Raw genomic sequence first — 90,278 nt, 5'->3', positions numbered from 1 at the left:
TAGAAGAATTCTGGAAACAGAAAAATAATTTTAAAAATGTTGCTTAACTAATACTGCGGGTTTTATTTGCATATCCAATCTGTCCCTATTCGTGCAATATTGATAGAGTCTGTCATTTCATATGGTTAGACATACATTGGTTTTAAAAAAATATACATAAAAAATTAAATATAATAAGTTAATGAAAAATTTCATTTATCTACATTTGTAAAATGTTTTATAGAAGAAAAATAATATTAGCATTAATACAAATGCTTGGTGGTGAACTTGAAAAAATTCGCATACAAAAACTCTTGTTTTTATTTAGTCAAAAGAAAATAAAATCTGAATATGATTTTATTCCTTATAAATACGGTTGTTATTCATATTCTGCAAAAGCAGATTTAGTGACAATGGTCAAAAAAGATATTTTATTAGAAAATGAAAACACTTATACCAAAAACACATCTGTTGATTTTATAAAAACATTAAAATTAGAGGATGAAAAAATTTTAGTTGAAATAGTGAAATTGTATGGAAATATGAATAATAGTGCACTTATAAAACATACGTACATTAATTATCCTTATTATGCTACAAAGAGTACAATAGCTGATAAAATATTAAATGAAGAACAATTAACTAAAGTAACTAATCAAAAAGCTTGTAGTGATGAAACTATTCTTTTTACAATAGGTTACGAAGGGGTTTCCTTGGAAAATTATCTTAATAAACTTTTAAAGAATAATGTGAAACTACTTGTTGATGTTAGAAAAAATTCTTTAAGTATGAAATTTGGATTTAGTAAGTCACTATTAAAAAAGTATTGTGAAAGTATAGGAATTGACTATATTCATATTCCAGAAGTAGGAATTAATTCAGATCAACGTCAAGAATTGAATTCTCAAAAAGATTATGATGAACTTTTTGAAAAATATAAAAAAACTACGTTACTTGAAACTAATTCTTATCAAGAAACAATAATTAATTTATTGACAAAATACAATCGGATTGCATTAACTTGTTTTGAAGCAGATGTTTGTCAATGCCATAGAAAACCTCTAGCTGAAGCTATTGCAAAATTCCCTATATTTGATTACAAAGTAAAACATTTGTAATATGGCTAAAACAAGAGTTCTGATTGCTGCAAAAACGTATCCAACTATTTCTGGTAAATATGATGAATTAGTTTGTACCGCAGGTTTTCTTGAAGACGGCTCTTGGATTAGAATTTATCCTATTCCTTTTAGAAAAAAATCATATAACGAACAATACAGTAAATATGACTGGGTTGAGATTGATTTAGTTAAAAATAAAAGTGATTTTAGACCGGAAAGTTATAGACCCTATTCTTATGATAGTGAAATAAAAATAGTAGGCAAACTTGATACTAAAAACTATTGGGCTGACAGAAAAAAATTCGCACTCAATAATGTACATACAAATTTAGCTTCTTTAATAAAGGATGCCCATAATAAGAAAATATGTACTTCTCTTGCTGTTTTCAAACCATCGAAAATAATTGACTTTATTGCTGTTGAAGTTGAACGAGAATGGGACAAGAAAAAGATAGACCAGTTAAAAGCAAATCGAGATCAAACCAATTTATTTGAACATCCAGAAGACCCTTTCGACGTCGTTCAAAAATTGCCGTACAAATTTTCATTTATTTTTGAAGATGATGAAGGTAAACAAAGTAAACTAATGATTGAAGACTGGGAAACTGGTCAATTGTATTGGAATTGTCTAGCAAAACACGAAGGAAATGAAAAAAAAGCAATTGATGATGTAAAGTATAAGTACTTTGAAGATTTTGCTAAAACTAAAGACTTACATTTTTTTTTAGGAACTTCAGCACTTCATCATTATGTATCCAATAATCCTTTTATGATTATTGGAACTTTTCACCCAAAGATTGAGAGTCAATATAGCTTGGCCTTAGATTTTTGACCAAATATTGTACTTTACACAATACATCATCGAATTATAGCCTGTTTAAACGAGGTTGTTTTTTCTATTTAGATTTTGAAATGGGTTGTATAATGACTATTGCTACAAACACTTTTTATTTATTAATAAATACATTTAAATCTGCATTAATGGTAATTTCATTATAATTTTCTTTTAGGTTGTTTATTTCTCCTTCAGAATAGATTGGATAAAATGGCTGAATCATTATAAAAACAGAACAACCCAAAACCTCAATCCAAAACTAAATCTAAAAAACCAATAACTGCTTACACTGTTATTCGTGCCATAATGATAATTCTCGTTTGCTTGATCTTGTTGTTGGGAATAGCCGCAAGGATTTGGCATTACTATAATAATCATTTCAAATAATTAATAAATTAAAAATAAAAACCTTATTTTTACAGTCTTGAAACTTACAAACACCATATTATCAATTATCTTTCTGATGCTATCCTGTATGCCTTGCGCAGACAAGGAGCAAATTGGTTCATTTGAAAAAGTTACTGTCAACAATAGTTCAAAACAACACAACGATAAAGATGCTTGTTCGCCTTTTTGTGTTTGTAACTGTTGTAGATGCCAAGGTTTCGCTTACAATACTATTTATGCTTATAATCTCTTTTCTGTTAAAACGATAATTGACAAAAAAGTACCTCAATACAAATCTATTTTAACTTCCAATTTCTACGGAAGTATTTGGCAACCGCCTCAAATTACTGCTTAATTTTTTTTGATTAATGTTTAAATGAATAACGATTAATGACTTGTGCATTAATCAGGCTATTGTTTTTCATTAATCACTTTACAGTATTTGAAATATTCAAGTGCTGTGATTTATAAATCAATATTAAACAGTAATAATTCTCAATAGTGTTAGAAAAAATCATTCATTTTAGTATCAATAATAAATTTATCATTGGTTTGATGACTTTATTTCTCATCATTTGGGGAGTTTGGAGTGCTTCCAAGTTACCCATTGATGCAGTGCCGGATATTACAAACAATCAGGTGCAAATTATTACGCTTTGCCCAACTTTGGCAGGCCAAGAAGTAGAACAATTAGTGACTTTTCCAATAGAGCAAAGTATTGCAAATCTTCCCGATTTAGAAGAAACCCGCAGCATTTCTCGCTTTGGTTTATCGGTAATCACTGTTGTTTTTGATGATGATGTAAATATTTATTTTGCGCGTCAATTAATCAGTGAACGACTAAAAGAGGCTATTAGCCAAATACCGCAAGGCATTGGAACACCCGAATTGGGTCCCGTAAGTACAGGACTTGGCGAAGTGTATCAATATATTTTGCATCCGAAAAAAGGAAGCGAAAAAAAATATTCCGCAATGGATTTGCGTTCGATGCAAGATTGGATAGTAGCAAGACAACTTAACGGAACTCCAGGAATAGCCGAAATAAATAGCTTTGGAGGGAAACTAAAACAATATGAAGTTGGCGTAAACCCAAATCGCTTAAAAGCAATGGGTGTAACTATTCCGGATATTTTCAACGCTTTAGAAAAAAACAATCAAAACACAGGTGGTGCATATATCGACAAAAAACCAAGTGCCTATTTTATTCGTGGTGTTGGGTTAGTGACTTCCTTGGAAGATGTAAAAAACATTGTAGTAAAAAGCAATCCAAATAGTGTACCTATTTTTATAAAAGATGTTGCCGAAGTACAATTTGGCAGTGCCGTTCGCTACGGCGCGATGACCTATAACGGAAAGGTAGATGCAGTTGGCGGTATTGTAATGATGCTTAAAGGGGCAAACAGTAATGAAGTGGTAAAGAGGGTTAAAGAAAAAATGATTATTATACAAAAATCATTACCCGATGATGTAATCGTTGAACCATTTATTGATAGAAGTACATTTGTGAACCGTGCTATTTCTACTGTCCAAAAAAACCTAATCGAAGGAGCGCTAATAGTAATTTTTGTATTGGTGTTATTTCTCGGAAATCTTCGTGCTGGACTTATTGTTGCTTCTGCAATACCACTTTCAATGCTTTTTGCGTTGGGATTGATGAAAATTTTTGGAGTAAGTGCAAACCTAATGAGTTTGGGTGCAATAGATTTCGGTTTAATTGTAGATGGTGCCGTAATTATTGTGGAAGCTTCCCTATATTTCTTGGAGCATAACAAAAGTAAAGTAAGACTTACCCAGCCTCAAATGGATCACGCTGTGGAATATAGTGCTAAGAAAATGATGAGTAGTGCCGCCTTTGGGCAAATCATTATTATGATAGTGTATTTTCCAATTTTATCTTTAGTGGGAATTGAAGGAAAAATGTTTGGTCCAATGGCAAAAACAGTTTCGTTCGCAATCATAGGTGCAATGATACTTTCATTAACCTATATTCCGATGATGAGTGCTTTGTTTTTGCCTAAGCTTATCAGTCATAAAAAAACATTCTCTGATAAAATGATGGATTTCTTATACAAAAAATACGAACCCCTTTTAGTAAAAGTGATTGAAATAAAATACAAAGTCGTTGGTATTACGATCGCATTATTATTAGTTACGTTTTTTATATTTAGCAAAATGGGTGGTGAGTTTATTCCAAATCTAGCAGAGGGAGACTATGCGTTTGAATTTAAAATGCCGCTCGAAACTTCATTAACTCAAAGTATCGAAACTTCAATGCAAGCCTCAAGAATTGCCAAGCAATTTGAAGAAGTAAAAATTGTAGTGGGAAAAACGGGTTCTGGAGAAGTGCCTACTGACCCGATGCCTCCAGGAGCAACTGATTTAATGATTATTCTAAAACCGCAAGACGAATGGAAATCTGGTAGATCCTATGATGAATTGGGTGATGTTATAGAAGAAAAATTAAACGTAATTCCTGGTGTTTTTATCGAAAAAAGCCAGCCCATTCAAATGCGTTTCAATGAACTAATGACAGGCATTAAACAAGATGTTGCCATAAAAATATTTGGCGAAAACTTAGATAGCCTTTCTGTATACGCCAAAAAAGTGGAAAATGTGATTGTAAATGTAAAAGGAGTTTCATCACCACAGGTGGAACAAGTCGATGGTTTGCCGCAAATTAATATCGAATACGACCGTTTACGTATTGCAAATTATGGATTAAATGTTGAGGATATTAACAATATTGTAAGTACTGCTTTTGCAGGAAAAGCAGCAGGTGTAGTTTACGAAAACGAACGAAAATTTGATTTGGTGGTGCGTTTAGACAGTACATCAAGACGAAGTATCGACGATGTAAATAATCTATTGATCCCAACACCTACAGGTAATCAAATACCATTGTCACAAGTGGCAAAAATAGATTTCAAACTCGGTCCAGCGCAAATAAGTCGTGAATCAGGAAAACGTAGAATTGTCATTGGTTTTAATATCCAAGATAGAGATGTACAAAGTGTGGTTAAAGAAATTCAAGAAAAGTTGGCTGCGAAAATAAAGTTACCGTCGGGTTATTATTTTACGTATGGTGGAACTTTTGAAAATTTACAAAAAGCCTCCAATAGATTGATGATTGCTGTACCAATATCGTTGCTTCTTATTTTTATGCTTTTGTATTTTACATTCAATTCTATGAAACAAGCCAGTTTAATATTTTCCGCTATTCCAATGAGTGCTATCGGTGGCGTATTTGCGCTGCTAATTCGTGGAATGCCTTTTAGTATTTCGGCCGGAATTGGTTTTATTGCATTATTTGGTGTAGCAGTTTTAAACGGAATTGTATTAGTGGGCACATTCAACCAACTCGAAAAGGAAGGTTGGGATGATGTCATAAAACGAGTAATTGAAGGGACAAAAATTAGACTACGCCCAGTATTAATGACGGCTACCGTTGCCTCTTTAGGCTTTTTACCAATGGCATTGTCACACAGTGCGGGTGCCGAAGTTCAAAAACCATTGGCAACTGTTGTTATTGGCGGATTGCTTACAGCTACATTCTTAACCCTATTTGTATTGCCTTTGCTTTACATCATATTCAACACAAAAATTAAATTGAAAAGAAAATCAATTACTACGGTTCTTATTATTGGACTATTATTTTTATCCAATATTGGTCAGGCGCAATCCCGAAAAACCATTGATGAAGTATTGAATTTGGGTTTAAAAGACAACTTGCAATACAACATCAATCAATCTCAAATCTCAAAAAATCAGCTTCTGATAAAAGGAAACAAAGAATTTCCCAAAACGGGCATTTTTGTGGAAAATGAAGATTTGCGACCTTCGGATAAAACGGGTATTTGGAAAATAGGTTTACAACAAAGTTTCTATATGCCACAGGTAAATCAAGCCAAGAAAAATTACTATCGGGAGCAAACTAAATACTACGAATTCAACGAAGAAGTAATCAATACGGAACTGAAAAAAAATATTCGTTCGGTATATTATAAATTATGGTATTTACAAGATAAAATGGCTTTGTATCAGCGATTAGACAGTATTTATATTGGATTGCTAAAAACTACAATTGTAAAAGTAAAAACGGGTGAAAGTGCAGGTATCGAAAAAATTTCGGCAAACGTAAAGTTGAAAGAAATTGAAACTAACATTATTCAGCTTCAAAAAGAAATGCTAATGCAACAACAGGCATTAATGCAATTAATGAATAGTTCAGAAGCTATTTTGCCCCTTTCTAAATCGTTGGAAAAGTTAGAATATGGTTTACAAAATACAACAGTAAACCATCCGAATCTTATTTTATTAGAGCAAAATGTAGCTATAGCCAATAGTGAAATTGCAATACAAAAAAGTAATCGCTTACCCGAATTTTCTGGTAGGGTGTTTTCACAAAAATTGTACGGTGTTGAGGATCCTTTTAGTGGTTTTTCATTTTCAACTTCATTTCCAATATTTGGAAGCGGTGCCAATAGAAACAAAATAAAAGCAGCCAAAACTGAAAAAGAAGTACAAGAACAACAATTGCAATACCAAACACAAATACTGAAATCTTCTTTGACGCAACGTCAAACAGAGGTCGAAAAAAGTGTTTCGGGTTTACAATTTTACGAAACTTCAGGCTTGCAACAAGCCGAAGAAATTATAAAAGCCGCTAATCAATCCTATCGAGCAGGAGAAATAAGTTATGCCGATTTTTCATTGTATTTAAGCCAAGCCATCGAAATACGAAAAAATTATTTAGAAAACCTAAATGCGTACAACCAAGCGATTATTGAATACAATTATTTCACAAACAAATAAATTAAAAAAATGAAATCTTTAAAAATAAAATATAAAAATTGCCTTTTGCTTTTTGCCTCTTGCTTACTTCTACTTTCTTGTGGTGATAAAGAAATTACACCCCAGAAAGAGGAACAAAAAGCAACAACAGAAGAAGCTGCTCCTACAATCGCTTCACTCACAACCGACCAAATAAAAACAGTAGACATACAATTCGGAACCATTGAACAAAAGCAATTAACGGCAACACTCAGAGCCAACGGTGCGTTGCGAGTGCCTAATAATAACAAAGCAAATGCAACATCTCTTTATGGTGGCGTAGTCAAAAGCATTAATGTACAATTGGGAGATTTTGTAAAAAAAGGACAAGTAATTGCTATTATTGCCAATCCGCAGTTCATACAGTTACAAGAAGAATATTTGAGTACTGCCAGTAAAATTACCTTTGCGGAACAAGAAGTGACTAGACAAAAAGAACTTAATGAGGGTAACGCAGGCGCATTAAAAAATTATCAAAATGCCAATGCGGAACTAAAATCAATGCGAACTCGCAGAGCCTCTTTACAGCAACAAATTCAGATGATGGGCATTAATCCAAATAGTTTAAACAACGGCAATTTACGTTCAGCATTGTCGATTACAAGCCCTATAAGTGGCACTATAAGCAATGTATTTGCGAAAATTGGAAGTTATGTTGATGTCTCTTCACCGGTAGCCGAAATTGTAGATAACTCACAATTGCATTTAGATCTGAATATATTTGAAAAAGATTTACCAATGCTCAAAGTCGGACAAATTATTCATTTTAGAATAACTAATAATTCAGGCGAAGATTATAATGCAAAAGTATATTCAATAGGTGCAGCCTTTGAGAATGACAGTAAAAGTATTCCAGTTCACGCCACAGTTCAAGGCAATAAATCTGGGTTGATTGACGGAATGAATATAACAGCAATTGTAAGTTTAAATGACATTACTACAAATGCAGTCCCGAACGATGCTATTGTGAGTGCAGATAGCAAAGACTATATTTTTGTTGTCACCGATAAACAAGCCAAAGAAGAAAAACCCGAAGAAGTCGAAGCGGAGAAAGAGCCTGAAGCAAAAGGTAAAGAACAAGAATCAAAAAACACCAATTTCGAAAAAATTGAAGTGCTAAAAGGCGTTTCTAATATGGGCTATACAGCAATCACGTTAGTAAAAGAAATTCCAATCAATGCAAAAATTGTAACCAAAGGAGCCTTCTTTGTAAATGCAAAACTGACCAATAAAGGGGAAGAGTAATAAAAGTAATATGACTGCAATTTCAGATGTTTATTTGTATGCCTTAATACCTGTAATTTCTATCCTTTTGGGTGGAGTTACAGGATTATTTACAACACCAAGCGGTGCTTTCAAAAGTTCCGTTCTGCATTTTGCAGGAGGTGTAGTTTTTTCGGTAGTAGCAGTAGAGCTATTACCAGACATAATTAAAAATCACAGACCTATTGAGGTTGGTATTGGGTTTAGTTCAGGTATCATTATAATGCTCTTGGTAAAATTCTTGGCCGAAAAGGTTGAAGAAAAATCAGAAGCTAATAAAATTAAAAATGCTTTACCGATGGGTTTATTAATTGCGTTGGGTATAGACTTAGTGATTGATGGTTTACTTCTGGGTGTAGGTTTTGCAGCAGGAAATACTGAAGGTATTTTGCTTTCGGTCGCCTTGGCATTAGAAACATTTTCGTTGGGACTAGCAGTAGTATTAGCTTGTGTAGGTTTGAATTTATCCAAACAAAAAAATATGCTGATACTACTTGTTTTGGGGATATTGTTTTTTATAGGAGCGATCTTAGGTATCACATTATTAAAAGGGCTTTCGCAAGAATGGTTAGAATTGGTTTTATCTTTTGGATTAGCTGCGTTATTATTTTTAGTAACCGAAGAATTATTAATTGAAGCCCATGAAGAAAAACAAACCTTATTACAAACAAGTATGTTTTTTGTTGGTTTTTTGATATTCCTTTTGATAGGAATGGTAGCATAATATATTAGTGGTGGATCAATTTTTTGCATCCATAACATTTTAACTATATTAACTCAAAATAAATTTCATGAGTTCTGATGTTAACGTAGGCAAAATAAATTTTTTTAAATGACTTTTAAAAAACTTCAGTATGAAAACCGTTTATTACATCACCATGTTATTGCTCTTTTTATGTATTATAAGCAATATATATTTTCTGTTTCATTTAGAATTATACAAATCAACATACGGAATAGTACTGAAAATTTTCACTTTCATTTTTCTAATTACATACTTAATAATTGCAATTATTAAAAAACGAACTTTAACAAAAAAATTACATGACTACTACCAATTTTTTTTTAGTAAAAATTAAAAAGGCACTTCGTGTTTTAGGGCCGGGATTAGTTACAGGTGCAAGTGATGATGACCCTTCGGGCATTGCCACGTACAGTCAGGCAGGTGCAGGTTTCGGTTATGCAACGCTGTGGACTTCATTACTAACATTTCCTCTGATGGCAGCCATTCAGGGGATGTGCGCGCGGATTGGAATTGTGACACAAGCAGGCTTAACGGTAACCTTAAAAAATCATTACCCAAAAGCTGTTTTATACACTATGCTTTTATTTAGTTTTCCTGCGATTACATTTAATATCGGGGCAGATATACAAGGCATGGGAGCAGTTGCACACATGCTTGTTCCATCTATTCCTGTTTCGGTATTTAGTATTACTATCACTGGCATTTTAATTTTTATCATCATTAAATATCCCTATCAAAAATTAGCATTAATATTAAGGTGGCTTTGTCTTTCGCTATTGCTTTATTTTATCGTTCCCTTTATGGTAAATCAAAATTGGGCGGCTGTTTTAAAAAACACTTTCCTTCCTTCAATTCAATTTAATAAAGAATTTATTTCCATTTTAGTTGCCATTCTAGGTACCACTATTTCGCCTTATCTTTTCTTTTGGCAAGCTACTATGGAAGCCGAAGACATGGCGCATAAAAAAAGAAAAGTTGTTGTCAACAAACGAATACTCGACAATATGAAAACAGATGTAAATTTCGGAATGTTATTTTCAAATCTCGTTATGTTCTTTATCATTCTCACAACAGGAACGGTGCTTTTTAATGGTGGAATAAAACAAATTGATACTGTTGAACAAGCCGCAAAAGCTCTAGAACCTTTGGCTGGAAAACTTACCTATTTAATTTTTGCAATAGGAGTTTTAGGCACAGGTATGATTGCAATACCAGTTTTGGCAGGTTCACAATCATACATGTTAGCGGAAACATTTGGGTGGAAAGAAGGACTTGATAAAAAATTCAATGAAGCAAAAGGATTTTATATCACCATTATTATTTCACTACTCATCGGATTATCGTTAGACGGGATAGGTATTAGCCCTATACAAGCCCTTATTTACACCGCTATTTTATATGGTTTAACCTCTCCCATTTTAATTGTTATCATTTTACATATTGGCAATAACAAAAAGATAATGGGAGAATTTACCAACAGCAAACTCTCAAATATTTTAGGCATTATCACTTTTCTGTTAATGGCATTTGCAGCGATAGCACTAATATATTTTCAATTCAAAAAATAATAAAAACAATTACTAACTGCCCGAAAATTTTTCTTCATTTTTTTGCAATAGACTAATATTATGGAAAATAAACTAAAACATCATTGGATCGAAAAAATCTCTGGAATCAATAGGTTAATAATTTCTTTATTATTTTCTTTAATAACATATAGTATTTTATTTGCTTTTAATATTGACAACAATAGTAAAATTATATTAAGTTGGGATGCTTTTTGTGTAACTGGTTTATTTTTTAGTTGGGTACTTTTTTTTTCAACGAAAGAAAATGAATTATGTCATATCGTTGCTAAACAAGATGAAAATCTCAAAACTATTTTTAGTATTGTGATTATTGCTATTGTATTAAGCCTTTTTGGTACATTAGCACTTGTCAATGAAAAAAAAGACATAATTGAAAATAGATTGTTTCATTCCATTGTTTCCTTATCACCAGTAGTCTTTTCTTGGTTACTTTTACATACCACTTTTACAATCCGTTATGCACATTTATATCACGATCATAACGAACTAAATACAGGTTCAAACATTGGCGGAATAAAATTTCCAGGCAAAACTAAACCCGATTATTTAGACTTCGCCTATTTTTCATTTGTAATAGGAATGACATTCCAAGTATCTGATGTTGTTATAACTTCAAAAACTATAAGAAGATTTGCTTTAATGCATAGTTTAATATCGTTTGCATATAACACAATTATAGTGGCACTTACAATAAGTACAATTTCTAATTTAAAACAATAACATATTTAAATCAAATTTATATGATAAATACAGACACAAAACACCAACACAAATACGATGCAAACGGCAAACAGCTTTGTTGCACACTGGAAGAAAAAATAAACAACAAAACCGACAAACAAACAGGATGTTGTACCGTTGACTATAAATCCGAACATTCTGATGATGACGGACACGACCACTCGGGCGGAGACCAAACTACATTTCAAATGTTCTTACCCTCAATTATTTCATTCATTTTACTCCTTGTGGCCATTAGTTTTGACAACTACTTTACGCAAACTTGGTTCACAGGTTGGGTACGAATAGTGTGGTACATTATCGCTTACATTCCAGTAGGTTTTCCTGTACTCAAAGAAGCATTTGAAAGCATACGTAAAGGCGAAATATTTTCAGAATTTCTATTAATGTGCATAGCTACAATTGGAGCATTTGTTATTGGCGTATATCCTGAAGGTGTTGCCGTAATGTTGTTTTATTCCATCGGTGAAATATTCCAAACATTGGCTGTCCAAAGAGCAAAAACAAACATCAAACTATTATTAGACCAAAGACCTGATGAAGCAACAGTAATGAATGGAGAAAATGCGACTGTAAAAAAAGCATCTGAAATAACCATTGGAGAAATTATTCAATTAAAACCAGGAGAAAAACTAGCATTAGATGGAAAGTTACTTTCTGATACGGCCTCCTTCAACACCGCAGCCCTAACAGGAGAAAGTAAACCAGATACCAAACAAAAAGGCGAAACCGTTCTTGCCGGAATGATAAATCTGAATACAGTTGTTTTAGTGGAAGTAACAACTGCCTATACGGATAGTAAACTATCAAAAATTCTCGAAATGGTACAGGAAGCAACCTCTAAAAAAGCACCAACCGAATTATTTATCAGAAAATTTGCCAAAATATACACACCAATTGTAGTGTTACTTGCGGTTGCCATTTCTGCACTTCCAATGTTTTTCGTTGATAATTATATATTCAGAGATTGGTTATACAGAGCATTAGTATTCTTAGTTATTTCTTGTCCTTGTGCATTGGTGATTTCAATTCCTTTGGGATATTTCGGTGGCATTGGTGCAGCAAGTAAAAATGGGATTTTGTTTAAAGGGTCCAATTTTCTGGATCTAATGGCATCCATCGTAGTAGTGGTTATGGACAAAACTGGAACGCTGACCAAAGGGGTTTTCAAAGTACAAAAAGTAGTTGCTGTGGATATTCCCGAAGCCGATTTAATAAAATATACAGCCGCCCTCGAAACCAAATCTACCCATCCTGTTGGAACGGCTATTATTGAATATGCAAAAGGGTCAGAAAAAAATGTGAGCGTCACTGATGTCGAAGAAATTGCAGGTCACGGACTAAAAGGGAAAGTGGACGAAAATGAAATCTTGGCAGGAAATGTAAAGCTGATGAAAAAATTCAACATCAGTTATGATGCCGACATCGACAATACGCCATTTACAATTATCGTTATTGCCATTAATCAAAAGTATGCAGGATATTTTCTCATAGCTGATGAAATCAAAGAAGATGCAAATGAAGCCATTAAAAGTTTACACAGTATAAACGTCAAAACCGTAATGCTTTCAGGCGATAAACAAGCCGTGGTAGATGCAATAGCAAAAGAATTGAATATTGATCTGGCTTATGGGGATTTATTGCCAGAAAACAAAGTGGAAAAAGTAGAAGAATTGAAAAAGCAAAACCTAAAAATTGCCTTTGTTGGTGATGGTGTAAATGATGCACCTGTTGTTGCCCTTGCGGATGCAGGAATAGCAATGGGCGGTTTAGGAAGTGATGCCACCATAGAAACTGCCGACATCGTCATTCAAAACGACCAGCCCCTAAAAATCTTCACCGCCATAAACATCGGTAAAAAGACCAAGCAAATTGTTTATCAGAACATAGCCTTGGCATTTGCAGTAAAAGCCATTGTTTTAGTTCTTGGCGCAGGAGGTTTAGCTACTATGTGGGAAGCCGTTTTCGCTGATGTTGGAGTGGCCTTACTGGCGATTTTAAACGCTGTCAGAATTCAGAGAATGAAGTTTTAAAGTTAGTTATAGGTTCGGTGAAATAGCTGTATTCTTAGTTTTTCGTAGTAAGTTCGATCAAATAATGAACCAAGCGAATAGTATCAAAATATGGAAATAATTTAAGATATGGATACAACAACAATATTATTTTTTCTGCTTGTCTTTGTAAGCGAAATAATCGGGACGATTAGTGGTTTCGGTTCTTCCGTATTTTTTGTTCCGTTAGCAGGAATGGTATTTGATTTTAAAAGTACCCTAGCACTTACAGGCACACTGCATATTTTCAGCACATCAGCACAGGTGTGTATGTTCCGAAAAAAAAATCAATTGGGCGTTGATACCAAACATACAAAATAGTTTTAATTAAGTATTATGGTTTACCATATTATAACAAAAAATATTAAGCAAAAAAAATACCACACAGCATCTTTTCCTATACAACCCTATCTTAAGCACAAATCCAAAAAGCTGGCGTTTGATTCGCGGCAATACTAAACTCCGCTTTCAAATTATAAGAAACTAGCATAAAATTTAGGAAACAACTACAGGATTTATTTTTCTGTTTAAAACCTCGCTTAAAATGACTTAAACGAGGTTGTTTTTTAAGATTGTACTTGTTAGCATTTTGTTCTTATTTCATTTGATAGTAAATATCACCTGTTTGAGAGGCGTGTCTTCGCTTTATCAATATCATATCATTCAATCGAACTCTACCTTCCAAAACCTGCATTAAGTCCATTCCGTCCATTAAAATCATTGATTTTAGAACAGAACTACCAGTTTCAGTACATTCTGAAGAGTAAGGACCAAGTGAAACAAATAAACCTAAAGTGTTTTTTAATTTCCCTTGAATTTTTCCACCAAAAGTATACAAGTCGGCTGCAATTATTGATTTTTCTTGCCATTTCGCCTCTAAAAGATAATCGGTATTGTCAAAGGTAAAAGCTCCATCAATTTGTTCTCCAATAACTTTAAAAGCTGATTTGGGATCTAAATCAAAAAAGTTGAACAGTTTATTCAGAAACTTTTCAAACTGAAAACCTTTCTGTTGGGAATTAGTATTCGAAGCAATTTCATAAAACTCCATTTTTAGTTCATCTAGTTTCTGTTGATACGCAATACTGTCTTTCAACTTTTCTTTAGTGGTTTCTCTTCTTTCTTCAGCTTTTTTTAATTCTTCAATTGTATCAAAATGTCCTTTGGCTTGCTGTCTCAACTTACCTACTGCAACTTCTGCTTTTTTGATTAAACCCCTGTTCTCTTTTTCCCAATACTCTAAATGAGAAAAGTCATTAATATTACCAACTTCTTGGACTAACTTTAAGAGGTCGGTTTGATAGAAATCTTGACGTTTTACCATTCGGTCAATTAACTGAGATACGCTTTCATACTTTACATTATCAGCCCAGTCAATCGTTGAAACAATGGCTGCATTCTCAATAGTTAATTCAATAAATTGCCTCAAATCTTTTTTTCGATAATATATTGCAACTAAAGCATCCTTTAAGGCTAAAATTGAATTTGCAGACATCTTTTTATTAATGCTCATGTTTTGTTGTTTAGAATAAACTAATGTTCTCGCACTTTGCGATGTTTGGGATTTTGCAGCAGAGTATTTTTGTTAAACTAAAATACGATTAAAAACAGTAATTCCACTAAATTTGCAAATGGCCTGAGATGTGTTGGCAGAAGTTGTAATTGAAGTTATTTTAGCCAGCTTACCATTCCGGATATGTAATTGGACATCCAGAGGAAAAAGCCTACTTCTAAACGAGCCTCAGTAAAATTGAGTTCGAAAACATGTCTATCAGCTTTCCTTTGCATCTGATTGATATAATTTAGAAAGTATTTATACTTTTCTTCAGATTCAAAATCGGCATGTGTAAGTGCTTCCATCTGTTTGTATCAAATCAAAATAGGTATTTCTATTAACTGTATGATTTCTGTTATGCTGTTCCATTGACTTCTGTGCGAACGACTCAAGACCAGCGATCAAATTTAGTCTAATATTCATCTTGTTTTTTTTTAGGATTAACCTTTCAATATCAACAAAAGTATAATGTTTTAAACAAGAATATGCAATTAGTTATAAACATTTTAAAGATCAAACCTCCAAGCAATTACCACCAACTTCAGTTCGTCTAGAAACCTCCAAACGACCTTTATTTTATTAATTAGGAAGCAAATATACAGGATTTAAACTGCCTCTAGTTTCCGTTCAACACAGGCTTCATTGTTGGCTTTTCAAGCCCAACGAAACCCTTGCTGTTGTAGGCAGTGCTTTATTTTGATACTTTAGACTTCTTAATATTCAAAGCTTTCTGTTTTATCCATTGAATTGAAATATCAACAGTTTCTGTAATATCGCCGGAAGAAGTATTGTGACCTAATGTTGAAAACAAAGTATATTCGAAAGGTTTACCTTGAGCTTTCAATGTATTTAATTGCTCCATGCACAACTTTACTGGAATCTGTATATCTTTCTCACCAAAAAGCCAAAGTCCCGGAATTGAAAGAGTATTCAGAGAAATTTTTGGGTCAGTCGCAACGAATTGATACCTGTCTGGGTCATTTTTAGTATGTTCACGAGCATCTGATTCTGTATGATTTTCCCAAAAATTATTGTTGCCGTTAGTATAAAACTGAAATCGAAGTTGTTCTAGAGTTGTAATTGTAGGGCAACTAAATAAAACCATAAATTCTATTTGTGGATTTTTGCTTGCAGCAATTGGGATTATCCATCCTGCTTGACTGAAGCCAACTAATCCAATTGGTGTTTTTTTATCCTTCAAATAGGTTCGAAATGTATTTACTGCTGCACTTGCATCATGAGATAATAAATTAAGATTAGTAGTGTCAATATTATTAGTACCAACAGATGGCCCTACATATACACCGCCTGATTCTCCAACTCCACGTTTATCATATGTCAATACGGCAATACCTTCTTTCGCAAGACGTTTAGCGAAGTCCATATCTCTTTTTACAGGATCGGACCCGTGAACAATTACAACTGCTGCAATTGTTTTTTTAGGCGTTAAAATTGAGCCTGCAAGAGTGACACCCTGACTTTCAAATTTTACATCTTGAATGATAAAGTCGGCCGATTGACAAAATACAATTTCTGGTAAAGTTATTAATAATAACCAAAGAAATAAGTTAGAAAAAAAGCTAATGTTCATTTTGGTTTAATTTAAAAAAATGTTTTGAATGGTCTGCGTTAGCATTGCCTACAAAGTTAATTCGTCTAAAAACCTCTAAACGAATTTTATTTTATTAATTTGAAAGTAAATATATGGGATTTAAAATACAATTAAAAAACTTTTTAAAACTACCTCCGGTTCCGTTCAACACACCTTTTAAATTAATCGACTTATTTACTTAAAAAACAATTATAGGTTTTGTGTTAAAGGAGTCGTATTCCCCACTTGAGAGGGGTTAGGGGTGTGTTTTTTGTTTTAAAGAAAAATATTCCATTTTGTTGATGCTAGTGTAAAGTTGTCACAGCCGTTAAAAAAAATCGCCAAGTTAGAGTTCATTAGATTCAGCGTTGGTATTTATATAAGTAACTCGATAAATTAAAATTCAAAACCAAACAAAGTACCTGTTTCATCACGATCATTTAGTTCCAAAACGACATTATCTTTCTTAAAATAGACAAACTCATCACTTACATCTGTTGGTAAATCAGATTTAATTACAGATAATATATATTGAATATCATTATTCTTTGTTACATTGTCTACTAAATCTAATAATCTTAATTTGATTCCATTATCTTGCTGTGATAGTACATCATCATGGTACACAAAACGAAAATAAGATTCTTTGCTATAAGCAACTAAAACAGCAAGATCAAATACTACACATAATATCTTTCTATATGTCCTTCCTTCGTCCTTAGCGGTATCTTTTGATAAATGATCTTTTGTTTTTATTATAGGTGGCTTGAAATCCACATTGTTATTAGCATTGATAGACCATGATATATATGTATCCTCATTCATTATTGCTAAGAAAAATTTCGAAAACAAATCACGGATTTGTTTATATTTTTCGTTTCTTTCAGTATTATTGCTAAAATTTCTAATCAACTTTATAGTACCTTCAATTTCATTTTTAAGCACTTCTTTTGAATCATCTTTATGGATAATCATATCAATAATTTTCAAACGCTCTTGTAATTGAATAAGGTCAGATTCTAACCTAGCTAGATCTTTTTGATATTCCTTTAACTTTCTAAATGTATTTGTATCTTTTAAAAAACTTAATAGATTTTCTTTTTTGTTATTAAGCTCCTGTAACTCCAAATTAATCTTTTCTAATTCTTCATTTTTACTTTTTAATGTTTTTTTAAGTAATCTATTTCTATCTTTTGTAAGTTCTTCGTTAAAACTAATAAGTTCTTCGTAGTCTTTTTTTAAACTATCTGCAAAATAAATTTTCGATTCTAAAAATACTTTTTCAACTTTAGCTAGATCAAAAGCAAAATTATTTTTAATTGATGTCTGAAGCTTATTAATATCAAAACTCAAATTATAAGACAATGTATTAAGTTTTGATATTTTATTTTCTATTTCATCTATTCCAACTTCAATTAAACTCTGATCTTCTTCATAAAAATTTAATTGATCAATCCTCTGTTCAGCTTCCTCAGTTTTATTTTTTTGAAGACTAATTTGGGCTACTATTTCATCTCGATCTGTTTCATTAACTGAAAAATCTTTTTTTAATTGCTTTATTTCAGTTTCTATTTTTTCTTGTTGGGTGTCATTCTGATATTTCTTTCGCAATACTTCTCCATCAAATCCTAATAAGTCAAACATAAAAGGTTTCCAATCAACATCTTTACCGCCTTTAAATTTAGACAATCGATATACATCTTCGTAATCTGGTTGCATACGAATGCAATAATTTATTGCTTTTCTATAATCATAGGTTTTATTCTTAAAAAAATCAAATCTTATAATTTCTGACAATTGCTTTTTAGCAGCATCATTTCCTAAATCTTCAAACTGCCATACAGATGGCGGTATATATGCTTCGACTTTTTGATTATTAATGCTAAATGATGCTTTCGAATGATTTTCTATTGATCTTTTTATTGTTAGAAATCGACCATCATTTAAATATAATTCCAAGTAAAATATATGATTAATAAAAATAGAATTTCCCTTTTCGTCTTTAATCTTTAGCAAAAAATGATTTTTGTCTATTTGCTTTATTAATAAATAATCTATCAACTCAGCTAATTTGGTTTTTCCCAAATCATGTGAATTTTTTTTCTCTTTTAAGTCTGTTAATACATCTGCATAGATAACATTTAACCCTTTTAGATTAAACGTTATATTCTTAAATCGACTATCATTACTATAAAGTTTACTTAATTTCATTTGCTTTAAAAGAATCGGTTTCTTGTTCGTAGTTTAATTTACCTAATAAATATAAAAAATTTAAGGCATATGGAAAATTAACTTTAGCTTGATCCCCCAATATAATTATAATTTTATTTAACAGATTATCGTATTTGATAGCATAGAAAGCATTTAGCTCAGTTAATATAATTGTACTAATATTCAAAATAGAATATTTGGGGTTTGTGTGTCTGTCAGGTTTAATCATTTAACTCCTATTAAACATTCATAATACATATAATGCAATAAAGTAAAAATATGTCTCTTTCCTTTTATCTTATTTCCATCAGAAATTTGCTTGAATATAAAAATAAATATTTCTTCAAACGTTGCAAAGTTAGCTCTTTTTACTTGAATTAGGTTTCTTAATTCAGATGCAGTATCAAAATACTGCTCCTTATATTCCTCATTTCTTGGATCACCAAGAAATGATTCTATTTTTTCAAAATCTTGCAATGAGTGATTTAAGATTTCATTTTCATAATAGTCTTTACCTAATTCATTTTTCTTGTTTTTTTCTTCTATTTTTATTCTATCAAAATCAAATTGTATTCTATTTACTTCCGTTTCCAAACTTGATTTTATTTTTGGAAATTCACTATGAAACTCTAAAATAATATCTTTGATTTCTTCTTCAGAAAAATCGAAAGGAATATGATGCAAATCTAATTGAAACTCTCTTATAATTTGTTTATTAGGATTTATATATAAATCATTCAGTGTTTCTTTACCTACAATTACTACATTTTCAAGACCTGTTTCATCATTAATTTTTCTTACTAAACGTTCTCCTAGGATCCCTGAATACTTTCTATTAGTAAAAATCATATAGCAATCAATATCACCTTCTATTTTTAAGGTTTTTACTTTCTCTATTTCCATTTCAATAGTTTTTTTAAAATCCGAATCAGAGCAAGAAGCTATTGGATTGGCAGTATGTTTAGCTTGTATTATAAATTTTCCTTTCCAAGAATCTATTTCAGAAGGATATTTACTAGCTGTTCCGGTAAATTTTCCATCTCTACCTCCATCTTTTCCCGCAGAAAATGATATCATACCTATTCCCAAAATATCTTGACAAACTCTGTTAACTAAATTCTCAAATTGAGATTCATTTAATAACTCCAACCTATAATCCATGTTCAAATAAATAAGTGATAATAAAAATCAAATATAACACTCAAGTATTATATTTGGTTAAAAAACAATTCAACCTAGTAAAATTTAATTTCCTATCCTTTGGAAATCCAACTTTAAAAGTAAGGATAATATATTACTTTTTTAAAACATCTATAAATATATTATTACAAATAATCAAAAGGACTTTTTTCAGTTACATACTTTTAGTAGTTATATGAATATAAATCACAGTTGTTTGCTCCCATAATGTACCGCCCTGACTCATATCGAGTACAAACTGATATTAAAAAAAAGCGTTTTTCAATGAGAAAATTTTAACAAATTATCAATTCCTCCGTTTTTGACAACTATTAATCCCGAATTGACAAGTGTTCAGTATCGCTATAAAACAGAAAAAGATGCCTAGGCATCTTTCTAATAAATTATTTAAAGTGGTTTTTCTGGCCAAAAGTCTTTAGGAGAACAGTCTAAGGCTTTCGCAATTAAATTCAAATGAACTACATTGTATTTTGCTTTTTTTGATGGAGCTTCAACTTGAGAAATAAATGTAATGTTTTTACCGATTGATAATGACAGTTCCTCTTGTGTAACTTTTTTAGTTTCTCTAATTTCTCTTACTTTAGAGATAACATAACGTTCTATTTTATCTAATGATTCGTGCATAAGTAAAATGAACCAAAAATCAATTAATATGTTATGTACTATAGTACATATTTAAAATATATTTATATATTTGTAATTGGATTACATTGAAAAATGTAATTTTGCGATTCTTCATATAAAATATTTGAAGCATTCGCTTAGAATCTCGCGTTAGAAAACTGGTACTTTGATAGAAACGAGATGATAAGTAAGATGCTCACGTCCCATGGCGTGGGCTCACTTATTGTTTCCGGGTATACCAGTACCTCTAACGCAATAAGCTGAGTTCTGCGCCATTTTTTATTCTCTTGGTACATAACTCTCTTATATTCTTAGCACCGCTTCTTTATTTTCATAGTCTCGCAGCAGTTTAACACGCTAAAACCCGCATGCCTATGAGTAAAATAAAAACACACATTTAAAACAGCTTAAGCTAAACCTTAGCAGTGGTTTCAATCACTAAACCGCATAAAATCCCAGTTAAGAAAACGCCCTTTCCGTAACTGGCACAAGATTCCTATGCTCAACTAAAAACTAAGACTGAAAACTTAAAAAAAAAATGCCTATGACTAAATAAAGACACAACCCCAGACTTTATGACTTTCGACTTTAAGACTAAATAAAAGACACCTGCACCGAAAGGTCCTTTGAATAAAACACCTAGTTAATTTAATTTGAATTTGTTAATAAAAGGTGCAGGCTATTTAGCCGCAACAGCAACCCTTAACCCTTAACCCTTAACCCTTAACCCTTAACCCTTAACCCTTAACCAATAACTAAAAAAATACCTATGAAATACTACAAACAAATACAAATAGGAATAATTATACTTTTTATAGCAACGATGTGCCTGTGGATTTATGGTTGAGATAAAGGTTCTTTAGCCGTAACGTCAACTCACAACTCTTAACTAAAAAACACCTATGATATAGTAAAAAACACCATCCCTAAAGACTTTTAGACATTCGATTGGATGACTTTAAGACTAAACAAAAAAAGTCCCCTAACTCGCCGGCAAGCTAAACTAGAGGACCATAGCAAAACAAAACTCACATTTCATTTAACTAAACCAATATTATGAAAATTATTTCATTAAATAAAGGCTTGAGAGCACTTTGGTACCCGATTATTTTCGGGCTATACCTCTGCTGCCCCCCAGCTCAAGCAAACAACAGACTGAGGCAAAATCAGTCCCAATGGCAACAAAACCAAATAAGCGGTACCATCACTGATGGCACTAATCCTTTACCCGGAGTTACAATTGCCGTAAAAGGACAGCAAAAAATGGTCGTTTCTGATTTCGACGGGAAATTTACAATAACAGTGTCGTCCACAGACATTCTCATTTTTACTTATCTGGGGTTTAAAACAATTGCAGTTCCTGTTGAGGGTCGTACAGTAATCAATATCAAGATGCTGGAAGACGCAACAGCGCTGCAGGAAGTCCGTGTCAATGCAGGCTACTATTCCGTAAAGGAGAGCGAACGCACCGGAAGTATCGCAAAGATCACCTCAAAAGATATAGAGAAACAACCAGTTTCAAATGTACTTGCTGTCATGCAGGGGAGAATGGCCGGAGTTGCAATTGTGCAGGATAGTGGATCTCCCGGCGGCAATTTTCAGATAAAAATCAGGGGTATAAATAGCTTGAGAGCCGATGGGAATGATCCATTGTATATTATTGACGGTGTGCCGTTCTCATCAGAAACCATTGGCTTTAGCCAAACTTCGGGTACTACACCATCATTAACAAACCCGTTAAACAGTATTAACCCATCAGAGATAGAAAGTCTGGAAGTACTTAAGGATGCCGATGCTACAGCAATCTATGGCTCGCGTGGTGCTAACGGCGTCGTATTAATTACCACCAAAAAAGGAAAAGCGGGCAAGACTACTTTTTCGGCCAATGCATCAACAGCAGTTGGAAAAGTAACACGAATGCTTGACCTGATGAACACGGAACAATATCTTGCTATGCGCAGAAAGGCATTTACCAATGACGGATATACGGAATATCCTTCTTATGCCTATGATGTCAATGGTACATGGGATTCAAACCGGTACACAGACTGGCAAAAAGTCTTAATAGGCGGCACAGCGGAAATTAGTAATTTCCAAGCTTCGGTGTCTGGTGGAAATAGTTCAACACAATACCTTTTGAGTGGCAATTACAGAAAAGAAGGCACCGTCATCCCTGGTAACTTTGAATATGGCAAAGGATCTGTCCATTTTAGTATGAACCACGCAAGTGACGACCAGAAGTTTAAATTGTTGTTTTCTGCGGGTTATGATGCGCAAAAAAATAATCAACCGGGTGTCGATCTTACTGCCACGTCACGTTTATTAGCACCAAATGCTCCCGCACTATATACCCAAAACGGGGAACTTAACTGGGAAAACAGCACTTGGACCAATCCTCTTGCGGACTTAAAATCAGAATTTCTCTCGCGAATCAATAGTTTAAATGCTAATGCCGTACTATCTTACAATTTCCTGCCGGAATTGCAATTTAAAACCAACTTTGGGTTTACAGACCTTACCAATAATGAAAGTCGTACAAGGCCATCCACGATGTATGATCCCTCTTATGGAGTTGGAAGCCAATATTCGTCGCTGAACACTAATGCCACATCTCGCCAATCTTGGATTGCAGAACCGCAACTGAACTGGTATAAAACTATGGGAAAAAGTAAACTGGAAGCACTTGTGGGAAGCACTTTTCAAAGTCAGCGCACCGACCGCCTTTTTCAGTTTGGAGCCAACTTTTCCAGTAACAACCTCATCCATAACCTTGCCTCCGCATCTATAAGAACGGTATCGCGCAGCGATGAAACTATTTACAAATATCAAGCGTTTTTTGCGCGAGTAAATTATAACTGGGACAGCAGGTACATAATCAATATTACAGGCAGAAGGGATGGATCGAGTCGTTTTGGACCAGGAAGACAATTTGCCAACTTTGGCGCTGTGGGCGCTGCATGGTTATTTACTAATGAACCTCTCTTAAATGATAATACCGTACTAAGTTTTGGAAAACTACGGGCTAGTTATGGTATTACTGGCAACGACCAAATAGGAGATTACCAATTTTTAGACACCTATATTTCTTCGGGGAATATGTATCAGGGCACTATTGGATTACAACCTTCGCGGCTTTACAACCCTGCATTCGGATGGGAAACTAACAAAAAATTAGAGATTGCACTTGAGACAGGATTTTTAAAAGATCGTATATTTTTGACTGCCGCTTGGTACCGAAACCGTTCTTCCGACCAATTAGTGGGAATACCATTGCCAGCGACTACCGGTTTCAACTCACTTACAGCCAATCTGGGTGCGACGGTTCAGAACACTGGACTTGAGTTTACATTACGGACGGTAAATTTTCAAGACGCTGATTTTTCATGGACGACCAATCTCAATGTTTCTGCTAACAGGAATAAGCTTGTTGCATTTCCGGGGCTTGAAAGTTCAACATATGCAAATCGTTATGTAATTGGTGAGTCGATAAATATTTTTAGATTGTACCATTTTACAGGTATGAATCCCCAAACCGGTGTATATGAATTTGCGGACGCTAACGGTGACGGCCAGATTACATATGCAGATGACCGTAATGTGGTGGTAGATCTTACTCCAAAATACTTTGGCGGGTTCCAAAACCAATTGACCTATAAAAAACTTCAGCTTGATTTTCTATTTCAATTCGTAAAACAGAAAAATTTTAGTTACCGACCAGGGGTCCCGGGTGATTTTATCAACCAGCTTTCCAGCGTTTCCGACAGTTGGCAACAACCGGGTGACCAATCACCCAATCAAAGGTATACAACGGGAACAAATGGAGAGGTGGTTAATGCCTATTACCAATATAGTGATAGTGATGCTGCCATTGTTGATGCTTCCTATATTAGGCTGAAGAACATTTCTCTGACGTACGACCTGCCTTTGCAACTAGCTAAAGAGGTACGCTGCAAGTTATCTTTTCAAGCACAGAACCTTTTGACTTTCACTTCCTTTAATAATGGTGATCCAGAACTGGCATACTCCTCCTATTTGCCCCCACTTAAAGTGTATTCTGCTGGTATCCAAATAACCTTTTAACTTAAAAGTACAGACATGAAATCGATAACGACTTTTTTAATTATTTTTCTATCCTGCCTGACCGGATGCGATAGTTTTGTTGATGTAGATACTCCCGATTCACAGTTAACGGGAAATAGTGTTTTTGAAGACCGCAACACCGCAAACGCGGCAATGGCAGGTATTTATTCAAAACTCAGGGATAGTGGCGTGTTAAGCGGACAAACACTTGGCACGTCCTATACTTTGGGTTTATACGCTGATGAACTAACCTATTATAGTTCTGCCACTAATCCTGAATTTACCAATACTATGCTTGGATCGAGTCCAGTATCGGCCTCTGTGTGGAATGAAAGCTACAAGCAGATTTACGGTGCGAATGCCATTATAGAAGGAGTGCATAATGCCGTGTCTTTAGCTATAAATGATCGCAATCAGTTCAAGGGCGAGGCGCTATTTGTGCGTGCCTTGGTTCACTTTTATCTTACTAATATGTATGGCGATATTCCCTATGTAACTACTACCGATTATAATGTGAATAGGCTTGTTTCACGCACGCCCGTGGAAGAAGTTTACCAGCATATTATTAGTGACCTCAATGAAGCCATTGCTTTACTACCCGAAGAATATGTTAGTGCTGAACGTGTGCGGGCAAACAAAGCCACTGCACATGCTTTACTAGCCAGGGCTTATTTATATCACGGTGACTGGGCTGAAGCTTCAAATGAGGCCTCAGCAGTAATCAACAATCCCCTATATATTTGGGAAACGGATCTGGACAATATATTTTTGAAATCAAGCACTACTACTATCTGGCAATTTATGCCGAAACTGGAAGGCAATAATGCAGATGAAGGCTCCCTTTTTATTTTTCTAACTGGACCTCCACCTCTGATAGCGCTCACCGCTAATTTTGTAACTTCATTTGAGGCTGGTGACCAAAGGAAAGAACATTGGATAGTCAGCGTTACTAATGGTACCGAAAAATGGTTTCATTCCTATAAATATAAGCAAAATTCAAATACAGGATCTTCGTTGGAATATTCCGTAGTATTCAGGCTAGCGGAACAATATCTAATAAGGGCTGAAGCTCGTGCAATGCAGGGTGAGCTTATTACCGCAAAGGAGGATTTAAATAAAATTCGGCATTTGGCAGGATTGGGAGATACTGATGCTGCTACTGGTATAGAAATTGCAGCTGCAGTACTAACTGAGCGTCGCCATGAACTTTTCACAGAATATGGGCATCGCTTTTTTGATTTAAAAAGAACAAACAATCTTGACAGCGTGCTTTCCCTTTCTAAAATAGGCTGGGATCACAATGATATGTTTTGGCCTATTCCTAATAATGAATTGTTGGCCAATCCAAACCTCCATCCACAAAATCCAGGTTACTAATGTTATTTTTTAAAACCCATTTAAGATTCGTCTACGGTTCTATAGCCGTATTCGTTTTTGGGTTAGTTCCCTGTCCCCTAGCGGGACAGGTGCTACCCAAGATAGTGACTGCAGGCGATTACCACTTATGGAGCACGCTGCAATTAGAATCCATTTCAAACCAAGGCAACTGGATAAGTTATACTAGGATTTATAAGACCAAAAAAGATACACTGTTTATAAAGAATAGCACTAACAACTTGGAATATGTATTTCCGGGTAGTAACAACGGTCAATTTAGTAAGGAGGATACCTTTGGGTGTTTATCAAAAGACGGTCTGAACTTGATCAATCTTACCGATGGAAGCGGACGCATTATTCCGAATGTAATGCAATACGAATTCACATCCTCTGGTGTATTTCTGGTGACTTCTGAATCATCACCAAATAATCTTTTAAAAGTCAGTATATACAACAAAAATGGAATACTTAAGGAAAACATCAGTGATGTTGTTGATTATCGGTGGAATAGCCAAAAAACCAAAGTCCTTTACTGCACTTTGGTAAATGGTAAATATTCTGTTCGGCTTTTGAGTTTTAAACAGGATATTGAACAGGAGTTAATTTTAACCAATGTTGATTATCCCCTAAATAATCTTACCTGGAATAGAACCGGAACGGCAGTGGCTTTTTATGGTGTTCCAACCAATTCTAAAGATATAGGAGATATTCTATATACATACCAAATTCCGACACATCAGTTACATACCCTCAATACTGCTTCGCAAACTACTGCTATTAAAATTGATTCCAATCCACATCTACAATTGTCAATATCCGACGATGGAAGAAACGTTTTTTTTGGCATCTATAGCCCAACAGCAATAGATAAATCAGTATTTGATACAAATGTAGAAATCTGGCATGGAGACGATAAAAGATTATATACGCACCGAAAACAGCTTGCCTCACTTGACCACGTTCAGTTACTGGCGGTATGGTGGCCATATGTAAATAAAATTTTCCCTATTACTTCTAATGAGTTATCATGGGTCATGCTTTCTGGCAATCAGGATTACGCGATTACTGCCAATCCGCTGACTTATGAACCACAATATAAAAGGTTTGCCGACATGGACTATTACCTTAATGACTTAAAAACAGGAAAAAAGGGACTATTTCTTCAAAAACACAATGGTCAAAGTGGCTCTATAGCTACCTCACCTGATGGGAAATATATCACGTACTATCATGATACTAATTGGTGGGTTTACAATATAGCACAAGCAACCCATGTTAATGTTACTAAAGATCTACAGGGAGATTGGGACAATAGAAAGAAAGATCCTGGCGATGAGTTGCGTTTTTGGGGTAATGCTGGATGGACAACTGATCATAAATGGGTATTGTATTATGACTACAACGACATTTGGGCGATTACTCCCGATGGGAAATCCAAGCATAGGTTGACGAAAGGTAAGGAAAAAGGAATACAATTCAGATTTGCCGAATCGTCCGACAATGCAGAAATTAGAGTGAATTATTCCAGTTTGACATCAGCCAGTTATAATACTTTGGAAAAATTATTAATTCGGGCTGTTAACCTTAATGATGCCAGTTCAACATATTATTTACTGGACTTTAAAAAAGGGGAAAGACTTTTAACACCTACAAATGGAGCAATAAATAATTTACTAAAAGCACGGGAAAGCAATGTCTTTATTTACCAACAGCAAACGTATGATCAATCTCCCAGCATAAGGCATATGACATCCGAAACTGCAAAAGTGACCACCTTGGTTACAAGTAACATGCATCAGAAAAATTTCAAATGGGGTCACTCAGAAATGATTCATTTTAAAAATAAATATGGAAGTCCCTTGAATGGTGCATTGTTTTATCCTGCGGGATATAGTAAGGAGAAAAAATATCCCATGGTCGTTTATATTTACTCAACAGTATCGGGTGAACTCAATCACTACGTGAACCCATCTAATGAAAATGGCATAGGTTTCAACATCTCTAATTTTACCACGCAAGGGTATTTCGTGCTGCTGCCAGATATTGCATATGCCAGTGGTAATCCGGGAATTTCGGCAACTGATTGTATCAGTTCCGCGGTGAAGAAGGTAATTGGTATGAATGTAATTGATCCCTTAAAAATTGGATTGATAGGGCATTCTTTTGGAGGTTATGAAGCAAACTTTATCATATCGCAAACCAATATTTTTAAGGCCGCTGTCAGCGGTTCTGCAGTATCTGATATTGTAAGCCATTATTTGACAATTAATAGCAGCAATAAATTACCGGAGGCTTGGCGCTATGAAAATCAGCAATATAGAATGGCTAAATCATTCTATGAAGATCAAGAAGCGTATTACAGAAATTCTCCCATAGCTCAAGCTTTAAACATTCAAACTCCAATATTAACATGGGTTGGACTTAATGATACAAATGTACAAAGTAAACAAGGGATGGAATTTTACATTGCTTTGCGAAGGTTGCAAAAGAAAAATGTAATGCTTGCATATCCAGATGAGGGTCATATTCTTTCGAGTCAAAAGAACCAGATAGATTTAACCGTCCGTATCCAGGATTGGTTTGGATACTACCTAAAAGAGAAGCCAATGAAACCTTGGATGGCTGATACTAACACGGCTACACAAAAGTAAAAATTATGCAGTTTCCGAAATAGGGAAACTGCATAATTAATAATGAACTATTGGATTCTCCAAAGTTCAACCACGCAGGCATTTGATGCATCTTTTAGAAAGGCACGTTTTGCTGGGAATTCAATAGACATACAATTCAAATGTGTGTTGGTCTCTGAACAATTTGCAGTCACTGGCGCACAAGAAGTAGAAGATGGATTCTGTACAAATGCAGTGATAGGTGGTTTTTTACCATCAGCTTTTTTAGGCGCATTGGTGCTTACAGCCCCTGCGCTTGCGAGTGCAAATGCCACCACGGGCAACATTACTTTAATGAATGATTTCATGATAATAAAATTTAAAATTAAAAAAAAATACGATCTACTCTTTTACAGGTTTTCGATCTCACCCCTGCTACCGGCCGGTAATTTTATTTCCATTGATAAGATTTCTGTTTAATATATAGTGGTGTAAATAATTGCCAACCAACACATAGAGGTTGGAACCAATTATAGTAAAGTCATTCGCTCTTAATTTTTCAACGTTGTAGAGATAGATACTAGAAAGATAGATGCCCTTATTAACATCGTAAATATCTACTACAGTCGCTTTTTTCCACATGGCTCGACTTTCATATCGACCAATTAAGTTGGAGTTTATAAATAATAGGTTTCCAGAAATTGCACTTAAATTATTTACTACTTTAGGAGTGGAAGCAAACTTTCTTTCACCTGTACTTTTCATGAACGCTATTTTAATATTCGCGTGCGTAGTGGTGTCTATTGTCTTTCCACGATATAATAATTTTAGGGTATTGTCGGCAACTATGAATTGGTTGCGATAAAAATAGGTGTATACAAATTTTTTTGCCTCTTTATCATAATGCATGGTGCCGTCAGTGTCAAAAAAGCCATCAATCTGTTTTTCTAACAATGAGGTTGTTGGTTTAACAGTTAAACTATCCCTGAAGTTAAATGTCCCTAGAATATTGTCAAGCGTTATTTGGTGGCGAGCTCGAAATGCAATAGTAGACGAATCGATTATTACGGCTTTGGAAAAATAGAAAGAGTTGTTGTCCATTATAATTGACGCTTTCCAGTCTGAAATATTTCCCTTAAAAATTACTGGTACAGTTCCATCGGTTACATAAAAATAGGGTGGTGCAATCCTGACCTGTACGGAGCGAAAGGGGAAGTCTTCACGTTCTAATTGAATTTTATAATGTTGTGTCTGACGTAAGAGGGAATCATATTCTAAAATGTGTAATGGGGCGAGATTATCCCCTATAAAAATTTTGCTATTCTCTGACCCTGCAAAATATAACGAAGAACTTTTTACATCCTTCTCTTCCATTTTGATAGAAGCACCCTGAATGAATCTGCGAATAAACGGATTTTCATTATGCATCAGATTATCAGAAGAAATGTAAAGACCCGTAATAAATGTAAAACAGAGGAAAGTCATTACTCCCAAAAGTATTGTACCTCTCTTAGTATCTAATGCGTATTTAGATTTTATTTTATTTCCGCTACTTCCATTTTCATTTTTAATATTAATAATGCTTAAAATTGCAATAACTGCGATAACAACAAAACAAATGTTAAAAATTAAATGTTCGTTCCAATCCATATTTTCCAAAATACCCCCGCAGGAACAAGGAACATAGGAACTATAATTGGTTATAATAATTATATAAGCTGTAAATAGAACCATTAAGCAAAACGATGAAAACAATCCGATTAAACGAACTCGGGGTATTGACAATAATACTGAAATGATAATTTCTATTAGTATCACTGAGTATGAGATAAATCCTGTATAAGCGCTAAGTAAAGGCGATTGACCAAGTTGCGCCTGAAAGTTGTCGAAACCCATTAATTTGCTAACGGCAGCATATACAAACAATAGTATATAAAGCAGGCAAACCGTTTCAATAATAATAGTTTTTATATGTTGACTTGATTTCATTTCGTAAGGTCTTTGATATTAGTTATGTAAAATTCCAAAAACAGCATAACATAAGTGTTATCAAATCAGGATAAAAGCTTATCAAATCAGGATTATTTTAAATTCCTACGAGTTTGAAGTATCCCACATAAAAATTTCTAAATACCATTAACGGCAATATAAAATGTAGTTTTCAAAATTCCCCTCCTTTGGAAGGGTGCGCGAAGGGCGGGGTGGTTTTTAATCCAAAGCTATCGCCTAGCCATCTTAGTAGGAGAATAACCAAATTTAATTTTGAAAGCCCTTGAAAAATTAGGATAGGTGGAAAACCCTGCCATGATAGCAATGGTTTTTAATGGTATTTTGGTCTCCTTTATCAGTAATTGAGACCGCTTAAGCCTTTCATTATTATAAAATTGCTGAATGGTTATTTTAAACAATTGCCTAAAACCATTTTTTAATTTGTATTCATTAGTGCCAAAAACCTGGGAGAGTTCTTTTAAAGTTGGCATCGTGGAATCTATATTTGCCAATATATAATCATAAACAGCTTGTGTGGATTTTACATCCAAATAATTATGAATTTTCTGTTCGTCGGCAGTAATTACCTCCCTCAGTAAGGATTCCTTTCCCATTAAGTCATCTATAACAACGGAAAATGAACTAATAATAATATCTGTCCTTTGCCAAAGGCTTGAAATGCTGCAATAGACTGGAATAAGTAATTTATCAAGAGTAAAGAACTCCAGCGGTACAGTAATTTGATAGGTTTCATTCTGCGCAATTTCGTCCTTTACAGTTTTCCATATAAGTGCTGATTTTTTTGTAAGGATTTCTGCAAAGTCTTTTCCTAAAAGATCGTCGGACTCAAATCCCAAAAGTTTAGGAACATCAGCACTAAAATCTTTTATCGCAAAATTAGAATCTAAGATGTAGTTGCTTTGAACGACATATCGGTAACTATAATGTGGATTGACATAACCTCCATGAAAAATAGATTCCTGCATTTCTTCAGCTACCCAATTCACGAGAACGGTCAATCCTTCCAGTTCATCATCATTTCCGGTTCTGGGAATACGGTAAGCAAAATTTCCTGCCGCCATCTCCAGAAGCATTTGCGCAATATTTTTTATTCGTTGTTGATTGATTTCCTGATCCATAGCGTCATAATTAAAAAATTTATTTCTAAACTAAAACTTCCAATACTTTTATAAAAGAAAATGCAATAATAAAAAATCAAGCAGGGTTAAACTTATCAATTCAGGATTAAAACTTATCAATTCGGGATTTTTTTTACATGCTTCTAAAAAGTGATACAGAAAAAATAGCATAATGGAAGAACTAGTAGATAACAGAAAACTCACACCTCAGGCACAATCCTCATAATATCCTTTGGTGCATAACCAAAATGTTTTTTAAAACTCTTTGAAAAATTGGGATAGGTAGAAAATCCACCCATATGTGCTATACTTTTTAAAGGAATTCTTGTTTGCTTAATTAAAAGATGGGCTCTTTTCATCCGTTCACTAGTATAAAATTGGTAGATACTAGTCTTAAATAAATGTTTAAATCCAGATTTCAATTTGTAATCATTGGATCCAAAAATTCGGGAGAGTTCTTTTGAAGAAGGTAATGGAGAATTCAAATTATTCAAAATATAATCATATACCTGTTGTATCAATTGCACATCAGAATAGCTACCAGGCCCAACAAATAAATTAGCACTTTCCGGGGAAACTACAGTTTTTATAGGTTCAGAAAAGACGGTAGTGACAGAACTAATTAGTACACTCGTACTGTGCATCAATCGAGAAATGGTACATAAACAAGGCACAAGTAATTGCTCTTGGGTAATATAAACAAGTGGCGTAGTACCATTGTAGGTGGTATCATGAAGTAATGCTGCTGCAATAGAATTCCATACCACTAAGGATTCCTTCGAAAGCAAATTAGGAAAAGGGGTAGCATAGAGCTTGTCAGGTATAAACCCAAATATTGCGGGAACAGTTGAATTATAACTTCGGATAATAAAATCTTCATCCAAGATAAAAGTGGTTTGGACAAGATTGCTATAGGTATAATGCGGATTGATAAAACCGGAATGAAAAACAGATTCCTTCATTTCTTCAGCAACCATGTTAATCAGTACAACTAAGGCTTCTAGTTCATCATCCTTTTCGGATCGTTGAATCCGATTTGTAAAATTACCTCCCGCCATTTCAAGAAGCATTTGATACATCTTTTGAATGCGTTGTTGATTGATTTCTTGTTGCATAATTGAGACACTAACTAAAATAATTTTAAAAAGTAAACTGTATTGTTTATCCACTTATTAATTAAATAAACAACTAAAGATCAAGTATTAACGGAGGCGAATTCCCTTCTTAAGAGAGGTTAGGGGTGTGTTTTTCTTTAAAATGTAAATATTCCATTTTATTATGCTACTCTAAAGAATTCACAGTTGCTGATAAGTAATTAATTCAAATTATTTATAGGTTTCCAAAAAAGCTAAGGCGGATGAATCATCCGTAAAAATCTTTGTGGGAACACTTGGTTTACATATTTTAAGATAAAAAGAGGTCATAATTAGGGAAACACTCTGATTGGTAACAATGCTAACAGCTTTTGCCAAAACGGAACCGGATTGGGCTAAATAATCTCTGGCAGCTTTGTCCGAATCTACAACACCCCTAATGTCGCATAATACAGGATAAGATTTCTCCTTTTGCATTTGTATTCGATCGGCTACAATTCGATGGGCTATGGTCAAATCAATAACAACATTAGGTCTGTATTCAAAAAAAAGAATACCATCCATAATCCAGAATTGGGCATACTCATTCTCATAGTAATTAGTTGTGAGTTTCATAGTATTTTTTATAAAATAGTACTTTTTACATAAAAAAAAACGATAAAAGTATTACATAAATCATCAAAATAAAACAATTATCAAAAAATAAAATGAAAATTGTCAAATCGGGAGTATCAGTTATCATATTGGGATTTTTGCATAATTGGATACAAGACTATTTGTTTTTTATACAGAATTTTACCCAACAAACGCTGCCAATAAAATTAATTATAACCAAAAAACTTTTGCTCCTCTCTCCTTTTGGAGAGACGTTGGGGTGAGGTTTAAACCAGAAATCTATGTTTAAAAACACTATTGAAGATTTTAATTATAAAATAAATTCGATAATTTATTCCGAAGAAAACCATCTCAAAAAAGCTACTGGAGGAATTGATTTATGCAACAAAACGGTATCCAAATTAAAAGAGATAGTGGAGCAAAATGATTTCGAAACAGTACCTGCTGAGATTGATTTTTTCAAAAATATCAAACCACTTCCTATGAGTTACCTAATCTATTATACCGAAGTACGCTCTTGTGAGCTGCGAAAGCCAAAAACAGGCACTTCATACCAAATAGAATTTTTTGAAAAGGAAATGCGCAAAATCAATAAATTCTTTTCTCGAAACAGGGATTTTGTGAATTATATGGAACAAGGAAATAGCTATATAGATCATCAGTTTTTTACAAGAAACCCCGGTAATAATTTCCCTTTTACCCCGATGACTGATTATTACCAACATCCCGAATTCTCGTCATCACATGACATGCTCTGGTCAAAAATAAAAGCAATGTACCGCTTTATTCATTACATCCGCGAAGCAATGCAAAAGCTCAATGCCGGAAATGAAATGCTATTTGAAGAGAAAAAACACAAGGTACTGGCATGGACAGCTCCAAAAACGGCGCTTACAGAATTAATCTATGCCCTACACACCAATGGAGCTTTAAACCATGGAGCGGCCGACATAAATACGATAGTTGCATCATTCGAAGACTTTTTTAACATCAAAATAGACAATATCTACAAAACCTACGCAGAAATTAAAGAACGCAAGAGCAGTAAAACAAAATTTCTGGAAGAACTGATGGTGAATCTACAGCAAAAAATCAGCAAAGAAGACGAATAATTAAAAATCGGTAGTCAATCGTAACCTACGAAGAAAAGTATTACAAAAATAAATTCATAATTGGATATTAAACCCCAAGGGCTGGGACTTATAGTATTTTTGAATTACGGCGCAAAATTAGATTTTTTTAGACTTTTCTCTTAGAAAACCCATCCAAGGAGTCATTTTTCATTGGAAAATGATATTTTTCAAATACAAAAAAATAACAACACAAAAAAACACAGATAAAAAATACCAATACCCCCCAAAACAGGCTTTAAATAATGTTGAAATGTTAAATTTCTTCGGTAGTCCGGTTCGTATGGGGTTAAAAAACAAATAAAAGCAGTCAATTTTGTCTCAGTAAAAAATTACAATAGATACAAACTTAAACCACTTTCAAATGGCTGCAACAATTATGACAGTAGAAGATTTTAAGGAATTCAAAATAGAACTCCTGGAACAAATCAAAAAAATAGTAGAATCCCAAAATACGGCTAGCATCAAAAAGTGGCTAAAATCCACAGAAGTACGTAAGCTACTAAACATTTCTCCCGGAACACTCCAAAACCTCCGCATCAACGGAACTCTTGCCTATACTAAAATCGGTGGCACTATCTATTATGCCAATCAAGACATTGATAAATTACTGGAAAACAACAAAGTCAACTCTATTCCCAATTTATTTAAATAATCTGTCACCTCGAGCGCAGTCGAGAGGCATCATCATTGTCATCCCGACGAAGGAGGGATCTCATCAACTTCGCACTTCTTGCGGTTAATCAAACTGAACACTATCTCATGAATTACATAAAACACCTAACTGGCTTTTTCGACAAAGTAGCCAAAGACAAAGTGCTCAATCCAACACATGTGAGTATGTATGTGGCTTTGTTTCAATTCTGGAATTGCAATCGATTCAAAAATCCAATCAGTATTTCGCGTGATGAGGTGATGCGAATCAGCAAAATTAGTTCTAAAGCGACTTATCATAAATGCTTAAAAAACTTGCATTCTTTAGGATACATCAATTATGAGCCGTCATATAATCCATTCAAAGGAAGTCAAGTATATCTATTTAATCTATCTGACGAACTAAAACCAATGCCCAAAAGCGAAAAAAATAACAGTTCAAATACTGAACCTGTTTTTGGTCTAGTTACTGAACAAGTAGTGAACAAGTCTTGTACTAGTAATGGGACTGGTAGTGAACAAGCGCTGGTATCTTATATAAACAATACAAACATACCAAACATTTCAAACAATTTAAAGATTGCAAACTTGGATGAGCAAGCACAAAATTTTCAAATTGAAGATGATATTTTAAAAAATGTTGATGAAGAAAAAAAAGAAAAAAGTTCCGCCAAAAAAGAAAAAGTAAATTTTGTCACTTCGACTTCGAGCGTGTCATCCCGAGCGCAGTCGAGGGGCGAGAAGCCAACAATCGATGATGTCAAAGCCTATTTCCTCGAACAAAAGTTTCCGGAACTCGAAGCACAAAAATTCTTCAATTATTTCTCCAGTAACGGTTGGTTAGTTGGTGGCAAAACACCAATGATCGATTGGCAAGCAGCAGCACAAAATTGGATATTAAACGCACCTAAATTCATTTCAAATGAGCAACAGCCCAACAGAGCAAAACATCTCAACACAGGAATTGACAAAGACTATTCAGAGCCATTATAGCTATACTGAAATAATTATTTGGTTAGAGAAAAAAGGTGTAGAATTATACGGAAATCATTTCAAAATCCTTGAAAGCGATCATCCAATAATTTACAAACTCATTGCTTATTTTCTAAAAGATGAAGCAACTTGTTTTCAATATGGCATAAACCTCAACAAAGGAATTTTACTTTCTGGTCCAGTCGGCTGTGGTAAAACCTCACTAATGAATTTAATGAAACACTTAGCACCAACAGAGCATAAATTTTTCGTAAAACCGTGCCGGGACATTAGTTTTGAATTTATCCAGGACGGGTACGAAATCATCCACAAATACAGCAAAGGCAAACTCTATCAATCCGAACCCAAAACAATATGCTTTGATGATTTAGGAACAGAAAACAATCTAAAATATTTTGGTAACGAATGCAACGTAATGGCAGAAATACTATTGAGTCGTTACGAACTATTCACAGCAAAAAAAATCCAAACCCACATAACCACAAACCTTTCAGCAAGTGAAATAGAAAATATTTATGGGAATAGAGTTAGAAGTAGAATGCGAGAAATGTTCAATCTAATTGCTTACGATAAAACCATAAAAGACAAACGATGAACCTAATAACCAACTTCTGGAATCATTTCAAACAGAACAACTTCGTTTTTCTATTATTAAACGAAATCCCAAAAGACGAACTCAAATTACATTTTGATAAGTTAATTTATCTACTCCATCAATACAATAAAGATCTTGACCTAATCATAAAAAACAAAAGGAATGGAGCGGAATTAATCATTACAGCAAATGGCAATCCTTATCTTTTCAAAGAAGTTGAATTACTAGTTTATCTCGCTCCAGTTGTAGAACGCTGGAAAACAACTGCCTTTCTCCAACCCGAAACCGACCTTTCAAAATATAAGCAAGGCACAGACAAACCGCTAGAATATTATGGAATAAATTTAAAAATCAGCGAAATGTATTTCCAACCAATCAAAATACAAAATAAACCTTTAGAACTAGGAATTAGAGTATACGTCAAAAATTATATAATACATTGCAATAACGAAAACCTGCTAAATACACTCTACATTCATTTGGAACACTTGCTAGGTGAAAAATCTTTTGCCAATGATATTAGTTTGATTGATATTGCTCAAATACCTTTTAATTATAATGAATTAGAACTTATCGAACTTTGCAATTTAGGAACTTATATTGAAAAATTAAAAGGCAATAAAAATTAATTTTTGGCAAAATATATGGTTTGTTGCCTAAAGTTAATAGCATTTAAACGAGGCTAAATTTTGCCCTTATCAACAGAACGAGAGTGAAATTTTAATAAATTCACTCTCGTTTTAAATATATTTTATTTGCGATTTACTACACAATGTGTAGTAAATCGCAAATAAAATATACCAACCTACATTAAAAAACACATTAATAAATTCGTTAATAAATCAAAACTATTCAAAACAAATTATTAACTAAAATTAACTATTTTGGTAAATTAATAAAATCCTTATTTATTGAATCCTTTGACTAAATTTAGGATTAGTTTAAAAAAAAAGATAGTTTAAAATTATGAGTAAAAATAAAATTAAAAAGGAGAAATTATTTAAAATTTACGCTGATAATTTAAATTGGGTAAGTGAAATATCTTCCATAAAAAAATCATAAAGAATATTGATTATGGCTGTTTATGCCCAATTTGTTTAAACTATTTTGATCAAAGGGATAATTCTCTTTTAACGTTTGACCATAATCCTCCTAAATCTTTAGGTGGAAAAGATGATGTTTTGACTTGTGAAACTTGTAATAACGTAGCTGGGCATAAAATTGACAAAGAATTACTAACAGCTTTGAAAGAAATTGAAATTAATGGATTTAAAGCAAATACTAAATTTAGAAAAAGAATAAAAAATGACAGTACAAAAAATGAAACTGTTACAGCTGATTTCACTATTGGGAAAAACAATGAAATAGTAATGAATTTAATTAAACAGGATAGTAATCCCGTTGCTTATGACAATTTTATTAAAAGTAAGAGTATGTCATACTCTAATCCAATGTTTTTTACTGATGAACCATTTTATAGTGGATGGACAACAGGGTATAAATTTACTATTGAAAAAGAACAAAAATCTGATGAAAGATTATCATCAATTTGTCTCTTAAAAATTGCGTACTTAATTGCGTATCAAAAATTAGGTCATATTTTTCTTTTTAATCAAAACCTGGATAAAGTAAGAGAACAAATAAAATTTCCAGAGCGAGAAATAATAAAAAACCCTTTTTGGATACATTTTGATTTTCCAGATGAATGTTTGGGATTAAATCTTATAACCATTCCAAAAGAATTAAAATGCTTTCTAATAATTTTTGATTTAGAAACTAAAGCAGGTAAATATTAGGTTTGCAATTGCATTACCCGGTTATTATGAAGGGGACGAAAAAATTTATGAAAACATAAAGCACGTACTTTGTAAAAGCGAAGGTTTCTGTAACTTGGAGTTAAATAATAATATTAATCACGTTTGTGATATTAAAGACAAGAATAAAGTTTTAATTCCAGCAAAACTATGGGATGAATCAATAAAATTAGGATAATAAATTATGAGAAAATTAAATTTAATAGAGTTAGAACAGAAAATAAATTCCTACGCTTCAGATATAAATTATTCAGAAAGGATTTATGTTCAAGATAAAGTCTCTCAATTTTTTTCTTTTCTTCACGAACAATCAATTTCTAGTAGAATATTGGAGAGAATTAGTGAAGATTTTAGTTCAATAAAAAATGATTTTCCTTCATCCGGTTATAATAATTCGGGATATAGGATGGTTCCTGATCATAGAATAATAAAAACAATAAAAGACAATATTAAGAATAGAGAAGATCAAGGTGCATTTGGATTTTTTATAATTCAACAATTATTTGAAGTAGAACAAAAATTTGAAAATCATTATTTTGAGGCTTCCGGAGTTTGGTATCGTGAAACAAATGGCGACCATAATAAAAGACTCGACTGCTTTAAGGAAAAGTTTTTTAAACCGTTTATTGAATTATTAGAGTGGCATATGTATGAAAGTGAAGCCAAAGTTGAAAATGATTATTACTCTAAAAATGAAATAATAAACATTAATTCAAAACTTGATGAGATATTGCTAAAACAAGAGTTAGGAAATGAAATCATATTCAATGAAATTGATGAATTAAAGGAATTAATACTATTCTTAAACAAAAAGAATTGGGGACAAATCGTAAAAGGCAAACTTGGAGACCTTGTATTGGGAGGGCTTTTAAGTAGTGAAAATGCTACTTCATTATTTAATTATGTTTCTGAAAATAGTCCTCTATTAATAAAATAATCGATTTTTTGTTAATTTGTAAAATCAAAATATTTAATAAATGAATTCTAAAAAATATAATAAAAAGGGCGGATTTAAATCGAAAAATAAAGAATTAGATATTCAATTCATATCTGTTACAATTGATAGTGAAAATTGTGGTTGGGAGCCATACGAAAATATTTTAAATGCTTTTCAAGCTGTCAAGTTCAAATCCTTATTTCCGATATTTAATTTCAGTTTAAAAAATAATTCTGATCAAACGGTTTTACTAACCAATATTCTTATAACAAACAAGCATTTGCCAGTTGGTCTTTCTGGTCCAGATATTCAATTACCATGTATTTTAAGATCAATCATAACATACAAGATTAAATTACCAGCTAACAAGAAAACAATAAATACCGCACTAACAGATGAAATTATAATTCCGAAAGGAGAATTTTTTAAGTTTCAAGTAGAATTATATTCTGAAAGTATGAATGATTTTAAACCCCCTAATAAGTATGCATTAGATTTTAAATTTGGTTTCAATAATGATTTCTATATTGATATTCCAAAAATTTTATTGAATTCTGAAAAGGATTATGATAAGTTGCAACATTTTGGATTAAGTTAAAATTTAATTACAAAACTTCGAAAACTATAATTAAAAATGAAAATCCAATATTGCTCCGACTTACATCTTGAATTCCCAGACAACAAAGACTACATTCTTGATAATCCAATAGAACCAATGGCTGATATACTTATTTTGGCTGGAGACATTGTACCTCTTAAAATAATGGATAAACACCAAGATTTCTTCAATTACATTTCAATACATTTCAAAATGACTTTCTGGATACCCGGGAATCACGAGTATTACTATTACAGAGTTGATAATAGTGCAATTTTAGACACAAAAATTAGAGAGAATATCTTTTTAGTAAACAATTGTGTAAAAGAAGTTTCCGGAGTTAATCTAATTTTTTCTACACTATGGTCAAATATTTCACAAGACAAGCATTGGACAATTCAACAAGCAATTTCAGATTTTAAAGTAATCAAGTACAAGGATCGGTTATTCAATGTTGATGATTATAACTTGCTACATCAAGAGAGCAAAGAATTTCTACAAAAAGCATTAGCAATAAAATCAGACAATAAAACAATTGTTGTAACACACCACGCGCCAACTTTTGTAAATTATCCCGAAAAATATGTTAATAGTAAAATCAACGAAGCTTTTGCAACCAACTTAACTGATTTAATCGAAGAAAGCGATATCGATTATTGGATTTATGGACACCATCATTCTAATGTTGAAGATTTCCAAATCGGAAATACTAAATTAGTTACCAATCAATTGGGATATGTTAAGTACAATGAAAACATTGGATATAACAATAAAGCCATTATTTCAATATAGCTAAACCCAAATTTGTACATTAATTAATGTATATTTAGTGTAGTAAATCGATTTTTATACATTAATAAATTGATATTTAGTATAATAAACCTATATTTGCACAATAAACCTACAAGGTTTATTATAATAATTATTAGTTTATTATGGAAAAATTAAAAGAATACATCCATCAAATACTAGGAAAAGACCTTGAAATAAAAGAGTTATCAAAAGATTACACCAATAAATTACCGTTCCTTTTCAAAAACAATTTTAATTTTTATGTAACTCATTTACACAATCACGAATTAATTTTAGTACAGGTTAATAAAGAAGATGCGTTCAATGCTGCACAATTAAGACAACAAGTAGTAGCAATCCAAAAGATATTAGACAAAAAAATTATTATTGTTACTGAAGACATCACGGCTATAAATCGAAAAAGACTTATTGACCAAAAAATTAGTTTCATCGTTCCTGGTAAGCAAATGTTTCTCGCAGAATTACTCATCGATATTCAAGATTTTAATAGGGACAAAGCATTTCAAAAAGAATTCCTGCTGCTACCTTCTGCACAATTAATTTTGCTATATCAAATACTGCACAAAGAAGACAATTTAAGCCAATATACTTTCAAAGAACTAGCAGAAAAATTCCAATACACTCAAATGGGAATAACAAAAGCGATAGAAAATTTAAAACGATTAGCTATTGTTGAGGTTGTTGGAACTAAAGAAAAAAATATTGTATTTGAAGCTGATATACAAAAACTTTGGAAAAACATTGAAAAACATCTAATAAATCCAGTACTAAAAACAGTTTATGTAGATGAAAAACCACCAATTAAACTGCATTGCTCTAACGCTACTGCATTGGAAGAATACAGCGATATGAACCCAAGTAAATTGGAATATTTTGCCATAGAAAAAAACAAATTCTATGAGCTGGAAAAAACAGACCAATTGGTAAATCTAAATAATGAAAACGGAAACTATGCTTTAGAAGTTTGGAAATACAATCCGGAATTAATTACAAAAGGAATAACAAAGAAAAATAATGTAGACCCATTGTCTTTATACATTAGCTTGAAAGATGGGGTTATTGACGAAAGAACTGATATGGCATTAGATCAAATAATAGAAAAATACATATGGTAAGAGGTTTAGAAACTTTCAGAGAACATTTTAAAGATTTCACGGATAACTATATCATCATAGGCGGAACGGCCTGTGACATTATCATTGAAAACGTAGGTTTAACACCTAGAGCAACAAAGGACATTGATATAATTTTAGTTATAGAAGCATTAAGCCCGGAATTTGTAGCTCATTTTTGGGAATTCATAAAACAAGGAAATTATGGGGTCAAAGAAAAAAGTGAAGACGATAGAAAATACTATCGTTTTCAAAAACCACAACTGGAAGACTTCCCTTTTCAAATTGAATTATTCTCAAGAATACCCGATTTATTAGATTTAAACGAGGGAACCCATTTAACGCCAATTCCTGTAGATACGGAGATTTCTAGTCTATCGGCAATACTGATGGATGACGATTACTATAACTTTACAATTCAACACAGCCAATTAGACAACGGAATACATTTGGCTAATACGGAAGCTTTGATCGGTTTGAAAGCTAAAGCATTCCTAGATTATAAAACCCTAAAGGAAAACGGCGAAAAAATAGATGAAAAGCAATTGCGAAAACACAAAATGGATATTTTCAGATTGCTACTATTACTAACACCTGAAGATAATTTTACAATTGCCAAAAGCATTAAATCCGACATAGCATATTTTGCAGAAGTTGTAAAAGATGATTTGCCAGACAAAGCAATTTTCAAAGAAATGGGTGCTGGAAATGTAGATGTAAAAGAATTGTTTGAGCAGTTAATTAGAGCTTTTAATCTGTGATATAATATGAAAAAGTATCCAAATACGAGTATCCTAAACCTAATTACACAAAAAGAGGCAAATATTGAAAAGGTTTTATTTATTCATATCAAGCCAGTTTCTGATTTTTATACAAGTGCCAATATTCATTGGTATTCACAAAAAGGAAATAGAGGAGAAGCTAGTTTTGTTTGGGAAAAACTAGCTATAAAACAATGGGTTGCTTGTGGAAAAGATGATGCTATTTTAGATTTATTTGAGAATATGATTAAATCCAGTAGAGTAATTATCGGAGATAAAGAAATTTCATTAAAAATACCATCTTTTAAAAAAATAATACACGAAAATTCAGAGTTAAAAAGTAGAAGTGATACAATATTTGACAACTTAAATATTGAAGATTCAAGTCAGATTCCTCAAGAGTTTTATCAAAAAGAAAACCTTAGAATTTTATCCGGATACACAATAGGCAATGAAGATATTAAACCACTTTTCCCATTAGGTTTTTTTGAAGATAATTTTATATTTAATAATCTTCAAAAAAATAATTTTGGTATTAAAGAATACAGAACACCATATCTAACATTTAGAGGAATTAGAAAAACAGCGATAAAAGATCTTGGAAGTACAGAAATGGTTGGTTTTTATCAACAAAATTTTACTGAAACTAATACATATTCCGCAAAAATAGAAAGTGAAGATGATAAATTATTAGGAAAAAGTTTTATAGACAAAACAAATGGATTTTTTAAGATAATTTTAAATGAGCCAACAGATGAGGGAAAATTAGAAGTTTTAGCAAACAACATCATAGAAAGATCCGTTAAATATACACTACTTCGAAACATTAGTTTTGATATGAATATTGCTAATACAACATTCAAAGATGCTTATGGAAGAAGTTTTATGATATCTTCCACGGAAAAAAATAAAGTCAGTAAGTTATCGAATTTTACTTGGCAAAGAGATGTTTATGCCGATACCAATGAAGCCGACAAGAAATTGTCAGATAAATTCAAAGAATTATTTGAATATTTAGGTCCAAAAGTTTTAATTGTGGATCCTTACTACATTAATGAAATAAAGCAAGATAATGTAACGAATGAGTTTGCACTTAAACATTGTCAGATTGCTTTTATCAATGGTATGATACATTCATCAATTCAGGGAAAAGTAAAATCGATTAATATTTTAGGAAATAATTCTAGAGCTAATAATCATTTAACATTAGACTCTTCTTTAGATTCAACTAAAACAGAACAGAGATTTAACAATTATGAAAATCTATTAAAAGGTTTAATAGCATCAAATAAAATTCAATCTTATTTTCCCCAAGGAAAAATAATATTTAGGAGTTCAAAAACAGATTTTCATAATCGATATTGGTTTTCTGTTACTGAAAAAAATGGAGTTGAGATTCTTGAAAAATGTATCATAATAACGAATAGCATTGGTAATATGAATGAAGTAGATATTATGATTGTTGAAGATGAAGCACAATTAAATCAGATTACTAGAAAATATTATGACCTATTAAAAAATTCAGATATAAAACTGACCATTTAGTATGAAAAAGTTAAAGAGTAGCATTCAAAAGGTAGTTACGGAATGTACGTATATAGACTGGTTAATTCTTCATAAAATTGAAAATTTAACAAAGTCTACAACTAACGTTTCTTTTTCATCAATAGATGAAAAAGAAGCGCCTTCAAAACCATTTAATAAGAATGAAGGTTACATCTCATTAAAAAACAGTAAAATGATTAAAATTTTTAATGAAATCATTTTAGAACTCGTTAATGATTTTGCAAATAATACAATTGCGATTTCAAATCTGTTTATAATTCTCACTAGAACAAGTTATAACGGAGAAAATGAAGAAATACTTATTGAAAATTTTAAAAATAAAATTGGAAAGAAGCAAAGTAAAAACATCTTTCAATTTTTGCTAGCATCATTAAATGAAGAATATTTTAAACGTAGATATTCTAAAAAAGAATTTCCAGACAATCCAAATGAATGGTTACAACTATTTCAAGCAAGTCAATATTCAAGTCAGATGTCAGATCCAATTATAGCTGCTTTACAGTTAGTAAAATCTGGAACTGATAGAAAATTAGATTTTGTATATATTGAAAATATGACTCCTATTATAAGAGCCGTATTAATAGGTTGGTATGCGTTCGATATAAAAATATCAAAAGCAAAAATGTTAGAAGTTTTAAAAAACAAAAATGAATTAGTATTTCTTTCAGCATATATAATTGATGACATTGGAAGTGATAAAATTATTCCAAATTGGCTAAATCAAAACTTGATTAATAAATTTATTGAGGACCATTGGGATAACATAGGTAAACACCTATTTATTCATATTTTTGGCTTGAGTTATAGAAATCAATCACAAGGCAAATGGAATAAAAAAATAGAAAATTTTATACATAAAACATTATACAAAAAAATAGTTTCAGATGATTTTGACTTTCCAATCTGGATGAATAAAATCATATTTCCAGATTCTTTCATTGCTTTATTTAGCTGGTTTACAACCAAAAAAATAAGCTTCAATAAAATCACAGAAAAAAATAAAAAAGAGATATTAAATCAATTTATATCAGAATTACAAAGAATATCAAAAGAGCTTCCCAACTCGTTAGCTTCAGAAAATAGTTTTGATCCATTTGATTCTTATAGATTGAATGAATTGAAATATCGTAATGCTTTAGCTTTTTTACTGTTATTTTTTCTCTTTGATACAACTGAAAATTTAAAAGAAATTAAAAATATTTGTTATGACTTTAAACCATTATTTTATGGTGGATATAGTTCTCGAAGTTTAGCAACCCATTTTACAGAAATTATATTCCTGATAGCTTTATCAGGTAACAAAATTAAAGGAGTTGAGGATGATAAATTTGAAAAGATTAAACAATTATTAGATATTTTAGAAGAAACTGTATTAGTTCCATACATTCATATTTCAGAAAGACAGGAAGAAATATGGAATCCTGAATGTGAAAAAGAAATAATGACATTCAATACTGGAAAATTTTTAATTAACAATGATTTAAAAGAACTTAAAAAAAGCAAAGTTAAAAATCACTATTCTCAATTATATGGAACTTTGGAATTAATAAAAATAGCCCAATGGCCTTATGAAAGGTAAAAAACATTATCTCATTCAGCTGCACAAAAACCGTCTCTAGTCCAAGTATTCCTATAGCCACTTCTTTGGTTTGCTTCATTTCACTAATTCTATTTGTAATAACGAGAACATTCTTTTTCGTTCGGTGGTAAAAGGAAGTTTTACATTTCATAAGCCACTCCTTTGCCACCGCTCCAAAAGTTTTTGTACGCCCTAAAACGTTTACGGCTCAAAAGAAAATTTAATGGTAGGGCAACAAAAACTTTCCCCCAAGCTGTGTTACATAATTGAGTATTATAATTCATCACAAAGCTTTGTTATTGTTTTTTTTAGGTTTTTGCAGTGAAGTTATAATATCATTTATGTAAAACAGCCGCTCCAGCCAACGCGCTTGTGGTTTGCTCCAGGACAACTTTTTGAGCAGCTCCCATCGCATCACCCAGCCGCTCAAAAAACCGTCCTTCGCAAACCACTATCAAGGTTCCGAACAACATTTATTTTAAAATTAGAGTATTTCTTCCGCAAGAACTTTACAATTGTTTTAGCAACATAGTATTGAAATTAGTAGTGTTTGCATTGCTTTTGTAAGTACCGTAAATAGCAAGGAATATTTTCTATAATCTACAACTTTTGATTATGCTATTTTTGGCACCCACAAAACCAAAAATACCAGCAAGAGTGTGATTTTTTATTTGCCAGAAAATAAGAAGTAATTGCTTTCACGATGGCCAAGATGCCATAACAATTCCATAGAACATTCTTTAATAATTGGAAATCTAATAATTCAAAGACCGTTTGTGGCATCAAGCCATCATAAAAACAATCAAAAATATCCCAGTAAGCAAATAAAAAAACACACACTCGCTTTGAGCTTCTGCCGACGCACTAGGTAAGTTTTTTCATTGTTTTTGTAAGTGTAATCAATTGCTTTACAACTTGACTTCTAAAATTTACGGTTTCGATAAAGCAATTGATTACACCCACAAAATCAAGTCCACGAAAGAGTATGATTTTTCAAACCAGAAAAATAATTGGAATGGATTTTATATCTCTTTTTTCTGTTTTAAAAATTCATACCCTTTCCGAAGAACATTATCTATTTCATCAACATTTTTCGAATCCGTCTTCGGTTGAAACTTCTCGGTTGAAAGGAAAATAAAAAATAAATAAAAGAAAGTAAAGGTAAGTTCCGGTTTCAAGAAAAGAAAGTTCAAGCCCTACGGGTTTTAGTAAAAATCTCCACCCATCCGGGTAGTATTTTTTCTAAAAAACTTGCTTTTCTTGAAACCTCCACTTGAACGACGACTTTCTTTTTTTTCTTTTTTTCTTTTTTTCTTTTTTTATTTTAAAAATTTTATGTGTGGCTTGTGGTAGCAAGGCACATCATCTTAAAAACCGAAAGTATGCCAAACTTTATCATCAAAACGCACCGAAAACACACGTTATACACCAAACCCCATTTATTCATTCTTAACAAAGGGATGAACAGCGGAAAGCCACAAAAAGAGCCATTCACGAACAGTTTTGTTGTCATTTTTCAAAATGAAGAAGATTGTGAAAGCATTTATTTTGTAGCGTATAGTTTATGGCAAACTAAATTCTGGTATCAACATTTAGTAGGTTCAGTCATTCCTTTTTTACGCCTTCCAGACTTCTCAAAAGAATTCAATCCAAAAGCCAATACAATGATGCAGGAACACGAAGAGCATCAAAAAAATATGGCTACGCTCAAGTTTTTAGAGCAAAAAGAAAAACAATTTCACGAAAACATCAATTTAATAAACGATTTGAGAAGAGTGATTTTGTATCGCTATTGCAAAAAATAGACCCATTTATAAACCTAAAATTGACAAATATGAAACTATTTATTTTGTACCAAACCGACAATTGGAAAAGCAAAGCATCAAGAGTATGTTTTGGCGTTTTCGACACCAGAACCAAAGCAATTGATATTGCATAATGGCAAGAATTGTACAACCACAATTCCGAAGTAGTGGTTTTAGAAGTTACGCTAAATCTATTTGAAGAAGTGCAGTTTTAAAACTTAAAAAAAAGCACATTCTTAAGGTTTGGTCTTCAATACTGTCTAATCCAAACGTGGCAATAATTATAGTTTTTAAAACAATTTTTTGGTTTATATTGATATATCAAATATATTTGCATCAAACAAATTAATGTGAATAACAAAAACCCAACAGGAACAGTACTTTATTTAATTGAACAAGCAATTAAAGAGTATAGAAAAGTATCACAGAGAAATATTTCAAAAATTGTAAAAGATATTACAATAGATCAATGTTTGGTCTTGATAATTCTTAACAATGATGCTGAAATTTCTCAAAATGAATTGGCAAATCTTATATTTAAAGACAATGCATCAATCACGAGAATGATAGAATTAATGGTTAGAAAAGATTATTTAAACAGGACTATCCATAAAGAGGATAGAAGAAAATTTAATCTAGAAATAACCGAAAAAGGGATGAAAACGCTAGAATTAATTAACTCAATTGTACAACTAAATAGGGAGACGGCACTAAATGGTTTGTCATTGGAAGAAATTAATATACTCTATAAAACTTTAAATAAAATAATTACTAATTGTAAACAATAAAATGAAAAAAATCTATCAAATATTTATATCGGCACAAGTTTTAATAATTATACTTTTTCCAACATTAATTTTTGGACAAAAAAATGTATCAACTAATCTTGCAAAATATATGCAAGCACAGGTTGAAGTAAATAACTTTAGTGGAACAGTGCTTGTTACAAAAAACGGTTCCGTTTTATTAAAAAAAGCATATGGTTTAGCAGATTACGAATGGAATATTAAAAACACTGTAGATACTAAATTTCAGTTGGCTTCGGTAACAAAACAATTTACAGCTACAGCTATTCTTCAATTAGTAGAAAAAGGAAAATTGTCACTTAATGATCATTTAAGTAAATTTTTTCCAGATTACCCAAAAGCCGATAGTGTTACTATTCATATGTTATTATCTCATACTTCAGGACTTGCTTTAGGTTTTAAAGAAATTGCAATAAGCACTATTAACGTAGATTCTGCTTATTCTGAAATAAAAAAAATGCCTTATGAATTTTTACCAGGAACTAAAACCGCATATAGCAATATAGGCTATTACTTATTGGCTAAGATTATAGAAAAAGTTTCAGGTGAGAAGTACGCAGTTTTTTTAAGAAAAAATATATTTGAAAAAGTAGGAATGAAGAATACGGGTGTTAGTAATAATGATTCGATAATCTCAAAAAAAGCAAAGACTTATTGTCGAACGGAAAAAGGATTTATCCACAATCCCTATATCAATTGGGAAGTCAACATAGGTCACGATGGTGTTTATTCTACCGTTGAAGATTTAGCTTTATGGGACAATGCGCTATACGGAAAGACCATCTTGTCAACAGAAATGAAGAAACTAATGTTTACTCCCTATAGTTCCGAAAATTGGGGATATGGATTTATAATTAATCCATTTTATAATCACGGGCATCAACTAATTGCTCACGACGGGGGCTTTTTTGGTACAATGACTTCTTTTAACCGATTTACAGATGACAAAATTTTTGTGACTGTACTTTCTAATAACGAATCATTTTCACATATTATAGGCTATGGACTTTCAGCAATTGCATTGCAAAAAGAAGTAGAACTTCCCTACAAACATTATCAAACTAAAATAGATTCTACAATATATGATAAATATGTAGGCAAGTATGGTAAAATTGAAATATTAAAAATTGACGGTAAACTTTATTATAATAATGTAGAAATGGAACTTATACCTGAATCCAAAACAAAATTTTTTAGAGCGGACAACAACGACAGGACAATTGAATTTATTCAGGACAAATCAGGTATTTGCAATTCTGTAATTTTGACAAAAGGAGGAGTGAAAGAAGTTGTAAAAAAAAATATTAATTAAAAAGAAAGCCAGGTCTCACGACTTGGCTTTAAATTTGTCTAATCCAAAGGTCACCACAACTAGAATTAGACTATTTTTTGTGCTTCTTTATAAAAAATTTGAGAATCAAAGATATTAAAAAACTAACAATTGCGCCAACTGAGGCTAATATTACAGTTTTCAAAACATCTTCCGAATGCAGATTCGGCAAAATACTTAAAAATGTACCGCCTGCGGTACCAATTACAGTTGAATTACTGTGTTGCATCGACTTTTCTTGTTGTGGTTGTCAATTGGCTAACTGCCGAAATAACACCGCCGGCCACCGCCAAATAACCTCCGATAGAAGTTACCACAACTGGCAAAGCGATTGGCGCAGCTAAAATTGTTCCGCCAACGGCAGCCAATACCAAACCAATATTTCGAAGCACTTTGAAAAATTTTGGTGTTGGAGCTTTCGCTCTTTTTATTACATTCATAATTGATGAATTAAAGATTTGACAATCAATTCAACACTTTCTTCTTTATCCAAAGCTTTATAAACCAATTCTTTTAATTTGGCAAAAGCTTTTCGAGACATAAGACCTAAACCTGGTCCAGAAAGTTTTGTTACTGGAGCAATACAACCATTCAATTCTTGTAAAGCATTATTAGCAGGATGAAATAAAATTAAACTTCTATTTTTTACATCCAAAACCTCCAAATGCCATTGAAATTTCATGCTGTATCGCTTTTTTATAAAATATTTCCCTTCCGGAATGCAGGAAACTTTCGTTTCGTTTTTCTTCCAAGGCAATTCAATGGTTTTACAAATCAATTTACCCTCGCATTCGAGTTTACCGTTAGTTCCATCAGGGAAATAAGTTCTGGATAGTACCAAAATCATCTTACAATCCGCTTACTTGCACCAATGCCAATGGATTATAAGAACCATTTTTCAAAGGATACATTCTACCATTGACCTCTTGATAAAACTCAACTCCAAGAGCTAAAAACAAAGGTTTTGTACTGTTAGGAGTTACCGCATTCAAATGATTGATAGCAACAGTTGGAGTCATATCCCATGGAAGAATGGCAGTTTCAGAATTTGTAGTAACGAAAACTTCTGCTTCAAAATCAATTTCAGCCCCAGCTGAAATTATTTTGAAATGAGTAGTTCCACTTGGAGCTGCAATCATATTGGCAGGAATAAACGATGCCAAATCAACCGTGATTTCGCCAGCGACTCTATCAATCGCTCCAATAAAAGGAGCAAATAGGGTAGTTCCCAATTTTCCACCGATGTTGAACTCAAAGCCCACAAGCAATTCCGCTTCACCATCAATCACATTACGTAATCCACGCTCATTAACTAAATCCGCTTGGATCACTTTGACCATAGATTGGGTAAGTCTGCCCACCATTCTGCTGTCTGCAGAATTCAAAAGCAAAGTTCTCAATGCCGTTCTCAAAGTTTTTCCAGCCTTCCCGGCTCTTCCAAATTCGGAACCATTCTCACGCGTTCTCTGGAACGCTGGATCGTTCGCAATTCTGTTCGCATCGACTCCACCTTTCTCACGAGCTAAATGGCCATCTTTGGTTTTATAAAAAGTAATATCCCCGATAGTACCTTTCAATTTAATTATGCCTTTCTGTCTTGCCATAATTTCTAAAATTTAAATTAAAATTTATTTTCAAAATCCTTAAATCATCTTTTCCGTTGCAACATCTTCCGATTGATTTCAAAACAAATTTTAGCCAATTAAAGCGAATAAAAAAGCACTCACTATTCCATATGTCACAAAGTTACATAAATGACTTAAATCGACATAAATGCCTGTATACAATCATTAGAAAACATAGTAAATTGCGATAGTAGATTATATTTAAGAAAAACTTATATTTATATAATCTTAAAATTTAGTGCATGGTAAGTTCAAGCTAATCAAAGCCTAGTCAAAACTACAGATAGAGTATGAATATTGAAAAACAGAGAGTTTGCATCTATCCAAAGGACATACAACGCATAACAGGAAAGAGTTATCGTCAAAGTACACGATTGATGCAAAAGGTTAAAAACGACCTAAAAAAACTCGAGAATGAGTTTTTAACGATAGATGAGTTTTGTTTGTATGCTGGAATAAAATATGAACAAGTGGCTCACTTGATTTTTGGCTGAAAACTAAAAATTCAAAAAAGGGAAATATAATTTCCTAGCATTCTCAACCTGTTTAATAACTAGTTCATTATTTAGTATGAATTTATTGCATATAGATTTGGTCAATCCCCTATTAATCAGTAAATTTACATTATAAGATTTAGTGATATTTGTAACCGTTTAAAGGAGCAAAATCGAGACCCTTCTGTTTTAGACTAATATAATTTATTATATATCAGCGCATTAGAGATTAAGTTCTAATCCCTCATCGCCCACAAAAACTCCATTATTTCTAATGGAGTTTTTTTATGTTTAATCCTTAATTGAACACTTCGTTTAGGATCAATATTAAAATTGTTGCGGATCAAATATCTTTTTTCTTTAGACTCCGTCCTCTGGGCGAATCTCCCTCTTGAAGCACGATATCAGAATGTAAGAACTCTGCAGCTGCAGCTGAATCGTGCACTTTGATCCCACTGCGTTCTAACATTTCCGCTTCAAACTTCGTTAACACACTTTCCCTTATTCCAACTTTTCTCCATTGAGATAAAGGGCCACATCCCTTTGAGATTCCGCGAGCCAGCGAAAGTGCATCTAGCAAGGCTTGATTTGCCCCCTGTCCTTTGAAGGGACTCATCGGGTGAGCCGCATCACCAATCAAAGTCTCTGCCCCCCATTTCTCCATCATTTCTGACTGGAGTAATTCGCGGTCATACACAGGATAGCCAGAAATCTGCGCATCCAGGGTCGCCGCTAAAATCTGAGGAATGGGATCGTGCCACTGCGTTCTACGACACGCTTCTTCCTTGAGTGCTTGAGGTCCTTGAGCGCTTAATGTCTTAGCCTCTTGTTCTGGCATTGGGAAGCTAAGTTGCCACATCACTGAGTCTGACGTATAAGGCATGATGTAGATCCGCTCATTGCCATTGGCGGTTTGAAATACAGTTGCAGAGTCTAGTAAATGGCTTGTACGATCTTCGAGAGCACTTAAAGGACAAATTCCCAAAATAACAATGCAATCCAGATAACGTAATGGAGTAATATCCTCCCCAATCAGTAGCGTCCGTACCGAACTACGAATGCCATCGGCTCCAACCACAAGATCTGCTTTGTAGTTCTTTATTTTCCCGTCTATTTGAAAGCTTAAATCAACACCATCCTTACATGCCACAAACGCTACCAACTGATGCCCCCATTGTACTGCATCCTGTCCGCCGAGTTGCTCTAGTAAGGCTAAACGCATCGATTGTCGTGCAATATGTACATTGGAACGCTTGGGAGATGTTTTCGTATCTGACTGTATCCATTTTCTGACTCCCCATTCCCCAATCACTTTTCCTTCTGCAGTATGAACCAGATGTCTTGTTGAAATCACTCCTTCTTTTAAAGAAAAAATACCTAATCCCTCGATCGCTTTACTCCCTTGTTGCAAAGTAAGTCCGTAGCCCTGAGAGCGAGCATCGAAGTTACTGTCGCGCTCAAATAGCGTAAAAGGAATCCCGCGGTGCAAACAAGCCACCGCTAGAGCTACTCCTCCAATACCACCACCGATAATAGCAACGTGTGGGAAGTTTTTTTTATCCGCAACCGGGTGACTATCCGAATGAACCAAACCGGATCCGTAACAGTTCAAACAGGAGTATAAGTGACCCTTGGGATACACTGGAGCCGCTCCTTCGCCTTTTGTTTTTTCAAATAGATCAAATGCTAGTTGATAGCGGAGTCGCGCTTTCTTGCTGATCCCACGACTTTTTTTGCCACGTCCCTGACATTCCGGACAAATAGCCCAGCATGCTCCTTCATCTTCCTCTTTTTTCACTTCCTTTTTATTTCACTTGATGTTGACTCTTCGCTACACGAACACGAAGCTAATACTATTGCTGTTGGGCTTTTAAATACAGTCCAGATCCTGACTTTCATATAATTTAACATGAGAAATTTATATTTTTAGTTCTTACCGCTTGTGGCAGTTTTGCAACTTTAATACAAAAAGATAGCAATACAAAACTACTTTTTCCAAATTAAACCAGAAAGGATTCCTCAGAGTCATTTTATTCAAATCCTAGATGAAATGATTCGCAAACAGTTCCGCAAGAACCCCAAAAATCAAAAACCTTCAAGATCAAATGATTTTGAAGGTTTTTGATTTTTGGTATGAAGCGGGTGTGATTTTTTCATCCCCTAATCTTCTGTTCCCATTTCCAGGCACTTGCCATAGCTTGTTCCAGCGTGGATTGTGCTTTCCATCCCAAAATAGTATTGGCTTTATCTGTATTGGCGTAAGCTGAGGTAATGTCTCCTTCTCTGCGACCTACAATTTTATAAGGCAATTTTTTACCACTTACTTTTTCAAAAGTATGAATAACCTCTAAAACTGAGCTGCCGGTTCCGGTTCCCAGATTAAAGGTTTCTACTTTAGCCGTATTTTTTTTGTTCAATAAGCGCTGTAGAGCAATTACGTGGGCTTTCGCCAAATCAACTACGTGAATGTAATCGCGTACTGCCGTTCCATCTGGAGTAGGGTAATCATCACCATAAACCGAAAGTTCTTTTCGCAATCCAAAACCGGTTTGCGTAATAAACGGCACTAAATTCTGAGGAACTCCAATAGGCAATTCTCCAATTTCAGTAGAAGGATGCGCCCCAATTGGATTAAAATAGCGTAATAATATAGCATTGATATTAGTAACTTTGGCAGTATCAGTAATGATTTCTTCTCCTATTTGTTTCGTGTTCCCATAAGGAGACATGGCGGTTTGAATAGATGCATTTTCCGTAATTGGCATGGTTTCGGCCTGACCATAAACCGTACAAGAAGAACTGAAAATGAAATTTGCTTCCGGTTTTAGCTGTAATTCCTGCAAAACATATACCAGTGTATTGATGTTATTTTCATAATACAACAACGGATTCTCAACACTTTCGCCCACTGCTTTTGAAGCTGCAAAATGAATGACCCCTGAAATATCAGGATGCCTTTTGAAAAAATTCTGCACTTTTTCTTTTTCGCGCAAATCTAATTTTTCAAAAGCCGGAACTTTCCCCGTAATATTCTGAATTCCGTCCAAAACACTCAAGGAAGTATTCGATAAATTATCAACAACGACAACTTCAAACCCTTCGTTTTGCAATTCCACTACGGTGTGAGACCCTATGAACCCTAACCCACCTGTGACTACTATTTTCATGATTTCTAATTTTGTACAGACGCAATAAACTGCATCTAATCGTTTATAAAAAAGACGCGATGAATCGCGTCTCTACAACAATATTATTTTAAATATTGTAAAACCGAATCCGTGATGAATTTAATTTGCTCGTCATCTAATTCAGTATGCATTGGCAACGAAAGCACTTCCCTGACTAGCTGATTGGTTACCGGAAAATCTTCTTCATTGTAACGGGAATCAGCGTAGGCTTTTTGTAAATGCAACGGAATTGGGTAATAAATAGCACAAGGAATTCCTTTTTCCAATAAGTGCTGCATCAAGCCATTTCTGTCAGCATCAATGATTCGTAACGTGTACTGATGAAAAACGTGACAGTCACAAATTGAACAAATAGTTGGTGCAACGATATTTTTATGCCCTTCAAAAGCCGCAGAATATTTCCTGGCTGCATCTTGTCTGGCTCTTCCATACTCATCTAACAAAGGCAACTTTGCGTTCAAAACGGCCGCCTGAATACTGTCTAATCGGGAATTTACGCCTACTACATCATGGTGGTATCGCTCATACATTCCGTGATTTACAATTCCGCGAAGTTTGTGCGCCAAAGCATCATCATTGGTAAAAACAGCTCCGCCGTCTCCGTAACACCCAAGATTTTTTGAAGGAAAAAACGAAGTTGCTCCTACGTGTCCAATCGTTCCCGCTTTCTTTTTAGTGCCATCCGAAAATTTACAATTGGCACCAATCGCTTGCGCATTATCTTCGATAACGTATAAGTTATATTCTTTTGCAATCGCCATAATCGCTTCCATATTGGCGGCACGACCAAACAAATGTACCGGTACAATCGCTTTTGTTTTTGGCGTAATCGCTTTTTTGATTCCTTCGATAGAAATATTCATATTATATAGATCCACATCGACTAAAACCGGTATCAATTGCAACAAAGCAATTACTTCCACTGTGGCTGCAAAGGTAAAATCGGCAGTGATTACCTCATCGCCTGGTTTTAAATCCAGTCCCATCATGGCAATTTGCAACGCATCAGTTCCATTTGCACACGGAATTACGTGTTTTACATCCAGATATTCTTCTAATGATTTTTGAAATTGATGAACTTGAGGTCCATTAATATAAGTATTAGTATCTAAAACTTCCTGAATAGAAATGTTAACGGTATCTTTTATTTTTTCATATTGACTTTTTAAGTCAACCATTTGGATTTTTTTCATTACAATTTTTGTTTAATGTTCGAAAGAATACCATTTCTTAATACAGTAAATACTTTCTTAAAACGAAGAACAAAAATAGCTATTTATGAGTTGAAACCAATACAACCTACATTAAAAAAAGATATTATTCAAATGAACTAAAAATGACATTCCTAACAACCAAAATTTAAATATTGCTGTGGAAGAAATTAAAATAAAGAAACCGTATTTTAGCCCAAAAATTTTAATCATGCTTTTTCTCTATACTTTAGTGGTTCAATTTGCTGGTTTTTTATTAAAAATCACAGCACTTTTCAGTCCAAAAATGAAACTTTTTATGGATGGCAGGAAAGTAGTTTTCCCTATTTTGGAACAAAAAATAAAACGTACTGACAAAACAATTTGGTTTCATGCCGCTTCTTTGGGTGAATACGAGCAAGGTTTACCCGTGCTCGAAAAGATAAAAGAGCAGTTTCCTTCGCACAAAATCGTGCTTACTTTTTTCTCTCCTTCGGGTTATGAAGTCCGTAAAAACAATACAGTTGCTGATGTTACAGTTTATTTGCCTTTGGATACCAAGAAAAATGCACAACAATTTTTGAATCTCGTTCATCCGGATTTAGTGTTTTTCATCAAATACGAATATTGGCCCAATTATTTATTTGAACTCAAAAAATCAAATACTAAAACCTACCTGATTTCTGGAATTCTTAGAAAAAATCAACTGTTTTTCAAGTGGTACGGCGGCTTTTACAGAGAAGCGCTGGATGCCTTTACCTACTTTTTTGTTCAAAATGAAACTTCCAAAAAATTACTGCAGCAGTTAGGCAAAACAGACGTTGCTGTTTCTGGCGACACCCGATTTGATCGAGTGGCTACAATTTTAGAAAAAGACAATTCGTTGGATTTTATCTCTGATTTTAAAAACAACACACTCACTATTGTCGTGGGAAGTTCGTGGCCAAAAGATGAAGATTTAATAGTGAATTTTATAAATTCGAATACTTTCAATGTCAAATTTATTATTGCGCCACATAATATAAAGGAGGAACAAATTCAGAATTTAAAAAACAGCATTACCAAAAAAACTGTTTTATTCTCTGAAATGGAGACTGTAGGGACAAGTCGCGACTTGTCCCTACAGGATTTCGATGTTTTTATCATTGACACCATTGGTCTTTTGACAAAAATATACAGTTATGCGGATATTGCCTATGTGGGTGGCGGTTTTGGGAATCCCGGCGTTCATAATGTCTTAGAACCGGCAACTTTTGGTGTTCCAATCCTTATTGGCCCCAACTATTCGCATTTTGCAGAAGCAATTGCTTTGGTCAATATGGAAGCCTGTGTTGCCGTCAACAATCAAAAAGAATTGGACGAAGCCCTTGAAAACCTGATTCACAATGATGATATCCGACAGGAAAAAGGCCATATATCCAGCACTTTTGTACAAATGAATAAAGGCGCCACCACCATTATTTTAAACCATATTTTGAATGATTGAATTTAAACCTCTGGTTGCTACTGATATTGAAACCATTGTCTCGCTGATGCAGGAATTTTATGCTATAGATAATTATCCCATTTCTGTTGATGTGTCCAAAACTTTATTTCAAGAATTTATTTCCAATGAAAATTTAGGAAAAGCATGGCTCATTATATCCGTCAACGAAATTGTGGGCTATCTTATTCTAACCTTTGTTTTTAGTTTTGAACACCAAGGAAGAATTGCTTTTTTAGACGAATTGTATGTCACCGAAAAAGCACGTGGAAAAGGGATTGGTAACGAAGCCATTGCATTTATTACAACTGAAAGTCGTAAACTATCGTTACAGTTGCTTTATCTAGAAGTGGAACCGCACAATGAAAAAGCACAAAAATTGTATCTCGCCAGCGGTTTTGAATCGCACAACAGACAATTAATGAAGTACAAAATCATATAAAATTACACTCTAAATTTAATACTATGAAATTTTTAAAATTATTCTTAGTCCTATTTGTCATTCAGATGCAAGCCCAGCAAGGCGGCATGTGGATTCCTTCGTTGCTAAAAGGAATGAATGAAACTGAAATGAAAAATCTGGGCATGAAAATGTCCGTCAAAGACATTTATGATGTGAATCAATCCAGCATCGAGGATGCTGTACCTCATTTTAACGGTGGCTGTACCGCTGAAGTTATTTCTCCAAAAGGACTAATCCTGACCAATCATCATTGTGGATTTTCTCAAATTCAATCGCATTCTACCGTTGACCATGATTATCTGACAGATGGTTTTTGGGCATACAAAATGGAAGATGAATTACCAAATGAAGGTTTGACAGTTACTTTTATGGTAAAAATTGAGGATGTAACCACATCGATTCTGGAAGGCACTGCTTCCCTTAGTAGTGAAGCCGAAAAACAAAAGAAAATTCAAGAGAACATTACGGCATTGTCTAATTTGTTGCCAAAGGAAAATTGGCAGGAAAATAAAATCCGTACGTTTTACGAAGGCAATCAATACATGCTTTTTGTCACGGAAACCTTTACGGATGTGCGCTTGGTTGGCGCTCCACCTACTGCCATCGGAAAATTTGGTTCTGACACTGACAACTGGGTTTGGCCACGTCACACTGGTGATTTTTCTTTGTTTAGAATTTATGCCGATAAAAACAATCGTCCGGCTGCATATTCAAAAGACAACGTGCCTTACACCCCCAAACACTTCTTGCCTATTTCACTGGATGGCGTAGCCGAGGATGATTTTACATTGGTTTTTGGATACCCGGGCAAAACAAACGAATATTTACCCGCTGTTGCAATTGAGCAAATTATAACCGAACTGAATCCTGCAAAAATCGAAGTCAGAGACAAAGCCCTGAAAATAGCTGATAATTTTATGCGAAAAGACAACGCCATCAAAATTCAGTACGCCTCAAAATATGCAAGTACTGCTAATTATTGGAAAAAATGGATTGGCGAGACACAAGGATTAAAAAAATCAAATGCAGTTACTGTAAAAAGAGAATCTGAGAAAACGTTTCAACAAAAAATAACAAAAGCAGGCAAAGAAAAAGAATATGGAACAGTATTGGCTGATTTTGACAAAAACTACACAGAAATAGCTCCTTATGCGCTAGCAAGAGACTATTTTACGGAAGTAGTTCTGCGCAATACGGAATTGCTCAGTACTGGATACAAGTTATACCAATTAGAACAAGTGTATAAAGCCAAAGGAGAACAATCTTTTACAGACCGAAAAAATAATTTAATACCCGGATTGGCTAATTTTTATAAAAACTTCAATTCAACTGTAGATGAAAAAGTTTTTGAACAATTGATCGAATTGTATGCGACAAAATCTCCAAAACAATTTTTACCGCAAAGTTTGGTCAACGTTAATGCAGGGAATTTGGCCTCGGAAATATATACTAAATCCAAACTTCAAAATTATGCCGGCCTAATAGAATTGCTGTCAGGTGACGCCGGAACTGTTTTAACAAATTTAAATAACGACCCCGGATTCCTGTTAGTTAAAGAAATAGCCGATAAATACGCTAAAGAAGTAGCTCCAAAATATGACGAAATCAACGTGAAGATTACAGCACTGCAACGTACTTACATGAAAGCGCTGTTAGAATTAAACACGGATAGCAGGATTTTTCCAGATGCCAACAGTACTTTGAGAATAACCTATTTAGAGGGTGTTATGGAAAAATACATCCCAGGAGATTATGAATTTGATGTTCCTGAAAAACTAGTGAACCTCTACAACACAAAAGATTATGGCCCGTACAGCGAAAATGGTAAAATGCCAGTTTGCTTTATTGGCACCAATCATACTACCGGGGGCAATTCAGGAAGCCCTGCGATTGATGATTCCGGAAACTTAGTAGGACTTAATTTTGACCGGGTCTGGGAAGGAACAATGAGCGACCTCTATTACGACCCCAGTATCTGCAGAAATATCATGGTAGACATCCGCTATGTTTTGTTCATTATCGATAAATACGCAGGTGCAAAAAATTTAATCACCGAATTAAAATTAGTTCACCCCAAGAAAACCAACTCCTTGAAAAAGAAAAACTTAAAATAAAAATAGCAAAAAAAACGAGAGTATAGCACCAATATTAAACGTTTCTTAAATATTTACTTTGACTGGCACACTATTTGCTTTTTATCCTAGCGTGCATAAAAAATAATATTTTTTAAAAAAAAAATAAAAAAATATTTTACATATTAAAAAATTTATATCTTTGCCAAGAATTAATAATTAACCTTTTATATTAAATTAAGATGAAAAAAGTATTTTTAAGTTTAGCTGCTGTTGCTGTTTTGACTGTTGTATCATGTAAAAAAGCTGACGCTCCTGCTGAAGACGCTGCTGCTGTTGTTGATTCTGCTGCTATGGTAGTTGATTCTGCTGCTGTTGTTGTTGACTCTGCTGCTGTTGTTGTTGATTCTGCTGCAACTGCTACTGAAGCTGCTGCTACTGAAGCTGCAAAAAAATAATTAGAACTCAAATTCTAAAAATTTTAAAGCCATCCGCTATGCGAGATGGCTTTTTTAATTTGCACCATCTCTCTTTTGAACAAACAGATTTACAAATATAAAAAAGAGGGTCTTGGCTATTAAACCAAGACCCTCTTTTTTGTAGATTCCTTTATTGAGAAATTAGGCTATAAAAATAAAATCATTCCCCGAAAAATCTAGTATTTCCGAAATTGAGCCATACCGAATAATTTCGTCAATCCCTTTTTGCAAACGCAGCGAAGTGGTATATTTTCTACTTGTTGCGAAATGATTACCACTTACTATCAATTTGAAATAGAACTTCCCACCGGAAGACTTAAATTTTAAAAAGTCAGCAGTTTCAATTGCTGCTTTAAATTTTTCAATATCTTCTTCACACTCAAATTTCAGTTCATAACTCAAACTTGTAAAAACTATTTTCCCCTTTCTGGAAGTAAAAACAAATTTATATTCGTCATTATATCGTTTACTTATTACGAAAGCTCCCATAGTTTATTAAAATAACAAAAATTCAAATTATGAATCACGAAAAAGCAAGGAGTTGATATTGGTTCCAACAGATTTAGTTTTATTAAAAACCATAAAACAAAAAAAAACCGCTTCAGTTGAAGCGGTTTAGTACTCAGAGCGGGACTTGAACCCGCACGAACATTGCTGTTCACTGGATTTTAAGTCCAGCGTGTCTACCAATTTCACCATCCGAGCATTATGTGGTGTCGAGCGAAAAACGGGGCTCGAACCCGCGACCTCGACCTTGGCAAGGTCGCGCTCTACCAACTGAGCTATTTTCGCATTTTCAATTCTTAGAAAGAACCGCGATACTTGTTCTGTATTGCGGATGCAAATTTAAGACATTTATTGAATTACACAAGCCTTTTTTATGAAAAATTCACAGATTAAAGTTAACGTTCTGATAACCTAAACTTTAAAACAAATAAAATCATTTTCTAGTCAGCATTCTTTTAATTTCATTGAGTTTCATCAGCGCTTCCATAGGCGTAATGGTATTGATATCGAGATTTAGGATCTCTTCTTTAATTTCTTCCAATAAAGGATCATCCAGATTAAAGAAACTCATTTGCATTTGCTCCGCCTGTTCGCCTTTCAGGCTCGAGCCATCTTTTGCTGCCTTAATCCCGTTCAGCGCATCGCTGGAATGATTCTTTTCTAATTTTTTTAAAAGCTTCTGTGCTTTCAAAATAACGATTTGAGGCATTCCGGCCATTTTTGCCACATGTATTCCAAAACTATGGGCACTTCCTCCTTTTACCAATTTTCGAATAAAAAGCACGGTATCTTTCAATTCTTTGACAGCAACATTATAATTCTGAATTCTTGGCAGTGATTCACTCATTTCATTCAACTCGTGATAATGCGTTGCAAATAATGTTTTGGGTTTTGAAGGATGTTCGTGTAAGAACTCCGCAATTGCCCATGCGATTGAAATACCGTCATACGTACTCGTTCCTCTCCCAATTTCGTCCAAAAGGACTAAACTCCTATCCGAAATGTTATTCAAAATGGAAGCTGTTTCATTCATTTCGACCATAAAAGTAGATTCTCCCATCGAAATATTATCACTTGCTCCTACTCTAGTGAATATCTTATCTACAACTCCCATTCTCACGCTGTCTGCAGGGACAAAACTCCCCATTTGACACAAGAGTACAATCAAAGCGGTTTGACGTAAAATGGCTGACTTTCCAGACATATTTGGACCCGTAATCATAATCAGTTGCTGCGTTTCTCTATCCAAGAAAACATCATTAGCAATATAAGGCATGCCAAGTGGTAATTGTTTTTCGATAACAGGATGTCTTCCGTTTTTAATTTCCAGTTCGAATGTTTCGTCCAGTTCCGGACAAACATATTTATTTTCGATGGCCAATTGGGTAAAAGAGCACAAACAATCCAGTTGCGCTACTAAATTAGCATTCATTTGAACGGGTTTTATATACGTGGCAATCCAACTCACCAATTGTTCAAATAACTCTACTTCTATCTTATGAATTTTCTCTTCGGCACCGAGTATTTTAGTTTCGTATTCTTTTAATTCTTCCGTAATATAACGCTCTGCATTAACCAAAGTTTGTTTCCGAATCCACTCCGCAGGAACTTTATCTTTGTGCATGTTCCTGACTTCGATGTAATAACCAAAAACGTTGTTGAAAGATATTTTCAACGAGGAAATTCCTGTCAACTGTGATTCGCGTTTTTCGATTCCGTCCAAAAATTCCTTTCCGGAAGTTGATATTGCCCGCAAATCATCTAACTCTGCATTGACCCCTTTGGCAATCGCATTCCCTTTGGCAATAGCCACAGGAGCATCTTGATTGAGAATCGTTTTTATCTTTTCACGCAACAATTCACAGTTGTGCAAACTATCACCAATTACTTTTACAGCTTCCTGCGGGCTTTCCAGCGCCAAGGTTTTTATTGGAATAATCGCATCTAATGATTCTTTTAGATACACAACCTCGCGAGGCGAGACTTTTCCGGCGGCAATTTTCGAAATCAAACGTTCCAAATCAGAAATTTGCTTGATTTGATTTTGGATGTTTTTCAGGACGTCCTGATTATCTTTTAAATACGAAACTACTTCATGTCTACTTTTTATTTTAGCACTGTCTTTCAGTGGCAATGCCAACCAACGTTTCAACAAACGTCCCCCCATTGGTGAAAGCGTTTTATCAATAACATCTAGCAATGTCACCGCATTGGGATTGTAACTATGGTATAATTCCAGATTGCGAATCGTAAAACGATCCATCCAGACATAAGCATCTTCGGCAATGCGTTGAATCGAGGTGATATGCTGCACCCGATTGTGCTGCGTCTCGGATAAATAATATAAAATCGCTCCTGAAGCAATAATTCCTTCTTTCAGGTCTTCGATTCCAAATCCTTTCAAAGACACCGTTTGAAAATGCTTGGTTAAGGTCTCGAATGCATAGTCTTCTTTGTAAATCCAATCCTCCAGATAAAAACTATGATAGTCGTCTCCGAAAATCTCTCGAAAATCATTTTTATTATTTTTTGGAATCAGAACCTCGCTGGGATTAAAATTCTGTAAGAGTTTGTCAATATATTCCGCATTGCCTTGTGCCGTCAAAAATTCACCGGTAGACACATCCAGAAATGAAATCCCTATGGATTTATTGGCAAAAAAAACAGCTGCTAAAAAATTATTCGTTTTAGACTGTAAAACCTCATCATTCATGGAAACACCGGGAGTTACAAGTTCAGTCACGCCGCGTTTCACAATGGTTTTAGTCAGTTTTGGATCTTCGAGCTGATCACAAATTGCTACACGAAGTCCTGCTTTTACTAATTTTGGCAAATAGGTATTCAAGGAATGGTGCGGAAAACCGGCAAGAGCCGTCTCGGTTTCAGAGCCCGCTCCACGCTTGGTCAATACAATTCCTAATATTTTAGAGGCACGAACAGCATCCTCCCCAAATGTCTCATAAAAATCCCCAACACGAAACAACAAGCACGCATCCGGATACTTCCTTTTAATCTCGTTGTACTGTTTCATTAACGGAGTTTCTTTAACTTCTTTATCTTTAGATGCCAATTGTATTTGTGTTTAAAAATGAAAAAATATCAGCGAATTTATAGATTTAAAAGCAAATAAATAACCTCCTTAAAAAATTAACCTTTTTTTTAAGAAATATTTAAGGCCTAATTTATTTATTTTTTTTAGATTTGTGACTCTATTAAATTGAAACAAACATGAAAAAAATAATTGCCTTAGCTTTACTAGTGGTTTTAGGAGTAACGACTTCTAATGCACAAGAAACATCAAAAAAGATAAAAGCGACTAGCTCCACACCTGCCAAAGTAAATGGAGCAGGAATGGTTTTTGTAACTGAAACCATTGATTATGGTACTATAGCACACAACGCTGAGGGCCGTCGTGAATTTGTATTCACTAACAACGGCAACAAACCCTTAATCATTACTAACGCTCAAGGTTCATGTGGTTGCACCGTGCCAACGTATCCAAAAGAGCCAATCGCCCCGGGTGCAAAAGGAGTTATTGGAGTAAAATATGACACTTCAAGAGCAGGTCAGGCATTTACAAAAACCGTTACGTTGACAACAAATGCAACTGTTCCTAATAAAACATTGACTATAAAAGGAAACGTTTTAGCAGCACAACCTGCAAAAAGCTAAAATTTTAACGAATACATTAAAAAGCTTCCATTCATTTCGGAAGCTTTTTTTTTGAATACTTTACACACATGAGAAAACTCGAAAATAGTGAACTGGATCGAAAATCCGTAGAGGGTTTTAAGCAATCTGAAAAAACACCCCTTGTTTTGGTATTAGATGACATTCGAAGCCTGCATAATATTGGCTCTGTTTTTAGAACTGCCGATGCCTTTTTAGTCGAGAAAATATTTTTATGTGGTATCACCGCCACACCACCACACAAGGAAATCCATAAAACAGCCCTTGGTGCTACTGAAACAGTAACTTGGCAACATCAGGATAATGTTCTTGAAGTTATCGAAAAATTAAAAACAGAAGGCGTTATCACGCTAGCTATAGAACAGGTACAAAGTGCCGTTTTTCTTCAAAATTTTAAAGTTAAAAAAGGAGTGAAATATGCTTTGGTTTTTGGGAACGAAGTCTACGGAGTTTCACAGGAAGCGGTTGCATTATGCGATGGCTCCATCGAAATCCCACAACTAGGCACCAAACATTCTTTGAATATTTCCGTAAGTGCCGGCATTGTGGTTTGGGATTTATTTCAAAAAATGAATTGGCCAAAATAGAAAATTAGTACTTTTATAGAATGAAAATAACTGTTTTTTTTAAAATAATTCTAGCACTTTCACTTTTCATAACAAAGACAGCTTATGCAATTGATCCCCCTGTAATTAAAGCAACAGGAAATCAAATTTATTGTCCAGGGAATCCCTTAAAAATAGTAACTGATGTAACTATAACTGGGTCTGATGCCAGCGACATTGGAACTGAGGCGGTTTATATCCAAATTTCTACGGGATATGTAAATGGACAGGATGTAATCCAATTGTCCAATCCCGCGCTACACCCGAATATCCGCTCAGAGTGGAGTCCTACCGAAGGAAAACTTAAATTATCGAGTCCTATTGCTGAAACAAAAGTACTGTACGCAGACTTTGTAAATGCTATCAAAGATGTAGTTTTTAGCAATTCCTCAACAACTCCATCAGGCAGAAGGGATTTTTCTATTACCCTTGGAGCAGCCAATTATTTACCTAGAAATGGCCATTATTACCAATATTTCCCTAACATAGGTATTAGTTGGACAGCCGCAAAAGCAGCAGCTGAAGCCAGTACCTATTTTGGACTTCAAGGCTATTTAGCGACAATCACCGCAGCTGACGAAGCGCAACTAGCAGGAGAACAAGCTAAAGGAGCAGGATGGATTGGCGGTAGTGACGCCGAAACAGAAGGGGTATGGAAATGGGTTACCGGACCGGCTGTTGACAGAGTAACCTTTTGGAATGGAGGAGTTAATGGTACAAGTCCTAATTTTGCGGCTTGGAATAATAACGAACCAAACAATAGCAACGGCATTGAACACTATGCACATATAACTGCGCCAGGTATTGGAATATCAGGTTCCTGGAATGATTTGCAATTGAATGGTGATGCAAGCGGGGATTACCAACCTAAAGGATATATTGTAGAATACGGCGGAATGCCTGACGACCCAATTCTTCAAATTTCAGCCAGTACCACAATAACCACCTCTCAAATCTCAGGCATCACTCCTGCCTCGAGATGTGGCTCAGGAACCGTTACATTACAAGCAATAGCAACTGCAGGAACCGTTAATTGGTATGATACGGCAAGCAATGGGAACTTATTACACACGGGTAATGCTTACACAACCTCTTTTTTAGACGCAACAACAACCTATTACGTTGCTGCTGAATGCCCCACAAACAGAACGGCAGTTACTGCTACCATAAACACAATTCCTACTATAACATCGACCAATACCCCCGTGGCTAGATGCGGTGCAGGCCCAACCACATTAGAAGCAACTACAAACACGCCCGGAAGCACTATAAATTGGTATTCAGCCCAAACCGGAGGAAGCCTTGTGTCTACCGGAATGCAGTTTACAACTACCGTTTCAGAAAACACAACCTATTACGCAGAAGCCATAAATAACGGATGTTCGAACGGTAGACGGATTGCTGTTGAAATCATGATTTACGATCCTCCAATAGTTATGGACGAAGAATTAATACTTTGTGAATCCGGCAGTTTAACCCTTGACGCACAAATTCCTGACCTCAAGTATTTATGGTCAACCGGCGAAACTACGAAGACAATTGTGGTCACTACTCCAGGCGTCTATAGTGTAGACATAACAAATAATGCCAACTGTAGCAGTACCAAAAAAATTACTGTTATAGCGCATGATGCTCCAGACATCGATAGAATTGACGTCAATGAAACCACGGTTGTAATTTATTTGAAAAATCCAAAAAATTATTTTGAATATTCCGTTGATGGAATTGATTATCAAAGTTCAAATGTGTTTTTTAATGTAGCGAGCGGTTTGCAAACTGCTTATGTTAGAGAAGTAAATTCATGCGGAATTGACCGTAAAGCTTTTATAGTATTAATTACTCCAAAATTTTTCACACCAAACAATGATTCCCACAATGATGTATGGGAAATAAAAGGATTGGTCAATTATCCTGAAGCAGAAGTAACCATCTTTGATCGGTATGGAAAGTTAATCACCAAATTAAATTCAACGAAACCCTCTTGGGACGGGACTTTTAATAAAAATCTTTTACCCGCTGACGATTATTGGTATGTATTAAAAATTGACGCAAACAGTCCTGAAAAAAGAGGTCATTTTTCTTTAAAGAGATAATCCGTCTAGTCCTGCTTATTTCGCGAAATAGTGGGCACTACTGCTTGATTTTTTGTTGAATTTGATCTAAAATATACAAATAATCTGCTTGATTTTTTACAAAATCCCGGTCCGAAACATCTATGATCAACACATTCAAATCAGTTTGAGATTTAATATAATCCAGATAACCACTGTTGATTTTATCCAAATATTCAGCCGGGATTTTTTGTTCGTAGCTTCTGCCACGTTTCTTAATATTTTGTAACAGCCTTTCGGAATTTTGATACAAATAAATATACAAGTCCGGTTTTGGCATTTCTCTGTAAATGATATCAAAAAGATTGCGATACAGGCGGTATTCGTCCTCGGCCAATGTTATTTTGGCAAAAATCAACGATTTAAAGATATGATAATCGGCAACCAGAAAGTCTTTAAACAAATCAAATTGTGCTAAATCATCTGATAATTGCTGGTATCTATCTGCAAGAAATGACATTTCAAGTGGAAACGCATACCGGTTTTGATCTTTGTAAAATTTAGGTAAGAAAGGATTATCTGCAAAACGTTCCAATACTGTTTTTGCATTAAAATCCTCAGAAATTTTAGTAGCCAAAGTTGTTTTTCCTGCTCCGATATTCCCTTCAAAAGCAACATAATTAAATTGCTCCAACGGAACATTCTGCAAAGGATTCACTAAATTCTGAACGACTGTACAAACACTTTCATCTGGAGACAAAGCCAATAATTCCGAAATATTTTTTTGAAGAATGGGATGCTTCCAATCTAAATTTAAGTCCTGCACGGGTAACAAAACAAAATTCCTGTTCTGCATTAAGGGATGTGGAATTTGGAGTTTTTCAGTAGTAATAACTTCCGAGTCGAAAGCAATCATATCTACATCAATTGTTCGTGATTGATACCCCTGCGCCTTTGTTCGCAAACGTCCCAATCGTTTTTCCACTTTTAAAATCTGTGTTAGCACTTTATGAGCCGAATTAAAAGTATGCAAAACCAATGCACAATTATAAAAAGCATCACTTTCAAAACCCCAAGCAGGAGTTTCATATAATTTAGAAACTTTGATTACCGTCCCTATTTCCTTATGTATTACTTGTAAACAATGTTCGATATTTTCCAATCGATTCCCCTGATTACTTCCTATCGATAAAATGACCTGATGCTGTGATTTCATAATTAGATGCAAATTAACTAAAGAATTTTAGAATTAGCAATATATTTGTATCCGGTGTTGCTAATCAAACTTGGGATTTTCCCCACGGCTTGTAACATTTCAATGTTTTGTACGACTTATAAAAAAAATATAATTATGAAATTTTTAGGAAATGTATTAGCGACTATTATAGGTATTTTTGTTTTCTTCATGTTATTCTTTTTTGGAATAATCCTTGTTGGAGCCATTTTTGGCGGTGAATCTGAAGGCGTTACGATAAAAGATAATACTGTTATTGAACTGAATTTAGAAGACATACAGAATGATTATGCCGGAAAATACAAAGATCCGTGGATGACTATTTTTTCAGAAAACAAAAAAGTAGGTTTATCTGATATTATCAATGCCGTTGAAGCGGCTGAAACGGATGATGATATCAAAGGAATTTCTATATTGAACAATGTTTCATCGCTAGGAATGGCTCAGAGTAAGGCCTTGAGAGATGCTTTGGAACACTTTAAAAAATCAGGAAAATTCGTCATGGCTTACGCCAACTCCTATTCGCAAAAAGAATATTACTTAAATTCTGTGGCCAGTCCCATTTATATAAATCCTGTGGGAGATATGGATTTCAAAGGACTTTCTGCTGAACTTATGTTTTTTAAAGACTTTCAGGAAAAATCAGGGCTAAAAATGGAAGTAATCCGCCATGGAAAATACAAAAGTGCTGTGGAGCCGTTTTTAGAAAATAAAATGAGTGATGCCAATAGAGAACAAACGACAGCTTTACTGAATTCTGTTTGGAACTCCATCACCACTGACATTGCTAAAAGCAGAAACATCTCTGTGGCTAAATTAAATGAAATTGCCAACGGACTTCTTGCAAGAACTCCGGAAATGGCAAAAAACCAAAAATTAGTAGATATCATTGCTTATGAAGATGTGTACCATAATGCCATACGAAAAGTGCTGAATGTAACTACAGATAAGGAATACAACAAAGTATCTGTAATTGATTATGCACAGAAAATCGCTACCACTTCCCAAAGTTCTGACAGCACGGATGAAATTGCCATTATTTATGCCCAAGGAGAAATTATGGGCGGAGAAGGAGATGTCAATGTGATTGGTGAAGGTTCAATGCGTCGCTCGTTACAAGAAGCTCGAAAAAACAAAAATGTAAAGGCAATTGTACTTCGCATTGACAGTCCGGGCGGAAGTGCTTTGACCTCAGATTTGATCTGGAGAGAGATTGAACTGACTAAAAAAGTAAAACCCGTAGTCGTTTCTATGGGTAATTATGCGGCTTCAGGCGGGTATTATATTGCGTGTAATGCAAACACTATATTTGCTGAAGCGAACACAATCACTGGTTCCATTGGTGTTTTTGGAATATTGCCAAACTTTACGCCATTAGCCACTAAAATAGGAATATATACGGAACAGGTTAAAACACATGAAAATTCCGCCAATTACAGTCCTTTTGTTCCCATTGATGAAAACTTCAAAGCAGTTACGCTGGAAGGTGTGGAACACATTTACAAAACTTTTGTAACCCATGTGGCTGAAGGACGCAAGATGACATTTGCACAAGTAGATGCTATTGCGCAAGGTAGAGTTTGGACAGGTTCAGAAGCCTTGAAAATTGGACTCGTAGATAAAATTGGAGGATTAGACGATGCTATTGCGAAAGCGGCTTCCTTGGGGAAAACAAAAAATTACAGCACTCAAAATTATCCGGAATACGAGAAAAACTTTGATGATCTTTTAGCAAATCTTCCTTTTGCAAAATCGAAAGCAGATTTTATAAAAGAAGAAATAGGGGAAGAAAATTATCGTATTATGCAGGAAATTAAAAAAATACAAATGCAAAAAGGCGTTCAAGCCTTAATGCCGTTTGAAATTAACATGCATTAAAGAAAAAGATAAAGCTGCTATTAAATCCGTTTTTGCATTTGCTTAAACGGATTTTTTCATACAATATAGTTAAAGTATTGTTTATAAAAACACCATAAAAGTTACACTGTCCTAAAAATACTATTTTTGTAAAGGAATACAAGGCACCATTTTTGCCAAAGATATAAATCTAAAGACATTCAAATCATGCTAAAGAAAGTTTTAAAAATCATCGGAATACTCGTTATCCTGCTCGTCTTGACTTTATTTGCAGCTCCTTTTCTGTTTAAAGACCAAATAGAAGCCAAAATTTCTCAAGTCATCAATGAAAAAGTAGATGCCAAAGTCACCTTTGCGGAAGCGGATTTAAGCTTATTCAAAAATTTTCCTAATGCAAATGTAACACTGGAAAAACTAGTCATCATAAACAAAGCTCCTTTTGAAGGCGACACATTGCTATCACTGGGCGAATTGAATTTAAAAATGTCTATTAAGGAACTTTTTAAAGGCAAAAATGAAGCGATAGTTATTGACGGAATCACTTCGAAAAACGGATTAATAAATATCATTTTCAATAAAGACGGACTAGGGAATTATGACATTGCATTGAAAGAGAAAAAAACGGCAGCCGATGGAACAAGCAGTCCGTTATCCTTAAAAATCCAAGAGTATAAAATCGAAAATTTCAAGTTTCGTTATTTTGACGAAAGTTCAAAAATAAAAATGGTTGTCGACAGTTTGAACCACGAAGGAACTGGAGATTTTGCAGCCCAAAAATTAGATTTGGTAACCAAATCTACTGCAAAAATATCGCTGGATATGGAACAAGTCAATTACATGAAAAATGTTGCTTTGACTCTGGACGCAGTTTTGGGAATCGATTTAGAAAAAAGTAAATACACCTTCAAAGAAAATAAAGCGTTAATCAACCAATTGCCGCTGGAATTTGATGGATTTATTCAAATGGTGGAAGCCGGTCAGCAGTATGATTTGAAATTTAAAACACCTACTTCCTCCTTCAAAAATTTCTTGGGAATAATTCCTGCAGCCTATGCCTCACGCTTAGACAACGTAAAAACAACCGGTGATTTTACGGTGGCAGGTTTTGCAAAAGGTTTGTATTCTGACACAACAGTGCCAAAATTTAATATAGAAATCGCTTCCCATAATGCTTCCTTTAAATACCCTGACTTACCAAAAACGGTTCAAAACATCATTATTGACACAAAAATCACCAATGAAACCGGAATTTTAAATGACACGTATGTCAATATTGACCAACTTTCTTTCAAGATAGATCAAGATGTTTTTAATGCCAAAGCCAACATCAAAAACATTACTCAAAACGCACTAGTTGATGCCATGTTAAAAGGAACTATCAATTTGTCCAATCTTTCTAAAGCGTATCCTATAAAACTCGATAAGCCATTATCCGGGATTTTAAAGGCTGATGTGACTACAAAATTTGATATGCAATCAGTAGAGAAAAGTCAATATGAAAACATTAAAAATGCGGGAACCATGAGTGTATCGGGTTTTAATTATGCGGATGAAAACGGCAAAACCATGAACATCAGCAATGCCTTGATCCAATTTAATCCTAGTCAAGTCAATTTGAAAGAACTGAATGCGACTACCGGAAAAAGCGACATTAGTGTAACGGGGGTATTAGAAAATTTTTACGGATTTATATTTAGAAATCAAGAATTGAAAGGAAACTTTTATATGAATTCTAAACAATTGGCCATTGACGATTTTATGACAACTGGTGAAACGACTAAAACGGCAACTAAAAAAGCAGATGCCATGAAGATTCCTGCTTTCTTAAATTGTACGCTTACCGCAAAAGCGACTACGGTGCTATATGATAATCTGACTCTGAAAGATGTTTCGGGAAAACTGATTGTGAAAGATGAAAAAGTGACTTTAGAAAATGTAAAAACATCTATTTTTGGGGGAACTATTGCGGTGAATGGAGCTGTTTCCACAAAAGGAAAAACACCGGTTTTTAATATGGATTTAAAATTAAATCAAGTCGATATTGCGCAATCCTTCAACCAACTGGATCTGTTGAAAAAAATTGCTCCAATTTCCGGAATCATCAACGGGAAATTAAATTCAAGCATCAAATTGAACGGGAATCTTGATGCAACAGCACTGACTCCTGACTTGAAAACCCTTACTGGAGATTTACTAGGACAACTGCTTTCCACGACTGTAAACTCAACTAATTCGACTTTGCTGACCGCTTTAGGTGCTAACTTGAAATTTATTGACGTCAGTAAAATCAATTTAAATGATTTGAAAGCGGCAGTTACGTTCAAAGATGGAAAAGTAAATGTAAAACCTTTTGATATCAAGTACAAAGACATCAAGGCAACCATTGGAGGAACGCACGGTTTTGACCAAAGCATGAATTATAATTTAAAATTTGATGTTCCCGCTAAATATTTAGGTTCAGAGGCCAATGCTTTAATAGCAAAATTATCTGCTGCAGATGCGGCAAAATTAGAAAGCTTTCCGATAAATGCTCTATTGGTGGGTAATTTTACAAATCCAAAAATCACAACGGACATCAACAGTGCGGTAGCTAAATTGACCACTCAACTCGTAAACCAACAAAAAGACAGACTGGTAAAACAAGGAACGTCTGCTTTGACGGATTACATCAATAAAAACAAAAAGCCAGGAGACACGACAAAAACGGCCACTCCTAAAATTCCGGTAACTAAGGAAGAAGTAAAATCTAAGGCCGCAGCATTATTAAACGGATTTTTTAATAAGAAAAGTAAAGCAGTAGATACGACAAAAGTAAACTAAAGTAACTTTACAAAATATAATAAAGAGGATTTTAGGTGATGAAATTCCTCTTTTCTTGGCTAGCAATATTGGGTTTGTGATTTGTCTCCATGATGTTTTCGTGTAGCTGTACGTGCGTAAAGGATGGTAGCGGCATCCTTTTATGAAGCGCAGCGGAGTAAAAGATACAGCGGACAGCCTGACCTTTTTTTAAAATTTTTATTTTAAAAAAGGATACGCCCAAAATTATATTACTTAAACCGCAATTGTAACCATATACCCTTCGGAACCACGGACATTAAAAACGGTTCCGTCTTCAAAAAGTAAATATTGCCCTTTTATTCCGGTAAGCTTCCCCTGAAACTGTGGTGTTTTATCTAAGCTCAAACTGTTTACCTTATTTGGATACTGCAAAACGGGGAAGTGCATCTCATACAAATCGTTTTTTTGCGAATAAAAATATTCCTGAACTTCGGTTGGAATAAGATTCTCAACCTTCAATCGTTCTGCGATTAAGTCAATTTGCTCCACATTGTTAGTCAGCATTTTTCTCCAATTGGTTTTATCGGCATAATGTTTTTTCAATGCTACCTCCGTAATTCCTGCTAAGTATCTATTAGGGACTTCTACAATAGAAATGGCTTGGGTTGCGCCCTGATCAATCCATCGGGTTGGCACTTGCGACTTGCGGGTAACACCTACTTTGACTTCGCTGGACAAAGCCAGATACACAATATGCGGTTGCAATTGTACTTTTTCTTCATACGCTAAATCCCGATCCTGAATTCCAAGATGGGCGGTGCTTAATTCCGGTTTCATAATCCAATCGCCAACAGCTGCACTGGAATAGAAACAATCATAACAAAATCCCTGACGGAATATTTTTTTCTTCTTGCCACAATTCAAACATTGATATCCCACAAAATTGATTTCCAGTTCTTTATTCAACAACTGATTCACGTTTAAAAAACTATTCTCAAAAACCAAGTAATATTGAATTGGATTTCCAAATTCAGTTTGCATTTTTGTAAGTACACCTTCGTATGTCATTGTGATTAAAGTTTCCCGTTTAACACATCTAGTTAAACAAATTTTGTTATTTTTGGTAAAGTTATAACTCATAATTCATAATTCATAATTTAAAAATGCCACTAACCATAATCAATTCGTTTGCCTCTTGGGTTCTCAAACAAAGAATCCATCAGATCGAACTTTTCTTGAAATATCCAAACGAGGTTCAGGAAGAATTGCTCATGAATTTAATTCAGTCATCTAAAAATACTGTTTTAGGCAAACAATATGATTATGCTTCGATTCATTCCTATGCCACTTTTGCCGATAGAATTCCGATCTCTACTTACGAAGAATTACAACCATTGATTGAAAGAACCCGTAAATGTGAGCAGAATGTTTTTTGGGAAACTCCCATAAAATGGTTTGCCAAATCCAGTGGAACCACAAATGCCAAAAGCAAATTCATACCCGTAAGCAACGAAGCCCTGGAAGGATGTCATTATAAAGGCACTAAGGATTTGTTGTGCTTGTATTTGAATAATAATGAAGATTCAGAACTGTTTCTTGGAAAAAGCCTGCGTCTTGGCGGAAGCTCTCAAATCTATGAAGACAACAATACGTTCTTTGGAGATTTATCTGCGATATTAATCGAAAACATGCCTATTTGGGCTGAATATAGCAGTACCCCGAGCAACAAAATTTCCTTGATGAGCGAATGGGAAACTAAAATTGCTGCTATTATAAACGAAACAAAAAACGAAAATGTAACCAGTTTTGCCGGAGTTCCTTCCTGGATGCTGGTTTTAATGAATAAAATGCTCGAAGAAACCGGAAAAGGAAATCTATTTGAAATTTGGCCAAATTTGGAAGTTTACTTTCACGGTGGTGTAAATTTTGAGCCGTACCGGGAACAATACCAAAAAATACTGCCGAAAAAAGAGTTTAAATATTACGAAATATACAATGCTTCCGAAGGTTTTTTTGCCATTCAGGATTTAAATAATTCCAGTGATTTATTATTGATGTTGGATTACGGAATTTTCTATGAATTCATCCCAATGGATACTTTTGGCACACCAGATCAAAAAGTTATTCGATTAGCAGATGTGGAATTGTTCAAAAATTATGCTTTGGTCATTACCACCAATTCTGGTTTGTGGCGCTATTTGATTGGTGATACTGTTCGTTTCACCTCATTGAATCCATACCGAATTCGGGTAACGGGAAGAACCAAGCATCACATTAATGTTTTTGGTGAAGAATTGATGGTTGAAAACACAGATCAGGCTATTGCCAAAGCGTGCAAACTAACCCAGACGGAAGTGGTTGATTACACCGTTGCGCCTATATTTATGGAAGGCAAAGAAAAAGGTGCTCACGAATGGATGATTGAATTTAAAAACCCTCCTGCTGATGTATCACAATTCCAGAAAGCACTAGATGAATCTATACAATCCTTAAATTCAGATTACGAAGCCAAACGCTATAACAATATGACTTTGAATCCGCTTGTGATCAATGTAGCACGAAAAAATTTATTTTACGACTGGCTAAAAGATCGTGACAAACTAGGTGGACAACACAAAATTCCAAGACTTTCTAACCAAAGAGATTATTTAGAACAACTGAAAAGCATGCAGTTTCAAAGCGTATAAAAATGATGAGATGAAAAAAATTCTTTATATCCTGTTGACAGGAATTTTCTTGAGTTCCTGCGGACCACATAGAATGCGTTGTGGCGCCAGAGGAATTTGTAAATCTCCCGAAAAACAAACAACAGAAAAACCTGAAAAAGTGTTTGCCGTTAAAGCATAAAAAAAGCTATCCAAAAATCACTTTATAGATAGCCTTTTTTTATAATTACTGCAGTATTTTACTCCTCCATCATATCAATATGCCTGTCGTGATAGCCTAACAGGTACAAAACACCGTCGAGACCCAAGCTGGAAATAGAACTTTCTGCTTTTTCTTTTACCGTAGGTTTAGCATGAAAAGCAATTCCTAAACCTGCCAAATTCAACATAGGCAAATCATTGGCACCATCACCAACTGCAATAGTTTGGTTGATATGAATGCCTTCCTTATCAGCAATCGCCTGAAGGTATTCCGCTTTCTTTTTACCATCCACAATTTCACCTAAATAGTTACCTGTCAATTTTCCGTCTTTAATTTCCAATTCATTCGCATGAACATAATCAATACCTAATTCTTTTTGCAGGTACTTCCCAAAAAACGTAAAACCTCCGGACAATATAGCGGTTTTATAACCGTAATATTTCAAGGCCTTCATCAAGCGATGTGCTCCTTTAGTAATAGGCAGATTCTCAGCAACTGTTTGCAGTACCTCTTCACTCAAGCCTTCAAGCAAGGCCATGCGTTGCTTGAAGCTTTCGCTAAAATCGATTTCACCATTCATGGCTGCTTCTGTGATTGCTCTAACTTGCTCTCCCACACCCGCTAACTCTGCCAGTTCATCAATTACTTCGGTTTGAATTAGCGTCGAATCCATATCAAAACACACCAAACGGCGGTTTCTTCGGTACATATTATCTTCTTGAAAAGAAATATCCACATCTAACGTTCTGGAAATTTCCATAAAACTGGCGGTCATAAACGTTTTGTCGACAATCGTTCCTGTAACCGACAATTGTATGCACGAACGAGGGAATTCTTCTTTATCAATAATAGATACCCTGCCGGTTAATCTTTTAATTGCATCAATATTCAAATTTTGGTTGGATAGTATTTTGGTTACTGCCGCCAATTGTACAGCCGTTAAGGTTTCTCCTAAAACATTGATGGTGTAGCGTTGTTTGCGCTGCGCTTTGACCCAAATTTCGTAATCTGCAATGGATATAGGAATAAACTTGACTTTGACACCCAATTCGTATGCTTTAAATAACAAGTCTTTTAAAACTGGACCAGAAGAAGAACCCGCTTTTATTTCAAATAAAATACCTAAAGAAAGCGTATCATGAATATCCGCTTGTCCAATATCTAAAATAATAGCATCATAAGTAGCCAAGATGGATGTTAAACCAGCAGTGACTCCCGGTTTATCTTGTCCAGAAACTTTTAATAAAATTACCTCTATCTCGTCTTTTTGCATCTTATATATAATTGATTTAGAATGTACAAAAATCGACAATCTGACGTTGATAAAAAATAATAATGTTCCTTTTTTTGAACAATAACAAATAGTGTAATTTCCCCATAAAAAAACCTGTTCAAATGAATGAACAGGTTTATATTTTTAAGAAAAATGCATTTTTTACGATGCAATCTCCAAACGCTTCAATAAATTTTTATTCAACGTTTCTTTAGCATAAGTTACGTCAATTTCTAATACTTTATCATCAGAACTAGGCAATTCATACATCGCATCGGTCAAGATAGCTTCACATAACGAACGCAATCCACGAGCGCCTAATTTATATTCTAATGCTTTATCAACAATAAAATCCAGTGCTTCATTGGTAATCGTGAATTCAACATCATCCATCAAAAACAACTTCTCGTATTGTTTGATTAACGCATTTTTAGGTTGTGTCAAAATTGCACGCAAGGTTTCTCTATCTAAAGGGTCCATGTGTGTCAAAACTGGCAAACGACCAATAATCTCTGGAATCAAACCAAAATCTTTGATATCCTTTGGAATAATGTATTGCAACAAATTGTCTTTGTCAATATTGTCCACATTTTTTGAAGTAGAATAACCCACCGCTTGACGGTTCAATCGTTTCGAAATTATTCTTTCGATTCCATCAAAAGCACCACCGGCAATAAACAAAATGTTTTGTGTATTTACCTCCACAAATTTTTGGTCCGGGTGCTTACGTCCTCCTTTTGGTGGTACATTCACAACCGTTCCTTCCAACAATTTCAATAATGCTTGTTGCACCCCTTCACCGGAAACATCTCGCGTAATAGAAGGATTGTCACTTTTACGTGCAATTTTATCTATTTCGTCAATGAATACAATGCCGCGTTCTGCTTTGGCCACATCATAATCAGCAGCTTGCAAAAGACGTGTCAAGATACTTTCAACATCTTCCCCAACATAACCTGCTTCAGTAAGAACTGTCGCATCAACAATCGCTAAAGGCACATCCAACATTTTTGCAATGGTTTTAGCCACCAATGTTTTTCCTGTTCCTGTTTGTCCCACCATGATGATGTTACTTTTTTCAATCTCAACCTCATCGTCTAATTGCTGTTGCATCAAACGTTTGTAGTGATTGTAAACCGCAACCGACATCACCTTTTTAGTTTGATCTTGTCCAATCACATATTGATCCAAGAACGCTCTGATTTCTTTTGGTTTCTTTAAAATCAAATCTCCAACCAGCTTTGAACTTCCACTAGATTTTATTTCTTCAAGAACAATCCCGTGCGCTTGTTCAATACATTTATCACAGATATGTGCATTGATCCCAGCAATCAATAATTGGGTTTCTGGCTTCTTTCTTCCACAAAACGAACACTCTAATACTACTTTTGCCATTCTTTTAAGTCTAAAGTCAAAAGTCGTAAAGTCGAAAGTTCCTAGCATTGCTTTAGACTTTCGACCTTAGACTTTCGACTATATTTTTATCCTCTTATTAAAACTTCATCAATCATTCCGTATGCTTTTGCTTCTTCGGCGATCATCCAATAATCACGTTCGCTATCCGTATGAACCTTATCGAAAGTTTGTCCGGAGTGGTGAGAGATAATTTTATACAACTCATCTTTAAGTTTCAACATTTCACGTAAGTTGATTTCCATATCCGTTGCTACTCCTTGCGCTCCACCTGATGGTTGGTGAATCATTACTCTTGAATGTGGCAATGCCGAACGTTTTCCTGCTGCACCGGCGCATAAAAGCACTGCTCCCATGGAAGCTGCCATTCCGGTACATATGGTTGCTACATCTGGTTTAATGTATTGCATCGTGTCATAAATTCCTAATCCTGCGTAAACGCTTCCTCCTGGAGAGTTCAAATAAATTTGAATATCTTTAGAAGCATCGGCACTTTCAAGGAATAACAATTGTGCTTGAACGATGTTTGCAATTTGGTCGTCTATTCCTGTTCCAAGGAATATAATTCTGTCCATCATCAATCTGGAGAAAACGTCTAATTGTGAAATATTCAACTGACGTTCTTCAATGATATAGGGAGTCATGTTTTTAGGAGTCATTGCGCCTACAATTTTATCGTAATACATAGAGTTTACGCCGTGGTCCTTTGTAGCAAATTTTTTAAATTCTTTACCGTAGTTCATATTTTTTTGTTCTAAGTTTTACGTTATATCTTGTCTATTTCTTTTAATGCAAAGGTCATACCTATTTACAAATGATGTCAATATGTCTTATTTGTAGCCCAGATGGGAGTAAAAAGCTTTTTGAATTCCGTTTTTAAGTTTTTTTATTCTTGCAAAGCGACTGAAAGAAGCTCTTGCAGGAATTTAAAAAACTAAAACGGAAGAAAAAACTTGTAACGTACAGCTGGATTGGCTCCCGCAACTAATTGAAACAAAAGAGCGTCAAAAAATATTTTTTCTGACGCTCAAATATAACTATTTTTTATTGTTTTATATTTGTAATAGAATCTTAAAATTTGAAACAACTAACGAAATTGTTTCCGTCTTTTCAACTTTTGACTTTATGACATTTGACTTTACGACTAAAATTTATTCTCCGTAAGACGCTGCAATAAATTCGTCATACGTTACTTCTTTAGTGGTAGGATTTGCTTTTTCTTTGAATAATTCCAATAATTTATCAGCAACAACTTGGTCCGAAAGTCTTTTCACTTCGTCTTGGTTTGACAAAACTCTTGCTACAATTCCTTGAACTTCTTCGTCAGTAGGATTTGTTTGTCCGAATTGTGCCATTTGCTGACGGATGTTTTTTGTAGTGAATGTTTTCAAGTCTTCAAAAGTGATTTTGATGTCAGATTGAGCCATAGCTCTACCTTCGATCAATTGAAAACGCAATCCTTTTTCAGAACGTGCATATTCAACTTCAGCCTCCTCAGGAGATAATTTTTTCTCCCCTACAGTTTGCAACCATTTTTTAAGGAATTCAGAAGGTAAATCAAATTTGGTGCTTTCGATCAAAAACTCCGTAACATCCCCTAATAATTTTTGATCCGCTTGTTGTGCAAATTGAGTTTCGGCATCTTCTTTGATTTTCGCTTTCAATTCTTCAAGTGAAGAAACAGTTCCAGCACCAAACAATTTGTCGAACAATTCTTGGTTCAATTCTGCTAATTCAGCCGTGTTGATCGCTTCGATTGTGAAGTTCACTTCAACCTCTAATCCGTGAACGTCATCATGACTTACTTTCATCACGTCCATCAATTGGTGGTCGTCTTCAAATAAACCTTTAGTATTTACAGTCACAACATCTCCTGCTTTTTTACCGATGAATAAATCAAAAGTCGCTTTGTCTTTAAAAAGATCAGCAGCAATAGTGGTCGCGTTATTAATTCCTTTTTCTTCGTTAGTGAATGTTCCAGTTACATCTGAATCTGCAGCAACAACTTCTTGAGGAATTGCAGTTCCAAATTGTTTTTGGATTCTTTCCAACTGGCCTTCAATCATTTTATCATCCGCTGAAACCACATATTTAACGATGTCATTTTTAGCTTCAAGATCCAATTCGAAATTAGGAACCAATCCTATTTCATATTCAAAAACCAATTCTTCAGCACTCCAGTCAAAGTCTTCGTTTACTTTAGCAAGTGGCGTTCCAAGAAGGTTTAATCTTTCTGATTGTACGAAACGCTCCAAAGCTAAATCTACCACTTTCTGAACTTCTTCCTGTTTGATTGCTTTACCGTATTGTTTTTCAACAAGATCTTTAGGCACAGCTCCTTTTCTAAATCCTTTAACCGTTGCCAAAGGCATTTTTTCGTTTATTCTTTTTGCAACTTGTCCTTTGTAATCCATGTGAACAACAGTCATTACAATTGTTTCCGTCACAGCGTCTATTGCTACTCTTTTGATATCCATCTTCTTCTTTAATTTACATAATAAAATTGGACTGCAAAATTATAAAATTTTTGCAACCCAAACAAGTATTTTACCATTTTGAATTTTAGGCAGTTATTTGAAAAAATCAGAGGTTAAAAAAGGAAAATAATTTGGGCGTGTCCCTCCGTAAAAACTACGGGTCAGGCTGTGCGTTATAATCTTTTATTGCGCTTCGCTTCATAAAAGGATTTTCACTGCCATCCTTCACGCGGGCCGAGGTTTTTATGAATATAAAATTGCTTTGAAATTTTGAAGAATTGGTGATAATTATATCGAAATTTTTTCGTTTAAACAACAAAAATATTGTATGTTTACAGTAAATAAGTTGCATTATGGGGAAAGTCACACGTAGAACAAAGCCGTTCGACACTAAAAGAAGTGTCCAAAAAGCATCTGGTAATGCTGTAAATATTAAAAAATCTTTATTGACTTCCGATGGCAAGGAATATAAATGGAGCAATAAACTTGAGCGCGTTAGTATCATCAGAGCTGGCATTCCATATGATTCAATTGAATTAATTAGCAAAAGGCTTAATAATCCCATAAAGTCAGTTCTGGCAATAGTTGGAATTCCACAAACTACATATAATAAGAAAAAAAGCGAACATTTACTTTTGGACAGTAGAAATAGTGAATTAGTGATTCTAATTAACGAGTTAATTGACTATGGCTTGGAAGTTTTCAATAACGAGGAAGAAAAATTTCAACGCTGGTTAAAGAAACCTAACTTGTCCATTGGGGGAAGTTCACCTGAAAATATGCTTGACACAATAACAGGGATTAACGAGGTTAAGTTTAGTTTGAATCGCTTAGAATTCGGAAATTTAGCGTAATGATAGTATTTAGAATTGAACGTGAAAAATATTTAAGTACTACGTTAAATGGAATAGGCGCGCCGATTTCTGAAGGTTATCGGTGGAATAGTCTTAATACTCGAATTGTTTATACTGCTGAAACTAGAGCTCTGGCAACATTGGAAGTTTCTGTTCATTTAGATTTAAGCGAGGATTTACCCGATGATCGTTTTTATGTCGAAATTGAAGTACCTGATGGAATTACTATACAGGAAGTAAAGCTGGAAGATTTACCAAATGATTGGAATTCAAAACCACCATCTTTAATAACTCAGACCATCGGTGATGATTTCGTAAATTACAATGAAGCTGCCATTTTAAAAGTCCCTAGTAGTATCGTACCAAAAGAATTTAATTATTTAATAAACCCTGTTCATCCAGATTCATCAAAAATTAAGGTCTTTAGCACTTCAAAAATGATGTTTGATCAGCGATTAAAAAGTGTAAAAGAATAAATTACCGTTAACAGCTGGCAAAGCTCGGCAAAGCATTCATTAAAACAATAAATTTGTCGTACAAGCCATAAAATCCTAACAAAACCAGTTGTACAACTTACCAATAATTAAAATTAAATAGATTGACAAAGAATTTAAAATATCTTATTTTCCTTTTTCTGGCTTTTGGTCTGATGGTAAATGATGGTGCTTTAGATTCTCAATCAAATTCAGCAGATTATTATCAATTCTCGAACGTAATTCTAAGACGAGAATTAAACTGTAAGCGTTCAAAATTATACGTGTTCCATCAGATAAAACCAGATGGCTCGGAAATACACTCAGTTTTCCCCTTAACAGATAGCGCGGTTTTGCAAACCGTGCCCATTCCAATTGGTAATTATAACACTTAGTCGGTAGGTAGCCGAAGAAGTAACGCTAACAAAGCCATAAAAAAAACTGACATTAAAACGTAAAAAAGCTATCCCGCTTTAAGGATATAGCTTTTCTGACTTGTTTTATCTGCATTCGTTGGTGGGCACGGTTTACAAAACCGTGCTATCCTTAGTGACGACATATCTGATAGGTCGGGTCTTGGGATTCAACAATATAAGTTGCTTTGATAATTTATAATAATTTATTTATATATTTGAAAACAGGTAAAACGAAACAAACCTTCGCCAATCTACCCATATTTGGGTGTATAAGCGCTAGTTTGTAGCGGGTATAGACAAGTTAGCCGTCATTGTACAGCGTGCCTCGAAAACATTGAATAAATAGAAAATGATTGACAATTTACCGACATATATCTCGCTGATTTTTGGACTGACAACAGTTGCAAGTTTGCTACTATTTATTTGGACAATTAGGAGCTCAAATTCTGAATTGACACGAAAAAAAGCAACGCTAATTTTTATTGGTCTAACAATTTGGTTGATTATTCAAGCTATTTTGACTTTAGAAAATATTTACAATACTGACACCAAATCCTTTCCGCCAAAAATAATGTTGATCGGGATTTTACCAATTATTTTGACAATTATTCTATTGTTTGCAACTCCAAAAGGCAGACAATTTATTGACAGTTTGCCTCTCAAAAATTTGACATATCTAAACATTGTGAGAATACCAGTTGAAATAGTTTTGTTTTGGCTTTTTCTGAACAAAGCAATTCCAGAACTTATGACTTTTGAAGGTCAGAACTTTGACATTATTGCAGGAATAACAGCTCCAATCATTGCGTATTTTGGTTTGACTAAACTGAAAATTAATCGAAATGGAATACTGATTTGGAACTTTATTTGTCTTGGGCTTTTAATAAATATTGTTGTGAATGCTTTGTTTTCAGCACCTTCTCCAATACAACAATTTGCTTTTGAACAACCGAACATAGCGATTTTGAATTTTCCATTTAGTTGGTTGCCAACTTTTATAGTTCCTATCGTATTGTTTGGACATTTAACGTCAATTAGACAATTATTAAAACAAAGAACTGACGGAAAAGCGGAAGAAAATAAAACAACGTACGGCTAACACACGCTACAAGCAAGCTGGGCATTTGGCTTAATTTGAAGCTGATTTTGTATTTGAAAAATTAGTTTTTAACCGAAAGATTACGCATTTTTAATCCCAGCCTGCGTGTAGCGCGAGAACGTTAGCGGTAATGCTAAGAAAATTGTGCAAACATATAAATTATGGCAAAGAAGAAAAGTAGGATTAGACAAACCAGAACAAGTTTTCAAAAAGTTTTTGATAACTATCCGGGCATGATACAATCGTTTTCATGGTCAGATAGATTACCTGAATTTTTACATATTTCTATTGCTTTAATTGACAATGATTATGAGGTTGTAAAGAAAGATTTTCATAAAATTGCAAACTTCGTAAATGAAAAAATTAATCTAAATCCCAAATTTCATTTTAATCTTACTCACACATTAAAAATAATCACAGAAGATAATAGCATCCTAGATGAAATTTTAAAAACATCTTTCAAAGATGCATTTCAACAAATAATTTTATTTTACGATGATTTATTTAATGACTTATTGAATTTAAACGTGAATATTGAATGTGAGCCAGATCGTAGGAAAATTTTTTTAGGTTATAAATCAATCCTACATGGCAGATTAGACACATCGATATTATGTAAATACATAATGATGCAATATACGCAAGCTGGTAATCCAGACCCATTTCATTTATTTGGTTGGGAAACAATTGAGACCATTCTTGATAAGTTGAATGTTTCGAAAGTTATGTCAGCATTTCCTCCATCAATAGGTCTTTCAGAAAATTTAGACTTGGAATTTTGTGAAAATATTTGGTTACATAATTATTACTTCTCGCCAAAAATGCCAAAACCTGATGATACTATGATTGAAGAACAAGATTATGCGGATTTAAAAATAGAAGAATTGAATGAGGAATTCATTTCTCTGTTTTCGGAAATAAAACAAATCAATCTTTTAGAATATTACAATCCTTATATAGCAGAAGTTAATATGGGATTTATAGCTAGAATTGGTAACTTAACAATTGATACTATAGACCTAGTAAAAATTCATAAGGGAGAAATTGCAGAGATGGTTTACAGGGTCACTCTGGAAACTTTTATTGTTGGTTCATGGTTATTAACAAAACAAGATATAGAATTACATAAGAGGTTTAGGGATTTTAGTACTGGAAGGCAACGTTTTTTTGGCGAGCAAATTCTTCAAAAAGCGCCTAACGATGTATTAAAAAAAGAAGCAAAAAGTATTATTGATGACGCTATTGCGGAATCTGGCAAAAGAGAAATTGATGTAGCCACTGAAAAAGGAGATGTTTTTGATAAAAATATCATGCAAATGTCAAATGAGGTCTGGGGAGAAGAAAATATTTATTACTTTTTATACAAAAGATCTTCAGAGGTCACGCATGGTCGATGGGAAATAATAGCTAAATATCATCTTGCTAAAAGTCACAATCCAGTCCATAACGGATTATATTTCTACAATGAAAATCCGAACCGATTTGCAGGACTAATTCCAGCATTTGGAAGTCTAATCTTGGCTACCGATTTTCTAATTAGAATAATTGATGAAATCAATGACAAACAACATGAACAATTGCGCGAAAAATTAAATGATTATCACAACAGAGTATATCAGCAATATATGGTTTACTATAATGATTATTGCATTAAAAAATAAATCTGAATAAAAGCACTACCGCTAACACACGCTACAAGCAATTTGGGCATTTGGCTTAAAGGAAAAATTGGTTTGTATTTGGAAGATTTGGCAAATCCGAAAGATAACGCTTTCTTAATCCCAAACTGCTTGTAGCGCGAGAACGTTGGCGGTAATGTTGCTCGAAAAAACGAAAAAAATAATAAACAACAATAGAATTGAAAAACATAAATTTTGACTTTTTAAAACCAACAATTATATTCTCTATTATTGGAATTTTTATTCCTGGCTTTACTGCAATGGGATTAGTCGGAACGCAAATGTTATTAAGTTCAGTTGGAATAGAATGCACAGTAGCGTGGAAAATAATTTGGACTTCAACAATAATACTTGGAATTGTTTCGCCTGTTATTTTTATAAAATATATTAGAAATATTACGGACGAAAAATTAAAGACTTTGAAAACGAAATTGACAATATTTAATTTAGTCGAATATGTTTGTATTCAATCAAGTATTGGAAGTTTATTTTCGAATAGTAACACATTATGTTATGGAAGTGGAGGACAAAACGGCCTAGAATTAGTATTTACTGCTTGGTTAGCATTGCCAATATTAATTGTAATGAGTATTGTTTTTAACCGAATAATTAGCCGAAATGAAAACACAGCGGATTAATAAACACTACCGCCAACCGCCATTTTGAGCTAGCTGGAGTTTAGTGGAATTATCGTTTCGCATCAAGTTTTCGTTAAGCCAAAAACTGAAAGGTTGCGAATTTCCAGCCATCTCAAAGTGGCATAACGTTAGCAGCAATTATAAACCACATTTTCGTAAGTATGAACAAAGCATATTATTTCGCAATTGCATTCTTAATTTTAAGTTGTAATCGAAATCAACCAGAAACCAAAAACACCGACAAAGTTGCCGAATTTGAAAATATTGTTGGAACAGGTTACTTGAAACTGACAGCAGATTATGATGAATGTGGAGAATGGGGAGGACATCACGAAGAGATAAAAATTGTTCGCGCAGAAAAAAAACTTTTTGCTGAAATAACAAAAGATAGCGTTGACTGCAAAAATTTAACAAGCCGAAAAATTATCGAGAAAAAAAGAGTTGCTTTGAATGAAAATCATAAAAAAGCTATTTCTGATTATTTGCATGAACTTCTGAATAAAAGTTTAGAAGAACAAATTCCATATCATGCGGGTCAATGGTATTCCGCTGAAACAATCGATTCTACTTTAGTTTTAAATTATCACGAAGCTGGAAATAATTGGAAAGGATTTATGAAACTAAAAGTAGAATTGTCTAAATAACTGCTGCTAACACACGCTACAAGCAATTTGGGTATTAGGCTTAATTTGAAAATGGTTTGGTATTTGGAAGATTTGGCAAATCCGAAAAATGGGCTTAATTTAGTCCCAAACTGCTTGTAGCGCGGGAACGTTGGGCGATATATTGCTCAAAAAACTGGAAAAATAAAAAGTGTTACATCTAAAAGATATTTTCGTCTTTTGAAATAAATAAAAACTATGAGAAAAACATTAAGTTTATCAATAATGTTAATTTTAATTTGTAATCTCTCGATTGCTCAAAATTGTAATTGCAAAACAAATTTTGAATGGATGAAGAAAACTTTTGAAGAAAATGATGCGGGTTTTCAATATATAATCGACCTGAAAGGAAAGGAAGCGTATCAAAATAATAATACAATTATTTTACAGAAAATAAAAGCAATAAAGAAAACAGAAGATTGTACAAAAGTATTATCTGAATGGCTAGCTTTCTTTCGTAAAGGCCATTTTGCAATTAAAAAAATAGATAATAATTCTATAAATTCTAAAAAAAGCATAAAAGAAACAAAAAATGAAAATTGGGAAACTTTAAACGTAGATGTTCAAGAGTTTGAAAAATATTTGACTTCAAAAAAAGAAACCGATTTTGAAGGAATATGGGAAACTAGCCTGTACAAGATTGGTATCAAAAAAATTGGAGATTCTTATTTAGGTTTCATCATAGAATCTGGGAATGAATCTTGGAAAAAAGGGCAAATAAAAATCAGGCTTAACGACAAGAACGGAACATTTTATTTAAGAGACAAAAATCCAGAAGATTTTACAAGCCCAAATCTTTTGGGGATAAATTATCTGCAACTTGGGAATTTTACACTAAAAAGATTAAATCCAAAATATGAAACCGAAAAAGATATTGAACAATATCTTACTCTGATGTCGATTGACAAACCTTTTATTGAAGAATTAAATAAAACAACTTTAATTTTCAGAATTCCATCTTTCGATGGCTCACAAAGAAAAATAATTGACAGTGTTATAGCTATAAACAAAGAAAAAATATTAAAAACTGAAAATTTAATAATTGATTTGCGCAATAATGGTGGTGGTGATGATATAAGTTATAAAGAAATATTACCCTTTTTATATACAAATCCAATAAGAGAAGTCGGTGTAGAATTGCTGTCGACTAAACTAAACAATCAAAGAATGTTGGACTTTGTCAACAAACCCGAATTCGGTTTCGATGAAGAAGCTAAAAAATGGTTAAAAGAAAGTTATGATAAATTAGAAAAGCAATTAGGACAATTTGTTAATTTAGATTCAACAACAGTTAGTATTAATAAATTTGATCAAATTTATCCATATCCAAAAAATGTTGGAATAATAATTAACAAAGGTAACGGAAGTACTGCCGAACAATTTTTATTAGCCGCAAAACAATCTAAAAAAGTGAAATTATTTGGTACAACAACATTTGGAGCATTAGACATTTCAAATATGAATTTTGTAAAATCTCCTTGTAATGAATTTGAATTAGGATACTGTTTGTCGAAAAGTTTCAGAATTCCGAATATGACAATTGACAGCAAAGGTATTCAACCTGATTATTATATTGACGAAAGTATCCCAAAATATAAATGGATTGAATATGTGAACGGAATTCTAAATGAAAAATAAATACATCGCCCAACCGCTGTTTTGATATAGTGTGTGATTTAGTGGAATTACCGTTTCGTATCAAGTTTTTGTTAAGCCAAAAACTGAAAGGTTGCGAATTTCCAGCCATCTCAAAGTGGCATAACGTTGGCGGTAATGGCAAAACGAAAAACTTAAATGAAAGAAATTAGACTTTACAAAAACCCTATCAAATCGCTAAGATTATTGCTTTTGTCTTCTCTTTTTGTTATTCCGAGTATTTGGTTCATAGTAAACGAAAAAGAAACCAAATTTATTTTTTGGTTCTGCGTATGCTTTTTTGGAATTGGTTTTTTGATTAGTGTTTTTAATATTCTTGACAGAAGAGTTCAAATAATTATCACTGAAGTTGGAATTTGGGACAGAAGTATAAATCAAGAATTAATAAAATGGGAATTCATACAAAACGCATATGATATTGAAATTCATAAGCAAGTCTTTATTTCTATAAAAACTGATGAAAGATTTGTAATGAAAAAGAAAATATATAAATGGGCAAACAATTTAAATCAAAAAATTGGAGCTCAAAAAATAAATCTGAATCTCAGTTATATAAAAGTTGATTTAGAAAAAATGATAACTTTTATAAATATTATGAAAACGGAAAGAATTGAAGAAAGAGAAAAGCTAATCGAATTATACAGAAATAGGATTAAATAAAGCCACTACCGCCAACAGCTAGAGTTTCGTTGCGTGCGCAGCACGAACAATGAAACTCCGGTTGAACGGAACCGAGTACCTGCCGTCAACACTATGGAGTTATCGTAAAAATTTTAGAGAGAATTACAAGAGGCAAGCGAGCCTCTTTTTTTTTGGAGTGTTTTCTGCTTGGTTTTTTTCGTGTTTTAGGTCCCTTTGGTGGAAAAACCGGTCAAATTGACCACCCAATTCCAGTGCAAATTGACCACCAGTTCCGGAGTAAACTGACCACCCTAT

At 33.9% G+C, this 90,278-nt stretch carries 74 protein-coding genes, 2 tRNA genes and 1 pseudogene; 50 read left to right on the top strand and 27 right to left on the bottom strand.

What is annotated here, in order from left to right:
- The first annotated feature begins 212 nt into the window (after positions 1–212).
- The 10 genes from EKL98_RS12935 to EKL98_RS12890 all read left to right on the top strand — a co-directional run bounded on the left by EKL98_RS12935 (position 213) and on the right by EKL98_RS12890 (position 13,859).
- Positions 213–1,097 (top strand): DUF488 domain-containing protein, encoded by an 885-nt coding sequence (locus EKL98_RS12935; protein WP_126562825.1) that lies wholly within the window; start codon positions 213–215, stop codon positions 1,095–1,097.
- A gap of 1 nt (position 1,098) precedes the next feature.
- Positions 1,099–1,929: a hypothetical protein gene (locus EKL98_RS12930; RefSeq protein ID WP_126562824.1), complete on the top strand. Its 831-nt coding sequence runs from the start codon at positions 1,099–1,101 to the stop codon at positions 1,927–1,929.
- Positions 1,930–2,356: 427 nt separating this feature from the next.
- On the top strand, positions 2,357–2,674 hold the full coding sequence (locus tag EKL98_RS12925; protein ID WP_233589433.1) for a DUF6660 family protein: 318 nt from the start codon (positions 2,357–2,359) through the stop codon (positions 2,672–2,674).
- Between the two features lie 146 nt (positions 2,675–2,820).
- Positions 2,821–7,131: a CusA/CzcA family heavy metal efflux RND transporter gene (locus EKL98_RS12920; RefSeq protein WP_126562823.1), complete on the top strand. Its 4,311-nt coding sequence runs from the start codon at positions 2,821–2,823 to the stop codon at positions 7,129–7,131.
- A gap of 9 nt (positions 7,132–7,140) precedes the next feature.
- Entirely contained in the window at positions 7,141–8,394 is a 1,254-nt protein-coding gene (locus tag EKL98_RS12915) for an efflux RND transporter periplasmic adaptor subunit (protein ID WP_126562822.1), read from the top strand.
- Positions 8,395–8,404: 10 nt separating this feature from the next.
- Entirely contained in the window at positions 8,405–9,136 is a 732-nt protein-coding gene (locus tag EKL98_RS12910) for a ZIP family metal transporter (RefSeq protein ID WP_199740701.1), read from the top strand.
- Positions 9,137–9,456: 320 nt separating this feature from the next.
- Positions 9,457–10,725 (top strand): NRAMP family divalent metal transporter, encoded by a 1,269-nt coding sequence (locus tag EKL98_RS12905; protein WP_126562821.1) that lies wholly within the window; start codon positions 9,457–9,459, stop codon positions 10,723–10,725.
- Positions 10,726–10,785: 60 nt separating this feature from the next.
- Positions 10,786–11,466 carry a DUF1345 domain-containing protein gene (locus EKL98_RS12900; RefSeq protein ID WP_126562820.1) on the top strand — a complete coding sequence of 227 codons (681 nt, stop codon included), beginning with the start codon at positions 10,786–10,788 and terminating at the stop codon, positions 11,464–11,466.
- Between the two features lie 20 nt (positions 11,467–11,486).
- Positions 11,487–13,520 carry a heavy metal translocating P-type ATPase gene (locus EKL98_RS12895; protein WP_126562819.1) on the top strand — a complete coding sequence of 678 codons (2,034 nt, stop codon included), beginning with the start codon at positions 11,487–11,489 and terminating at the stop codon, positions 13,518–13,520.
- A gap of 108 nt (positions 13,521–13,628) precedes the next feature.
- The gene (locus tag EKL98_RS12890) at positions 13,629–13,859 is read left to right on the top strand and encodes a hypothetical protein (RefSeq protein WP_126562818.1); all 231 of its coding nucleotides are present in this window, start codon (positions 13,629–13,631) and stop codon (positions 13,857–13,859) included.
- A gap of 274 nt (positions 13,860–14,133) precedes the next feature.
- On the opposite strand, the gene EKL98_RS12885 is transcribed toward EKL98_RS12890, so the two are convergent.
- The 7 genes from EKL98_RS12885 to EKL98_RS12860 form a co-directional block, all read right to left on the bottom strand.
- Positions 14,134–15,051, bottom strand: a complete 918-nt coding sequence (locus EKL98_RS12885) for a hypothetical protein (RefSeq protein ID WP_126562817.1) — start codon at positions 15,049–15,051, stop codon at positions 14,134–14,136.
- Positions 15,052–15,206: 155 nt separating this feature from the next.
- A complete protein-coding gene (locus EKL98_RS12880) occupies positions 15,207–15,398 on the bottom strand; it encodes a hypothetical protein (RefSeq protein ID WP_126562816.1) in 192 nt (63 codons plus the stop codon).
- A 386-nt stretch (positions 15,399–15,784) separates the two neighbouring features.
- Complete coding sequence (locus tag EKL98_RS12875; protein ID WP_126562815.1) at positions 15,785–16,684, bottom strand: alpha/beta hydrolase family protein; 900 nt, start codon at positions 16,682–16,684, stop codon at positions 15,785–15,787.
- Positions 16,685–17,080: 396 nt separating this feature from the next.
- Entirely contained in the window at positions 17,081–18,895 is a 1,815-nt protein-coding gene (locus EKL98_RS12870) for a DUF2326 domain-containing protein (protein WP_091258976.1), read from the bottom strand.
- The gene (locus EKL98_RS18595) at positions 18,882–19,124 is read right to left on the bottom strand and encodes an ABC-three component system middle component 8 (RefSeq protein WP_091258975.1); all 243 of its coding nucleotides are present in this window, start codon (positions 19,122–19,124) and stop codon (positions 18,882–18,884) included. Before EKL98_RS18595 ends, EKL98_RS12870 begins: the two co-directional genes overlap by 14 nt.
- On the bottom strand, positions 19,121–20,044 hold the full coding sequence (locus EKL98_RS12865) for an ABC-three component system protein (protein WP_126562814.1): 924 nt from the start codon (positions 20,042–20,044) through the stop codon (positions 19,121–19,123). Before EKL98_RS12865 ends, EKL98_RS18595 begins: the two co-directional genes overlap by 4 nt.
- A 438-nt stretch (positions 20,045–20,482) precedes the next feature.
- Positions 20,483–20,719: a helix-turn-helix domain-containing protein gene (locus EKL98_RS12860; protein WP_126562813.1), complete on the bottom strand. Its 237-nt coding sequence runs from the start codon at positions 20,717–20,719 to the stop codon at positions 20,483–20,485.
- 1,056 nt (positions 20,720–21,775) lie between these two features.
- On the opposite strand from EKL98_RS12860, the gene EKL98_RS12855 reads away from it, so the two are divergent.
- Genes EKL98_RS12855 through EKL98_RS18095 form a run of 4 tightly spaced genes read left to right on the top strand, consistent with a single transcriptional unit; the run spans position 21,776 to position 29,265 of the window.
- Positions 21,776–24,799, top strand: coding sequence for a SusC/RagA family TonB-linked outer membrane protein (locus tag EKL98_RS12855; RefSeq protein WP_126562812.1), 3,024 nt, complete (start codon positions 21,776–21,778; stop codon positions 24,797–24,799).
- A 15-nt stretch (positions 24,800–24,814) separates the two neighbouring features.
- Complete coding sequence (locus EKL98_RS12850) at positions 24,815–26,176, top strand: RagB/SusD family nutrient uptake outer membrane protein (protein WP_126562811.1); 1,362 nt, start codon at positions 24,815–24,817, stop codon at positions 26,174–26,176.
- Positions 26,176–28,827, top strand: a complete 2,652-nt coding sequence (locus tag EKL98_RS12845; RefSeq protein WP_126562810.1) for a S9 family peptidase — start codon at positions 26,176–26,178, stop codon at positions 28,825–28,827. The genes EKL98_RS12850 and EKL98_RS12845 overlap by 1 nt, the downstream gene beginning before the upstream one ends.
- A 42-nt stretch (positions 28,828–28,869) precedes the next feature.
- Positions 28,870–29,265 carry a hypothetical protein gene (locus EKL98_RS18095; protein WP_233589432.1) on the top strand — a complete coding sequence of 132 codons (396 nt, stop codon included), beginning with the start codon at positions 28,870–28,872 and terminating at the stop codon, positions 29,263–29,265.
- Here EKL98_RS18095 and EKL98_RS12835 read toward each other — a convergent pair.
- From EKL98_RS12835 to EKL98_RS12820, 4 genes are all read right to left on the bottom strand, one after another.
- Entirely contained in the window at positions 29,221–30,774 is a 1,554-nt protein-coding gene (locus EKL98_RS12835; RefSeq protein WP_126562808.1) for a DoxX family protein, read from the bottom strand. The genes EKL98_RS18095 and EKL98_RS12835 overlap by 45 nt on opposite strands.
- A gap of 230 nt (positions 30,775–31,004) precedes the next feature.
- Positions 31,005–31,913: a helix-turn-helix domain-containing protein gene (locus EKL98_RS12830; RefSeq protein WP_126562807.1), complete on the bottom strand. Its 909-nt coding sequence runs from the start codon at positions 31,911–31,913 to the stop codon at positions 31,005–31,007.
- Between the two features lie 200 nt (positions 31,914–32,113).
- Positions 32,114–33,028: a helix-turn-helix domain-containing protein gene (locus tag EKL98_RS12825; RefSeq protein ID WP_126562806.1), complete on the bottom strand. Its 915-nt coding sequence runs from the start codon at positions 33,026–33,028 to the stop codon at positions 32,114–32,116.
- Positions 33,029–33,238: 210 nt separating this feature from the next.
- Positions 33,239–33,622, bottom strand: coding sequence for a DUF7793 family protein (locus EKL98_RS12820; protein WP_126562805.1), 384 nt, complete (start codon positions 33,620–33,622; stop codon positions 33,239–33,241).
- A gap of 281 nt (positions 33,623–33,903) precedes the next feature.
- On the opposite strand from EKL98_RS12820, the gene EKL98_RS12815 reads away from it, so the two are divergent.
- The 17 genes and pseudogenes from EKL98_RS12815 to EKL98_RS12735 all read left to right on the top strand — a co-directional run bounded on the left by EKL98_RS12815 (position 33,904) and on the right by EKL98_RS12735 (position 50,097).
- The gene (locus EKL98_RS12815; RefSeq protein WP_126562804.1) at positions 33,904–34,734 is read left to right on the top strand and encodes an RteC domain-containing protein; all 831 of its coding nucleotides are present in this window, start codon (positions 33,904–33,906) and stop codon (positions 34,732–34,734) included.
- 382 nt (positions 34,735–35,116) lie between these two features.
- Positions 35,117–35,407, top strand: coding sequence for a helix-turn-helix domain-containing protein (locus EKL98_RS12810; protein WP_126562803.1), 291 nt, complete (start codon positions 35,117–35,119; stop codon positions 35,405–35,407).
- Positions 35,408–35,514: 107 nt separating this feature from the next.
- A complete protein-coding gene (locus EKL98_RS12805) occupies positions 35,515–36,399 on the top strand; it encodes a transcriptional regulator (protein ID WP_126562802.1) in 885 nt (294 codons plus the stop codon).
- Positions 36,329–36,994: a P-loop NTPase family protein gene (locus tag EKL98_RS12800; RefSeq protein WP_199740700.1), complete on the top strand. Its 666-nt coding sequence runs from the start codon at positions 36,329–36,331 to the stop codon at positions 36,992–36,994. The genes EKL98_RS12805 and EKL98_RS12800 overlap by 71 nt, the downstream gene beginning before the upstream one ends.
- A complete protein-coding gene (locus tag EKL98_RS12795; protein WP_126562801.1) occupies positions 36,991–37,623 on the top strand; it encodes a hypothetical protein in 633 nt (210 codons plus the stop codon). The genes EKL98_RS12800 and EKL98_RS12795 overlap by 4 nt, the downstream gene beginning before the upstream one ends.
- Positions 37,624–38,034: 411 nt before the next feature.
- Positions 38,035–38,223: pseudogene (locus tag EKL98_RS18590) on the top strand (HNH endonuclease); the annotation flags it as partial.
- Between the two features lie 15 nt (positions 38,224–38,238).
- Positions 38,239–38,790, top strand: a complete 552-nt coding sequence (locus tag EKL98_RS12790; RefSeq protein WP_233589431.1) for a hypothetical protein — start codon at positions 38,239–38,241, stop codon at positions 38,788–38,790.
- Positions 38,791–38,992: 202 nt separating this feature from the next.
- A complete protein-coding gene (locus tag EKL98_RS12785; RefSeq protein ID WP_126562800.1) occupies positions 38,993–39,745 on the top strand; it encodes a hypothetical protein in 753 nt (250 codons plus the stop codon).
- A gap of 40 nt (positions 39,746–39,785) precedes the next feature.
- Entirely contained in the window at positions 39,786–40,343 is a 558-nt protein-coding gene (locus EKL98_RS12780) for a hypothetical protein (protein WP_126562799.1), read from the top strand.
- 36 nt (positions 40,344–40,379) lie between these two features.
- Positions 40,380–41,135, top strand: a complete 756-nt coding sequence (locus EKL98_RS12775) for a metallophosphoesterase (RefSeq protein ID WP_126562798.1) — start codon at positions 40,380–40,382, stop codon at positions 41,133–41,135.
- 143 nt (positions 41,136–41,278) lie between these two features.
- Positions 41,279–42,271 (top strand): MarR family transcriptional regulator, encoded by a 993-nt coding sequence (locus EKL98_RS12770; RefSeq protein ID WP_126562797.1) that lies wholly within the window; start codon positions 41,279–41,281, stop codon positions 42,269–42,271.
- The gene (locus EKL98_RS12765) at positions 42,265–43,029 is read left to right on the top strand and encodes a hypothetical protein (protein ID WP_126562796.1); all 765 of its coding nucleotides are present in this window, start codon (positions 42,265–42,267) and stop codon (positions 43,027–43,029) included. The genes EKL98_RS12770 and EKL98_RS12765 overlap by 7 nt, the downstream gene beginning before the upstream one ends.
- A gap of 6 nt (positions 43,030–43,035) precedes the next feature.
- A complete protein-coding gene (locus tag EKL98_RS12760; protein WP_126562795.1) occupies positions 43,036–44,574 on the top strand; it encodes a hypothetical protein in 1,539 nt (512 codons plus the stop codon).
- A gap of 1 nt (position 44,575) precedes the next feature.
- Complete coding sequence (locus tag EKL98_RS12755) at positions 44,576–46,174, top strand: hypothetical protein (RefSeq protein WP_126562794.1); 1,599 nt, start codon at positions 44,576–44,578, stop codon at positions 46,172–46,174.
- Positions 46,175–47,556: 1,382 nt separating this feature from the next.
- Positions 47,557–47,979 (top strand): DUF6943 family protein, encoded by a 423-nt coding sequence (locus tag EKL98_RS12750; RefSeq protein WP_126562793.1) that lies wholly within the window; start codon positions 47,557–47,559, stop codon positions 47,977–47,979.
- A gap of 350 nt (positions 47,980–48,329) precedes the next feature.
- Positions 48,330–48,767, top strand: coding sequence for a MarR family winged helix-turn-helix transcriptional regulator (locus EKL98_RS12740; protein WP_158618332.1), 438 nt, complete (start codon positions 48,330–48,332; stop codon positions 48,765–48,767).
- A gap of 1 nt (position 48,768) precedes the next feature.
- Positions 48,769–50,097, top strand: a complete 1,329-nt coding sequence (locus EKL98_RS12735) for a serine hydrolase (protein WP_126562791.1) — start codon at positions 48,769–48,771, stop codon at positions 50,095–50,097.
- Between the two features lie 233 nt (positions 50,098–50,330).
- Here the strand turns inward: EKL98_RS12735 and EKL98_RS12725 are convergent, their stop codons facing one another.
- The 6 genes from EKL98_RS12725 to EKL98_RS12695 form a co-directional block, all read right to left on the bottom strand.
- Positions 50,331–50,555, bottom strand: a complete 225-nt coding sequence (locus tag EKL98_RS12725; protein WP_126562790.1) for a hypothetical protein — start codon at positions 50,553–50,555, stop codon at positions 50,331–50,333.
- Complete coding sequence (locus EKL98_RS12720) at positions 50,552–50,962, bottom strand: DUF5675 family protein (RefSeq protein WP_126562788.1); 411 nt, start codon at positions 50,960–50,962, stop codon at positions 50,552–50,554. The genes EKL98_RS12725 and EKL98_RS12720 overlap by 4 nt, the downstream gene beginning before the upstream one ends.
- 1 nt (position 50,963) lies before the next feature.
- Complete coding sequence (locus EKL98_RS12715; protein ID WP_126562785.1) at positions 50,964–51,719, bottom strand: hypothetical protein; 756 nt, start codon at positions 51,717–51,719, stop codon at positions 50,964–50,966.
- 858 nt (positions 51,720–52,577) lie between these two features.
- Complete coding sequence (locus tag EKL98_RS12705; protein ID WP_126562780.1) at positions 52,578–54,032, bottom strand: FAD-dependent oxidoreductase; 1,455 nt, start codon at positions 54,030–54,032, stop codon at positions 52,578–52,580.
- A 355-nt stretch (positions 54,033–54,387) separates the two neighbouring features.
- On the bottom strand, positions 54,388–55,401 hold the full coding sequence (gene galE / locus EKL98_RS12700) for a UDP-glucose 4-epimerase GalE (protein WP_126562778.1): 1,014 nt from the start codon (positions 55,399–55,401) through the stop codon (positions 54,388–54,390).
- 83 nt (positions 55,402–55,484) lie between these two features.
- On the bottom strand, positions 55,485–56,615 hold the full coding sequence (locus EKL98_RS12695) for a DegT/DnrJ/EryC1/StrS family aminotransferase (protein WP_126451752.1): 1,131 nt from the start codon (positions 56,613–56,615) through the stop codon (positions 55,485–55,487).
- 229 nt (positions 56,616–56,844) lie between these two features.
- Between EKL98_RS12695 and EKL98_RS12690 the strand changes: the two genes are divergently transcribed.
- The 4 genes from EKL98_RS12690 to EKL98_RS12675 all read left to right on the top strand — a co-directional run bounded on the left by EKL98_RS12690 (position 56,845) and on the right by EKL98_RS12675 (position 61,088).
- Entirely contained in the window at positions 56,845–58,098 is a 1,254-nt protein-coding gene (locus EKL98_RS12690; RefSeq protein ID WP_126562775.1) for a 3-deoxy-D-manno-octulosonic acid transferase, read from the top strand.
- Complete coding sequence (locus EKL98_RS12685) at positions 58,091–58,537, top strand: GNAT family N-acetyltransferase (RefSeq protein ID WP_126562773.1); 447 nt, start codon at positions 58,091–58,093, stop codon at positions 58,535–58,537. Before EKL98_RS12690 ends, EKL98_RS12685 begins: the two co-directional genes overlap by 8 nt.
- A gap of 23 nt (positions 58,538–58,560) precedes the next feature.
- Positions 58,561–60,672, top strand: coding sequence for a S46 family peptidase (locus EKL98_RS12680; RefSeq protein ID WP_126562770.1), 2,112 nt, complete (start codon positions 58,561–58,563; stop codon positions 60,670–60,672).
- A gap of 200 nt (positions 60,673–60,872) precedes the next feature.
- Positions 60,873–61,088, top strand: coding sequence for a hypothetical protein (locus EKL98_RS12675; RefSeq protein WP_126458662.1), 216 nt, complete (start codon positions 60,873–60,875; stop codon positions 61,086–61,088).
- 162 nt (positions 61,089–61,250) lie between these two features.
- Here the strand turns inward: EKL98_RS12675 and EKL98_RS12670 are convergent, their stop codons facing one another.
- From EKL98_RS12670 to mutS, 4 genes are all read right to left on the bottom strand, one after another.
- Positions 61,251–61,598, bottom strand: coding sequence for a YegP family protein (locus tag EKL98_RS12670; protein WP_126458659.1), 348 nt, complete (start codon positions 61,596–61,598; stop codon positions 61,251–61,253).
- A gap of 130 nt (positions 61,599–61,728) precedes the next feature.
- Positions 61,729–61,814: transfer RNA gene (locus EKL98_RS12665), tRNA-Leu, on the bottom strand.
- Positions 61,815–61,828: 14 nt separating this feature from the next.
- Positions 61,829–61,901 (bottom strand) — tRNA-Gly (locus tag EKL98_RS12660).
- Positions 61,902–62,049: 148 nt separating this feature from the next.
- Positions 62,050–64,686: a DNA mismatch repair protein MutS gene (gene mutS / locus EKL98_RS12655; protein WP_199740699.1), complete on the bottom strand. Its 2,637-nt coding sequence runs from the start codon at positions 64,684–64,686 to the stop codon at positions 62,050–62,052.
- A gap of 158 nt (positions 64,687–64,844) precedes the next feature.
- On the opposite strand from mutS, the gene EKL98_RS12650 reads away from it, so the two are divergent.
- The 3 genes from EKL98_RS12650 to EKL98_RS12640 all read left to right on the top strand — a co-directional run bounded on the left by EKL98_RS12650 (position 64,845) and on the right by EKL98_RS12640 (position 68,004).
- Positions 64,845–65,288 (top strand): DUF1573 domain-containing protein, encoded by a 444-nt coding sequence (locus tag EKL98_RS12650; protein WP_126562768.1) that lies wholly within the window; start codon positions 64,845–64,847, stop codon positions 65,286–65,288.
- Positions 65,289–65,356: 68 nt separating this feature from the next.
- Positions 65,357–65,893 (top strand): RNA methyltransferase, encoded by a 537-nt coding sequence (locus EKL98_RS12645; protein ID WP_126562765.1) that lies wholly within the window; start codon positions 65,357–65,359, stop codon positions 65,891–65,893.
- A gap of 20 nt (positions 65,894–65,913) precedes the next feature.
- A complete protein-coding gene (locus tag EKL98_RS12640) occupies positions 65,914–68,004 on the top strand; it encodes an Ig-like domain-containing protein (RefSeq protein WP_126562762.1) in 2,091 nt (696 codons plus the stop codon).
- Between the two features lie 37 nt (positions 68,005–68,041).
- Here the strand turns inward: EKL98_RS12640 and folK are convergent, their stop codons facing one another.
- Positions 68,042–69,178, bottom strand: a complete 1,137-nt coding sequence (folK, locus tag EKL98_RS12635; protein ID WP_126562760.1) for a 2-amino-4-hydroxy-6-hydroxymethyldihydropteridine diphosphokinase — start codon at positions 69,176–69,178, stop codon at positions 68,042–68,044.
- Between the two features lie 135 nt (positions 69,179–69,313).
- Between folK and sppA the strand changes: the two genes are divergently transcribed.
- Together sppA and EKL98_RS12625 are read left to right on the top strand one after the other, a co-directional pair.
- Positions 69,314–71,074 carry a signal peptide peptidase SppA gene (sppA, locus tag EKL98_RS12630; RefSeq protein ID WP_126562758.1) on the top strand — a complete coding sequence of 587 codons (1,761 nt, stop codon included), beginning with the start codon at positions 69,314–69,316 and terminating at the stop codon, positions 71,072–71,074.
- A 186-nt stretch (positions 71,075–71,260) separates the two neighbouring features.
- A complete protein-coding gene (locus tag EKL98_RS12625) occupies positions 71,261–73,873 on the top strand; it encodes an AsmA-like C-terminal region-containing protein (protein ID WP_126562756.1) in 2,613 nt (870 codons plus the stop codon).
- Positions 73,874–74,107: 234 nt separating this feature from the next.
- Here the strand turns inward: EKL98_RS12625 and EKL98_RS12620 are convergent, their stop codons facing one another.
- A complete protein-coding gene (locus EKL98_RS12620) occupies positions 74,108–74,902 on the bottom strand; it encodes a DUF2797 domain-containing protein (RefSeq protein WP_126562754.1) in 795 nt (264 codons plus the stop codon).
- Between the two features lie 95 nt (positions 74,903–74,997).
- Here EKL98_RS12620 and EKL98_RS12615 point away from each other — a divergent pair, with 95 nt between their 5' ends.
- Together EKL98_RS12615 and EKL98_RS17620 are read left to right on the top strand one after the other, a co-directional pair.
- Positions 74,998–76,521, top strand: a complete 1,524-nt coding sequence (locus EKL98_RS12615; RefSeq protein ID WP_126562752.1) for a GH3 auxin-responsive promoter family protein — start codon at positions 74,998–75,000, stop codon at positions 76,519–76,521.
- A 10-nt stretch (positions 76,522–76,531) separates the two neighbouring features.
- Positions 76,532–76,681, top strand: a complete 150-nt coding sequence (locus EKL98_RS17620) for a hypothetical protein (protein ID WP_158614910.1) — start codon at positions 76,532–76,534, stop codon at positions 76,679–76,681.
- Between the two features lie 58 nt (positions 76,682–76,739).
- Here EKL98_RS17620 and serB read toward each other — a convergent pair whose 3' ends face one another.
- The 4 genes from serB to EKL98_RS12595 form a co-directional block, all read right to left on the bottom strand.
- Positions 76,740–77,975 carry a phosphoserine phosphatase SerB gene (serB, locus tag EKL98_RS12610; RefSeq protein WP_126562749.1) on the bottom strand — a complete coding sequence of 412 codons (1,236 nt, stop codon included), beginning with the start codon at positions 77,973–77,975 and terminating at the stop codon, positions 76,740–76,742.
- Between the two features lie 162 nt (positions 77,976–78,137).
- Entirely contained in the window at positions 78,138–79,370 is a 1,233-nt protein-coding gene (gene clpX / locus EKL98_RS12605) for an ATP-dependent Clp protease ATP-binding subunit ClpX (RefSeq protein WP_126515929.1), read from the bottom strand.
- Between the two features lie 86 nt (positions 79,371–79,456).
- Positions 79,457–80,131 (bottom strand): ATP-dependent Clp endopeptidase proteolytic subunit ClpP, encoded by a 675-nt coding sequence (gene clpP, locus EKL98_RS12600; RefSeq protein ID WP_073351820.1) that lies wholly within the window; start codon positions 80,129–80,131, stop codon positions 79,457–79,459.
- A 408-nt stretch (positions 80,132–80,539) separates the two neighbouring features.
- On the bottom strand, positions 80,540–81,865 hold the full coding sequence (locus EKL98_RS12595) for a trigger factor (RefSeq protein ID WP_126562747.1): 1,326 nt from the start codon (positions 81,863–81,865) through the stop codon (positions 80,540–80,542).
- A gap of 353 nt (positions 81,866–82,218) precedes the next feature.
- Here EKL98_RS12595 and parS point away from each other — a divergent pair, with 353 nt between their 5' ends.
- From parS to EKL98_RS12555, 8 genes are all read left to right on the top strand, one after another.
- Positions 82,219–82,719: a type II RES/Xre toxin-antitoxin system antitoxin gene (gene parS / locus EKL98_RS12590; protein WP_126562744.1), complete on the top strand. Its 501-nt coding sequence runs from the start codon at positions 82,219–82,221 to the stop codon at positions 82,717–82,719.
- A complete protein-coding gene (locus EKL98_RS12585) occupies positions 82,719–83,195 on the top strand; it encodes an RES family NAD+ phosphorylase (protein ID WP_126562742.1) in 477 nt (158 codons plus the stop codon). Before parS ends, EKL98_RS12585 begins: the two co-directional genes overlap by 1 nt.
- Before the next feature lie 762 nt (positions 83,196–83,957).
- Positions 83,958–84,707 carry a hypothetical protein gene (locus EKL98_RS12580; RefSeq protein WP_126562740.1) on the top strand — a complete coding sequence of 250 codons (750 nt, stop codon included), beginning with the start codon at positions 83,958–83,960 and terminating at the stop codon, positions 84,705–84,707.
- Between the two features lie 161 nt (positions 84,708–84,868).
- Complete coding sequence (locus EKL98_RS12575) at positions 84,869–86,368, top strand: DUF5677 domain-containing protein (RefSeq protein ID WP_126562738.1); 1,500 nt, start codon at positions 84,869–84,871, stop codon at positions 86,366–86,368.
- 197 nt (positions 86,369–86,565) lie between these two features.
- Positions 86,566–87,024 (top strand): hypothetical protein, encoded by a 459-nt coding sequence (locus EKL98_RS12570; RefSeq protein WP_126562735.1) that lies wholly within the window; start codon positions 86,566–86,568, stop codon positions 87,022–87,024.
- Between the two features lie 161 nt (positions 87,025–87,185).
- Positions 87,186–87,668, top strand: a complete 483-nt coding sequence (locus tag EKL98_RS12565; RefSeq protein WP_126562733.1) for a hypothetical protein — start codon at positions 87,186–87,188, stop codon at positions 87,666–87,668.
- A 309-nt stretch (positions 87,669–87,977) separates the two neighbouring features.
- Positions 87,978–89,324 carry a S41 family peptidase gene (locus EKL98_RS12560; RefSeq protein ID WP_233584110.1) on the top strand — a complete coding sequence of 449 codons (1,347 nt, stop codon included), beginning with the start codon at positions 87,978–87,980 and terminating at the stop codon, positions 89,322–89,324.
- 156 nt (positions 89,325–89,480) lie between these two features.
- On the top strand, positions 89,481–90,002 hold the full coding sequence (locus EKL98_RS12555; RefSeq protein ID WP_126562728.1) for an STM3941 family protein: 522 nt from the start codon (positions 89,481–89,483) through the stop codon (positions 90,000–90,002).
- Positions 90,003–90,278: the final 276 nt, after the last annotated feature.

Source organism: Flavobacterium bomense, assembly GCF_003970355.1.
This window is presented reverse-complemented; position numbering and strand designations above follow the sequence as displayed.

Coding starts and splice junctions, on each gene's coding strand:
- EKL98_RS12935 (WP_126562825.1), top strand. CDS start 213: ATGTTTTATAGAAGAAAAATAATATTAGCATTAATACAAATGCTTGGT.
- EKL98_RS12930 (WP_126562824.1), top strand. CDS start 1,099: ATGGCTAAAACAAGAGTTCTGATTGCTGCAAAAACGTATCCAACTATT.
- EKL98_RS12915 (WP_126562822.1), top strand. CDS start 7,141: ATGAAATCTTTAAAAATAAAATATAAAAATTGCCTTTTGCTTTTTGCC.
- EKL98_RS12910 (WP_199740701.1), top strand. CDS start 8,405: ATGACTGCAATTTCAGATGTTTATTTGTATGCCTTAATACCTGTAATT.
- EKL98_RS12905 (WP_126562821.1), top strand. CDS start 9,457: ATGACTACTACCAATTTTTTTTTAGTAAAAATTAAAAAGGCACTTCGT.
- EKL98_RS12900 (WP_126562820.1), top strand. CDS start 10,786: ATGGAAAATAAACTAAAACATCATTGGATCGAAAAAATCTCTGGAATC.
- EKL98_RS12895 (WP_126562819.1), top strand. CDS start 11,487: ATGATAAATACAGACACAAAACACCAACACAAATACGATGCAAACGGC.
- EKL98_RS12890 (WP_126562818.1), top strand. CDS start 13,629: ATGGATACAACAACAATATTATTTTTTCTGCTTGTCTTTGTAAGCGAA.
- EKL98_RS12885 (WP_126562817.1), bottom strand. CDS start 15,051: ATGAGCATTAATAAAAAGATGTCTGCAAATTCAATTTTAGCCTTAAAG.
- EKL98_RS12880 (WP_126562816.1), bottom strand. CDS start 15,398: ATGGAAGCACTTACACATGCCGATTTTGAATCTGAAGAAAAGTATAAA.
- EKL98_RS12875 (WP_126562815.1), bottom strand. CDS start 16,684: ATGAACATTAGCTTTTTTTCTAACTTATTTCTTTGGTTATTATTAATA.
- EKL98_RS12870 (WP_091258976.1), bottom strand. CDS start 18,895: ATGAAATTAAGTAAACTTTATAGTAATGATAGTCGATTTAAGAATATA.
- EKL98_RS18595 (WP_091258975.1), bottom strand. CDS start 19,124: ATGATTAAACCTGACAGACACACAAACCCCAAATATTCTATTTTGAAT.
- EKL98_RS12860 (WP_126562813.1), bottom strand. CDS start 20,719: ATGCACGAATCATTAGATAAAATAGAACGTTATGTTATCTCTAAAGTA.
- EKL98_RS12855 (WP_126562812.1), top strand. CDS start 21,776: ATGAAAATTATTTCATTAAATAAAGGCTTGAGAGCACTTTGGTACCCG.
- EKL98_RS12850 (WP_126562811.1), top strand. CDS start 24,815: ATGAAATCGATAACGACTTTTTTAATTATTTTTCTATCCTGCCTGACC.
- EKL98_RS12845 (WP_126562810.1), top strand. CDS start 26,176: ATGTTATTTTTTAAAACCCATTTAAGATTCGTCTACGGTTCTATAGCC.
- EKL98_RS18095 (WP_233589432.1), top strand. CDS start 28,870: ATGAACTATTGGATTCTCCAAAGTTCAACCACGCAGGCATTTGATGCA.
- EKL98_RS12835 (WP_126562808.1), bottom strand. CDS start 30,774: ATGAAATCAAGTCAACATATAAAAACTATTATTATTGAAACGGTTTGC.
- EKL98_RS12830 (WP_126562807.1), bottom strand. CDS start 31,913: ATGGATCAGGAAATCAATCAACAACGAATAAAAAATATTGCGCAAATG.
- EKL98_RS12825 (WP_126562806.1), bottom strand. CDS start 33,028: ATGCAACAAGAAATCAATCAACAACGCATTCAAAAGATGTATCAAATG.
- EKL98_RS12820 (WP_126562805.1), bottom strand. CDS start 33,622: ATGAAACTCACAACTAATTACTATGAGAATGAGTATGCCCAATTCTGG.
- EKL98_RS12815 (WP_126562804.1), top strand. CDS start 33,904: ATGTTTAAAAACACTATTGAAGATTTTAATTATAAAATAAATTCGATA.
- EKL98_RS12810 (WP_126562803.1), top strand. CDS start 35,117: ATGGCTGCAACAATTATGACAGTAGAAGATTTTAAGGAATTCAAAATA.
- EKL98_RS12805 (WP_126562802.1), top strand. CDS start 35,515: ATGAATTACATAAAACACCTAACTGGCTTTTTCGACAAAGTAGCCAAA.
- EKL98_RS12800 (WP_199740700.1), top strand. CDS start 36,329: ATGAGCAACAGCCCAACAGAGCAAAACATCTCAACACAGGAATTGACA.
- EKL98_RS12795 (WP_126562801.1), top strand. CDS start 36,991: ATGAACCTAATAACCAACTTCTGGAATCATTTCAAACAGAACAACTTC.
- EKL98_RS12785 (WP_126562800.1), top strand. CDS start 38,993: ATGAGAAAATTAAATTTAATAGAGTTAGAACAGAAAATAAATTCCTAC.
- EKL98_RS12780 (WP_126562799.1), top strand. CDS start 39,786: ATGAATTCTAAAAAATATAATAAAAAGGGCGGATTTAAATCGAAAAAT.
- EKL98_RS12775 (WP_126562798.1), top strand. CDS start 40,380: ATGAAAATCCAATATTGCTCCGACTTACATCTTGAATTCCCAGACAAC.
- EKL98_RS12770 (WP_126562797.1), top strand. CDS start 41,279: ATGGAAAAATTAAAAGAATACATCCATCAAATACTAGGAAAAGACCTT.
- EKL98_RS12765 (WP_126562796.1), top strand. CDS start 42,265: ATGGTAAGAGGTTTAGAAACTTTCAGAGAACATTTTAAAGATTTCACG.
- EKL98_RS12760 (WP_126562795.1), top strand. CDS start 43,036: ATGAAAAAGTATCCAAATACGAGTATCCTAAACCTAATTACACAAAAA.
- EKL98_RS12755 (WP_126562794.1), top strand. CDS start 44,576: ATGAAAAAGTTAAAGAGTAGCATTCAAAAGGTAGTTACGGAATGTACG.
- EKL98_RS12750 (WP_126562793.1), top strand. CDS start 47,557: ATGCCAAACTTTATCATCAAAACGCACCGAAAACACACGTTATACACC.
- EKL98_RS12735 (WP_126562791.1), top strand. CDS start 48,769: ATGAAAAAAATCTATCAAATATTTATATCGGCACAAGTTTTAATAATT.
- EKL98_RS12725 (WP_126562790.1), bottom strand. CDS start 50,555: ATGAATGTAATAAAAAGAGCGAAAGCTCCAACACCAAAATTTTTCAAA.
- EKL98_RS12720 (WP_126562788.1), bottom strand. CDS start 50,962: ATGATTTTGGTACTATCCAGAACTTATTTCCCTGATGGAACTAACGGT.
- EKL98_RS12715 (WP_126562785.1), bottom strand. CDS start 51,719: ATGGCAAGACAGAAAGGCATAATTAAATTGAAAGGTACTATCGGGGAT.
- galE (WP_126562778.1), bottom strand. CDS start 55,401: ATGAAAATAGTAGTCACAGGTGGGTTAGGGTTCATAGGGTCTCACACC.
- EKL98_RS12695 (WP_126451752.1), bottom strand. CDS start 56,615: ATGAAAAAAATCCAAATGGTTGACTTAAAAAGTCAATATGAAAAAATA.
- EKL98_RS12690 (WP_126562775.1), top strand. CDS start 56,845: ATGCTTTTTCTCTATACTTTAGTGGTTCAATTTGCTGGTTTTTTATTA.
- EKL98_RS12685 (WP_126562773.1), top strand. CDS start 58,091: ATGATTGAATTTAAACCTCTGGTTGCTACTGATATTGAAACCATTGTC.
- EKL98_RS12680 (WP_126562770.1), top strand. CDS start 58,561: ATGAAATTTTTAAAATTATTCTTAGTCCTATTTGTCATTCAGATGCAA.
- EKL98_RS12675 (WP_126458662.1), top strand. CDS start 60,873: ATGAAAAAAGTATTTTTAAGTTTAGCTGCTGTTGCTGTTTTGACTGTT.
- EKL98_RS12670 (WP_126458659.1), bottom strand. CDS start 61,598: ATGGGAGCTTTCGTAATAAGTAAACGATATAATGACGAATATAAATTT.
- EKL98_RS12650 (WP_126562768.1), top strand. CDS start 64,845: ATGAAAAAAATAATTGCCTTAGCTTTACTAGTGGTTTTAGGAGTAACG.
- EKL98_RS12645 (WP_126562765.1), top strand. CDS start 65,357: ATGAGAAAACTCGAAAATAGTGAACTGGATCGAAAATCCGTAGAGGGT.
- EKL98_RS12640 (WP_126562762.1), top strand. CDS start 65,914: ATGAAAATAACTGTTTTTTTTAAAATAATTCTAGCACTTTCACTTTTC.
- folK (WP_126562760.1), bottom strand. CDS start 69,178: ATGAAATCACAGCATCAGGTCATTTTATCGATAGGAAGTAATCAGGGG.
- sppA (WP_126562758.1), top strand. CDS start 69,314: ATGAAATTTTTAGGAAATGTATTAGCGACTATTATAGGTATTTTTGTT.
- EKL98_RS12625 (WP_126562756.1), top strand. CDS start 71,261: ATGCTAAAGAAAGTTTTAAAAATCATCGGAATACTCGTTATCCTGCTC.
- EKL98_RS12620 (WP_126562754.1), bottom strand. CDS start 74,902: ATGACATACGAAGGTGTACTTACAAAAATGCAAACTGAATTTGGAAAT.
- EKL98_RS12615 (WP_126562752.1), top strand. CDS start 74,998: ATGCCACTAACCATAATCAATTCGTTTGCCTCTTGGGTTCTCAAACAA.
- EKL98_RS17620 (WP_158614910.1), top strand. CDS start 76,532: ATGAAAAAAATTCTTTATATCCTGTTGACAGGAATTTTCTTGAGTTCC.
- serB (WP_126562749.1), bottom strand. CDS start 77,975: ATGCAAAAAGACGAGATAGAGGTAATTTTATTAAAAGTTTCTGGACAA.
- clpX (WP_126515929.1), bottom strand. CDS start 79,370: ATGGCAAAAGTAGTATTAGAGTGTTCGTTTTGTGGAAGAAAGAAGCCA.
- clpP (WP_073351820.1), bottom strand. CDS start 80,131: ATGAACTACGGTAAAGAATTTAAAAAATTTGCTACAAAGGACCACGGC.
- EKL98_RS12595 (WP_126562747.1), bottom strand. CDS start 81,865: ATGGATATCAAAAGAGTAGCAATAGACGCTGTGACGGAAACAATTGTA.
- parS (WP_126562744.1), top strand. CDS start 82,219: ATGGGGAAAGTCACACGTAGAACAAAGCCGTTCGACACTAAAAGAAGT.
- EKL98_RS12585 (WP_126562742.1), top strand. CDS start 82,719: ATGATAGTATTTAGAATTGAACGTGAAAAATATTTAAGTACTACGTTA.
- EKL98_RS12580 (WP_126562740.1), top strand. CDS start 83,958: ATGATTGACAATTTACCGACATATATCTCGCTGATTTTTGGACTGACA.
- EKL98_RS12575 (WP_126562738.1), top strand. CDS start 84,869: ATGGCAAAGAAGAAAAGTAGGATTAGACAAACCAGAACAAGTTTTCAA.
- EKL98_RS12565 (WP_126562733.1), top strand. CDS start 87,186: ATGAACAAAGCATATTATTTCGCAATTGCATTCTTAATTTTAAGTTGT.
- EKL98_RS12560 (WP_233584110.1), top strand. CDS start 87,978: ATGAAGAAAACTTTTGAAGAAAATGATGCGGGTTTTCAATATATAATC.
- EKL98_RS12555 (WP_126562728.1), top strand. CDS start 89,481: ATGAAAGAAATTAGACTTTACAAAAACCCTATCAAATCGCTAAGATTA.